Genomic DNA, 115,343 nt, shown 5'->3' on the forward strand with positions numbered 1-115,343 from the left:
TTGACCGACTAATTCGGCAAATGTCTGAGGGCGATATTTGTGGTGCAGGGGTTCGTAGGTCACGATCGAATATTGGTGGTATTAGCTGTAATCTTAGCTAAGGAGACGTTGTTCGATCGCAAAGAGAGCTCGACTCTCACAGCAAGCCGCCCGGTGGGCTTGCACGGGGGGAGTGAGCCAACAGTAGGAATTAGCACTCTTCAATGTCCGCCCCTCGATCGTCCGGGCGATCGACTGTTCTGCTTGATGTTTTCCGCAGCTCGCTTCCAGAGTTAGTATTAATTTATGTGTATTTCTTTTTATTTTTCTAGAAAAGGAGACCCCCGAACCAACATTTTTTTTAGCTGTATTGGTATAATATCTTACAGACAATTCACCATTTCTATTGGCCAGTACCAGCGCACGATTTTCCGATATTTCGGAAACCTGCTTGCAGTTAAAGATAAAGTATTAATTAGAGGGTGCGTGTTCCAGTTGCAGAAATCCAGTTGTACCAAGATGATGGTGGAATGATGTCAATGTTGGTTGATCCAGTTGCACTACCAGCTCTACTCTGGAGTCCTGTATAAATATAGCGTCAAATTTTACCCTTTAAAAGCCCATGTCAACCCAAATAATCCTTGTAGAACCAAGGTTGGCAGTAGCCTCTCCCAAACCTAAACAGGCTAAACCCGGAGATCCGTCCTCAGACCAACTCTTCATGGGAGCGTCGGGATTACTGTTGTTATTGCTTATCGGTTTAGCTGTGTTTACCAAGCTAAAACTCGACGATTTGAGCAAAAAGCTCAAGTTTGAGGAGTTTAGAAATCGAGAACTCCAGAAAAAATACAAAATGGCTCTGGAAACCATGTCAAAGATGGAAAAGAATCCCGACCTTATCCACTCGCGAGACTTTAATTTAGACTACCTGAGAATGCGAATGGCGGAAGAAGTCTTTCACTTTGCCATTGTGAATCAGATTAAGGTAAAAGTCAAAGAGAAAATTAGTATTGCCCTGCGTCCGACTCAGGCTGCAGTGGGAGATAAAAACGGGAATGCCGGCAGTGGCAGGCAAGTGGATTCGATGTTTGATATCGAATACGAAACTGGCGATCCGGCGGTAAAAATAGAAAAACGAGTGCTGTTTCGGATTCAAATTAAGCTGATGAAACTGCCGACTCAGGCTACATCAGCGACAATTAATCAAATTATTGACTGTTTGGAAACTTATCTGAGTCCTTCAGACGACCACGACAGTTGGCAGCCGACAATTCAAGGTCGCATCGTTCATATTGAGTGGGATCAAAAAGCCAAGCCGACGCCGATGTTGGTGCTGGAACAGTCGAATGAAGGGGTGAATGTTACCTTTAGGACTACGAGAACGCCTGCGGGCCGACCTGCAAATGACCTTGAGAGCCAGTTGACAGGAGCGAAAGGCCAAAAAAACGGCAAAAGTAGTTCTAAAACTCCAGCCAAAGGTGCAACAAAAAGTCCTGCCAAGGTAGGAGGAAAGCGTCCCGGTTCTCGGAAATAAGTTGAGGTGGATTAATATTATTTTCCCGAAAGAACGCCTGTGGCAGCCGCTGTTGATGTATCTTGTGCGAGGTAGCCGTCTTCCATGTGAATAATGCGATCGGCTATGTCTAAAATGCGGTTGTCATGGGTGACAAGCAAAATAGTGCTGTGCTGTTCTTTGGCTAAACCTCGCATGATTTCTACCACATCTCGACCTGATTTACTGTCTAGTGCTGCTGTGGGTTCGTCTGCTAATACTAATTTCGGCTGGCTGACTAATGCGCGGGCGATCGCAACTCTTTGTTTCTGGCCGCCAGAAAGACTGTCGGGGTAATAATCTATTCTTTCTCCCAAGCCTACAGCTTGCAGCATTTCCTCTATTTTATCATTAGTTTCTTGGGGAGAAAGATGACTGTGCAATTCTAAAGACATTTGGACATTTTGCCTAGCTGTCAAGCATTTGAGCAAATTGTGAGCTTGGAAAATATAGCCGATGTCGCGACGGACTTGAACTAATTTATTTTTCGCGGTTCCCCGCAATTCTTGGTCGAGAATTTTAAGACTACCTTCTTGGATCGATCGCAAAGCTCCAATCAAGGTTAACAATGTTGTTTTACCCGACCCAGAAGGCCCAGTCATCAGCACGATTTCGCCCGGATAAATTTCGAGGTTGATGTCAAATAATGTCTGTTTGCGAAGTTGTCCTTCGCCGAAGGAATGATTGAGATTTTTAATTGAGAGAACTGGTGAAGTATTCATGGTTATTTGTTATTTGTTATTTTATAATTGCTCTTTCTCCCTTCTTTTTACCCGCTCAGCTTCGCCTTATAGCCTTCTTTTTACCCGCTCAGCTTCGCCTTATAGCCTTCTTCCTTCTTGGCGTTGTTTAATGAGATACACCTGTGAAATTCAACATAACTACGCCGATGATGATTAGGGAAATCGCAGTGATTCTAAAAACCGTGATCGGGTCTTTAAAAAAGAAAATGCCTCCAATAGTGACAAGAGCAATTCCCAACCCGGAGAAGATTGAATAAGCTACACTCACGTCTAACTTTTTAATTGCTAAATTTAAAAAGAGAAAACTAATCCCATAAAAAATTAGCATCAAAACCGAGGGAACCACTTTTGTGAAACCATCGGAAAATTTCATATAAATAGTGCCGGCTGCTTCTAAAACGACAGCAAGCATTAGATAAATCCAGCTTACAGAATAGTGTGGCTTTGGTATTGGCATTTTTGTTTCTCAATAACTTTTCTGGTTTGGCTCGTTTCCTGGATAATTGAAGGGTTTTAATTTTTCACTTCAGGATATAAGGCGTTTTGTTTCGCTCGGATAATTTTCTGTTTGACTTGATCGCCCAAATTATCTATAAGTGAATACGCTGCATCAAATCCCAAAAATGCCATAAAATATAAATTAGCCTTATACCCAAATATGCAAAATAATAAAATAGTTATTTTGGTAATAAGCCGATTGTGAAAAATTACTTGTAATACCAAATGTAACGAATTTTTATGGCGGTCGCTAAAATCATTTAACCATTCATCTGCAAAAGATGAAAACGCTATGGCCAGAAATATAAACAAGCCAGTAGATAGCGATGAGAAGTCGATTGCAACTCGAAAAATCCATAGTCTCAATACAGCAGAAATAAGGATCGATACTGTTAAAAGTCTAAAAATTAAGTTGTCTATTTTACCCGATCCCAATAATCCTACAGCTACACCTATGAAAATTATCCCAGAGATGTAGTCTATAAAGACTAAAGATACAAGTAAAAACATTGAGATAGCAGCTAGGAATAGTGCAATCTTTTTATTAAAAATCGATTCGTCATAAGCTTCATCAATGTATTTACTGGAACCTCCTAAAACCATATAACCACATAAAATGTAAAAGTTTAGCGCTAAGTTATTATAATTATTAATGATAAAAAAAAGTTTCTATTAGTATAACTAATGACAAGATGACAGCAGGGGTGACGATTTTCATAATCAAGATCAACCAAAGGAAACTTTGGGCGCGAAGGAGAGTTAGACTAAAACAAATTATAATACGCATGAGATCGATCGACCCGCTTTCTACGAATTTGGCATTTAAGAACGATAAATATACGAAGAAACCGGGTTTTTGAGACTTCTCCCCTGAACATCCATCCGTTAAATCCGTTAAATCCCGTACATTGCCCGTTGCCCAACTTCTTTTGGTTTCATTAAAAAATATCCGCCGGGTCAGCCGCCTGCAACTTCCTAACTGCGATCGCCCCCGACACAGAACACATTACCACTGTCATTGTAAACACAGTTACAACTTTCCCCAAAGTCATGTACATCGGCAAACTCGTAGCAGTTCTCGCTAAATTGTACAGCACCACAGAAATTCCAAGTCCGGGCAAATAGCCCAGGATTGCCAAAATTAAAGCCTCTTGAAAAACCACACTCAAAAAGTAACTGTCTTTATATCCCATCGCCTTCAAAGTAGCGTATTCTGGCAAATGGTCGGTAACATCAGTATAGAGAATTTGATAGACAATCACGATGCCGACAATAAATCCCATAGACGCGCCGAGAGTGAAAATAAATCCGATCGCCGTGCTTTCCTCCCAATATTTTCTCTCAAAAGCTACAAACTCTTCTTTAGAAGCAATAGTCACGTCTTGTGGTAAAGTTGCCCTCATTTTTTCAATAACCGCCTTGACATCAGTTCCCGGCTGCAAGTGAACAATTCCGACATCAATTAAGCCTCTAGTTCTTCTACTGTTAAAAATCCGCAGAAAGTTCAAATCGCTGGTAATAATATTGCCATCAGCACCGAAAGATGCTCCTAGAGTAAATAACCCCTCTACAGTAACGCGGCGGTTGTCTATTTCAGTTTCCACAGGCTTTCCCTGGTTGAAATAGTCTGCTACTGGCCCAAACTCCGGGCGGGAAGCTCGATCGAATAAAACGACATCTGAAATTTTGATTTTGTCCAAATTATCCTTAACTTCCGGCAGATCAAAGATGGGACGATTGGGGTCAAAACCGATTATCATCAGTTGGCGGGTATTGTTTTTGTCTGGTGCGGGATTTTTCCACAAACCAAAGCCTAGATATACCGGGCTGATTCCGGTAACGCCGTTAAAACTCAAAGCTTGATACAAACGCCGTTGGGGAAAACTTTTCATGGCTATTAAAGCCGTTGACTGGGTGCTGGTGATAAAAATATCTCCTTTTAATTGCGAGTGAAAGCTGATGGAACTTTCAAACAGCGCATCTCTAAATCCAAACTGGATAAACATCAGCAAGTCGGCAAATCCAATGCCGGCTAGCGCGATTACTAAGCGCATTTTTTCGCGAGTTAACTGTGCCCAAGCTAGCGGTATTTTTGCCATAAGAGTCAATCAATTTTAGATTTTAGATTTTAGATTTTAGATTGGGGATTTTGGATTGAATAATTTTAGGATTTAAGCACGGGTGTTGAGAAACCGGGTTTTTTGCCATTATATTTGATTCAACCCCTTAATCTCAGTAAAAAACCCGGTTTCTTGAGTCCCCCTGCGTAAGTTTTGTCAAGGTAAAATTTAGATATCTATTTTGACTTCAACCTGTAAGTTTGTTAGGGTTGCAACTTTTTTGCTCGATTCCGGATCGAGGCGAATTCTAACTTCGATAACTCTTGCGTCGGTGTCGGCGGCGGGGTCCGTATTGAGGACATCTTTTTTACCGATTTGTTTGCCGATGCGAGCGACTGTCCCTTCTAGAGTGCCTGCAAAAACGGGGCTGGTGACTGCTGCGCGCTGGCCGTTTCGCACTTTGGCGATGTCGGTTTCATAAACTTCTGCTACGGCGTACATTTGATCGGTGCCGCCTAGTTCTACGATGCCGTCTTGAGTGTTGACACGTTCTCCTTGTCGGCTGTGAACTTTGAGAATGTAGCCGGATACGGGTGCTTTGATGTAACTTAAGTTTAAGTCTACTTGAGCTTTTTGTTTGGCGGCGATCGCACTTTCTACGGCGGCTTGGGCTGCTTGCACATCTTCGGGACGTACTTCGGCAATTTGGTCTAGATTTGCTTTGGCTTGATTGATTTCTTCTTGGCCAGTTTCTGCTTTTTGTTTGAGTATTGCTTCGGCTTGATTAATTTGTTCTCTACCTGTTTCTATCTTTTGATTTAAGGTGGCTCTGGCTTGGTTAATTTCCTGCCTACCAGTTTCTAATTTGCGTTTGAGATTGGCTCGCGATTGATTGATTTCCTGCTGGCCTGTTTCTACTGTTTGTTTGATTGTTGCTTTCGTTTCGACTATTTGCTCTTGCAGTGTTTGCACGGTTTTTTCTAATATAGCTTGCGCTTCTTTGACTCTCTGGCGAGCCGTCTCTACTGCTAAGCGTTTGGTGTCGTAGGCGGAAGCAGAAATTGCGCCTGTTTCGGAGAGTTCTTTATTGCGTTTTTCCTCGGCTTCGGCGTTGGTTAATTCGGCTTTTAGCCGATCGACTGTAGCGTTTTGAGAGGCAATTTCGCCCCGCAATTGAGCTTCTAACCTAGCCAATTTGGCTTGCTGCACCTCTGTTTCTCTTTGGAGTTGTGCCTCAAATTTAGCAAGATTAGCTTGTTCCGCTTCGGTTTCTCTTTGCAGCGCGGCCTCGAATTTGGCGACGTTAGCTTGTTCGGCTTCGGTTTCTCTTCGCAGTTGAGCTTCTAAGCGGGCGACATTGGCGGCTTCGGCTTCGGTTTCTCTTTGCACTTGTGCTTCAAACTTGGCAACTTCTGCTTTCCCGGCGCCGACAACGCCTGTTTTTGCGCCTGCTTGAATTTTCGCTAATTCTGCTTGTTTGACTTTGACTTCTTTGTCGGCTTGTTGGAGGATTGCTTGGAGCCGATCGCGCGTATCGAGAACTGCTATGATTTGTCCTTGACTGACTCGATCGCCCTCTTCCACCTGCAACTGTTCAATTCTTGCTCCCTCCGACGCCGAAGGGGCCGACAATTTGATAACTTCCCCCTGGGGAGTCAACCTACCCAAAGCGGTAACGCTGTTGCGGGTGGCGACGGAAGTTGCAGCCGCCGTTGCAGCCGCCGCCTTTAACTCTTCGGCTTTTCTAATTTGAGATACTTGCCAAAAACCGACTCCTGTGGTAATTACAGTGGCGGCGATCGCTAAACCGATGACTCCTCGCCCTGGGGGTTTTAAAAATGATTTATCCTTAACCCGTGATTCCTTTACCATTACTTATAAAGTAGGTGATTTCCTGATTAAGTTTTTTCCACCCACTATGAAGTATTGTAAACCAATTTCAGCTATTTAGGGATATCAAAAAGCACCTCGGTCATGTAATGTTCTGCCCAATCTTGACCGAAAGCTTTTTCGAGTACGCGGCGGGTTTTGTCGTTTTGCTGCTGCTGGGTGCAGTAGTAAATTTGAGCGTCTAGAATTTTCGATCCTTCTGCGGCAGAGACTGGTTCGCAAGCGACTGCCTGTTGGCAGTGAATTTCAACGTAGGATTGAACAATATCCAGAAACCGAGTTTCTTCTTCGAGAGACTCTGGCCGCACAAACAGACAAAATTCTGAGAAAATATCCCCCCATTCGGGAATTTGGCGGGGACAAGAAAATTGGTCTATCTGCAAACTTTCCAGTTGGGTTCGGTAGGTTTCCGACAAAGTTCGATCGGGATTGAGGGGAGAAAGGTCTGCGATCGCGGCGCTAACTTGGCCTTTGCCTGCTACTATATCCGTACCGAACATCGGCAAAGCATAATTCGGTCTGGGAAACATCACGCAGTGCAGTATGTCAAGTACCGGCCCGACTTTAGCGAGTTCGAGGTGTATTTTGCGGAACTGGGGCGTTTGATAGCAGCGGTTTTCAATGATCAGTTTTTCTCCTTCCAAGCGCCCTTCTACGTATCCCAACTCAGCGGGCAGGTGGTAGGGTTCGAGGTCGAGATAGCGGTGCCATACTGCTTCCATCCGGTCTGCTAAATCGCGGATGAGATGGTGCTGTTGTTCGCGCAGAGAAGGCTGGGATATTTCTAACATTCCTATTTATCGGGGGATAGCTTAATAAAACTTGATTCTACTCTTGCAGGATGCAGGAAAAAACGTAGATACTTTAACAATATCAGTAGATTGACTTAAGATTGACTTACGATCGAGCAAGTTTTAGAGGAGATTTTGTATGTTTGGTCTGGGATTGCCCGAAATGGGCATTATTGCGGTGGTTGCCATACTAATTTTCGGCCCCAAGAAGATTCCTGAGTTAGGAAATGCTTTGGGTAAAACGCTGCGGAGTTTTAAGGAAGGGGTTGGTCAATCTGAGGATGAAGCTGTTGAGAAGGATAAAGAGGAAGAGGGCCAGCCCAAAGTGTAAATTAGGTTTGTAGTGAGGATTTTAGTCCTGATTTTTAAGGGTTCAAGCCCTCACTACGAACCTATTCGGGAAATTTGCCTTCTCTAACTTCTAGAGAATAATCTGTTACAGCTTGAGTAATTGTCTCTCGCAAATTGACATAAGCTTTTGCAAAAGGCGGCTGTTTTTCGGCAAGTCCCAACAAATCGGAAGTAACTAAAACTTGACCGTCGCAGTGCGGCCCGGCGCCGATACCAATGGTGGGAATAGTTAATTTTTGGGTAATTTGAGCGGCTAAGTCTGCGGGAATGTGTTCTAAGACGATCGCAAAGGCACCGGCTTCTTGAAGTGCGATCGACTCTGCTATGATGCGATCGGCTGCTTGGGCTGTTTTTCCTTGTTTTTTATAACCGAGTTGGTGTACCGACTGCGGAGTTAAACCGACGTGTCCCATCACCGGAATTCCGGCGGATGTTAGCTGCGAAACTGTGGCGGCCATTGCTGGATATCCACCTTCCAATTTTACAGCTTGAGCGCCGGTTTCTTTCAAAACTCTCCCCGCCGAGTGCATGGCTTGCTGGGGACTTTCTTGGTAAGTCAAAAACGGCAAATCGACCACAATTAATCCTTGTTTAACTCCACGGCGCACTGCTTTAGCGTGGTGCAGCATTTCATCGAGGGTTAGCGGTAGGGTTGTTTCGTAGCCTAAGACTGTCATGGCGAGGGAATCGCCGACTAGGATGATATCTACGCCGGCTTGATCGATGAGTTGGGCGATCGCATAATCATAAGCTGTCAGGGCAACAATTGACCGCCCTTGTTGTTTCCACTGAATTAATTGATGAGTAGTGACTGACATTTTAGTGCAAAAATATAATATTATCTGTCTTCTACAAAAACATCCTCAAAGTCTCTATAACCACTCAACACCCTTTCAATTTGGATACCATTTTTAATAACGCGGTAAAAAATTACATATTTATCTACAGGGAAACTGCGTAGAGACGGTGCTAATTCCTCACGACTGCGCCCCATTTCTGGAAAATCTGCTAATAAACGAAATTTTTCCTGAAAAACATTAAGAAAATGGTTGGCTGCATTGGCGCTAAACTGCAACAGATAGTTCGTGAGTTCCCTTAAATCTTGCTTGGCGGGGGCACTCAAAGTGTATCGACTCATTTTTCACCCTCATCGGCTTGCTGAATCTCCTCACGCAGTTCTCTTAACACTTCTTCACCATCAAAAACCTCTCCGCGATCGGAAGCTTCAATTCCAATCATTATTTCCTTGCGGAGTTCCTCTAAACGCACCAAGCGTTCCATTTCTCGTTGTTCTAGCAATCGTAACGCAGCCCATACCACTTCAGAAGCTGATGAGTATCTACCGTTGTTGACTGTTGACTGAACAAACTGCTCTAGTTCGGGAGTTAAGGATATGTTCATTACGTTGAGTCACCTATTTGAGTCAACTACTATTTCCCATAATAACAAAAAACTATCAAATTTTGCGATCGGGATTTTAAACAATGAATCAGAGACAAGTAAGCTCTCATGTAGGTATAGCCAGCATTTAACGTTAATAATTTAGATTTTACACCCGAATATAGCTTTGCATTCCCTCCGCAGGCAAAACAATCAACCGCTGATTTTTCAAGTCCGGTTCTAAACCCAAATCTTCGAGGGGAATTAAGCCGAGTAAAGGTTCTTCTCCTGCGGGAATTTCTACACAATCATACCTGCCTTCTCGTCCAGCTACGGCAAGAGTGACATCTTTGAATAGACGAAATTTTCTGGTTCCTATTGCCGTATGTCCGTCGATTTCGCCTAGCATGGGCAAACCCAACTGACTGATAATATCTGCTGGTAAGCAGAGTCGAGTTGCGCCTGTATCGACTAAGACGTTATCGATGGTGATAGAGCGTATTTGCTCTGCGGGGATGAACCCTCTTTCTCCCAGAATTTCATCGATGTGATTGGTGACGGTTATTGTTGCGGTGACTCGGCCCATTTTTTTATCCTTTTGTTTTGCTATAGAATGTTGCCGTTGCCTTTCGACTAAACGATCTACAATCGAGGTTGCCTATTTTACATTTTAACAATATTTGTAACTAAAAGCGCTGTTGTTCTTTATTCTTTAAATTGGGTTGAGAAATATGGCAACTTAATAGCAAAAATGTTCTCTAATTATTGAATTACGAAGCTTCTGCCATTCTTGTTTAGAAACATCTGCACGAGTTTTGTCACCCGATGGATCGCGGATATCCCAAATTGTATCTGCAATCCGATCTAGCGATCGCCCATGATAACGATAATCGAAGTCCCAGAAAGCATCACCGACGCAATCTCCTTGTGTAGTAATCATTTCTCGATCGACTGTACTACGAATAGCATTCCATTCGCGGATGTAGGCCGAAGAATCGTCAGAACGCAATTTGCGACCTCCTAATTGAGGATTCACTCTATAAAAAAACCAATCCGTAAACCTATCCACAGCTTGAGTGCGTGATTCATAATCGCGCGCTGTAGCAATGTCTAGATTGGAACCAGCGAGTACAAGGGCTATAGCTAACGCACACAACCCTAAAAACTTCGATTTTGACTTAAGTGAAAGTGATTTAGTTAGCACGATTAAACCCAATAAAAATTATCAATATCCCAGATATAGCTGCCAATAAATCTTTTATTTCCATCCATCTTTAGAACAAGAAATCCCTCCTGTTTTAGGTGCTAGAGTAGATAAACACCAATAACTTTTTCCATCAAACACAACGCCTTTTTTGATATATTGTAACTCAGATAGAGGTTTCCACGGTCGGTCGATATTAGACTCGTCATAATATCGATATTGTTTTCCCTTTACCTCTAAACCCTGAGCCGAACCTCCCAACCAATAACGACCTTCTTGAATTATGTTTGATGACGATTTTTGTTGATTGCTATCTGTCTTTTTCTCAATCCACCAATTCCTCACAAAACGTTTTGTATTTTCAGCACCTCTTGTCGTAGCGACTATAACTAGCAGTTCTCCTTGTTGATTGATAAACTCAAAACGACAAGGCCCCTCTCCTGTACCAGAACAATCCTTAATCTCTTTATATCCTAAATCAAATAGCTCTTTAACCGAACGATCTCTGAGGTTAGGTTGACCCTGTAAGCTTGGCTGCCACCCTTGTTTAATCAGGATTTGACGCGCCTCTTTGTATGGCATACCTTGTTGAATAGGTATTTTTTTTTGGGCATTTACAGAAGTTTCAAGGCTGACTAGAACTTTTTTATTTAAAGCCTCGATAGTTGAATTTTCTTCTGGATGATTCAGGTGATTTTTTTTAGTTGTTGTATCGATGTTTGCACTATTTATGCTGGGAAGTTGTTGCTGCGGGGCAGCATCGGCCAAACTTGTAGATCCAATGGCGATTAGTCCCATCAAGGCTGCAATAATTCTGGTTGTAACAAGAGTGCGATCGCATATCCAATTTTTCATACTCATCGGTTTAAAACCTTTCTTTTTACAATCAATGCTGCTTGCGGCGTAAGGCGATCGAGTCTCACAATCCACAATTGGAAATATACATTTCGCGTCGAATTGCTGACCATTCACTAATGCCGATCCGATCGCTTTTGGGAATGGGCTGTCCGGTTCGTTGAGGATGGCGGCTGTAAAAAATTGTATCTGCAAGTAAATCGTAGGTTTGCTCGTAGGTTTCGCCGTTAATTGTCGTGAATTCCCATCCTGTCTCTTCTGGGGCTGGCATAAAACAGACTTCTTGTACCGACTTAACTCGTGGATCGATCGCCTCGCGCAATCTCCGCCATTGATTGCTATATTCGCGATCGCCCCCATGGAGTTTGCGATTGTTTAACTGAGGATTAACCCTGTAGAATAAGAAATCAGTCAATCGATCGACGGCTTGTTCTCGCGATTCGGCTTTGGCTAGATTGGGGCTGCTGAGGACAAGGGCGATCGCGATCGCACAAATTATTGATAATCTGGAGACGGGTTTAATTGACAGCGACTTGATTAGCATAAGAGTCTATAAACCGGGTTTTCATGAAAATACTTGGTTACCGTCCGTAGACTCCGCACAAACCCGGTTTCTTTGGTATTTATGAACATATTACAACAATAACCTGTTGATTTCATGTAACACTTCAGCTAACGTGGGTGCGGAAGAGGCCACAATATTTTCTTCACTCTCTTCATGCTTATGGTGAGGTAAATTAGGTAAATTCAACTTAGGTTTATGGTCAGCATTATCATAACGAAAAATTAGATTTTCCGACGAATTAACATAGTGATATGAATACATATCCCGCTCAACTTCTGTAATTACATAGACAAACTCGCGCAGATGAAGTAATGAGCCATCTGGAAAGTAAACCCTCCCCCGCAAAAACCCGGTATAACTATCACGTTTGGCTTCTGTCAGTTGAAAAGACTCAACTGCTGTACAAGCAGCAATAGCCTCCCGAATTTGCTCAAAATACTCCTCAATGAACAAACTATGCCTCCCTCATTTCACTCACTAATTGAGCTGTGGCTAAATCGGCGGTGATTGTGGCTATAGTGCCATACCGCCGGGACTGCGGCGTTACAAAAAATTCAATACTGTTTAATTCCTTAGCATTATCTTGCAATCTCTTCAGCATCCTAGATTCACCAATCCACTCATCAAAGTCGGGACTATGATGTAATTCATCATTGCTAAACTTGCTTAAAAACTCTTGAGTGGAAAATTGATATTGAGTTTCAAACTCTCTCAATCTCTCCTCAGTGACTCTAATTCCATCGGCGAGTAATTGTAACTCTTTAGTAATCGCATCTGTGACGAAACGCAGGATTGAGTCTGGGCGTTCACAGATGATTTTGATTTCAGCCATTCTTGTGACTCCTTTTGAAGCTTAGATTATTATACCAAATCCGGTGGCATTGGAATTGATATTACGCAAAACAATCATAACCATTACTTCCATCCCAACCACCTGAGCACCGGCACAACTAAATAATGACTAACTCCCAAACAAAGCCCGATCGCACTTCCCAACAAACCAAAAAACACAATTGATCCCCAAACTTGCAGCCAGCCGAAGGTAACGTTAGACAGTGACAAAATCCCAAAGAAACTCCCCGGAAAAATGTTCCACGCATTCAGAAACAGAAACATTCCCGTAGAGAAAACAGCCACTACCAAAGCGTGAACTAATTGATGGCTCCGCAAACCCATTCCCACAGTCATAGAGGCGATCGCAAAAGCTCCCAAAATAACCCCCTGCACACCGCTAGAAGCTGTTGCTTCCATCCAGCACAAACCCGCCAACAAATAGCCCTGAGCTCCCATCAATCCAGACAGCCAATACTGTTTTTGCTGGCGAAAACTCCCCGCATCAGTCAAACCGATCGCAGTTCCCAATCCCGCAAATCCAAACAGCAGCACTTCCGGCCCGACAGCGAAAGTCATATTAGGAATTAATTGCTGCAAACCTTCATTCAGAAAACTGGCAATTTCCGGGCCAATAGGCGAAGCATAACCCAAAACCAAACCGCCGATCGCCCCCGCACTTCCACCAACGGCACCCAGCACCATTTCCCAGCCCGTATCCAGAGAAGCTACCACGATTTGGGCGATCGCGCCGAACAGCGCAACCGTCAAACTTCCCGTTTTTTGCGCCCCCGCCACCACTATTTGCCGACAGAATTCTACAATAGCTTGACCCATGGGGGCGATGGCAATTTTGCCCTTACTCCTAGCATAAATCTCCTGCAAACGCGCCCGAACATCCCCAGCCGTCGCCGGACGTTCCCGCACGTTCGATCGCACCATATCGTCCAACAAATTCGCAAAAGGCGGACTCACAGATACAATGTGGCGCCACCGCAACTCACCCGTCATCGGATCTTCAATTTGGGCCGGATACTTCCCCGTCAGCAAATGAATGCAAGTCCGCCCCAGCGCATAAAAATCCGTCGCCGGCACCACACCGCCGCCCACAATTTGTTCCGGCGGACTGTACCCAGGCGAAATCAACCGCGTCGAACTCCGAGAATCTTTCCCCACGGATTCGACACCGCCCATCTGTTTAACTCCCCCAAAGTCGATCGTCACCAATTGCAGTCCGCCCAAACCCTTGCTTAGCAAAACTTGGGGCGATTCCGGGTCTCGCAGCATCAAATTTGAGGGTTTAATATCGCGGTGAATAATCTGACACCTGTGCAACTCCTCTAAAATTTCCACAGCTTGACTCAGCCAACTAAACACCCATTCCTGCGGACATCCTTGAGGGTGCTCGTCGAGAACTTCTTCTAAAGTTTTGCCGTGAATCTTTTCCATTACCAAACAAGGCAGCCGCTTCGCCGCAGGATTTCCCTCCCCGCCTGCAAAATTTTGTGTTTGGACGTGAAAATAACCGTCAGGATCGACTCTAGGGACGCCAGGGTGCCGCAAAAGTGCCAAAACCCAAGCTTCTTGCTCGAACAGTTTCAGGGCTTTCGGGGCCGTTTCGAGCAACACTTTCAGGACGCGCTCGGTTTCAGTTTCTGTGTCCCAAACTGTGAAAATCGCTGCAAAACCCCCGGAACCGAGGCTTTCTAGAGGCACGTAGCGATTTTTTAGTCGCAGGGGAGCTCCGCAACTATGACAAAAATTGTTGCCCCAAGTCTGAGGGTAGGGCCTTGGGCAATCTGGATTGATGCAGTGGACGGCTTTTGAAGGGGGGTGAGGCACAACCAGAGTAAAAATGGGGCTAAATATCCATAGTAGACTTACGCGCCGCTAACGCAGAAACCCGGTTTTCAGCGTGGTCAAATGGCTGTAACGACGGATTTGGTTTGAGAGCACAAGTCCTGTCCATATTATGTGCTATGCTGTCGATTTTTGAGTTGGCGGTCTCCGATTCACGGGATTTTAGATTTTCGATTTTAGATTGTGGATTTTGCCAGAGTTGGCGCGATCGCAGCAGCAACCTCAGAAACCGGGTTTCTTGGTATATTTCTCGTTTAGCACCAATTTTTCGTAGAAACCCGGTTTCTCGCCCACCCACGGGATTTTGGATTTTGGATTTTCGATTTTGGATTGTGCCAGAGTTGGCGCGATCGGGCTTTACAACCTCAGAAACCCGGTTTCTTGCTATATTTCTCGTTAATATACCCAAATTTTTCCCATCAACCCGGTTTCTTGGCCCCCCACGGGATTTTCAATTAAATAATTGCATACTCGATTGCAGTTGAGCTCGATCTCCTACCCTAAAATTAAGTATTTATAACTAACTTTTCCTCCCCCCAACCTAAAATTTACCATCTCAAATTTAATCGATCTCCACCATAAAATTAAGTATTTATGACTAATCTTTCCTGTTTCCTCAATCTCAAATCCAAAATCTAAAATCCAAAATCTCTTCGATCCCCAGCCTTTCCTCCTGCATCCTTCGCCCCTGGAATTTCATAAGATATGTTACAAATATTTGCCTAATGTAAAGCAAAATAAATAATACTTATGATGATTAAAAGAATATTAAAATTTGAGAGTGACACTTTGTTGATATATTTTTAACAGCCTGCGATCGGGCAAAAAAATTAAGCGAATACTAGGAAGCGAGATATGGCTTACGCGCAAACCCAAACTCAATCAAAGGCTGGGTATAAAGCCGGAGTTCAAGACTATAAACTAACGTATTACACGCCGGACTACACGCCGAAAGATACAGATATTTTGGCAGCCTTCCGCGTCACACCGCAGCCGGGAGTTCCCCCAGAAGAAGCAGGCGCTGCTGTGGCTGCTGAATCTTCTACAGGTACATGGACGACTGTTTGGACAGACCTCCTGACCGACCTCGACCGCTACAAAGGTCGCTGCTACGACATCGAACCAGTTCCCGGTGAAGACAACCAATACATCTGCTTCATTGCTTATCCTTTGGATTTGTTTGAAGAAGGTTCCGTCACCAACTTGCTGACCTCTTTGGTGGGTAACGTGTTCGGTTTCAAAGCTCTGCGCGCTCTGCGTTTGGAAGACTTGCGGATTCCCATCGCTTACCTGAAAACCTTCCAAGGCCCTCCTCACGGTATTACCGTTGAGCGGGACAAATTGAACAAGTACGGCCGTCCTTTGCTGGGTTGTACAATTAAGCCCAAATTGGGTCTGTCTGCTAAGAACTACGGCCGTGCCGTTTACGAAGTTCTGCGCGGCGGTTTGGACTTCACCAAAGACGACGAAAACATCAACTCGCAACCGTTCATGCGTTGGCGCGATCGTTTCTTGTTCGTTCAAGAAGCTATTGAAAAAGCCCAAGCAGAAACCGGCGAAGTCAAGGGTCACTACCTCAACGTAACTGCCCCTACCTGCGAAGAAATGATGGAGCGGGCTGAGTTCGCTAAGGAAATCAAAACCCCCATCATCATGCACGACTACCTGACCGGTGGTTTCACTGCAAACACCACCTTGGCTAAATGGTGCCGCCGCAACGGTATTTTGCTGCACATTCACCGCGCCATGCACGCAGTTATCGACCGTCAGAAAAACCACGGTATCCACTTCCGCGTGCTTGCCAAGTGCTTGCGGATGTCCGGTGGAGACCACCTGCACTCCGGTACAGTTGTGGGTAAACTCGAAGGCGAAAAAGGCATCACGATGGGCTTCGTAGACTTGATGCGCGAAGACCACATCGAAGAAGACCGCAGCCGCGGTATTTACTTCACCCAAGATTGGGCCTCCATGCCTGGTGTCATGCCAGTTGCATCCGGTGGTATCCACATCTGGCACATGCCAGCCTTGGTGGAAATCTTCGGCGACGACTCCTGCTTACAGTTCGGCGGCGGCACCTTGGGCCACCCTTGGGGTAACGCACCTGGTGCAACTGCTAACCGCGTTGCTTTGGAAGCTTGCGTCCAAGCTCGTAACGAAGGCCGCAACTTGATGCGCGAAGGCGGCGACGTAATTCGCGAAGCTTGCAAATGGTCTCCTGAACTCGCTGTTGCTTGCGAACTCTGGAAAGAAATCAAGTTTGAGTTTGAGGCAATGGATACCCTTTAAGGATTTTTGGTTTGAGATTTTAGGTTTTAGGTCGCAAACTTGCTGGGAAGTCTTTATCTTTGAAGAAGATTTACAAGTAAGTTTGCATCCAAAATCTAAAATCCAAAATCTAAAATTTGAGGGAGCTGGGGTCAAAATGGATCTCAAACAAGTTGCGAAAGACACCGCTAAGGTGCTGGCAAGTTACCTAACCTATCAATCCGTGCGGATGGTGGTCGCTCAGTTGAGCGAAACCAATCCTCCTCTGGCAATCTGGTTGAATGACTTTTCCACTAAGGGCAAAATCCAAGATGGAGAAGCTTATATTCAAGAGTTGCTTTTGGAAAATCAAGATTTAGGCTTTCGGATCATGACTGTGCGAGAGTATCTGGCTCACGATGTGACGGAATTTTTGCCAGAAATGGTTTGTACTGGCATTCAACAGGCGAATATGGAACACAGACGCCAGCATTTAGAGCGAACTACGCAACTTAATTGGTCTGTTTCTAGCAGTAATCCTGAAACATCAATAGATTCTGAACCGAATCTGGATAATTTGTCGAGTTAATCGATCGACAAGTGCGATCGAACACACACCTTAGAGATACAAAAATGAAGACTTTACCTAAAGAGCGTCGTTACGAAACTCTGTCCTATTTGCCCCCGCTGACAGACGCGCAAATTGCCAAGCAACTCCAGTACATCCTGGATCAAGGCTACATTCCCGGCGTAGAATTCAACGAAACCTCTGCCGCTGAAATGCGCTACTGGACTATGTGGAAGTTGCCTTTGTTTGGTGCTCGCAGCGTCCAAGAAATCATGACAGAAGTTCAAGCTTGCCGTCAAGAAAATCCTAGCTGCTACATCCGCGTCATGGGTTTTGACAACGTGAAGCAATGCCAAGTGCTCAGCTTCATCGTCCACAAGCCTAACACCAGAGGCTACTAAAAAGTATTGGCTGGCTAATCTAACTTTTAGGTTAACAGTCATTGCAGATTGGAGGCGGGGAATTTTCTCTGCCTCTTTTTTTATAGCTTACAAATAGCTTTTAAAACTTGCAGCAACAAAATTGAAGAGTCGGACTCCATCAGGTTTAGCAAAGGCATTAGCTGATAGGTTGGGTTGTGGCCCCCCTGAATATGGACGAACTGATAGTGCATTCCGTTTGTTGTCAAGCCCCAGATTGTGTCTTGATATTTTAAATTTTGATAAGCATAGGTTAGCAATTGGGATAAACCCATCAATGCGTTGATTCCAGAATTTTTACTTTCAATCACCAAAACCCAAAAATATGTATCGCTTCTGATAGGTTTTATCCTGTTGACAGCCAAGATATCAAACCGTCCTTTAATGATAGTATCTTCATCTTCAATGCTAATTTCAGCGATGTCTTGTTCTAAACTAATTTTAATCGGGCGGCGGTAGAAGCCAGCTAATCGCATTAGGGGAAAGGTAGTCAGAGCTTTTACCAGTCCTTCAGAAACTCTATCAGTTGAAATGTAGTCATCGAAATCATCCCTAATTTGTATAAGTTCCTCCTTTTCGTGTTCTGTGATATCTTCAAAGGATAACAGAGAGGTAAATGAGTTCGTGTACTGCTTTTGAAAGCCGAACAGACGGTGTACTTCTGCTAATGTTAGGTTTTTGGCATTAATAGTTGTCATTGTATAATAGTTATTTAAGTTTTAGTGATAATTATAACATAGACATTGCGGTAGTCAATTTGCACCATTCTTAGGAACAGGCAAGATGCCTGTTCCACAACATATCAAGTTTCTTGTGGGGTATGCCGGAGAGCCGGCTCATATTCTTAGGAACAGGCAAGATGCCTGTTCCACGACATATTAATTTTTTTGTGGGGCGGGCATCTTGCCCGCCCAAGAAAGTGACAAATGGGATAACTGCGAACCTAATCTATCCTTTCCATCACAATTCCATCAACTATTTCATAACCCCAATTAGAGTTGCGGTTGGCAAGCTGTTTTGCCATATCATATTCGCCTAAATTGCAGAGTTCAACTAACTTTTGATATCCTTCATCTATTTCTCGCTGCAACCTCTCCCCCCGCAGTTTTTCTCTCTCTTCCTCAGAAGGATTTGGTCGCTCTTCTCCCAGTGGATTGATATCGCTAATTCGTTTCATATCCGTCTCATTAAAAAGGAATTGATTCGACTATTTCACCGTCAACTATTTCGTAGCCCCATTCTGGGTTGGCAGCGATTTGTTTTTCTACTAGACTTCGACCTAGAGGAGTTTTGTAAGCTTTTTGCAAAGAGGAAATACTGGGGATTTCGGTGGCGGTTGATGGCTCTTTTTGTTCGAGTTTTGGTGGTTCAGCAATTGTTTCAGATGTGGATTGATTGAGGGCAAATTGCGGGGCGATCGCCCCTAACTTCCGCATAACGCTATCCTTGGTGATTTGCGGTTTTTCGTTGAAGGAAGACGGCAGATATGGTGTGTCAACGCCCTGCTGTTTTGCTTTGAGTGCATCATCAGCAATACGATCGCACTTTCGCAAAAAACCCTCCCACAAATCTTTGCCCAAAACCGGGTTTCTCAAATCAGCACGGGCTTTAGAGACTGCTGCTTCCAGCGGTTCGCCTTTGTGCACGTAATACTGAATTCGCTCCTCTTCAAAGGCGGGATAAGGCACTTCCGGCTCGATTTCCCAATCCCGCTTGACTTTCTGACTTTCTCCTAAAGGGATTCCGGCGATAAATTCATCCCAAAAAGTCGAGGTTAAGCCTTTTGTCATGCTGTCAATAATTTTAAATGCCCATCCAGAAGGATTGCCAAATCCTAAATTATGCTCTTGAGCATATGCTTCTAAAGCTCGCTGAAAGTTGTGGAGTTCTTCTTGGGAATTCCAAGGGCCGCTAAATCGGTAATTCGGGGTGACAGCAACGGCTATTTGCTGGCGGGGTTGCCCGAAATATTTGTCGGTTTTAACTACATGATTTGGGGGTGATGTTTCGGGGATTATTTCTACAGGGTGATTGTTGTTTTCCCGGGTTGTCTGTGGTATAATTCCGGCAGGATTGGATGTCCAAAAGTGATTGAGTTTTTCCTCCAAAGCGTCAATGTCCGCCCAGAGTTCTAGGGTGTCGGTGTTGGGATTTGGTAGTTTTTCTTTCAGGAGCGATCGCACTTTGAGCTGCTTTCTCGCTAATTCCTGTTCTTCCTGATTTAAACCCGTTGCTTTTTCTATTTCTGTGCTCTTAGTTTTCACCCATTCGCCGGAGTTGGACTTTTGTGATTGCCATTGCAATAATTGGCAAAGAAAAATACTCGCCGCGACTCCGCCAGTAATTGTGGCGAGTTTGGGATAGTAGATGGCGGGGTTTCCGAGATTTCCTAAAAATATTCCTATTTTCATTTTTTATATTCCTAATTCCCTTGAATAGTAGGGTGATTTTCGGCGCACCATACCTCGACTAAACTAGCATTGAAAAACTTAAGATTTTCTTTAAACTCCTGTCTATTCCTGACTGAATGGAGTTCCTAGAGTAAAAACGGGGATCGCTTATTCGATCGCCTGATTGACAGGACTGAGTTAAACGTAATAATAAATTATTTACTGTAAAGCTCCTGCCAAAATGAATCCAGAACGTCAAGAGGCTTATTTGAACTTAATCGAGCGAGTGCTTACCTGTCCCAACGGCCAAGAACCAGAAGTTTTGAGTTCCCGTTCGGATTTAATTGATGCGGGATTTGTGCAAATGCTAATCCAGATATCGGCTTCAATGGCCCGCGAAGGTGACGAAGATACTGCTAATTTTTTAGTGCAACTTGCTCGTTTGCTGGGGAAATCTTTGGGTTTGTCGCCGGATTTGATGCTGGCTGGGTACAGTAGTGGACAGGGGTAGAGAAAAAGTGCGTTAGCGAAGCCCTCGAAGAGGATCGTCTCGTTGTATCATGTTTTGAGAAATGAGGGCGATTCCCTACCCTTTGGGATAGCTTTGTGTCACCTAATTTTTAAATGCAGCTATGGCTTTACAGTTTATATTCGAGAGGTTCACAAAAATCATTTACCCCAGTTTTAAATACATAAATAATCACCGAAGTCACCAAAATATCAGGGCAAATTTTTGCGGCAACTAAATCTCTAAATGCTGCATTCAATTGTCCGTTTGTTAACTCTTCTTTAACCTCTGATTTGCAGATAGCAACGCGGCATCTTTTAGCCAATCCGTCTAACCAATTTTCCGAGATATTCGGTTCTTGTCCGGCTTGAATTGCTAGAGATATCGCTGCATCTTCGATGTTACCTTCGCAATCTTCGATGGCGTCTAGGGCTTTTAGGGCTTCGGGATATTCTGCTAATTGCGATCGAAATTGGGCAATTTGTTGTGAGGTAATAATCACCATATTATTTTCCTGTGTTTTTTGCTGGTGGGATAAGTTTAGCAATTAAAGTGGCTATTATAGCATTTTTTGATTGAGATGGGAATTGGGCGATCGAACTTAATTACATTTTCAACTAATATTTTGCACTTCGCAATAGTCGGGCTGGGGCTTAAGCCCTCGTATTAAAGCTTAACTCCCGGCTATGAGGAGTGATGTTGAAATTGACAAAATGTGGGGCTAAAATAGGTTTGCAGGACTCATATTTCTAGGGAGTTAGGAAAAATGACAACCATTATTTTAAACTTAGATACTGTCGAACTAACAGATGAACAGTTTTACCGTTTATGCCAGATGAATCGAGATTGGCAATTTGAACGGACACCTAAAGGAGAAATCATTATTATGTCACCCGTAGGCGGAGTCAGTGGCAATCGAAAAGCCTATTTAATTACAGATTTGGGCTTGTGGAACCGTAAAACGCAGCTAGGGAGAGTGTTTAGTTCTTCTACAATTTTTCGCTTGCCTAATAATGGCTATCGAGCTCCAGACGTGGCTTGGGTTAGCCTAGAAAGATGGTCTGCTTTAACAGCAGAAGAACAAGAGAAATTTCCGCCAATTTGTCCTGATTTTGCCATTGAATTGCGATCGCGCCCAGACCCGCTGCGGCCGCTGCAGGAGAAAATGCAGGAGTATCTAAACAGCGGTTTACGCTTGGGTTGGTTAATTAATCCTCTAGACGAACAAGTTGAGATTTATCGCCCTTCTCGCCAAGTAGAGATTGTACAATTTCCTGTAAATTTATCGGGAGAAGATGTCTTGCCCGGATTTGTACTTAATTTGCCCATGATTTGATATTGCATCAAATTTTTCCTGTTTCCAACTGTATTTTCTTCGGACAAATATCATCATCGTACCAACCAGTCAAAGCCACCGCCAAAGCATCCGCCGCATCGTCGGGTTTCGGAATGTAACCCAACTCCAACTCCCGCGCCACGGCATCTTGCACTTCAGATTTATCCGCATTACCGCGGCCCGTCAAAGCTTGCTTAATTTGAGCCGGCGTAAACTCGAACAGCGGCACTCCACACTGCGCCAATACTAGGGTCAAAACGCCCCGCGCTTGCGCTACCAGTATGGTATTTCCCATCTTGTAAAAAAACAGTTTTTCGGCAATTGCTATATCAGGTTTAATCTGTTCAATTACCTCGTGCAAATCGTCGTAAATTGTTTTCAAGCGCTGTCCCATTTCCTGTTTTGGCGTTGTTTGTATGACGCCGCAATCAATCATGGAAACGCTGTTTTTATCTTGTTTTCCGGGGACAATTTGACAACTAATTGCCCCGTAGCCAAGATTTGCTAAGCCCGGATCTAATCCTAAAATTCGTTTTTCCATTGCCAGAATTAGTAATTGGAAATGGGGAATTAGGTATGAAAATTTGGGGAAGGTTTCATCACCACCAATTACCCATTTCCAATTACCAATTACCAATTACCCCTCAGTTGTTTCTAGGCCGAATACCCGATCGAACACTTTAGTCACTTTATACCCCGAATCTATTGATTCTAGCGGGTCTTTCCGCAACCGGTGCCGCAAACACAGAGTCATCACCCGGCGAATATCGTCCACAGTCACCTCCGTGCGGCATTCCAAAGCCGTGAAAGCTTTCGCAGCCCGATTCGTCACCAAATCGCCCCGCAGCCCGTCTACGTCCAATTCCGCGCAAACTTGGGAGATTTTTACCCGCAACTCTCGATCGATAGTTACCGATTTCAATCTTTCCTGAGCTTCCACCAACTTCTGCTGCATATCATCTTGTTCGTGCTGATATTTCGCGAGAAACTCCGGCGGATTTTGGTCAAAACTCGATCGCTGTTCGACAATTTCCACTCTTAAATTCGGGTCTTTTACAGTCCGAATTTCTGCGTGCATCCCGAATCTGTCGAGCAACTGCGGCCGCAATTCTCCTTCTTCTGGATTCCCGGAACCGATGAGAATAAACTTAGCCGGGTGGCGGATCGAAATGCCTTCTCTTTCCACAGTATTCCAACCGCTGGCGGCGGAGTCGAGCAAAACATCGACTAAATGATCGTCGAGCAAATTGACTTCATCAACGTACAGAATGCCGCGGTTAGCTTTAGCTAAAAGACCTGGTTCAAAAGCTTTAACACCTTCCGACAAAGCTTTCTCGATGTCGATCGTACCGCAAACTCGGTCTTCGGTAGCGCCCAGAGGCAAGTCTACCATTTGGACTTTTTTGCGGGCGATTTTAATCTCACTTTGAGATAAAGTGCGATCGCGCACCTCATCGCTCATCAAATCAGGATCAGTGGGATGACTGTTAAAAGGATCGTCAGCCACCACCTCAATTTCCGGCAGCAAATCAGTGAGGGCGCGGATTGTGGTAGATTTACCAGTACCTCGATCGCCCATAATCATCACTCCGCCAATTTTGGGATCGATGACATTCAACAGCAGCGCCAGTTTCATCTCCTCCTGGCCAACAATTGCAGTGAAGGGAAAAACAGCGCGGCGGGCTGCGGTAGCGGTAACGGTTGGTAGGGCGCCCGCATTTAGGGTATTGCTGACTTCGGCAGTAGGACTCACAGGATAACTCAAAATATAATAATTGCTTGTTTATTGTAGGGGATAAGGGATTGTCTGGGGCGATCGCACTTGTAGGGTATGGTTCCCACAGAGCACTGAGCCCCTTTAAAACCTAAGCGCCACTAAGATTTGCTGCATTTACATTGTAGATTTGCGCGGACTCTCCTGCCCACCTCACAAGAGTTTGAAGCAACATCACCAAGTACATTAAATGCGGGTAGATTGCAAATTTTGGGCGATCGGCAACCCTAATGTAAACTTATGTAACGATTCACCGCGCTTCGCATAAAAACCTCAACTTCCCCCAGATAGATAATTAAGAGCGTTTTCAACCAACTATTTTTCAGGGGTAGTATGACTGAACTTAACATCGGGGCATTGGCTGACGGCAAAACCTACACAGGTAGTGTTGACACTACAAATATTTTTGACCTTTACAAATTTAACCTCAACAGTCCGGGAAGTTTCAAATTCACGATCGACGGTTTGAGCGGGAATGCCGACGTATTTTTGTTAAACTCTAGTGGCGCACCACTTTACAGTTCCACAAACGCGGGAACCAGTGCAGAAACAATTAGTGTTGACAGCTTACTAGCCGGAGACTATTCAGTCAAAGTTTTGCAAATCAGTGGCGACATCAAATACACGCTGAATTTAGCACCAACTAGCACTCAAAAATCATCCGACGCAGACACCCTCACCGGTGCACAATCAGATTCTCTACTTCCCTCAAACAGCGCCGAAACTTCGGAAAAACCCACTGCAAACATAGATGTAATTACAGGAACTCCTGTTGAAGACAAGACTGTCACCGCAGAAACAACATCAACAACTACCGACAAACCAGTCACTACCGACTCCGAAACAACTCTCACATCTGAACCAGAAAAACCTGTAGCAACGACTGAATCTGCCACAGAAACATCAACAACTACCGACAAACCAGCTACTACAGATTCCGAAGCAACTCTCACGTCTGAACCAGAAGAACCTATTTCCACGACTGACTCGGCAATTGAAACAACATCAACAATTACCGAAAAATCAGTCCCAGACACCTCCGAAACAACTCTCACATCTGAACCGGAAAAACCTGTAGCCACGACTGAATTTGCTAGCGAAGAACTGCCAACAAGTGAAGAGACTACATCAGCGGGGGAAATCGCACAAGACAAGCCAACCGATTCGGCAATTTCAACACCCGAAGAACCCAGCGAAACTGTTGCCACAAACAATCTAAATAGCACAGCCGCCGCCAAAACAGATGCAGTTGCAGGCGAAACAGTTGCCACTCAAGAACCAAAAACAGGCGAGACTGTAGTTACTATTTCCCCAGATGCCAGCAAGCCCGAAGACGACACAAATACTGACACTAGCAACGGGGAAGAAACAGAGAAAGAGAATTCAACTACTACCATAGCAACAACTGAAACCCAAAAAGAACCCGAACCGACTACGGATAAAAAGTTAATTTCTCCCTTTACATCGGGGGTATTTACTACCGATGAAACTGGTCGCATCAGTATAGACTACACATTTGATGGTGGGAGGTTCCAAGGTGAGTTAGCTATTTTCAGCTTAGACGATTTAGACAAATTTGAACCTGGTTCGGAAGCATTCATTAAAGAAGTAGCTGCGCGTTCTTTAAGTAACTCGGTGAAAGGTCATGTAGTGATTAATGATGCTACAGAAGGTGCACGATTTTCCGGTTGGTTAGGAGAGAGTAATGCCAACGAAGGAGTCTACCTAGGAGTCAAGAGTTTTGCCGTAACTGCTGGGGGTAAATATGGGGTGATGTTAGTACCCAACGGTAGTGTAAAGTCTGTGTATGATAATCCGACTGTTGGCGGCGCTCAACGTCCTTTATTTTCTATGGCAATGGCGAATCCTGTGGCGGGATTTCACTTTGGTCAAATTGCGGATGTCACGGGAGAAGGCAATACCTTTGTCATGGAGGATATGCGGTTAGATTCGGGGACTGACAGGGATTACAACGATATCATTTTCCAAGTGCGGGGTGCGACGGCAAAAGCTGCTTTGCTTGATACTGTGATTAACCCGGATAAAGAGTGGCGAAAAACTGATTTGGGCAAGGCACTTATTGCTTATGCGAAACCTTACATTACCCCGGAAGCAAAACCAAATGTAGATGCTGAATTATCAGATTTACTGGATGATTTAGAAAAGGAAATTCTGAATCCATCAACTTCAGATATAGAGACTCCCACCACTCCAGCGCCTACCGCTACTACCGACGAAGATACTACTGATGCAACCAAGATTGTACCAACGGATCAGGTAGATACAAAGCCTACTACTCCAGCGGTGACGACTGAGGAAGAAGTCAAAGATACTGCGAATAATTCTGGTGATTCGACTCTGGTTGAAACAACGGATCAGGTAGATACAAAGCCTACTACTCCAGCGGTGACGACTGAGGAAAAAGTCAAAGATATTGCGAATAATTCGGGTGATTCGACTCAAGTTGAAACTACCGAAAAGGTAGATGGAAAGCCTACTACTCCAGCGGTGACGACTGAGGAAGAAGTCAAAGATATTGCGAATAATTCGGGTGATTCGACTCAGGTTGAAACTACCGAAAAGGTAGATACAAAGCCGACAACAGGTGCGACAACTACACCAACTGCTGGCAAAGATACTGTGGCGGATTCGACTGAAAATTTACCAGTTGAAAAAACGCCTATTCCCGCAGCGACAACTGAGGTAAAAGACCAAGTTACCGAAGCACCAGCGATGCCAACTTTGCCAGCTAAATCTACTACTGAGACGGAAGTTGCTGCAACGATACCAACTGAGAAAGTAGAAACAAAGCCGTCAGTTTTGCCAGCGGAAACTCTGACAAAGGTAGAGACAAAGCCGTCAGTTTTGCCAGCGGAAACTCTGACAAAGGTAGAAACAAAACCCGAAGTCTTGCCAGCGGAAACTCTGACAAAAGTAGAAACAAAATCCGAAGTTTTGCCAGCGGAAACTCTGACAAAGGTAGAGACAAAACCCGAAGTTTTGCCAGCGAAAACTCTGACACAAGTAGAAACTCAGCCGTCAGTTTTGCCAGCGGAAACTCTGACAAAGGTAGAAACAAAACCCGAAGTTTTGCCAGCGGAAACTCAGGCGAAAGTAGAAACAAAGCCGGCTTTAGTAACTGAGGTAGAGAAAACTGAAACTCCTCAAGTTGTTGTAGCCGCAAATCCTGTAGAGTCGGTGAAGGAAAGTCAGCCAACAGTGGCTATTGAGCCGAAAGAAACTCCAGCGATTGTGCCGCCGACAGCAGCGAAAACTATGCCAGTTGTAGGTACGAATACTGCTGTAGACTTGCGGAACAAGGAGATAGTTACTCAGACTGAGACTGCTGGTGTTAATGATGCTGCACCAAAAGAGTTATTGCCAATTTCTCCAACTGTTGCAAAACCAATTGAGAATAATTCGACTGCGGCGGTGACTGAACCGGTTAAGCAGGAAGTAGCACAAAACAATAATAATGTCAATGCTGATTGGATTGCGCGGTTGGATAGCATTAAACAGCGTTTGAGTAATTTGGGTAGTGCGGATATTGTTGAGGAGAGTATTATAGATCGCACTTTGATTGCTCGTTTAGAAACCATGACTGAGAAGTTGAGAGTGCAAACTGGGGCGACTCCTATTTCGGATAATACAGCGGCGTTGATTTCGCGGCTGGAAGATATGGTAGTGAAAGTCGCACCTAAACCAGTCGAACCTATTCAACCTGTACAGTTGGAGTTTCCTGTAGCAAATCAGCCGTTAGTGGGTGTAATTGATACGGGTTTCAGCGGCAATAATCCCGATATTGATTACTCACGGATTATTTTAGGGCGCGATCGCGTTTCTAATGATGCTAACCCTTTACTGGCGACAGGTGAAGGCAACGAACACGGTACGCACATTTTAGGCATTATTGGCGCAACTCAAAACAATGGTGTGGGCATTGATGGGGTGAACGATAAAGCGCCTTTGTGGGTGGGGCGTGCGATCGGTTCTGGACAGTGGGCGGAATCTTTGGTTGAATTTGTCAATACTGCGATCGAGTCGAATCAACCGAATGCTGTTGTCAACCTGAGTTTAGATTTAACTCAAATCAATCCAGATGGTAACGTTACTACTCGCTATGAATTTACGCCGGAGGAAAGAAGTGCGATCGAATATGCGCGTCAGCATAATGTATTGCTGGTAGTTGCGGCTGGTAACGATGGCGGTGTGATGTCTGTTTTGGGTCAAGCTTCGCAGGAATTTGACAACATTATTACTGTCGGTGCGGCGGAACGAGTTAATGATGAAATTGCACTTTCTAAAGCTTACGATCGCGCCGACTATTCCAGCTACGGTGCCGGTTTGGATATTATGGCCGACGGGGGGACAGTGGAAAATCCAGTGTTGTCCACTACTGGCGATGGAGTTGGTACGATGGCGGGGACTTCGGTGGCGACTGCGAAGGTAACGGGTGCTGTTTCGCAAGTTTGGGCGGCGAATCCGCAGTTGAGTTATCGCCAAGTGATTGATATTCTCAAGTCTACGGCGACTGATTTGAAGGAGCCTAATTGGGATGGAGAGACGGGTGCAGGGTTGTTGAATATGGCGGCGGCTTTGGCTTTGGCTGGTGTGACGACAGGGGAAGTTTATCAGCCCACAGCTTTCTTGAAACCTACGACTTGGGGTGGTGAAGGGAAGGTAACGCCTGTAGAACGGGCTGTCAATATTGTTAATGAAAACTTTACTGCTTGGGTGGTTTCATCAAATGGGATTACTCTTCGTAATAGTCCGAATACGAGCGATCGAAGTAATTATGTTGTCAAGACTGGTGATACGCTAACTTTTGATGGTTGGACTTACGGCGAACAGCTTAGCGATTTAACCACAGGAGAAGCGGATGCTTTATGGTATCGCTTCCGATATAACGGTGGGACTTATTGGGTACCGAGTGCTTGGACGGGGGGCTACCCTGGAAGTCGCCCGCCTTTATTACCGCCCGCACAAGCGCCCGCGCAGCAATATCAACAACCGCCAGTTTCACAGCAACCGACCAATAATACGGTTTATTTGTCAACGAATGCGGGAGAGATTTTGCAGGTTGATGAGAGTACGGGTGCTTCGCATAAAATATACCAAGGTCGTGCTTTTACTGATTTGGCAGTTGCTCCCAATGGTAAGCTTTACGGCTGTACTTTCTATGACGGTTTGTATGAGATAAATCCCTCTACGGGTGCCGAACGATATGTCGGGCCTTTGGCGGGAGGGACTCTCAATTCTCTGACTTTCTCGGCCGATGGCCGACTCTACGGGGCCGATCAGGGAAATGGCAATTTGTTTCAGATTTCGCCTGATAATGGTCAGATGAATTTGATTGGAAATTTGGGCGGGCCTAGCAGTGGAGATTTGCTTTTCAACGGGGCTAATGAGATTTTTGCAACGGTTAGTAGTCCTAATACTTCGTTGAACGATCGCCTCGTTGCTTTCAATTTGGCGACGGGTAATTCGCGCTATATAGGCGATTTGGGTTTGCTGGAAGTGTATGGTCTGAGCTGGGAGAATGGTCAACTTAGGGCTTATACTTCCGATCGCCGGAAGATTGCGATCGATGTAAATACGGGTGCAACAAGCGCGATCGGGAATGTTTCTAGCCAGGGTTTGATTTGGGGGGCTGGGGATATTCCTGAGAGTTTACCAAGTGCTACAGATAATGTGCGTCAGATGTTCTTGGATGCGGCGAGACAGTATCCGCAAGTGGGGAATGCCATTACTGGTGTGCAGGATCAGGGTGGTGGTGTTTTCCGTCAGGAGTTTGAACGGGCGATTATGATCTGGAATGGTCAGCAAGTGACCATTTATGAGACAAAGGGGCGATCTGCTTCGACAACTTCCCCGTCTCCTACGCCTGCCCCTGTTAGTAATATTAATTGGCAGAACTTTAGTCTTCAGGTTGGGGCAACGAAAGGGGTCAATCTTCGCAATAGTCCTCAATTTGGCGATCGGAGTTCGACAAGTATTCCCTATCAGGCATGGATGGAGTTTGATGGTTGGACTTACGGCGAACCTGTGAATGATTTGTGGAATGGTCAGCCTGATTCTTTGTGGTTGAAAGTTAAAGGTCAAAATCTCTGGGTTCCTAGTGCTTATATGATCGGTTATCCGCCTGGTTATCAGCAGCCTGGTTCATCGGGTGGAAATAATGGAAATACTGGAAATAATGGAAATACTGGAGGTAATCAGTCGCTTATTGCTGCTTTAAGGACAGCTATTTTTGGGCAAGAGAGCGGCTACAATTACAAAGCTGTTAACCCCGATTCAGGGGCTTTGGGAATTGCTCAAGTGATGCCCGCAAATATTCCTTCTTGGAGTCGTGAAGCGCTAGGGTATGAGATTACTGCTAATCAATTCTTGAATAGTCCAGACCTTCAGCTAAAAATTGTTGATTACAAGCTGAATCAATATTATCAACAAGCTATAGCTGCTAGTGGTGGTAATGTTGATATTGCTGTGCGTCGTGTGGCATCAGCTTGGTATTCAGGTAATCCCAATCTTTACAATAACACAAGCCCACAATATACCAATGGTGTTCAATATCCCAGTATTGCTAATTACACGCTTTCTGTTCTTGGCAAATTTCAGCAGGCTTATGGCGGGGGTAGTGCCGGGCCGATTAGTGTTCTCGAAAGTGGAGTAACACCTATTAAGGAAGAACCGATTGGTGTTGTCAAAAGTGGAGTAAAACCCATTTTTCAATTTCCTTGGGTTGTTCCTCCTCGGGCATTGGAGACTCCAGTTGATTTTGGAGCTTCTTATAAGATTTGGAAAACCTCTTTTGTACCAGTTCCAGGAGGCAGACTTTGGTTTGAACTTACAAATTTAACTGAAAAAATTCAAGCAACAGTTGAAAGCGATAAAACAGATGAAGATCCTCAGATGAAGCTAACGCTTGATAACCTACAAAAAGCCTATAGAGAAAAGTCGTTAGGTAAGGTGGATTTAGCTTGGGCTTTCGAGCAAGCAAGAAGAAAAATTGAGGTAGCAGATGCTGTTACTGCTGTTGGAGTTACACTGTTAGATGATGGAAAAGGCAACAAAATTGATCTAAAGCTAGAACCACCGAAGGACTTCACCATAGAAATTGAACAATCTATACTGGAGATTGGTAAGGATATTAAAGTTAAAGGAGCATTCAAGTTGGAATTAAAAGGTATTTATGGATTCGAGCCAGATCCAAAAGCTGAACAACCTCAAAGAGTCCCTCAAACAACTGAAGACTTGCCAGACTGGATGAAAGCTGCTGGTGTAATATACGTTGCTGGCAAACTAATTGTACCCAAAATAGTTGCTGCCCCAGCTTGGGCACTAATCCAGGCGTATTCATTGCTCATGACGATACCAATAAATATGGTCGATCCACAACCAAATATTGACCCGAAGAATATAGCGTGATTGCCAAAATGCAGAACACAACCATTACAGATAAAATGTGACGAGATCGCCCTTAACTCCTCTTTCTCGATCAAGTGCGATCGCCCCTTTGGAATAAGTCAAAAAGGGCGATCGCCTTTTTGGGGCTGTGAGTGCGATCGTGCTGTAGGATGAAAAAACTGCCAAAATGATATAATCCTACAATTCCCAAAATCTATATTTTAAAAATCAGCCATTGACACAATCCGATCGACCCACCGACGCAAAAACACCCTGCATCATTAACGATCGCAAGCTCGATTACTTATTCAATGTCAACATAAAGCCAGACGCTCATAACTCAAAAAGAGCGGTACAAAATAGACAACAACTAAATCGCTTGGGATTTGATGACGATTCAGAATCTCGTCAATTTATTCAAACTCATCTAGAACAAGCAGTCCAAGAAGAAAGTAATATTGTTGAGCGATTTATTAATATTTATACAAACCACACTACAGGAGAAGAGGCTACAATAGATACAGAGCTTAGAGATTCACGCTCTACCGGGCAGAACCGGAAAATTCGCCCAAGTCCAAAGTTCATGGGAAGTCTTGCCCGATGGAACTCGCCGCTTTCTCAGTGCTATAATCTATGGAAAATAACTCAATATCTTAGGTAAGAAAATGGCAAAAATCAATTTACATGAGGGATTTGATGAACTAGCTTTTCTAGAATTATTTTGTGAAGAACCAAAAGATTCCCAACCCTCCGATGGCTATTGGTGTTATGAAGTGACAGATTCATTAGGTGTCACCCTCAAATTTGGAATGAATATCATTCAAAAATCAGTTCAAATTGAATTAAAGATAGCCGATGCCACTGTAGGTATTATGTGTTTTGAACTCGTGAACTTTATTGAAATTAATGATTATATTAACGGTAAATTAGAATTTTTAGTTGCCCCCAAAAATGAAGAATTCAAAACTTTAGTTCAAGTTGAACTGCGACCGAGAATTAAAGTTGATTGTTCAACTCTGAGCCTTTGCCCGATGGCTGCTTAGCCTTGATAAACTACAAGGTCGTGAAGCGGAGCTATCCCGTAGGGAATCGCCCTTTTGGAATAAGTCAAAAAGTGCGATGCTTGGAATTAGCGAACAATCTATCCTCCTTCATGTCCCCCCCTTCTTAAGGGGGGCGCCAGGGTGATCTGGCCTCAAAAATCACCCTCAATCCAACCCAACAACTCCCCACAAACCCCCTCAAAACTCTGCAACACCTCAACATTCGTAAACCTGACAACCTTCAATCCATACCCCTCTAAAATCGCAGTTCTTTCTGCATCATATAGTTTCCCTTCTTCCGTAAAATGACTCTCCCCATCAATCTCAATTACTAACAGTAAAGCCGCACAATAAAAATCTACAATAAAATTGTCGATCGCTCTTTTGGTATGGAAAGGTCGATCGCTCAGAAGAATCGGGTCTTATTTCTCAGCGAGCAACATGATGAATAGATTCAATATATCGCTCAATTTCCTCCTCTGTGCAACTAATTCCCTTCTGCCAAATTTCATATTCACTGATATCTATCTCATCATTCCAAACCAGTGCATAACCACCAGGTTCAACTGTAAAATTTCGGAAAAACCCAGGATTACTTAAGGTCGTAAACATCGGATTATCTAATAACTTAGAGATGTCGTATTTTTTAAATTCTAGATTGGTAAACTTAACCATCAATGTGCGATCGTCAATAGCTTTAGCAGAAACAATGCGTTCAGGTTTCATAAACAGATCGGAGTTATTTTAATGGTGGAAGTTTACTAAATTCTTGGCTATTCCACATATCCAGCAGTTCTTTCTGGTACAACGTAGCCCATTCTATTACCAGCTTTTGGGCCCGATTCGGTAAATCTCCTTCTATAATTTCTAAAGACTCAATACCGATCAAAGCGTTGTACTCACCGTAAACTGCGTGAAAATGAGGAGGTGGGTGATCCCCAAAGAAAATTTTGATGATTATTCCGTAAAATCGTGCAACTTCTGGCATAAAGGTTCTTTAAAGAATGATACGAGGACTATTATAGCCGAGCCAAGGAGACAATATTAGTTTATCCCAAATCATGTCTACTCGACAACTAGAGCGAGATCCCTTTTTGGCAGGGAAAGGTCGATTGCTCTTTTTGATATGGAAAGGTCGATCGCTCTTTTGGTATAGAAAGGTCGATCGCTCTTTTTACGCATCGCGCGATCGATATTGAGTCAACTTTTCCATAGTACAATTAAATTATGTTGCCTAATATTTTATCCGATCGCCTCGATCGCACCCAGCCACCCATTCAACTCCCCTCCCCTCATGTCCCACCCCCTACTCCCCTTCTTAAGGGGGGCGCCAGGGTGATCTAGCCTCAAAAATCACCCTCAATCAAACCCAACAACTCCCCACAAACCCCCTCAAAACTCTGCAACACCTCAACATTCGTAAACCTAACAACCTTCAATCCATACCCCTGTAAAATCCCGGTTCTTTCTGCATCATATAGTTTCCCTTGTTCCGTAAAATGACTCTCCCCATCAATCTCAATTACTAACAGTAAAGCCGCACAATAAAAATCTACAATAAAATTGTCGATGGGGCGCTGTCTCAAAACTCGAAAAGGGAATTTCTGAGAAAATTTTGCCACAGTTTTTTTTATGATGGAGTTGGATTTTTCCGCAGTTGTTTGGCGATGGGGATGAGTTTTGGGTTGTATGGTAGGTGGAAGTTCGAGTCGTTTAGTTTTGGCATGATCCCCCCTAGCCCCCCTTAATAAGGGGGGGACAAGATGTTAGTTGAAATTCTCGGTTGAGTTGCTTAGTCTCGGACTGATCCCCCCTTAGCTTGCCCCCTACTCCCCCTTAAGAAGGGGGGGACTGGATGTTGGTTGAGGTGGATGGTTGAGTCGTTTAGTCTCGGATTGATCCCCCCTAACCCCCCTTAAGAAGGGGGGGACAAGATGTGCATTGAAATTCATGGTTGGGTCGTTTAGTCTTGGATTGATCCCCCCTAGCCCCCCTTAAGAAGGGGGGGACATGATGTTCATTCAAATTGTCGGGGAAGGGGCGATATTTAGGGAATATTTTTAGAATTAGTTGATCTCAAATTATGTGTACTTGACAAAAAGGGCGATCGCCCCTTTACCATTAGTCAACAAGTGCGATCGCCCTTTACTCCTTTTTCTCAACCAAGGGCAATCGCTACCAATTAATTACCGTTAAACTTGTTACCTTTGCAAACTCTCGATCGGCTGTCACCAAAGTTGCTGAATTTTGGATTGCCATTGCTGCAATAACCGCATCTGGTAGTTTCAAGCGATGTTGCTGGCGAATTTCAATGATTTTCTCAATCAAGACAGCATCCATCGCCACTAAACCAAGAACCTCCACTCGTTGCAGAAACTGCTCAAAAATCTGACGCTCGTCTTGAGTCAACCCAGGAAATACCAGAAACTCAATTTTGCTAATAACTGAAACTCCAATCTAATCCGCATCTTTAAGCAATTCAACCAGTTGAATATTCCCTTGAAGCAAAGCAACGATCGCATTCGTATCCAACACATAGCGATTACCACTCATCGCGTAGATTTCTCTGCATTGTTACTGCATCTCCCTGCCAAGTTAATCGCCCCACCAAATCAGAGAAATCATAGCTGGGTTTCTGCTTCTCATCGGACGAAACCGGATTTAAAACAACTAAAACTTCTCGTTCTTTTAGCAATTGTAACCCAGCCAGAATCACTTCAGAAGCAGATGAGTACCTACCGTTTTTGACTGTTGATTGAACAAACTGCTCTAGTTCAGGAGTTAAGGATATATTCATGATGTTGAGTCACCTATTTGAGTCAACTATTACCCCCCATAATAACAAAAATTATCAAATTTTGTTATTTAATATTTTTTGCGATGGGAAGATTTTGCGAGATCCTTGCTTGTAAGCGCAGATTAGCGATCGCCCTTAGTTCCTCTTTCTCAAAAAAGAGCGATCGCCCTTTTGGAATTTGTCACAAAGTGCGATCGCCCTTTCTTGCTTTTTCTCAACCAAAGGCGATCGCCCTTTTGGAATTTGTCAACAAGTGCGATCGCCCCTTTGGAATTTGTCAAAAAGGGCGATCGACCTTTTCAAATAAACTCTATATGGTTCTGCATATCCGACGGTTCAAGTACCTCCCAAATCAGAATCAAACCGCGCACAATTTCACCCAGTGAACGGCTGTTTTGGTGACAGTAAACAATACCGCAATGCTCTAAACCGCGTTGATGAATTGCTAAAAAATCATCATCTTGGGTAAAGATTGCTCGTTCTTGAGAAATGGCAAAAGCTAACTGTTCTTCATCGGTAGCACCTAAAAGTCGGGATTCTGGTGTAGTCGTGACATCAATACCGCGCCTTCTTAAAGCTTCTGCGATCGCCCGTTCGACTTGTTCATCACAATGAAATCGGATCTTTTCCAAGATTCTGCCCTCTCAATTTCTGCTGTACCTTGGAAGGAGTTTTTGCTTGCAATTCCCGCACAAAAGCATCGCTATCTCGAATTTGTTGTCGAATTTCCTCAAGATGGTCGTGGTAATAAGTCAAGGCTGCGTATACATCTGCTAAAGTAATTGTAGGATACCGCGACACAATTTCATCAGGAGACATTCCCATCTTTTCGTGCCAAATTACAACATCTTGAACCCTAATCCGATGTCCGGCAATGCGCGGTTTACCGCCACAAACACCCGGAGTAATTTCAATATGTTCCGCAATCACTGCTGTCATAGAATTTCCTCAAAATTCAAATTAGCATTTATATTAGTTTATCCCAAACCGTGCCTACTTGACAACTAAGCCGATCGCCCTTTTAGAATAAGTCAAAAAGTGCGATCGCCCTTTTGGAATAAGTCAAAAAGTGCGATCGCCCTTTCTTGCTTTTTCTCAACCAAAGGCGATCGCCCTTTTGGAATTTGTCAACAAGTGCGATCGCTCTTTTTGATATGGAAAAGTCGATATCTCTTTTGTTCTGAGTCAAAAAGGGCGATCGACTTTTATTTAAGCTGCCACGATTGCCGGACTCGGAGGCACTAAATCTTCTTCTTGGCAATACTCAAGGTAGCTGGAGCTCGCTTCTTTAGCATTGGCGATCGCTTCTTCATAAGTTTTCCCATAAGTACAGGGCTGCATTGCAATTGTTGCAAACTCTGGCAGTCTTACCAAATACAGTCCATCCTCTTGTGACGATTGAATTAATAAACTATAGCGGTAATTCATTCCTCTGATTCCTCTGCTGAAGAATTGTTTCTAACTCTTGAATTGCTTTTTTTAACAATTTCTCCAAATACAATGGTGTATCCTCAACACAAGAAGAGATTTTAGGATCTGCCGTGGCGCTAGTTTGGGTGGCGCTGTGGCATTTCTGGGGGTGGCCGCGCGAAGTAGAAATTGCTAGAGGTAAGCCGCAGGCTAAGAAAAAGCGATCGCCCAATTCTAATTCAGCCTCTCCTAATCCGGTAGAACAAGAACTAAATCAGCTCAAAGCGACAACTGGAATGAATCGGATGAAGCCAATCGATTTTAGATTTTAGATTTTAGATTTTAGATTTTAGATTGACTTGCGCGAGATAAATGCTCTTTCTTGAGGATTTTCGATTTTAGATTTTGGATTGATTCCACGGATAAATCACGTGGCGGATGCCACCTTTGAAATTCGCTTGTCAGTAAGGAATGAGAATTAAATAACTTACCATGCGTGATGGTTCTTGTGGGATGGGCGTCCCGCCCGTCCAGAAAGGGCGGGCGTCCCGCCCAACCCACTTTCAAGAGTGTAAATTATTTAATTCGCGATCCTAAGACGATCGACCCAGCCAACTCCTGAAGTTCCTCAATGGTACGTGTTTCGCAGCGGTGAAGCCAAAGGGCCCTATACCAGATTGCAATTATGGGAGATTGAGGAAATCACAGCCAGAACCAAAGTGCGGCGCGGGGAAGCCGAGTGGCAGCGCGGCGGTGAAATTCCAGAATTAGCGTCGTACCTCACTCAAAAATAAGACAGTACACGTCACCGCACGTCGATCGGCGCTTAAGACGATCGCACTGCCCAGAAAGTAGCGCTATTCTTAGAAAAGGGATTTGTGTCAGCGAGACTCCCGGAGATTTTTATGAATATTACTTTGAGTCCTGAGCAGGTGAAATTGATCGAAGCGCAATTAGCATTGGGGCAGTTTAGCTCGCCGGAAGAGGTGATTACAAAAGCCCTCCAGACTTTGACTCAAACACGCCAGCATTATTGGGAGTGGGTGGAGGAGGTGCGCTCAGGCGTGGAGGAAGCGGAGGCGGAACTATCGCGGGGTGAGGGAATCCCCTTAGAGACTGCCATCGAGCAATTGCAGGAAAAGTTTCGCAAGGCGCGAGAGGTTCAGGGATGAGCCGATGCTTTGTCTCTCGAACTGCAAGCCGAGACTTGAATGCCATTGGTGATTATTTTGTGGGTTCAAGTTTATAAAAAAAAACCCTCAACTTTGTGAGGGCTTTGCGATGCCAGGAACGAGACTTGAACTCGTGACACGTGGATTTTCAGTCCACTGCTCTACCAACTGAGCTATCCCGGCTTGTTTTTTCGCGCTTTACTATCTTAGCAGACACATACAGAATTTAGCAAGCACTTTTTCAAATTAATTTTCGATCGCCCGGAACCGCCCGCCTGTAAGCTAAAAGCTGCAACCTAAAATCCAAGAACCGCAATGGCACAGCAACATCGGGACAGCGAGGGCAAGAGTCTGCTTGTCTTAGGCATAATTTGGCTGCTGGGGGCAATTAGCGATCGCCTCTGGTTTGCCTTCGATCGATCTGTCCCGGCGTGGGATCAAGCAGACTACCTGACTAGCACCCTGAAATACTTGCAGGCGTTGCAGCATCCTCAGTGGCTTTCCGGGGAGTGGTGGACAAACTTCTGGCTGCTTTCGACCAAAATTCCGCCCTTGGCATACATCTTAACCGTTCCGTTTCTTCAGGTTTTCGGTACTGGGGGCGATCGGGCAACCCTCGTTCATCTCTTATTTAGTGCAATTCTCCTCGCCTCAGTCTACAATCTGGGCGTCCAATTATTTAACCGGCAAGTCGGTTTGTGGGCCGCTGCAATTTGCGTTTTGTTACCCGGACTTTATGGGCTGCGCTTGCAATTTTTACTCGACTATCCCCTCACTGCGGCGATTACTTTGGCTTTCTATTGTCTGACAATGTGGAAGGCTTCTGAAGGAAAGAAGGAAGAAGGAAGTTCGGCAACGGATTTTATAACGGATGTAACGGATGTAACGGATAGAACTCAGTTGGAAGAACCAACAAAGAAAAAGTATAAATTCTCCCCCTCCCCCAATCTCCCCCTCTCCCCGTCATCTTTCTTTTGGGCGATCGCCTTTGGAATTTCTCTCGGTTTATCAATATTAGTTAAACACACTACAGTATTATTTCTGTTTACGCCGATTGTGTGGCTGGCTGTTGGTGCTGTGCGCCAAAAAGCTTGGGGAAGATTAGCTCAATTAGCAGGTAGTTTGTTGCTGTCTGCGGCGGTGTTTGGGCCCTGGGCGAAAACCAATTGGCTGTTAATTTTGACCGGGGGAAAACGGGCAACGGTGGATTCGGCGATCGCCGAAGGAGATCCGGCCCTCAATACGATCGACGCTTGGATTTACTACGGTCAACGCTTACCCGAACAGATTTCTTGGCCTCTGTTACTTATTCCCTTAGTAGGATTGATACTTTATTGGCGTCGTCGGCAAGATATTTCGTCAATCTTTTATCTCAACTCCTGTCGGTGGCTGGCTGTTTTCTGGGTAGGAGCTTATTTAATTAATTCTCTAAATATCAACAAAGACGACCGATATGGTATACCTTATTTGCCAGTTTTATCTATTTTCTTAGCCTACTGTTTAACGCTGTGGCCTTCGCGGTGGGGACGACAAATTCGCTGGGGTACAATTGGCTTGGCAATTCTGGCAATGCTGTTGCATATGTGGCCGCTGGGAGGGGCTTTTGGACATAGCTTAGTTCAAATTATCAGTCCCGGCAATTCTAACTATCCTTACTTGGGGAAAGAGTGGCCGCACCGAGAGGTAATTGCCGAAATAATCGATCGGGAACCTTATTTGCAATCTACTTTAGGCGTGTTGCCTTCGACGCCGGAAATTAATCAGCATAATTTGAATTTTTACGGTGCTTTGGCGAATTTTCAGGTTTACGGGCGGCAGGTGGGAACGAATTTAAAAGACGTGCCGCAAGATGTGCGATCGCTCTCTTGGTTCGTAACCAAAACAGGCCCGCAAGGTTCGATTCGCGAACGGATTAAACAAGCTCAAAATGCAGCGGTGACGGCAATTGAAAAAGGTGATAAATTTGAGTTAGATAAAACTTGGATTTTGCCAGATTATACTAATTTAAATCTTTATCGGAAGCGAGTGCAGCCTGTCGAAATACAGCCGTTGAATGAAGCGCGATCGCAAGTACAATTAGATCGAGTTACTGTCGCTGCAAAAGCAGTTCCGGGAGTCGCGCTATCGGTAACATATACTTGGTCTGGGCCTTGGCAGCAATTGCAGTCTGGTTTAGTGTTGGTAACGTGGCAAAATCAGCAGTCTGGCGATATTCCACCGGGACAGACTTTCAGGATTTTACACGATCGCGCGATCGGTCAAGCGACTTTGCATCCGGGGATGCTGGAAGCGGATAAATTTGCTGTGGGGTTTCGAGTTGTCGATCGCACGGCGATGCTTCCTCCTGCTAATATTGCACCGGGCACTTACAATCTGCAAGCTACTTATCTAAATCGGAAAACCGGCGAAACTTATCCGATTAATGTGCCGGCAGTTAGTGTTAAAATCGAGGCAGAGCCTCTGGATATGCGTTCTCAGGCAGAGCCTGGGAACGAGAATAATGAGGATAATACAGATAAGCCTGAGTTAGATTTGGTGACTCAATTGCGGGCGATGGCGGTTAATTTACCCAAAGGATTGCCTGGTTTAGAACCCGTGTTCGAGCAGATTGGGCGCATCAATCAATACGATCCAATTCAAGATTATACCGTGCAAGCGGAACAAGCGTTAGAATATCGGTTGAAACAGGAACCCAATAATCTAGAATTGGCTTATGCTTTGGCATTTTCGCGAGTATTGCAGCAGAATGTCCAAAGTGCGATCGCCGCCTTAGAAAAAGTCACTCAACTCGACTCAAAAAACCCTTACGCTTACGCCTATCTCGCTTTCGTACACCTGTACGGCTGGCATCCCAAAGCCGCTCAAACAGCCTTAAAACCTGCTCTCGCTCTCAACTCCAACCTACCGGAAATTAGAGTTTTAAACGGTGTAGCGCAACTAATGCAAGGTAATCTCATTCAAGCATGGCAAGATTTGCAATACTTAAAAAAACTAAAAATTTAACAATCCCATTTAACAATCCCTTTTATTGTGGCACGGGCGTCCCGCCTGTGCTTCGCCTGTGCTTCCGAATCGGTAAAAAACAGAAAACCAATGAACCAACCAAGAATTGTCTCTCTAATTCCCAGTGCCACCGAAATTGTAGCACTTTTAGGATTAACCGATGCAATTGTGGGCCGTTCCCACGAATGCGACTATCCCCCAGAAATCCAGAATTTACCTGTGTGCACTCAGCCTAAATTCAATCCCGAAGGAACTAGCAGCGAAATTCACAACCGCGTGACAGAATTGTTGCAAAATGCGCTGAGTGTGTATAAAGTAGAAATAGATACTGTGGAAAAATTGCAGCCGACTCACATTATTACTCAAGCTCAATGTGAAGTCTGTGCTTGTTCTCTAGCGGATGTTGAACAAGCGGTAAGCACTCTGGTAAATAGCAAGCCGGAAATTATTTCTTTGCAGCCGAATCTGCTAGCGGAAATCTGGACGGATATTCAGCGAGTTGCTGATGCTTTGGGCGTAAATGGCAAAAGTGCGATCGATCTTTTGCAATCCCGCATCGATGCTATTATCTTAAAAACCAAAACATTAACCGTTAAACCCAAAGTAGCTTGCATCGAGTGGATTGAACCTTTGATGGCTGCGGGTAACTGGATGCCCGAATTAGTCGCAATGGCGGGAGGCAATTCCCTGTTTGGAATTGTCGGGAAACATTCCCCTTGGTTAAAATGGGAATCTTTAGTAGAAGCTAATCCCGATGTAATTATTTTCATGCCTTGCGGCTTTGATTTAAGTCGCACTCGCAGCGAAGCAAGGCAGATAACTAAATACGCAGAATGGCCTGATTTGCAAGCAGTAAAAACGGGGAAAGTTTACCTAACTGACGGCAATTCTTACTTTAATCGGCCGGGGCCGAGATTGGTTGATTCGTTAGAAATTTTAGCAGAAATTCTCCATCCCGAAATCTTCGATTTTGGCTACCGGGGTAAGGGTTGGCAGCCATTTTTGTAGATACCCGCAGCTAGCTAAAGCTTTATCTATAGCAATCCTAAATCATTTGTAAATTTCTTACTCCCTCCCCTTGATAAGGGGAGGGTTGGGGTGGGGTAAAAAATTTACGACTCCTGCAACGATTGCTATATATTAATTCGGAATTGCCTGCCATACAAATAAGGACACAACAATGTTGTGTCCTTACTTCGCTTTCATTTAACCGAATCTAACATCAATTGATACAAAAACGGCTAGTCTTACTTCGCATCAGGCGGCATCAGCACCTTGTCAATTACGTGAATAACGCCGTTGCTAGCTTTGATATCAGCTTTCACAACATTAGCGCCGCTGACAGTAACTTTGCCTGTGCTAACTGCCACCTTCAGCGAACTTCCTTCGACACTTTTTACATCGCCGGATTTTAGGCTAGTAGATAAAACTGAACCAGGAACAACGTGGTAAGTTAAAATCTTAGTAAGTAGGGCTTTGTTTTCCGGTTTGAGCAAATTCTCCACAGTTCCTTCTGGCAAAGCAGCAAATGCCGCGTCTGTCGGTGCAAAAACAGTGAAAGGGCCTTTTCCTTGTAAAGTTGTCACCAAACCTGCAGAGCCCAAAGCCTTTGTCAGCGTCTTGAATTGAGCGTCGCCAGATGCAATAGCGACAATATCCTTAGCCTGAGCCATTGGTGCCGGTGAAGCAGTGGTTTTCCCATTTCCTGCAACTTGTTGAGTTTGAGTTGCATTAGCAACATTGGTGTTGGAGGTGATGTGAGCCCAAGCCGGGAAACCGATTAACGCGCTAGCGCCGATTATTCCTGCGAAACCTGTGAGTTGTTTCATCCAACTAGGTAAATTTTGATTTTTCATTTCGCTTGCATTTCCTTATGAGATAAAACCGTGAACATGAATTGTTATGTTAGCCAAATCTCGACAAAAGGCAAGGTTGCCAGAGGCTAAGGTAGAGAGAAAATTCTCTTGCATCCCCGATCGAACAAAACTTCCTTAATATAACGCAACCTAAAAAATCTGGCATCAACCGCTAAATCTGTAACTCAAAACCTCAATCACCGAACCAGTTTGGGGTAAGTCAGCAGATTTGAGCGAAATCGTGTCATTATTCAATCGGCGCACCGGCGTACCATCCATCAGCGCCAAGAATTCATCTAGCGGCACCAAATCGCACGCAGCAGCATCGGCGGCTTGGGTTTTGAAATGTGTCGGAATCACCATCTTTGGTTTGAGAAGTTGCAAAGTTTGCTTCGCTTCCGCCGGAGTGTAAGCTTTCGGGCCGCCGCCCACGGGAATCAGCACTACATCGGGCCGCCCGATCAAGATTTGTTCTTCAATGCCGATCGGGCCAGCAACTCCGCCCAAGTGTAAAATCTTAACGCCCGCTTGCTGCCACAGCCAAGCCACATTGACCCCAAATCGCCTTCCTCCCTCACGGTCTTTTTGGGTCCGAATCCCTTGAATCCGCAGTCCGTTAGACCTGTAAGCCCCCGGTTCGTACAAAAGGCCGGGATTGCCCGCAAATCCCTCGATCGCCCCTTCATCGAGCAACCGGCTGCTAATCAGAATCAAATCTGTTGGCACTTTAGGAGAACGATAGCCTGCGGTACAGCCCAGGGGGCGAAAAGGATTCACCAGCACCCTCGCACCGCCTCCGGCGAACAAGAAGCAAGTGTGGCCCAACCACTGAATCGACAAAGAATCAGCAGTTTGAGCTTGATAGCTTTCCCATCCAGATGGTAAACCAGTGAAGAAAGCTGCTAGCAAACCCGTCTGTGCGTAACGTATTAATTGTCGCCGTTTCATCTTGTGATTGCGGTTGTCGGGTGTTGGTCGTCTGTTGTTATACCACAAAACACCGCCAGTCGATTTTAGATTTTAGATTTTAGATTTTAGATTTACTTGCAGCATTGAATCTGGAATCTCGAACATGAGTCTAAAATTTGGGGTTCACCACGACAGGAGTGAGGGGCTTGTATCCTTTTTGAGGCGGTTCAGGTGCGAAAATGTGTACCCTACTCTCACCGTAAGGTTCTATAAAAGCGAACCCTACAAATTCAGAGAAATTTAACTAAGGAATGAGAATTAAATAACTTCCACTCTTGAAAGTGGGATGGGCGTCCCGCCCATCCCACAATAACAATTAAAATTGTAAGTTATTTAATTCGCGATCCTAAAGCCGTTCCAAGAAATTTCGCAATAATTGCTTTCCCGAAGTCGTCAAAATACTTTCCGGGTGAAACTGTACACCTTCAATATGCGGATATTCCCGGTGCCGCACGCCCATAATAGTTCCGTCTTCAACCCAAGCGGTAATTTCCAAAACTTCTGGACAACTCTGCTTTTCAATTACTAAACTGTGATAGCGAGTGGCAATCATCGGCGATTCCACGCCCTGAAAAACTCCGACTCCTGCGTGTTCTACCTGAGAAGTTTTGCCGTGCATCAACACGGGTGCAGAAACAATTTTGCCGCCAAATACTTGACCGATACTTTGATGTCCGAGGCACACGCCTAAAATTGGTAGAGTCGGCCCCAATTCTTTGATTAATTCCAGAGAAATTCCCGCATCTTCCGGCCGTCCCGGGCCGGGAGAAATCACCACTGCTGCCGGCTGCAATTGCCTAATTTCTGCTAAGGAAATTTGGTCGTTGCGGTAGACTTGCACTTCGCTGGCTACGGGCAACTGGGCACCGAGTTCTCCTAGATACTGTACCAAATTGTATGTAAAACTGTCGTAGTTATCGATTACTATAATCACGGGTTAAGTTGGATTTTAGGTTTTAGATTTTAGATTTTAGGTTAACTCGCTCCCTGAAAGCAAGGGTTTTAAGATTTTAGATAGATGCCCAAGATAAAAATAGCTGCAATATAGACGAATAAAACTAAAAACCTCCCATTGGTCATCTAAAACCTAAAATTTGCTGAGGCCAATAATTTACTAACTGCCGATCGCAATTTGAACGACTGCCCACAAAGGAGGCAGCAGAAGTGCAGTACCGACGATGATCGCAGCCATTGCCGATACCAGAACTGCTCCGGCACCGCAGTCTTTGGCAATTTTGGCTAGTTCGTGGTAAGATTGCCCGACTGTCAAGTCTACCACCGATTCGATCGCCGTATTCAACAGTTCCATGGCTAAAACTATGCCAATGGTGACGCCGATCACAGATATTTCTACAGGTTTCAGTTGCAAAAATAGGCCGAGTCCGATCGCCAAAGTGCCAATAACAGTGTGAATCCGAAAATTGCGCTGAGTTTCAAAAGCATAACTCAGACCCCCCCAAGCGTATCTAAAACTCGTAGCTAAGCTAGATGCGATTTTCCAGGACAGCTCTCGGTTGTATTTCAAGGCTTTTTTAGGCTCCTGGACTGTCTGGCTAGAAGAGTCTTGAGGCATGGGCAGAAACTGTGCGATTTGTGATGAAATTGAGGGTCTATCTAGTGTCATAAAGAACCAACTTTAATTTACAGAGATGAATGAAAGCTAAACTTTTGAAATTAACTTCATCAAGTCTAGGTAACTTTTCTAAGTTTTTACTAAAGTTTTGGTTTAATTTCAGAAATTTATATTGGGCTTGACATACTTTGTTAAGTAACCATCAACTTCAGTTATGCTGTTTGGATCGCAAGACCGATCGCCCGCAGCAATGTTTCTTGTCGATCGAGCATTTGAGTCAGACTTTCTTCATCCGGGTGATCCCAGCCCAAAAGATGCAGAAAACCGTGGGCTGCCAGCCAAGCTAGTTCGGTCTTCAGGGGATGTCCTTGCTGCTGGGCTTGTCGGTTAGCTGTATCGATCGAGATGACGATATCACCCAAGTATAGGGGTTCAGATGACTGCATTTCCTCTAGCTGAGGACAGTCTACCTCTAAAGCTGCGAAAGCTAGTACATCCGTCGGTCGATCGAGCTGGCGGTACTGGAGGTTGAGGGCTTGCATCTCCCTATCGGCGGTTAAACGCAGACTGACTTCGTAGCCTGGGGCCACTGGCACATCCGCCCCCTGGTTTTCCAGCCAAACGCTAAACCAATTTTCCCAGGTTTCGGCTGCAATCTCCCCGCTGGCTGCACTCTCAGGGAGGTTGGAAGCGTCGGCTGACTGCTGGGCGAGCCCGTAACAGTCCTCGACGTTCACCTCTATTAACATTTTTTTGCTCTCCTGTCAAGGGATATATTCAATTTTTTACAAATTCCAATGGCGCGATCGAACGGCAGGGGATTTTGCTGTTGCTGGCAAGATACAGTAATCTGTTAGAGATTGCAACAGTCAGGCAGAACAATCAGCTTAACTCCAGATTAAGAAATATCAAAAACATCAGCAGAAATTAGAGGCTGATTGTTGGAATCCTCGATTAAGAATTGAAATAGCGATCGAGAAAAGCCAAACCCACGAGTACGCCTAAAAGTCCGGCGGCTGTCAAGGCAAAATGAAACAAAGAAGTCGCCCGCTTGCGAACCATGTTCCGCATCGCCAGCTTGACATAACTCGGTGGAGGTGAAGTGCTTGTCGGCGCTGTCGGGGTTTCGGCGGACTCTTCGGAGGCGGGAATTGCTGAGGGATGTTGACTCATAACGGTTAGTTTAGAAGGTTAAGAGAGGGACTGTTGAGGACAGGCTCGTCCCGATGTTAACAAATATGTAACGTTTTGTGTAGGATTTTTTAGGTTTCAGATTGTCGGAGGCTGGTTTCGGACAACAAAGCATCCGCCCAAACAGCATCTGATTCTGAAAGCGCAGGGGCTAACTCAGCCATATAATCGAGGGTAATGTCATAGGCGGCGCGATCGTACACTGTATTCAACAACGCCTGCAAATCTACGATCGGTTCCACATCGCCTGCACCCAAAGGCAGCGAAAAACAAGGAATCACATCTGGTAGATTAAACAAGTATAAATCTGCAAAAGGTCTTTGATTTCCCCGACTCACCAAAATCCGATAATGGGCTGCAATATCATTGTCCAAAACCGGGAGAGGTTCCCAACCCCGCAACAAATCAATCTCCACAAAATTAGTGCGACTTGCGAACACCTTATCCCGCTTTTCCTCATACATTTCGCGCCCTTTTCCCGGACGTTTATTAGCAGGTGAAAGCACCTCAATCACCGTCACAACTTCCTTAGTCGCCATATCTATCACCTCCAAATATCCTTCTCTCACCTCCTCAGACATCGCTAATCTGATTTTCAAAGGTGCAGTAGTTCGTGTGGCGACAGCCACATTCGATGTAGTTGAATTTCTGGGAATCGGATTGCGCTGGATAGAAACATCGGGAATCCCGACTAACAGAGATTGTTCCCCCTTGATTTCATAAATTCGCTTTTCAATCGCAACTCGATATTTGGGTACCAGTTGAGGAACCAAAGACTCCTGAATGATACCAATCAGCAAGTGATGTACTTCTGGCCAAAAATCAGGACTTTCTAAATAAGGATTCATCCCCGGAAACGGATTAGGCATTGATTTAACTCCTGTTGATGTAGTTAGTGTATAAAATTGGTCAATCAATATTTGGATATCGGCATTCGTGTCATTATATATAGATTCAAGACCGAATTTGAACGAGCGTTGCGAAAGATTGAAAACGAGCGACATGATTCTCTTTAATTGATTCTACAAAAGCTTTAAAGTTGCTGATTGCCTCTTTTGCGTCATCATTACTATTTAGACTTTTTTTGACGGCGGGAAGCAGTTGCTTACAAAAAGGAATAGTAACTTCTACAATTGGCTCCCAAAATTTTTCCGCTGGTTCTGGTGAAACTTGTCTACAAAAAGAAACTCGAAAAGCGTTAGGAACAGGTTTATCTAGGAAGGTTTCGAGACAATTAGCAATGGCTGATGTGAGCAGGAAGTGAGCACCTCGTCTTTGCAAAAAGTGCAATTGTTCCTCCTCTGCTTTAGGCAAACTACCAGATCTACTCTTGTCCACAAGTCGAAGCTTCTTAGCCTCTACACTGCGAAGTAAAGAATAGACAAATACAATATGCTCTGCTGATATGTGTTCGGTAAAATATTTAGAGTAAATCGTATCTACTCTCCAGATATCCGATTTGTTATTATATGCGATTACCGGATCTTGATGAAATGCTGCAAGAGCTTGAGCAACAGTATCGGATGATAATAAGTTAGCCGGACGGCGGATCACATCTTCAGAGCCACCCCTTCTTCCGCCATAATAAGTTGTATCTGGAATATTGCTAAACTCTTCACGCAAGCGTCGCTGGATAGAATCGTTACTGCGGAAGTCAGATGCTTCGACTACATTTTGCCTATTGTTGAATTCAATTATTTTTCTGATAGTGTTGATATTATTACATTTAACAAACCTAGCTTGTACATATCCTGTACCGTCAGGAGAAGTATCTAAACTACCCAAGGCTCCTGTTGTCTGCGCTCCATTAACTATAGAGATTCCTATAATTTCTAGTGTGTTAGCACTACCTGTTTCTGGAGATGGGTTAACTTCGGAGGTCTGAAATTCAGATACTAAACCTGTGATACCATTATTAAAAACCCAAAAGTGATTTGGTTCATCCTTGGCAGTGCTTTTAATACCATTATTGATATTATTGTCACTTTTTCTACTTCCCAGATATCCTCGGACATTGGCAGAGAATAGCTTGTCAGAATATCTTTGAAATACTTCATGTAGCCATGTAATAGGAATAGCTGTTACAAAGGCTTCCCAATCACTACCAGATATAGTATACCCTCCTGATATGGGAATAGTAAACTTATCAGTAACTAAGATAGGAGCCTCTAAAGCACGATACCACTCATCCAGTGTTTTTTGACCTACTTCTAGGGTACTTAAATTTTCAACCTCGGAATTGGGGAATTGTGTTTTCAAAGCATTATTAACTGTCTGTTCTACAATTTGAAGTTCATCTTTAACATTTGTTGATTCCGGTAAGTTGTGTACATACCAGAACTGTACAAATCTGATCTGGTTTGCTTCGAGTGAAGACCGAACTTCTCCAGCAGCAGAACGAATTCCTTCAGGCAAATTATCTAGAGGAGAATTAAATAACCACGCTGCTGCGGTGTTAAGGTCAGAAGCTTTATTAGATGGTGCAGCTTGTTTATTAGTAGGAATTTGAGCCATGTAGGCTTGTATAACAATAATATATCCGGCTTCCTTATCCACATAGATTAAATCGCATTTTTTATCACCACGTCCTCCTGTGAGAGAGCTGGCGGCTACGGTTTCAATATCCTCAATTTGAAATCTAAGCTGTAATGCAAAAAGAGCTAAAGCATTTTCATTGTACTTTTGTAAATCAGTGCGAGCATCAAAGGCAGTTTGGTATGAAAAAGTCATGTTCTGAATAACTCCCCTTAGAAGTGAATAATTACAGTTGTTCGGCTACTGGAACTTATTTGAAATTTAGGATTGAGCGAGCAAGTAGGATATCCACCCCGCAATAGATTAGTCTATTATTGCAGGGTGGAATTTTGCAATATCTAAAAATCGCCGTAACTACTAATAGCAGCCTGCAACCTTCCAATCACTTCATCAACCGAAATCGCCCCCAACTCCCCAGAAGCCCGCGTCCGAATATTCAAACTATTCGCCTCAACTTCCTTCGCACCCACAACACCCATCACCGGAATTTTATCCTTCTCAGCATTGCGAATCAACTTGCCCAAACGCTCGCTATCCTCATCAGCTTCAGCGCGAATATTTAACGCCTTCATCTTCGCCGCCACTTCCTTCGCAAACGGCAAAAACTCAGCGCTGACAGGCAACAACCGCACCTGAATCGGCGCTAACCACAGCGGAAAATCCCCCGCATACTGCTCGATCAAAATCCCGATCAAACGTTCCAAAGAACCGAAAGGAGCGCGGTGAATCATCACCGGACGCTTGCGAATGCCGTCTTCAGCAACGTATTCCAAATCAAAACGTTCGGGCAAATTGTAATCTACCTGAACAGTTCCTAATTGCCATTCTCTATCCAAGACATCTTGGAAAATGAAATCGAGTTTCGGCCCGTAAAAAGCCGCTTCCCCAATTCCCTCAAAATAATTCATTCCCAAAGTTTCCACCGCGCGGCGGATTGCACCTTGAGCCTTTTCCCAAGCTTCATCGGAACCGATGTATTTCTCTAAATTGTTCGGATCGCGGAAACTCAAACGCGCCTTAAAGTTTTTCAGTTGCAGACTCTTGAAGACTGACAGAATCAAATCCACCACATTCAAGAATTCAGCATCCAACTGTTCCGGCGTGACAAATAAGTGGGAATCATCCACCGTAAAGCCGCGCACCCGCGTTAAACCGCCCAATTCTCCCGATTGTTCGTAGCGGTAAACTGTGCCGAATTCCGCTAAGCGCATCGGCAATTCTCGATAGGAACGTAATTCACTTTTGTAAATTTGAATGTGAAAAGGGCAATTCATGGGTTTCATCACAAAACCCTGTTCGTTTGCTGCCGCTTCCTCATCCTCCGCCATCAGCGGAAACATATCTTCTTTGTATTTCTGCCAGTGTCCAGAAATTTTGAACAAATCGACTCTAGCGATGTGCGGAGTCACCACTTGCAAATAGCCGCGCTTGATTTGTTCTTGTTTCAAGTAATCTTCTAAAATACTTCTCAAAACAGTGCCTTTCGGCGTCCACAAAGGCAAACCTGGCCCCACCGGATCGGCAAAGATAAACAAGCCTAATTCTTTGCCTAATTTGCGGTGATCGCGCCTTAATGCTTCTTCTTTGCGGTGTTTGTATGCTGCTAATTGTTCGGGAGATTCCCAAGCAGTGCCGTAAATTCGCTGTAACTGAGCTTTGGTTTCGTCGCCGCGCCAGTAAGCGCCTGCTAGGCTTTCTAGCTCGATCGCCTTTGGATTCAACTCACTGGTATTATCCAAGTGAGGCCCGGCGCACAAATCCCACCATTCCTCGCCCAAATGGTAAAGAGTAATCGGTTCGATCAACCCTTCTAAAATTTCTAATTTGTAAGGTTCATTAATCTCCTTAATTCTGCGTTCCGCTTCCTCGCGGCTGACTTCTTCGCGAATTACAGGCAATTTACGGTTGATGATTTTGATCATCTCTTTTTTAATGGCTTTTAAATCCTGTTCCGTAAAAGGTTCGGGAGTGTCAAAGTCATAATAGAAACCGTTTTCAATCCAAGGGCCAATGGTCACTTGCGCCTTGGGAAATAACTTCTGCACCGCCATCGCCATAACGTGGGAGGTGGTGTGGCGAATTTTTTTTAGTGACTCCGACTCACTCGTGCGGGGCAACTCAATCTTAACGGACTCTTCTGGAGGGGACATGGATTCTGGGCTAGACATCGGCTGAATTAGCAATTAATTTAGTTGCAGTTGCTTCTATATTACTCAGATTGGGGCAGTAAGCGCCGACTTCAGGTTGGGGGACACTCCGGGAAATTACAGCAACAGCCCTGATGGTGGCAACGTTTAGTGCGTCCCGCACTGCGACTCTCAGAAACCGGATTTTTTACTATTTTGGTGGGCTGTCACCCGTCTTGCTATGAAAAAACCTGTTTTCTCAGCAACCGTGAGCTCGCGAACTAAGGATCGCGAATTAAATAACTTCCGTAGGTTGGGTTGAGGAACGAAACCCAACCTACAAAAAATGCAAGTTATTTAATTCTCATTCCTAATTTGGCAGAATTTGGGGATTTCGACTCAAAAATCGCTGCTGGCATAGTTTAATTTATTCACACCCACCTGCTAATTGTTGTTAAATTATTAAATTTTTGTTAGAAATATGTTACAATTTGTAAAGACCGTCTAAGACTATAATAGATAAATAACCCAATTTTGATCCATGCTTAATTCCAACTTGCCCGAGCCAGAATTGCTCAAAGCGTTACTGGAACCGCTGTTAGAGGATTTCAATTACTGGTTCGATCGATCGGCAAAGCTCTTAGAAACTGAGGAAATTCCCTTTCTGGGCGACGAAGATCAATCTGACTTGCTGGCGCGAGTCAAACAGGCTCAGCAAGAAGTAGGCGCAGCTAAAGCTCTATTTCAAGCAACCGGAGGTCAAGTTGGGATTGAAACAGCAGCACTGATGCCGTGGCACAGACTGCTCGCCGAATGCTGGCAAGTATCGGCACGCTTTCGCTCATGGCAGTCAGCTCCCCCTGGAAAATAAGGAAGCGAGTTCAAGTTAAATTTGCAGTCAAATCCCCAACCTTGGGAAATGTGGCGGCCCACTTGACAACCTCAAACAGATTTCCAGTTAATAAGTTATTACTTGCTGAAACACTTTTGTAAATTGCTGTGTGGCTGTTTAGCCCGGAGGAGAAGATAATGTTGCACCTGCTTTATATTTTAGCTTTTACCGTTCTTGCCTTTCTGGCGGTCGGTAACTTAATCCGCAGTCTAGTCACCGTTGGTATGGAGTCCCAGCGCCCTCAACAGTTCAGGGCAAATAATCCCTACCCATCCTATCCTCGCTCTCAACCGGTACCGCATCCAGAACTTTTAGATGAATACGGAAACATAGTCAATGAGCCGCTTTTAGTGATGCGTTCGCTGACTGTCCAAGACGCCCGCGAACAATTAGATGCTCTCTACAAATCATCTCCGGGCGGCAGCGACGAAGGGGGCGAACTAGCCTGATACAACCACAGCCGCAGCATTTATACTTAGGCGCGATGCCTCAAAAAAATATAGGACTTACACGCTAGGTGTCCGAAGCCCGGTTTATTCATAGATGGTGGGTAAAAACCGGGTTTCTTGGGATCAGTCGTCAAAATAATTGGTCGTTAGTTTTTAACTAATGGCTAATTATTTGCGCTTTTTTAAAGTTTAATTACCGATTAACAAGATCGATCGCCAAAAAGCGATAATTATGGCACTGATATCCAAGAGAGCGAGGATAGTTTGACACTCAAGTACAGGGAAACTAGGAATCGGGGCGGGCACGGCGGAGCGAATTTGGGCGAACACCGGGGTACCCCAGGAGAGCGAAACCAATTTTTTTGTACTTTACTTACCAAGTGCTGTAAATCTATCAGATACTGAAGAAGGAGCGCTCTAAACCTCCTATCGATCCTGTTTTGTCATCGGCAAAAATGCACTTTTAAGGCTAGATGATCGTCCCTATTTCGCTACTGGCAGAACTTCTGCAAGCTTTGCCCCAACTGCGGGCACAAATTTATTTCAAATCTTCCATGACAGCCTTGTCTCACGCGATGGAAGACTTAGTTTTGGCGGGTTCCGACGACGAACCGCTAGTCATTGCCAGCTTTCAGCGAGAGCGCTTCTACCGCCAGGAAGCTCACCGCTACCGGCGAATTGCCTCACGCTCCTCTCAGGTATACGTGCTGGCTGCACCGGAAACTGACTTTAAAAATTCCTCGGAGTGTCACGAAACTGTGGCGTTTGAACCGGAGGACGGATTGAGTAAAGAGTGGCATTTAGTGGTACTGGGGCAACACTACTCAACTTGCCTGATTTGTCAAGAAAAAATTGTGCCGATCGACAACCAGGACGATCGCGGGCCACTGTTGATGGATCAAGCTCGCAGATTTGAAGGAATTTGGACGTTCGATCGCGAGGTAAGCTCCAAAGCGGCCGCATTGTTGCTCGATAGAATTGTCAAATATCGCCCGGAATTGGCAGAAAAGATCGATCGAGCGCGAACGACTTACAAACTCAAAACACCGAAAAAAACGAGGAAATCCGCCACTTCCAAAGCCGCCAAACCCGAAATAAGTACGAGAAAAAACTCAAAAATTCCCAATCCAAAATTGAGCGATGCTTTTACCGAACGCTTAGTAACCTACTTGCAAGCAGGCCAGCACAAACTGCTCAAAGCATACAGCGCGATCGCCGCTCAGGAACGCAAAGAACGCCTGGTAAACTTAATTACCACGGCAATGCGGCAGTCTCTCAACCCGCAAGAAATCGTCGAAGTCGCAGTCCAAGAACTCGGCACTGCCCTCTCGGCAAGCCGATGTTTGATTTATCGGTGCAAGGCAACAGATGTGGCGGTCAAAATCGATCGCGAGTTTTTGGGGCCGGGCGCTAGTTCCATGCTGGATCAGACTTGGCTGTTGCAGGAAAATCAAATATGGAGCGACGCGGTGGCGCGGCAAGAGCGAGTTTACATCCAAGACACAGCACAACACCCACTGATTGTCAATACAAAATTCCTGGAAAAAATTGTAAAAAATTGGCAAATTGTCTCTTGGTTAATGGTGCCAGTGCTTTATCAGGGGCGGGTTTTGGGCATGGTGGAAATGCACCAGTGCCGCTCGACTTTGGCTTGGGAAGAAGACGAAATTGCTTTAGTAGAGGCGATCGCCACCCAACTTGGAGCAGCCTTAATTCAAGCAGAAACCTACGCTCATTTAGAAGAACTCAACCAACAATTAGAAGCATTAGACCGCACTCGCAGCAATCTAATTGCCATCACCGGACACGAACTCCGCACCCCACTTTCTACGATTCAAGTGTGTTTGGAAAGTTTGAACTCCGAACCAGATATGCCCCCAGAATTGCGGCAAATCATGTTAGAAACTGCCCTTGGTGATGCCGATAGAATGCGGAAACTCGTGCAGGATTTCTTAACTCTTTCTCACTTAGAAAGCGGGCGAGTCCAATGGAATGTAGAATCGCTGACGCTGCAAGAATGCGTGGATTTAGCCCTTAGCAGCGTGCGATCGGGGGGCGGACTCGATCGACAGTTACCGGAAATTATCGCCGAAGTGTCCGCAGAATTGCCTTTAGTGCAAGCTGACGGAGAGTGGTTGGTGGAGGTGCTCTCCAAACTGCTAGACAACGCTTGCAAATTCACCACACCTCAAGGAAGCGTCACCATAAGAGCGAAATGCAACGGTTCTCGGATGGTGGAAGTGCTCGTAGCCGATACGGGGAGGGGAATCGAGGCGAACAGTTTAAAAGTAGTGTTCGATCGATTTTATCAAGAAGAAGGAGCTTTGCGCCGCAGCGCCGGCGGTACCGGTTTGGGATTGGCAATTTGCAAACAGATTGTTGCCGGCTGGGGCGGTAAAATTTGGGTAGATTCCGCAGGAAAAGACCGAGGAAGTGAATTTCACTTTACTATTCCGATTGTTTAGACTAAATTGATACAGCGTATTCAAGGTTTATGAGGTATACCCCAGAAACCGGGTTTCTTTACAGTTCTCGCATGATTACTGATTCTGTTGCTCGAAACCCGGTTTCTCCGTACTAAATTTACATGGAATATACTGTAAAAAACCGGGTTGGTGGGCGTCTGAGCGCGCAAGTAGCGATCGAGTGATATCAAATCCGGCTGCGCTGGCATGATATCAAATCTGCTGCTAACAAATTTGATATGAGGGGCTATTTACGCCGGACTTGATATCAAATACTAATCTACAGTCGTCTTGAGACGACTTGAGCTATGAGGCTCTTGTTTCAACCCCTGTCGGACTTAACGACTAATATTAATGCCGATGGCATCGGAAGGATTTAACCACAGAGAACGCAGAGCTCGCAGAGAAAGAGAAGAGAGAGATGAATAATTCTGATGCAAAGGTCAAGGAGATCGGCCTCAATCCTCACCCTGTGAGATCAGCCTTAAAGGAGATGTGACCACGCGGTGTTCACCTTTAATATCGAAAGTATCAAAACAGATTCAGGATGCGCTTGCCGTCTTAAACCCGGTTTGGCGACGGAATACCTAGGGATGCTGCCCAAAATTAATACCAGTTTACAATAAGAATCAAACTGTAGGTAAGCTGCAAACCCCCATAGTAATCAGTCATGCCAAATCTAAAATATAAAATCTAAAATCTAAAATGGTATAACTCTCCTGTTCACAAGTCGCGAGATGGTAAAAGTAGCTCGAATCTGTTGAGGCACTGCCGACGCCAGTGTTGATTCGTGAAATTTTTTGAATGCAAATGTTTCGCCCGGAAAAAGTTTTTTTCCAGAAGAATACTCAAACCTAGAGGTTAGAAAAATCGATTATGTCACCTACAATCCAGATGAAATCTACTCAACCTATGGCCAAAAAGCCGCAGCTACAATTAGGTTCTCAAGGTAAAGCGGTATTGGAACTCGAACAACTGCTAACCAAGTTGCAACTTTATCGGCATCCTGCTAAAGGAATTTTTAACAAAGCAGTTGAGTTTTCTGTGAAACTGTTTCAGTTTCGGGTTTTCTTGTCGCCGGACGGCATTGTCGGGCCGCTGACTTGGCAGGCGCTTTATACTGGAGCTCCAGTTAATATGCCGATACTAAAATTCGGCAGTTATGGGGAAGCAGTCGCTACTGTTCAGGAAGTTCTCAAAACTTCCCAGCATTATGGCGGTAAAGTTGACGGCGACTTTGCTACTTTGACGGATAAAGCTGTTCGCGCATTTCAAAAAAGCTTTGGGATTGAGGCCGACGGGATTGTCAATCAAGAAACTTGGACTGCTTTGAGCCAAATCCCGCGCGGCTATGACCCTAATTGGTTCTTGACTTAGGGTTGAGGCGGTAAATTGTTCGATCGTCTGTGGGGATAAATTGGGAGAATATGCGATTATTCGGGTGCCCCACAAGCACCAGAATAATTGCTATTTTTTTGGGATTGTTTTTTCGGAATTCGTGCTGCCTAATTTTGTTTTATAATTTGGGTGGAAATTACCAATTATCAATTATTAATTACTAATTATCAATTATCAGAAGAGATCGATCGGCAAAAAACTGTTAACTTTCCTTACAATTTCGACAGCGGTGTCGCCTCATGATGATACGATGCCGTAAAAATCCTTTGGATATGTTTATGGCAGAAGAACTCACTGGACAACCCCCTCTTTTCGGCGGCAGCACCGGCGGCTTGCTGACCAAGGCGCTAGTTGAAGAGAAGTACGCGATCACTTGGACTAGCCCCAAGGAACAGGTGTTTGAAATGCCTACAGGCGGCGCTGCAATCATGCGTCAAGGTGACAACCTGCTGTATCTGCCCCGGAAGGAGCAGTGCATCGCTTTGGGCGGCCAGCAACTGCGGGCTAAATTCAAAATCTCGAACTACAAAATTTACCGCGTGTTTCCCGACGGTTCTACTGAGTACCTGCATCCCAAAGATGGCGTGTTCCCTGAGAAGGTGAACGAAGGTCGTCCCTACAACGGTAAGATTGACCGCAATATTGGCAGCAATCCCAATCCGATTAAGGTCAAGTTCACTGGTAAAAAAACCTACGAAGTTTAGGTTTTGAGCGAATTGCTGAGCTATTTTCGGGTAGTATGTCCTGAAAAGCTCAGCTTGCATTTTATAGTTTGTAGTAGCGCTTGGACGGCAGAAGCTTTTTCTTTATCGCCCAATCGCCACTGCAAACTTCAAATGCGATTAAAATTTAATAAAAATTAATAATTACATTAACCATGAATCTGGTAATCAGGCGAGCAACTCATCAGGATATCGATGTTTGCGCCCGCATTAATTATGAAGCTTTTAAATGTATTTCCGATCGCCATCAATTCCCTACAGATTTTCCGACGCTGGAGTTTTCAACTGAAATTATTGGTCTTCGGATCGAAAGTCCGTTGTTTTTTGGCATAGTAGCCGAGAGTGAGGGTGCGGTTGTCGGCTGCGGGTTTATGGACGAACGCAACCCGATTCGCGGTATCGGGCCCGTCAGTGTCGATCGAACTTTTCAAGGCCGCGGCGCGGGACGGGAAATCATGAAAGCTTTGCTGGAACGGGGACAGGACGCTGTGGGCATCCGTTTGGTTCAGGAATCTTTTAATCTGGCTGCGCTGTCGCTGTACGCTTCTTTGGGTTTTGAGGTGAAGGAAGCTTTCGTGTTAATGGAAGGGAAGTTTCGCAGCCAGCCGCCCCATGGGTTTGAGGTGCGCCCGATGGCTAGTGAGGATGTTGGTGAATGTGCCGCTTTGTGCAAGAAATTATACAGGTGCGATCGAATTTCGGAGATTGAAGACGCCGTGAATTTCTTTTCTCCCTTCGTTGCTTGCAAACAAGGTCGGATTGTGGCTTATACTTGTGCGGTGTCGGCTTTGAGCCACAGCGTCGCAGAAACTGAGGCGGATATGCAGGCTTTGCTCTTGGGGGCGGCCGCGTACAGTTCCGAAGCACAGGTTTCTTTCCACTTGCCGATGCGTTACGCAAGTTTGTTTCGCTGGTGTTTGCAAGAGGGGCTGCGCGCCCTCAAGCCGATGGCGGTGATGGCGGTTGGCGAGTACCAGCAGCCTCATGGCTGTTGCTTTCCGTCTTTTGTTTATTGACAAGACGGTTAGGACGCTTTTAATCGCTGAAATTATTGCCAGGATTGCATTTTCCTTCTTCTTTCTTTCTTCTTCCTTCTATCCTTTACATCCGTTACATCCGTTACATAATCCGTTGCCGAACTTCCTTCTTCCTTCTGATATATATGATATTCCCCGATTTCTCACAATTTTCGGAACTGGCGAAACAAGGCAATTTTGTACCCGTGTATCAAGAATGGGTTGCTGATTTGGATACGCCGGTGTCTGCGTGGTATCGGGTTTGTGCGGGTCAACCTTACAGTTTTCTGCTGGAGTCAGTGGAAGGTGGGGAAAAACTTGGGCGTTATAGTTTCTTAGGGTGCGATCCGTTGTGGATTTTGGAGGCTAAGGGATCTCGCACAACTCAAGTTTACCGCGACGGTTCCGAAAAAGTATTTACAGGCGATCCGTTTGCGGCTTTAACTGAATGTTTGGAGTCTTATCAACCGGTCAAATTGCCGCAGTTACCGCCGGGAATTGGCGGGTTATTTGGTTTTTGGGGTTACGAGTTAATTAAGTGGATAGAACCGCGAGTTCCCGTGCATCCAGCCAGCGAGAATGATTTGCCGGATGGGTTGTGGATGCAGGTTGATAATTTGCTGATTTTCGACCAGGTGAAGCGGAAAATTTGGGTCGTCGCCTATGCGGATTTGCGGGAGGTTGGCGTTGATTTGGCCGATGCTTATCAGCAAGCGTGCGATCGCGTTGGCAAGCTAGTTCAGAAGCTGCAATCGCCGCTTTCCCGCCAATCTACTCTCATAGAATGGACACCTCCCAATAACGGGCAAGATGCCCGTTCCACAAGAGATAAGGACGGGCAAGATGCCCGTTCCACAACCGGAAATACAGAATTGGCTTACACGAGCAATATTAGCCGTGAAAAGTATTGTGCCAATGTCTTAAAAGCTAAGGATTATATCAAAGCCGGAGATATTTTTCAAGTAGTTATTTCGCAGCGACTAGAGGCTGAATACAGTGGCGATTCTTTTGCACTTTACCGCTCTTTGCGTCTGATTAATCCTTCTCCGTACATGGCTTATTTTCATTTCAGAGATTGGCAGATTATCGGTTCGAGTCCCGAAATTATGGTGAAGGCGGAAAATACTGCTGATGGCAAAAAGATAGCAACTTTGCGACCCATTGCCGGCACTCGCCGTCGGGGTAAAACTCCTCAAGAAGATGATGCTTTGGCTGCTGAATTGCTGCAAGATCCGAAGGAAATTGCGGAACACGTCATGTTAGTTGATTTGGGCAGGAACGATTTAGGAAGAGTTTGCCGAAACGGTACTGTAAAAGTTGACGAATTAATGGAAATTGAGCGTTATTCTCACGTGATGCACATTGTGAGCAATGTGGTGGGAGAATTGGCCCAGGATAAGACAGCTTGGGATTTGTTGAAAGCTGGTTTTCCTGCGGGTACGGTTAGCGGTGCTCCTAAGATTCGGGCGATGGAGATTGTGCACGAGTTGGAAGGTTGTCGCCGGGGGCCGTATTCTGGGGTTTACGGGTATTATGATTTTGAGGGACAATTGAATAGTGCGATCGCGATTCGGACTATGGTTGTTCGTTCTTTAGGTGGTGACAAACATTCGGTTTCTGTGCAAGCAGGTGCTGGTTTGGTGGCTGATTCTAACCCGGATATGGAGTACGAAGAAACGCTCAATAAAGCCAGGGGAATGTTGGAAGCAATTCGCTGTTTGAAATAGTGAGGCGGAGCCTCTGGATCTGTGTTACCAGGCTCTGCCTGGTAACAAGAAAACAGCAGTAATTATTGCATTATTGTCCAATTTACCTAAGCCCCTAATATTCGAGTGACCGAAACTGCAACATCAGGAAAAGCCAGCGGATTAATATTACCCTGAGTCAGAGTTTCTCTCGATTGATATCCTTCATTGGTAGGCTCTCGAAATACTATTAATTCCCTAGTTCGCAAATTGACAACCCAATACTCAGAAATGCCGGCTTCCGCGTAAATCTTGCTCTTGATTCCCAAGTCTTTGCTAAGAGTATGATCCGAGTATTCTATCAGCCAAAAGATGTTTTCTGGATAGGGATGATGTTCTCGGTAATCTTGTCCCAAACGTTGAATTACAGCGATATCGGGTTGTGGCTCGGAGTTGCTTGGGGGCAAGATAATCGGTTTACCTTGGCGGATTTTAGCCCGATCGCCCAGCAAATAAATTAGGTACTCTCCAGCCTCATCGCTAGAGTAAGCATGAGATTCTCCTTCGGGAGCCATTTCGATTATTTCTCCACCTATTAATTCAACGTTTCGCCCTTCCAGAATGCCGGCTGCAATGATGCGGTGGTAGTCTGCAACCGTCCATTTTACAGTCGTGACGCTCACGGCGATTACTCCTATGTTTTTATTGTTATTTTAACGGCTGTCTTGCGATCGATGTAACATATCAGTTATAGACTTTTACCAAAGGCATAATTATGAATTTTTATATAGTTGACGTGTTTGCGGAGTCAAAATATGCTGGCAATCAACTAGCTGTATTTTGCGGTGCGGGAGTTGCCGAACTATCTGAGGCCCAAATGCTACAGATAGCGAGGGAAATCAATTATTCAGAAACTACGTTTATTCGATCGCCCGATCCGCGAGATGGCGGCTATGACGTGCGGATATTCACGCCCAAGAAGGAATTGCCCTTTGCCGGTCATCCGACTTTGGGGACTGCGTTTGTGTTGCAGCAAGAGATTATTCGCGAAAAGGTCGATCGAGTAATTCTCAATCTAGCCGTCGGTCAAATTCCCGTTACTTTTAATTATCAAAATGAATCGGCAGAGATTTTGTGGATGCGACAAAACCCGCCTAGTTTTGGTCAAGTTTTATCAGCCGAAAGTCTGGCAAATGTCCTGAATTTAGAACCAGATGAAATTGATTCCAACTTCCCAATTCAAGAAGTTTCGACCGGAGTGCCGTTTATAATTGTCCCATTAAAAACTCTCGCTTCGCTCAAAAAAGCTCAGGTCAACTTAGATAAATATTTTGAGCTAGTTGATACAATGTCAGCGAAAGAAATTTTGATATTTTGCCCAGAAACTTACAGCGACATTAATGATTTAAGCGTGCGAGTTTTTGCCCATTCATTAGGGATTCCTGAAGATCCGGCGACTGGCAGCGCTAACGGCTGTTTGGCTGGATATTTGGTAGAATACGCTTATTATGGGTCAGCAAAGATTGATGTCAGAGTTGAGCAGGGTTATGAAATCGATCGACCTTCTTTGCTGTTGTTACAAGCCGCCCAAAATGAAGGGGAAATAGCAGTTTTGGTGGGCGGTAAGGTGGTGATGGTTGCTAAGGGAGAATTTGTGTAGAATTTTTAACAGAGAATTATTAACCGCAGATGCACGCAGCTAGATTTAGATGCTTGTTTGGCGATCGAGATGTTACAATTTTGCTAATAGCGATCGCAGCACTTTGTCTGCTTCCTGCAGTCGCAGCGCGGGAAAACCAGCCATCTGCGGCCTGAAGCCATTCTGTCTGAGTTTAAACAAAGCGCTTTTTTCGGAAAACTTGCAATTGAGTGCGATCGATCTCAACGACTACTGGCCGCCGTTTGTTGAGGACGATCGCATTGTGTCTGTTTAGCAACAGCAACTGAGCCAATATTGCCACAATCGCGCGCCTTTTGAGAAACTTGCCTTCAAAACGCGCCATTCGGACGATCGCCTCTTCGATTTTATAACAACAGTTGTTACCCTTTTGGGAAATCACAAAAATCGTTCCCGGTATGTAATCACCTTCATTTGCCCAGAAAGCATACCTTTCGCCTAAAGTAAAGTAGTGAAAAACATTGTTAGCCGTGGAAGTTTTAGCTAACTTTTCCGAAACGCCCAAAGAATTAAAAACTACAGTGGATCTAATATAATCCGGGTATTTTGCTGCTATTTGCTGAGCAACTTTGCCGCCCAAACTTTCTCCGATGACATCAGGCGGATTCCCGCTGTGAAATTGCTGCTTGATCCAATCAATAGCACCCGCAGTTTGCGCCGATTTTAACTGGCGTTCTAGTTTTGCCATAAATACATCGGGCGTATCTTCCAAAACGCGATCGAAAGGATACCAAGAACCGTAGCCGCGAATCACTAAAACAGGTGGGTTATTGCCAGAAATGGGAACGCGACTTTCAGCATAAAAACCCGTCCGAGAGTCTTCAAACACTTTTTCTATGATATAATTTCCATCAATAACTTGCCCTTCCCCGTGCCGAATGTAAATTGAAGGATTATTGGGTTTAAAAGTATCGTGCAGTTGGGGTTTAGCAAACTTTTCATACAGGGAATCTAGCAAATGCCTTCCCGTTTGGCGATCGACAAAATCTGATTTTGTTATTTTCATCCCAAATCTCATTTCTAACTGATTGTGGGGGGAAAACCCGGTATTTTTGCAAAATACCTTTACCCAGATTTGGTAGGGGCGGGTTCACCAACCATATCTAACGATGACCGACAATCTAGATAAACCCGCCCCCCACCACCGATAACCTACGTCAACCCGAAATTTGCATCACATCGGAAAATGTACATGATGATTTATGGTTGGGTTCGGGTGGGTTTTTGAGATTGTTTGTTTCAGGGAATTATTGTTTGTAAACCCCCCCCCTACAAGCACCCGGTACATGATGATATCTGGTTCGGTTCGGGCGGGTTTTATAGATTATCAATTCTTAGCAAATATTCTATGTAAAACCCGCCCCTAGCAAATCACTTTTACAAAACTCGCAACGTGCTAGCAATACTATCGACTGCTTCCATCGCGCGAATTTCATCGAGTGCTTGTTGAAAATTCCCTTCCCTAACATCGTGAGTCACGACGACAATTTCTGCTAAATCGCCGTGAATTCCCGTCTGCACAACTGATTCCAAACTAACTTTGTGGTTGCCGAAACAAGTGCCGAGTTGGCCAATTACCCCCGGAGTATCGCCCGTCAGAAAACGGGCGTAAAAGCGAGTAACAAGTTCCTGCATCGGAGCAATTTTGCAGTAGTGTTGGTGACTGCAACTCAGCAAAGGATGGGGAATCGGAACAGTTTCGGTTTTCAGGATAGCCGCGACATTCATGATGTCTGATACTACTGCGCTAGCTGTTGGGCCCGCACCGGCGCCGCGCCCGTACAGCATCAATTGCCCGATCGGCTCTCCTTCGACTAAAATTGCATTGTAAACCCCGTTAACACTCGCCAGCGGATGAGTTTTCGGCACAAAACTCGGATGCACTCGAATTGACAGCAGTTCGCTTTCTCCCTCCGCTTGCTTGCCATTGTAGCGGGAGGTTTCTCGAGCAATAGCCAACAATTTAATCACAAATCCCAGCTTGTCGGCGTAGTCAATATCAGCCGCACTAACTTTTCTGATACCTTCGCAATGAACATCTGCTAATTTGATGCGTCCGCCAAAAGCTAGCGAGGCTAAGATAGCAATTTTATCGGCAGCATCTAATCCATCTACATCTGCTGTGGGGTCAGCTTCAGCATAACCTAATTGCTGAGCGTCGGCGAGCACTTCGGCAAAGTCTGCGCCTTCTGTTTGCATCCGCGTCAGGATGTAATTAGTTGTGCCGTTGACGATGCCGGTGACACTTTTAATGCGGTTTGCACCTAAAGATTGTTTGAGGCTTTGAATGACTGGAATGCCGCCGCCGACAGCAGCTTCTAGCATTACGTAAACGCCTTTTTTGTTGGCGGCCTCGAAGATTTCATTCCCGTAGCGGGCGATAACTGCTTTGTTGGCAGTGACGACGTGCTTGCCGCTGGCAATAGCCTGTAAAATGAGCGATCGCGCCGGTTCCAATCCGCCAATCAATTCTACTACAATATCAATTTCCGGGTCAGTTGCGATCGCTTCTAGGTCAGTTGTCAGCACATTTTCTGGCAATTGTAAAGACCGAGTTCGAGAAATATCGCGCACTCCCACCCGATAAATTTCCAATTCCTGCAACAGCGGATGGCGGCCATCTGGGGAGAGCAAAATCTCTGCTGTTCCCGCGCCAACTGTACCCAAACCTAACAAACCAATTTTGAAAGCCACGACTTTGACCCGTAGAAACTCAATTAACCTACAATCATTGTATGCTAATCAAGCAATTTGTCATTTAAGTAAGCTCAATATCCAGATCCCCGACTTCTTTAATAAGTCGGGGATCTAATTTGAGATGACAATTCACAGTTCTGAATCCATGTCTACCCCCATTTCTCGGAGTCGCTGGGCCAATCTTTCGGCCCGCTGGCGTTCTGCATTAACTTGCTGTTCTAGCTGCTGATTTTGCTGTTCTAGTTCCTGATTTTGCTGTTCTAGCTGCTGTCGCTGTGCTTCTTCTTCTCGAATTAAATCTTCTACTAGCGGCGGAGATAGCACTTGATTAACCGATAAAATAAATTCAGCGAACTGTACAGACTGAACTTGCTGTCCCGGCAAAAATTCCTGGTGAGAATAACTGCCTTCATTTTCTGGACGGCTACACACTCGTATTTTTAGTAAATTGGGGTCTACAATCCAATATTCAGGGATATCAATTAAGTCATATTCTGCCCGTTTGCGAATGTAGTCGTCCCGCCAATTTTGACTGGTAACTTCGATAACTAACAGCGGTTTTTCTTCAAAGTCCAAGACTGCGGAACCAGGTTGGGTACAGACTTGTTCCCACAGACTCTGAGTGCAAATCACAACATCAGGAACGCGAGAAGAGTTTTCCTCAGTTCGGACTGCGGTAGTGACAATTGCAACTAGCGGGAGGTTGTGTGCTGCAAAGAAGCGCCGGAACTGATAAACTAAAAATTCACAAATTTTGATATGTATTGCTGTAGGTGTTGGCCTTTCAATCAGATTGCCCCGATATAATTCATAACAAACACCTGATTCTCCCTGGTAGTCCAGATACTCTTTAAAGGTCAGTTGTTGGGTAGAAATTAGGGTCATGTCAGCGATCTCCCTTTCTCGGTGAGCTTACTTCATATTTTACACTACTGTTTAAAACAACTGTTTAAAACAATTGTAGGGCGAGCTCAGCCCACCCTACAAATCAGATTAAATCAGGTAACACATTAATAAGTTTCAACGTGCCAACGGTGCTCTTTCTTCAACTGTTTCTGATAGCCAGCCCAGTCAACACCGTGCTTGCCAGCCGCGGCCGACATTCCCTCATCAATTCCGCCTTCCATACCCTTCAAACCGCAGATATAAGTGTGAGTATTCGGCTTTTGAACTAATTCCCACAATTGGTCTGCGTTCTCTTGAATCCGGTTTTGAATGTACATCTTGCCGCCGTCAACATTCTTTTGCTCGCGGCTGATGGCATAAGTCAAGCGGAAATTATCGGGGAACTCGCGCTGCAATTGCTCCAACTCTTCCTTGTAAAGAATGTTGGGAGTGTAAGCAACTCCAAAGAACAACCAAGCTAAACCTCTGAATTTGTAATCGGGATTGTTTTCTTTAAACATCCGCCACAAATAAGCCCGGAAAGGAGCAATACCTGTACCGGTACCCATCATAATAATGGTGGCTTCTTCGTCGTCGGGCAACAACATTTCCTTGCCTACGGGGCCGGTGATTTTGACATCATCCCCCGGTTGCAAACCGGTGAGAAAAGTCGAACAAACGCCGAACACTTGTTCGCCAGTCTCTGGGCTTTTGTACTCTAGGCGGCGCACGCACAGCGAGACTGTTTTGTCGTCGAGGTTGTCGCCGTGACGGGTGGAGGCGATCGAGTAAAGCCGAATTTTGTGAGGTTTGCCGTTTTTATCCGTGCCATCAGGAATAATCCCGATACTTTGACCTTCGAGATAGTGCAAATTGCCTCCAGAAATGTCGAAGGTGACGTGGCGAACTGTGCCGTCGCCGCCTTCTCTGACTAATTCTTCTGTAGAAATGCACTTACCAATATAGGGATTGGCCGGTTTGTAGAGGTTGACAGGAACCTGAACTTTTTCCTTGGCTTGAGTCATGGGCTTAGTTTCTTCTCCAGATTTCTGACTCTGTAGCCCTGCTTCTGGTGCGACTTTGCCATTTGTTTCGGGAGCGCTGTTTGAGGGGCGGATGCTGACAATTCTTCCACCCATCCGAGCAATCCGGCGCATTTCCTGATTCATGCGATCGTAGGGCACGGAGATAAATACGCTGCCGCTACGGCGAATCGGGTTACTTATTTGGTCAGTTGCTTGGCTCTGACGCATACCCTCCACTTCGTAAACAAAGATGCGGCTGCCTGATTCTGAGTTGGCCGCCACACCAGATATGCTTGGGCTGTACATTGGTTGATTTTCCTTCACGATACAGAGTTATAAAGAAAGAGAATGTGACGTTAGACTCAATTTACTTTTTTCTTAAGGCCATCGGGACTAATTGGCCTCGCCAATTTTTGGGCCCCGCCACGCCGGCGGGAAGGTTGAAGTTGCGATCGCTCGCGTATCAAATCCCTACTAGCCGAACGCCGCGCTCACCGAGCCCGCTTTGCGTTCGGCTGTTGACCTATAGCTATTGTTGTCTGCGTACTGCCAATATTTTACCCGATCGGGGGATCTGCCCCGATAAGTCGTTTTGATTGCCGATCGGTGATGGAGTGTGGCATCGGGCAACAAATAGCTCCTATTGACCGAAAGCAGCCAGGTACAAGATCCTGGATTTATGACTCCCAGGCTGACTGACGGGTCAATTCTACAATCTACAATCTAAAATCTAAAATCTAAAATCTATCGACGTTGAGCTTGTAGTGGGCGATCGCATTCTGGTAAGATCAACTACTAAAGTTAGTGTTAATAGATATTAGGATCTTATGCCCCAAGCAATCCCAAATGCCTTGTGCGATGGGATAGGGAGCTGCGTAGTTCAGCCCAGGCGGGTCAATCCGCTCGAAGTAAAAAAGAAAGGGGAGGGATTCACGCCTCCCATGTCATACATAAATGACTATACTTTTACAAGCTATTAATTACTTGCCTTGAAGATTGCTTGGGTCTTCCCGGGCAGGCAATCAACTCACTGCTGTATGCTGGTGAGAACTCGATGCTATCGCGGTAGCACAGCAGCACAAAGCCTGCTTGCCGCTACCTGCGGGCTGAAATTTTGTGGAATCTAGACTTGAGTTAGTTAGTAAACAGTGATTTTGTTAGAGGGAAACTATGACCAGTAAGCCGGATCGCGTGGTTTTAATTGGCGTTGCCGGAGATTCCGGATGCGGAAAATCTACTTTTTTACGCCGATTGACAGATTTGTTCGGGGAAGATTTCGTGACTGTAATCTGCCTTGACGACTATCACAGTCTCGATCGCAAGCAGCGCAAGGAAACAGGGATTACAGCCCTTGACCCCAGAGCTAACAATTTTGACCTGATGGCCGAGCAAATGAAGGCGCTCAAAGAAGGTCACGCGATCGACAAGCCGATCTACAACCACGAAACCGGTATGATCGACCCGCCCGAAAGGGTAGAGCCGAATCACGTGATTGTGATTGAGGGGCTGCATCCGCTGTACGACGAGCGAGTTCGATCGCTCCTCGACTTCAGCGTCTACCTCGACATCAGCGACGAAGTAAAAATTGCTTGGAAAATCCAGCGCGACATGGCGGAACGGGGCCACCGTTACGAAGACGTGCTGTTTGCGATCAATGCTCGCAAACCGGATTTTACCGCCTACATCGACCCGCAAAAGCAATATGCTGATGTGGTAATTCAAGTGTTGCCGACCAACTTGATCAAAGATGACAAAGAGCGGAAAGTTCTGCGCGTGCAGATGATCCAGCGCGAAGGCATCGCCAATTTCGAGCCTGCGTATTTGTTTGACGAAGGTTCAACAATTAACTGGGTTCCTTGCGGCCGCAAGCTGACTTGTTCCTATCCCGGAATTAAGATGTACTACGGGCCAGATGCTTTCTACGGTCACGAAGTCTCGATTTTGGAAGTAGATGGTCAATTCGAGAATCTCGAAGAAGTTATTTACATCGAAAGCCATTTGAGCAAGACTTCTGCGAAGTATGAAGGCGAGTTAACTCACCTGTTGCTCCAGCACCGCGAATATCCTGGTTCTAACAATGGAACTGGTTTGTTCCAAGTGTTAGTCGGATTGAAGATGCGGGCGACTTACGAGAAGTTGACTGCGAAAGAAGCGAAAGTGGCTATGAGTGTTTAGAACGCAGACATGAAAGATTTGAGAGGCGCAATTGCGCCTCTTTTTTTGTGGAGAAATGAACCGCAGAGGGCGCAGAGGGCGCAGAGTAGAGTTAGGGGAGGGTGTTTGGAAGTAGAGAGGTTAAGAAGGTTTTTCCGGCTTCATTCAGGTCGCTATCTAGGGAAAAAGTTAGACTGCGAACTCGGATAGCGCCATGTTTTATGTCTAGTCGCGTTGTGAGGTCTTGCGGGTAAACGAGAATTGCATTTTGGCAATTTAAGGCATTTGCGTAAGCAACTATTTGATGAATGTCATTATTGGCTACTTTATCGGGAGCTTTGTATTTTGTATCGAGGACGTATTGGACTTTTTTTGTTTCACTATCGCCTAGGAGTAAGTCAATGCGATCGAAATAGTTTTGGTCATGTGTGACTCGGTGTTGTTGTTTGACAAAAAAGCCTTTTGGTGTATTTTCTTTGAGCCATTCAGCGACAAATTGTTCATATAAATTGGCCATGTCTATGAGAAAAGGGAGCATTTCGCGATCGCCAGTTTCGTGACTCGGCCCTGTGTTATCTAAAAAGAATCGACATAAGGCGTGTAAAAGTTGATAATCTTGATTCAAACGATGATAATTTCTATCAATACAAGCTTCGGATTTAAAAGGTTTTAATGTAACAAATCCTTGGAGTGCGTGAAAGGCTTTTCGCACAGTGGATGAAACAGATTCACGGCAGAAACCGCTGCGGCCAATGATGAAAAGTGTCCAAGCGAGTATTTGATTGTCTTCGATGTCGCCTGTTTGTTCGTTATAGTGGCATTTTAGTTTAACATCCCAAGGTTTTTGCAGGGCTGACCGCAAATCGACACGGCCGCGAATGTAGGCGAGTCTTTCTGTTTTGGATAAGTAATCGCGATATAATCCTTTGCGACAGCGTTCTATAATTTTTTGGGCAAGAATGTTAGCTAATCTCTCGTAAGTTTCTTGTAAAGATTGGCACTGAATCGACCCTTGGGGAAATTTTATCTTAAGGTTGTAGGCATAGTCAAGCATTCCGAAGAGGTTGTTTATGGGAACCTTGGGGCGGATGGCGATGTGAAATTCTGGAGTGATGGGAATGTTGCCAACTCTGCCTTTAGATTTTAAGTGCCATTGATATTTTGTTTTAAAGTTGGGAAATTCTATCTCGATTTCCTTGGCATAATTATGGTATATTTTCTGTCCTACTGATTCGGGGATTGAGTCTTGTTCAAAAATTGCTAATTGATATTCTGTAAGTTCGATAATTCGTCTGGATTCTGGTTTCATAATTGTGGTGGATGCAGGCCACTGTCTCGGCGTTAATGACGGCGTTAGATTGTCAATAGCCCAATTTTGTCTTGATATTATCCCAGAGAAACTCATCCATTTTTTCCAGGTTATCAAAGAAGTATTCTTCGAGGTATGGCTCGATTTCCATTTGCCAAATATCTTGGATATCTTCAGCTAAGGTTTTTGTCAAAAAGAAGGAGATGCCTAGTTCATAGTGTTTGTTGTTAATTGCCACATTTATATCTTTTAAAATACCAATTAAGCGATTTAATCTAGCAATGGGAAAACCTGTTTGCCATGTTTTGTGATAGTGACGCAAGACTTTATAGTTAGGAGATAGGGGGATAAATGCGAAGCGGCGGCGGAGTGCGTTATCAACTAAGGCTATAGAGCGATCGGCCGTATTCATTGTACCGATGATGCAGACATTTTTAGGTATTGTAAATTGTTGGCCGCTGGCTAGTTTAACAGTGCGATCGCGATCGTCCAGCAAATACATTAATTCTCCAAATACCTGAGATAAATTTGCACGGTTAATTTCATCAATAATGAGAACGCAAGTGTCTTCACGGGCTTCGGCTTGTTTGCAAAATTCTAGGAATCTGCCGGGAACTAGGGGATAAGTTAATCCTCCATCTTGACTTTGCGGACGGATGCCTTGAATGAAGTCTTCATAAGTATAAGCTGGATGAAATTGAATAATGTCTGAAAAGCCGTCACCGCCACCGATTAAGTATTGGGCGAGTTTTTGAGCTAGGAAGGTTTTTCCGGTTCCGGGCGGGCCTTGAATGATGGCTTGTTGCTTGCGGTTAATGGTGCGTATCCAGCGGTTAATTTCAGATGTTTGAAAACCAGTTAGCTCCGAAATTTCTTCGAAATGGTAGGCTTGATTAAATTCTTTTTTATATAATAAAAAATATTCATTTACCAGCACAGATAAGTCATTCTCATAAAGATTAAATAATAAAAACAAGGGAAATATTTTTTTAAATGTTTGTGCTATTTTTGCGATTAACTGTTTAGCAGAATATCCTAATACCTCTGATGATTCTAGTGAGACAGCAACCTTAATGTTATTGACTTTAGGTGTGATTAATAAATTCTTGGGTATTTCTTGCCAACAAAAAATCTCTTCTAGCAAACTAAAAACAGATAGTGAATTTTCACTCTTTCCGAACCTAGAGTCTTCAATTACGTAATTATAAGAATGAACGTGGCGATTTAACTCGCAAAAAGTTTGATGGGGCAGCTTATATAATTCAAGCAATGTTTTCCAGGAATCACTTCTACATTGAGAGCTATAATTGTTAATTATATTTTTTAAACTTTTTATTTTTGAGTATAATCCAAAAGTGACTTTTTCAGGTTCAATATTTAGCATGAACTGCCCATAATCTAAAGAATTTATATCTCCCAGACCCAAAGCTACACTGTAGGATATTGATGGGACTCCTTGGAATAGAAGGAGAGAACCAAATTGGTCAATCCTGAAATTTATATAATTTTTGATAAAATCAGGTAACAGATATTCCACCTGGCTTAAAATATACTTTAAGGGATTTTCAACATATTTAAAGAAAACTTGTTTGTGTGTCCTGTAAAAATCCGATCTAGGGTCTTCATAAAAATCGGTCAATAGGTTAAATGTGTTCTCTGAAAAAGGGCATTCAGGATGTACAAAAACTTTTTCCATTTTTTCTGTATGTTTAAGGTGACTCAATTGTTGTTCTTAAATTATTGTAGCCGATCGCCCTTCCCGACACCAGATATCTGAGATACGATCGCACCCACCATCCTTACCCTCATCAATAGCCCTCCCAAACCAGTAACACTGGCAAAACCGCTAACAACAGTTCCCGGAAAAGTTAAAACTGTGTCGAAACAATCTAAACGTGCTATATTCAACTCCGTAAACCCTGAACTGCGCTTTCAGGTAATGCAAATTTATAAACGAGTCAACTGAATGCTCTCTACTTTCAAGAAATTAGCTTCAATTGCAATCATCTTTGCCGCCCTAAAACTTTTACTTAATTATCCGCCTTTCAGAGAAATAGAAAATTATATCGCAAATAGAAACCCAGCAAGTGCCACCTTAGACAATGGAACTCTGCAGCAAAAACCCAGCAGCCCGCCTCCGGTACTTCCCAAAAAACCACCAGAGCAAACCTTTGATGTAGTAGTGTATGGCGATGAAGTACCGGGGATATGTGCGGCGATATGGGCGAAGAAAACTTTAGGCCCAAAGGGCAAAGTTGCGATCGTGCGATCGACCTACGGAAGAGATCCTTTGGGCGGCTTACTTACCCGCGGCGGTTTAGCTTACATCGATTTAGATAAAATCCCCAATTGGCAACGCCAACCCTACGCCCAATGTTTTAAAGAATTCTTAGATAAAGCGAATGCGCGCGAATCTTGCTTAGACCCAAAAAGGGCAGATCAAGCTCTCAGACAAATGCTTTCAGCAGCAAAAGTCAGAGTTATTTCCAACTCAACTCTTACTCCCCACGTCGTAGATAAAAAAATCGAATATGCCCAAGTAAAAGGCAGTAGCTTAAGAATTAAAGCCAACTCTTTTATTGACGTAACTCAAGACGCTGAATTAGCCAGAAAAGCCGGATTATCTTATTATACAGGATATGAATCTCAAAATATAAAATCCAAAAATGAAACTTTAGCAGTCTCTGTAGTTCCGACAATTACAGGTATAACGATGTCCGAATTCCGCAGAATAGAAGATGACATTCTATACAATCGGCCTTTGGTAAAAAAGATTAAAGAAAGCATTACAAAATATAAAGATCCAGCCAGTACAAAATTCTGGCTGAAGAATTTTTGGAGTACGATTTATCAGCCATATACAGACGGCTACGACATCAGAAGTGTAGCTATAGGAGCAGCGTATCACATAGATAGAAATCTGCCCTTTAGTCAAAATAAAGGATTCTTTTTTGATAAAGGCAATGTCTGCGTTTATAACAAAAATGTGCTGTCCTGGAACGGGTTTCTGTTTAAATACCAAGTTGACCAAATCATGAAGATGGAAGCTAACGGCAGAAAACCGACTCCTGAGATGATTAAAGAAATGTCACATCTCCAACACTGGCTACAAAAGAAGTCGGGTAAAGATGTGAGAGTATTTATTCCAGACGAGATTTATATCAGGCAAAGTTTGAACGTTCGCGAGGTGGTAGATCCGCTAACGGGGAAGGAGATTATCAAAGGGGGAACAGCCACGTCCAAGTCGATCGGCAGTTTTTCCTACGATTTCGATATGCGGGGCGGAGTCAAGCATTTATCTACGAGAATTCCGCCGCTGCCAGTGTATAATTTCGGGATAGAAAGCGCTTTGGCTAGCAAAGTGAATAATTTAGCCATTGTCGGGCGATCGTCGGGTTATGTCGGTATGGCGGTATCTGTCGGGCGAATTGCGACGGTGAATATTTATCAAGGACAAGGTGTGGGCGTGGCGGCTGGTTTGGCTAGCAAGTTCGGCGTGCCGCTGAATTCGATTACTTCGGCTGAAACGAAAAAAACTCTGGAGACTTTAACGGGGAAAACGACGTATTTGTCGGGGAGAGATACGAGTTATGGGGTGGATTATAAGGAAGTGAAATAATCGACATATAGCAGTCGCCCGTGTTGCTAAACTATGTTAAACCAGGCCTACAAACTAGAAACTTTTGTTTAAGTTTGAGAACAAAAAACGCAATTCCTGGAGTTTGATAACTGTTATTCATTGCGATTCTTAATTATTGCAATTTGTTTTACCAGTAGGACTAAGGCAAAAAGAAAATCGGTTTCTCTGCAGAATCGTGGCTTTCTCCCAGAGAAGGCAGGTTTTGGATTAGGAATTTATGTCAAATAAGATATTAAAAGGATTTAACCACTGAAGATGTCGAAACCTCATATTCGACGGCGCAAGATTCCCCAACTCTTAGATATCCTCTCGATCTTCGCTCTGCTGCTGCTCGTATTCTGTAATAATGTTCTGAATATCCTCTGCTGCAATATCGACTTGTTCGGATTTGGTGTAAAGGGTCAGCAAAATGATTCCCGTTGCTGTTTGGACGTAGTAAATTAAACGGTATCCACCACTTTTACCTTTTTGAGTGTCGCTATTTCGGGCTCTCAACTTGAAGACTGCATAACCCACTCCAGCAATTCGATCTCCTGGCAGTTCTCCCCGTGTGAGTTGTTCGATAATGGGTTGAATATCATTGCGAATGCTGCGGTATTTTTTTGCAAGAGTGCGTAAATTGCGATTGAAGGTTGGTGAAACTATAACTTGAATTAAGGGCAAGTCAGTCATTTTCAATTCCTTCCCACATTTGAGCAACCGAAATGGTTTGCCCAGTCATGGCTTCGTGCCAAGCTTGCCGAAAATCTTGTATAAGCGCTGCTTTAGATTGGTTCTCTCCGTCAATTTCTGAGGGTTCTGGAATACTAAAAGAATTAGCAGGAGGCATCTCTTGGATTTCTGCTGAGAAAACCTCTGGCAGATTATTTGGCGAAATGATTACCCCCTGACGTTGCTTTTGGCTTAGAAACTCTATAAAACTCGCAACTAATGCCAGATGTTCTGGAGAAAGTCGATCGAGCCATCGATCGATTTGATGTCGAAGTGCTGCTACATTCATAATCCCATCAAACCTTTTAATTTTACCTTGATTTTAACGTAAACCCGCCCCGCCTGGAATATCGCTCTTCCCTCTGCCTCTGCGCCCTCTGCGGTTCAAACCTCTTCTCTTCCCCCCGCTGTGGCACAATCTTATATATAAAACCTGCACCCTCTCGCCAATGACCGCAAACCTACCCCCCCAATACGACCCCCAAGCCACCGAAGCCAAGTGGCAAAAATACTGGGAAGACAACCAAACCTTCAAAGCTGACCCCGAAAAAGGTGGCGAACCTTACTGCGTAGTTATCCCGCCGCCCAACGTCACCGGCAGCCTCCACATGGGACACGCTTTTGAAGAGACGCTGATTGATGTCCTCGTCCGCTATCACCGCATGACTGGACGCAATACCCTGTGGTTGCCGGGAACGGATCATGCTAGCATCGCAGTTCAAACTATTCTGGAAAAGCAACTCAAAGCAGAAGGCAAAACTCGCCACGATTTAGGTAGAGAAAAATTCTTGGAACGGGCCTGGGAGTGGAAAGCTGAATCGGGCAATACTATTACTAATCAATTACGCAGTTTGGGCGTGTCTGTTGATTGGTCGCGTGAACGCTTTACGATGGATGAAGGCTTATCCGCTGCGGTTTTAGAAGCGTTTGTCCGCCTGTACGATGAGGGGCTGATTTATCGCGGCAATTACCTGGTGAATTGGTGTCCGGCTAGTCAGTCTGCTGTGTCGGATTTGGAGGTAGACCAACAGGAAGTTGAGGGCCATTTGTGGCATTTCCGCTATCCTTTGACGGACGGTTCTGGTTATTTGGAGGTGGCGACGACTCGGCCGGAAACGATGTTGGGGGATACTGGGGTGGCGGTGAATCCACAGGACGATCGCTACAAGCATCTTATCGGTAAAACTGTCACTTTGCCGATCGCAAATCGCGAAATTCCCATCATTGCTGATGAGTTTGTCGATCCGACTTTCGGAACTGGTTGTGTCAAGGTGACACCCGCCCACGATCCGAATGACTTCGAGATGGGTAAGCGTCACAATTTGCCGTTTATTAACATCATGAATAAGGACGGCACTTTAAATGAAAATGCCGGAGAGTTCCAAGGACAAGACCGATTTGTTGCCCGGAAAAATGTGGTGCAGCGGTTAGAAACTGACGGGGTTTTGGTTAAAATAGAAGATTATAAGCATACTGTTCCCTACAGCGAACGCGGCAAGGTTCCGGTCGAACCTTTGATATCTACGCAATGGTTTGTGAAGATAGATCCTCTTTCTCAGCGTGCTTTAGAAGCATTAGATCAAAGTAACTCACCCGTCTTTGTTCCTGAGAGATGGACAAAGGTTTATCGCGATTGGTTGGTGAAGCTGAAGGATTGGTGTATCTCCCGCCAATTGTGGTGGGGACACCAAATCCCGGCTTGGTATGCTGTTAGCGAAACTAACGGCGAAATTACTGATACGACACCTTTTATAGTTGCGAAAACTGAAGCTGAAGCTAAGGAAAAAGCTACGGCTAAATTTGGTAATGACGTAGAGTTAGCCAGAGATCCAGACGTATTGGATACTTGGTTTTCGTCTGGGTTGTGGCCTTTCTCAACTCTGGGATGGCCTGACGAAACTAATGATTTGGAGTTTTACTATCCGACAACTACTTTGGTAACAGGTTTTGATATCATCTTTTTCTGGGTTGCTAGAATGACGATGATGGCAGGACATTTTACTGAAAAGATGCCTTTTGATACTGTTTACATTCACGGTTTGGTGTTGGATGAAAACGGTCAGAAAATGTCTAAGAGTAAAAATAACGGTATCGATCCGCTGCTGTTGATTGGTAAGTACGGTACTGATGCTTTGCGCTACACTTTGGTTAAGGAAGTGGTTGGGGCCGGTCAAAATATTCGCATGGAGTACGATCGCAAAACTGATGAATCGAAATCGGTGGAAGCTTCCCGGAATTTCACGAATAAGTTGTGGAATGCGGCGCGGTTTGTGATGATGAATTTGGAGGGACAGACGCCGCAACAATTGGGAATTCCTTACCCCCCCCAACCCCCCCTTACTAAGGGGGGGAGAGAAGAAGATTCCCTTGTTGAGGGGGGGAGAGAAGAAGATTCCCTTGTTGAGGGGGGGAGAGAGGAAGGGTTGGAATTGTGCGATCGCTGGATTCTTTCTCGCTACAATCAAGTTGTGCAGCAAAGCCGCAATTGTTTGGAAAATTACGGTTTGGGGGAAGCGGCGAAGGGACTTTATGAGTTTATTTGGGGCGATTTCTGTGACTGGTATATTGAGTTAGTCAAGTCTCGCTTGCAACAGGATGCTGAACCAAATTCTAAGAAAATGGCACAGCAAACTTTTGCTTTTGTGTTGGAAGGGATTCTGAAACTGCTGCATCCTTTTATGCCACACATTACTGAGGAAATTTGGCACACTCTGACTCAAACAGGTGATGGCGAATGTTTGGCTTTGCAAGCTTATCCTGAAGCTGATATCTCGCTAATTGATGCTGATTTGGAACAGCAGTTTGAGTTGTTGTTCGGTACAATTCGCACTATTCGCAATTTGCGGGCAGATGCTGATATCAAACCCAGTGTGAAGGTGACGGCGATTTTGCAAAGCGAAAGCGAGAAAGAACGCCAAATCATCTCAGATGGAGGTGTTTACATTCAGGATTTGGCAAAAGTCGAAAATCTGACAGTTACTGCTAGTTTGGATGCAGAACCCCCCCTTAATCCCCCCCTTGGTAAGGGGGGGCAAGGGGGGTCAATTGCTGGGGTTGTCGGTACTGTGCAAGTATTGATTCCCCTGGCTGGGGTGGTGGATTTGGCGGCTTTGCGTGCTAAATTAGAGAAGAAGTTGAGCAAGGTGGAAGCTGAAATTAAGCATAGTGCGGCGCGCTTGACTAATCAGAAGTTTGTGGATAAGGCTACTCCTGATGTGGTTCAGGGGGCGAGGGATGCTTTGGCGGAAGCCCAAAAACAAGCGGAAATTTTGCGCGATCGGCTAAAGTTGTTTTAAGGAGTCATTAGTCGCGGGTGGGGTGAGAAACCGGGTTTCTACGAATTTTTCGGTTGAGTAACGAAAAATATTGAAAGAAACCCGGTTTCTGAGGAGATTATCATTTTTATTAGGCTGGGCGATCGCTGTATAAAAACATCCCAAAATCCCGTAGGGGCGGGTTAACCAGCCATCTATGAAATACACAAACAATCTCGTAAACCCGCCCTCTCCTCAGCCATTATTTACATCACAATTTTACCTCTAAATTCATCGTACATTTTTATTGTTGGTGGGCGGGGGCGGGTTTATAGTATTATTGATGTTTACCATAAATGGTTGGCGAACCCGCCCCTACAAATTTGGTTTCAATAATAGAACCAATTGTGCTAACACGGGCAATTAATCACCAATTACCAATTACTAATTACCCTCATGTTATATTTAGCCCAAGTACAAAAGAAGGAAATTTTAGGCGAGATAAGTCTGCAATTGCTGGCTTGCCAAAATTCTGATGATACTTGGGCTATGCTTTGTAAAGAAACTCTCTTGACAGTACCGTCAGATTTAGATCAAAATGTTTTAAATGAAGGAATGCTAGTATTAGCAAATGTTGACGAAAATAGCCAGGTTTTGCATATTCAAGCAGCTACAAACTGGGTACTACAATTAGTAGAAAAATATTTAACAACAGGTTTTACTCCCGATTTTTTGCAGCAAGAAGCCCAGAAAGCCGAAGATTGGCGGCAATCTCTCACTTTGCAGAGTCAAGAATTGTCTCGCCGCTTGATTGAAGTTGAAGCCCGCCGAGAACAAATTCAAAATTTAGAGGCAAAACTCCAGCAGGAAAAGCAATTGTTGGAAAGTTCGATCGCCCAATTGCCTATTCCGCCCGCTACTCCACTAATTTGACTTAAAATTTGATTTAAATTAACACACCAAACGTAGGAACACGGCACTACCGCGTCCCCACTAACCTAATATGCAATTTGCTGGACATCATATAATTTGTAACTTGACAAATACCCCTTACCAGTTGCTGAATCGCCAGCAATACGGCCCGCGACTAAAGCACTTTTGACTTCAGCCAAGCAGCGGGGAGACACCGCAGTTTCTGAGAATTGCTAACATAAGCGCGCTTCTGAAACACATCGTACTGATTGCGTTCGATCGCATTTAAGATTCTGCTGTAGAGCATTGTAGCAGCCCAAACAGTCCAGCGGATATCGGGACTGAGCACTTTGATTCCGGGTTCCGCGCTGGCGTATAATTTGCGAGCTCGCTGAATTTGAAACCGCATCAATTCCCGCCAGCGGTTGTCAATCACACCGTTGAATAAGTCTTCTTCGGTGTAGTTAAACAAGGCTAAGTCTTCTAAGGGAATGTAAATGCGGCCGCGACGGGCGTCTTCTCCGACATCGCGCAAAATATTAGTCAACTGCTTGGCAATACCCAGGGCTATCGCTTCTTCTTTGGGAATTCTATTCCCCCAGTGCCAATTCCAGTTAGCAGCGGAGTTCGATTCGCCTACACCCATGACAGACATCGACATCAGCCCTACAGTACCCGCTACTCGATAACAGTAAAGATTGAGCTCTTCAAAAGTTTCGTAGCGGCTGCGGTACAAGTCCATTTGCTGGCCCGCAATCATCTCTCGAAACGGCCCAATGTCGATCGGGAAACGAGACAGCGTATCCACCAACGCTACGTCGTAGTCGTCGTGAGGATGGCCGGCAAACACCGATTCTAGCCGTTTTTCCCACAGATTGAGGGTTTCAGGGGTCGTTGCATCAGAACCCGGCCCGTCTACGAGTTCGTCGGTGCGGCGGCACCAGACGTAAATCGCCCAAATCGCCCGACGCTTGGCTTCGGGCATGAGTTGAGTGCCTAAATAAAAATTTTTGGCATAACTCGCCGTGACTTGGCGGCACAGTTCGTAAGAGTCATCCACAGAAGCCAGAGTTCTCATGCACTGGAGTTTTGACAGTTGCAGCATCCGAGAATAAGAAATTTAAAGATTAGAACTGATTTTCCCCCGTTTAGAAAACGGGAGATTTTTTACGTCTTTATGAAAAATTCTTAATTTTTCATTTGTTATTGGCCGTCGAAATAGCCTGCGCTGTCAGCTTACCAGAAAGCACGGCACCTTCCATACTCGCAAGATAACGCTGCATCGTATAATCCCCCGTTAGATAGAAATTGCTAATGGGAGTTGTTTGTGTGGGACGGCACTGCTGGCGTCCGGGAGTTGCTTTGTAGACGGAACGAGGGGTTTTGACTACGTGATATTTGAGCAGTTTGGCTGGTTCTGGGATTTGATCGGGAAAGAGTTTTTCTAACTCGACCATTGTGGCTGCGACGATATCTTCGTCAGATTTGCCTATCCAGTCTTTGGCCGGTGCTAAAACCAGTTCCAGCATAGATTTGTCTGGGTTGGCATATTCGCGGCAGGTGTTGCTCATGTCGGCGTAGACGCTCAGCAGGGGCGATCGCGAGAACAGCAAATGGTCGATGTCAGTTAATTTGCGATCGAACCACAAGTGTACATTAATGACGGGTACTCCCTCCAAACCTTCGAGCTGTTTGAAATAATCCATTTCGCCCCAAGGTTTCGGCATCATCAGCTTCAGCGGGTCAACCGGCATCGCGGAAACGTAAATATCGGCCGTCAGAATTTCTGACTCTGCCCCTTTTACTCCCCGAATCTGGAACCCGCGCACCGTGTTGTCATCGTTGAGCAAAAACTCCCCGATGGGTGCATTCAGCCGTACTTCACCACCGCGCTCAGTTATGTAGTCTACCATCGGCTGACACAACCTCTCTGTGGGGCTACCGTCTAAAAAGGCCATTTTCGAGCCGTTTTTCTCTTGCAGGAAGCGGTTGAGGGCTGTCAGCAGTATGGTTGCCGATATTTCGTGGGGGTCAATGAAATTGAGCGCCTTGGACATGGCGATGAATACTTCTTTTTCGACTCTGGGGGGGACGTTTTGCTTTTTCAGCCAGTCGGAAAACGAGTATTTGTCCATTGCTTCGACATAGTTTTGACCCTGAAGCATCGCCGGAATCAAACCTATACCGAAGCGGATTTTTTCGGGCCAGGTGAGCATATCGTTGTTGCTCAAGATGGCTGCGACGCCGTTGAAGGGGGCAGGAAGGTCGGGAAAGTCAAAGCGGGAATAGGTTCCGGGGGTTTCCGGCTGATTGAAAATCATCGAGTGCTCTTTCCATTGCAGCCTGTCTTCAATGTCAAGTTCTTTGAAGAGTTGGAGCATATTCGGGTATGCACCGAAGAAGATGTGGAGGCCGGTTTCATACCAGTCGCCATCTGCATCTTTCCAGGCGGCCACTTTGCCGCCGAGTACGTCCCGACTTTCTAGGATGATGGGGGTGTGGCCCGCGTCGGTAAGATATTTAGCGCAGGAAAGTCCTGCTAAGCCTGCTCCGGCGATCGCAACTCGCATTTGATACTACTTGGCCTCTGTGTTCGCTTCGTTTTCATTATACTTTACAACTCGTTACAATATTTTGGGAAATCTGTAGGGACAAGGAACTGCCCATAGGTGTCAACCAACACGTTAAACCCGACTGTCCGACAGTCTTCGCGCCTACCCGACAGTCCGGCAAGGGTTGAAACCCCTGCCTCAAAGCAAAAGTCCTCTCAAAGAGGACTAATGAGTTCTTCAGTCCTCTTTCAGAGGACTTTCGCTATAAGCCCCGTGGAATTCATTCCCTGGCGGACTGCCGGGTAAGCGAGAAGACTGGCGGAGGAAAGAGGACACCGCACCGTGCTCTTTCCCTACCGCAAAATCCTCAATTTTCATGCACGAAATATGTAACTACCCCCCCTATTATTTGTAGGGAAACGGCACTGCCGTCTCCTCTTCTTTCCCCTGCAAACGTGGGATCTACTTCCTGTCCCCCCCTTCTTAAGGGGGGTTAGGGGGGATCTCCGGGTTATGCTGCAAAGGTGCGATAGGCCGCTAATGCTGCTTGTTTGACGGCTTCGGGGACAATGGGAAAAGTAGTCAAAATATACGCAAATTCGGCTTCCGTTAATCCGTAAAGGTGGGCGATGATGCCGTCTAATTCGGCTCGCAATTGAGCGCGTTCTGTTTCATCGGTAACGCCTTCTCGGTGGGAGTTTAAGCCGACTTCTTGGGCTAATTCGTCAAATTCTGGGGCCGTGCAGATGAGTTTGGCGGCGCGCTGTACGATGTCGGTGAAGTATTTGTCACCTGATGTTAATCGCGGTACAGGTGTCTGGTAAATATAAAACATATTGATATTAGCAGACACCATTTGACGAATGTAAAAATCTAGCACCCAAGAATTAAGGAGCGCTTGACATAAAATAGTTTCATTGTTTGAGATTTTGTCCATCCCTGATGAAACTAACATTGAATTTCCACAAAATACTTTTTGGGGAATAGCACTTACAATAATGGTTCTACTGTCAGTATTCCGAGCTATAGCTCTCAAGCCTAAACGGTAACACTGATAATCTAATTGTTGACCATTATCTATACCATTCCTTCCCAATAAAGCTTTTCTCGCTTCCGCTTCATCCACCCAATACCTCGGTTCAGCATAGAGATGAGTAAACTGATGAATCATCTTACCTTCATAAAGTGGCAGTCTCCCTTTCCCTGGTTCTTGCTTGAATAAATGACTATCATTCGTCATGTCAAATTCACGAGTTAACCGCAGATTCCATTTCCCCTTAATCTGTTCGCCCAGTAAAGGGAATTGCAGCATTTTTTCAGCAATGCGAATATCTCCTTCATTTTTAAACTCCATCACCGAGAGAGAGTCAGGAGACAACTTCCGCACTAATTGAATACTAATTTGCAAGCTATCAGCACTAGGAAACCTTTGCAGCTCATCCACATCAACACGCATAAAAGCTGACGGAAACTCAGTTGTTATCCCATCCTTCTCAAAAGTAAGAACAACTATTTTGAAACTCTTATGAACTCCTTCAAAAATTGTTTTCCGATTTTCTAAACAAAATAACCCCGTGACTTTGGTTTGACTAAATAACATCTCCCGCAGTTGCTTAGTACCCAAGTCAGTGTAAATTCCGCTAGGAATCACAATCCCGCACTCGCCACCGCTGCGTAAGAGATTCAAACATTGCTCTACAAAAAGTTTATAGAGGTTAATATCCGTACCTGCTTTTTTACCATTGACAATCGAAATCTGATTTTTGTACTGTTCCGCTGAACGATAATAAGCACTGATATGAGGAAAATTGCTCTGATATTCCAACCAAGCATTAGAAACATCAATATCTTGCAGGAGTTTCTTTTGCTCTTTCTCGAAACTCTTAATATCCATCTTCTTTTTCGTCACCAAATTGCTATAACTAGCAAAAAACTCCTTAGCATCTGGCTTAAAAATTTCCCAAGGCGGATTAGTAATAATCGCATCAAAACCGCCCCGTTGATGCAAAATCTCATCAAACTCATAGCCCCAGTGAAAAGGCTTCAAAGCTTCAATATCAGCGAGAGTCAGGGGACGCTTAATCGGCTTACCGCTAATCTGTGCTTGTTCAAACTTAATTTTTAACTGCTTGAAATCTTCCAACAAAATCTTATTAATATTTTCGATAGCCGGCGCTTTCTTTTCGGCAATTTCATCTCGTAAACTCTGCAAGTTTTGGCTATAGGTAGTCGCATGACGGTAAATAGAAATCAGACGGTTTTTCTCCTCCAATACTTGTCTGTATGTCTTGTGAAACAAATTTAACTGAGTTCCACTTCCTTCATATTCTGCGTCATCCACCCGAAGTAATCCAATTAAGGAATTGCCCGCCATGATGTTAAAATCAATATTCGGCAACGGTTCCAAGTCGTTGACATTCTGCGCCGCCGAAACTAAGGCTAAAAACAGTCGCAATTTGGCAATTTCCACTGCTTCCGGCATGATATCCACGCCGTAGAGGTTATCGCTAATAATCCGTTTTTTGATATAGTAGTTAAGTGATGAATGCTCTTTTTCGATGTCTTTTAAGTAGTCATTGAGGTAACGATCGTTTAAAAACTTGCTTGTACCGATGACTGTTGAATAGATGTAAATCAGCGTTTTCATCGCTGCGACTAAAAACGCGCCGGAACCGCAGGCTGGGTCTAATAATGTTAGGTTTGGGAGGATTTCTGTTAGCAGGCTGCGGCAGAGATTGGCGTCGAGATTGGTGAGGAGTTCGGTGATTGTTTCAAAGTGGGGAGAAGAACCCCCCCGGCCCCCCTTGCTAAGGGGGGAGAAAGAGTTGGATGCGTTGTCTTGTTGATGAAGAGATCCCCCCCGGCCCCCCTTAGTAAGGGGGGAGAAAGAGTTGGAGGAAGAGAGATTATTAACTCTATCGAGAATTAGTTTGTTGATTGTGCGATCGCACAAATATTCAGTAATCTCCGGCCTGGTATAATAAGCACCAAAGGCTTTTTGGTTAATGTATTTCTCAAAGATGTATCCCAAAACCGCCGGATTAATTTCGTTTTCCTTCCCGCCCACTGTATCGTCAAGATTCCAAGAATAGGCTGCAAATAAATTAAATATTTTCTCAAAAGCAGCATCGGGTATGGCGATATTCGGATAATTTTGTTCGATGGGATGTTCGAGAAACAGTCCCCCATTCAAATATTTAACATCGCCGATTAATTCTTTAACGCCTTCCTCCCGCAAATCGAGAGGTTTAGCAAATCCCTCAAAAAACAGTGTTTTCAAGAATTGCGAATAAAATAAATCCGTTCCCCGCTGCTTGCTTTCGGCTAACTTTTCCTGCAAATACATCAATTTTTGATTGTCGATAAATCCTTTGCGCTGCAAAAAATAAACAAACATCAAGCGGTTGAGTAAAACCGAAGTATACCAGCGCCTATCTGTTTCTTTGTCAATGCCGCGAATCACACTTAAAAATTCAACGTGTTGCTGTTTAAACTCTTCAAAAAACTTTTTAGTTACTCGTTCGACATCCAAGCCAGCCTGCAATCTTTGGGCGACATCAATCACCGAAAGCGTTTCTAATTCTTCTAAATCAACCTTTAAAGCTGTCACTTTACTCAGTAGCAAATCGCAAGGTTCCCGTTTCACGTATACATGATCGCGGGGATAAAGTTTTGTACCTTCGCGCTTTACCCAATACCAGAGACATTTGGTGCGATTTTCATCAATAAAAATCAATAGATTTTCGGCAGAAATTTGGACAATTTCGCGATAAATCGTCAGTCTTTCGGCGCTGTTGGGGATATTTCCGCTATCGGCGATAATTTCATATACAACTACTCCGTTAAGTTGGGCGATGGCTTTTCGGGAATAAGTCTCGCCTTCTATTTCTACAGATACGGTTTTGTGGGATGATGGATTATCCCAACCGAGTTTTTGGACGAATAATTTGTTGAATTCAAAGTCTTGGAGAAGTTCGCGGGATTCTTTAAGTGTTTGTGGCATGGTTATATATGAAGGAATAAGGGAGAACTCTAGTAGGGACACGGCATCGTGCCCAAGGCGTGTCAACTTAACGTTAAACCGAGAGTCAGATAGTCCGACAGTCCGACAGTCCGACAGTCCGACAGGGAATGAATTCCCTGTCTCAAAGCGAAAGTCCTCGCTATGAGGACTGAGAAGAAAATTTTTCAATTCATCAGTCGTCTTTAGACGACTTTCGCTATTAGACAGGGAATTCATTCCCTGGCGGACTAGCTGGATGGTGAGAGGAATGGCGGACTGACAGCTTTCTCCTGAAACAAGCCTAAAGAACAAATAATCATCGGTTCCCGTTTGTCTTCGTCTTCATTGGTGTCAACTTAAGGCTAAACCCGCAGTCCGACAGGGGTTGAAACCCCTGTCTCAAAGCGAAAGTCCTCTTAAGAGGACTGAGAAGAAAAATTTTCAATTCATGAGTCGTCTTTAGACGACTTTCGCTATTAGACAGGGAATTCATTCCCTGGCGGACTAGCTGGATGGTGAGAGGAATGGCGGACTGACAGCTTTCTCCTGAAACAAGCCTAAAGAACAAATAATCATCGGTTCCCGTTTGTCTTCGTCTTCATTAACTATACACAAACGGTCATCCATCCGCAAACCCACGACTAATTCGGCTAATTGTCGATCGCCAATCCCGCTTTTTAACTGCCGATTTAACGTGTCAATTGCCGACTGGCGCAGGGGATAGCGGTAAATTTCATCGATTGCTTTTGACAATTCATCGGATGCAAATATTGTACCATTCATTTCCTTAAAGTAACTCTTCAAACGTTCGTATGTTCGGAACCGGGCCCCGGAAGGCCTGCCCAATTGTCCGCCCGCAGTTAACTCTTCTTCTGCTATCAACTCTGCACCTTTTGTGACTAATTCGTGATGCTGTTTGTCTCTGGGAATTGCTGGTGTCGCTTCCTCGCAGGCTGCAATTCTGAGGATGCCGAGTTGCGATTGACTAACGCTATTGCCATCGCGATCGACCCAAATTAACGAATCATTTCCCTCGGCGGTTTTCATGTACAATAAAACGCCTTCTGGTTGCAAGGGTGCGGGAGTATGATTGCGAGTTGAATAAACTACATTTGGCATTGACTCAATGGTTTTTTTCAAAATTGGGTTGTTGTCCGTGGCATTTTTCCAAATTTGAAAAGCTTCGGATGTTAAGTCAACTTCGGCATCTTCTTCGCCATCTAAAATTCCTGATTTTTCATTGTAAATATCGAGAATGACTTGAGGTGAGTCATCCTCAAAAAATGTTTCATCAGTTCCGACGACTTCGGCATTTTCTTGCAAGCGTCGGCGCAGTCTTTCGCGCAGATTGATAATGCGATCGACTCCTTCGTCTGGCAAAAACGAATAGCACAAAATGCGATCGGCTTTTTGACCGATTCTGTCCACTCTTCCCGCCCGCTGAATTAACCGAATAATTGCCCAAGGTAAGTCATAATTAACGATAATCGCACTGTCTTGTAAGTTGTGACCTTCACTCAGGATATCGGTGGCAATTAAGATTCGCAATTCTCGTTCTGGGGAGATTTTGTCACGCTTACCGTTGCTAGTCGGACTAAACCGAAATGTGAGTTCGGTGGGGTCTTTTGATTTACCTGTCACCGCTGCAGCGCCCGCAATATTTAGCTTAGTTAAATTATCAGTTATATAGCGGACTGTATCGGCAAACTGAGTAAAAATTAATACTTTCTCATGGGGGTGAGTTTCTGTGAGCAATTTCACCAAAGCAGCTAACTTTTCATCGGGTTGAGAATGCCATTTACCGCAAGTTTGCAAGACTTCTATCAGACAGCGGGCATCTTCTAGCAAATCCCGTCTTAACTTCTTGGTATCAAAAAAGTCTGATTTGAGCCATTTAAACCTGCGTTGATAGCGCGTTTTATATTCTTGATAAACTACTTCGGCCCGCTGTTTAAAACTCTTTTCGCTTGACAGCAATTCTGCTTCAATATCTAAATTTTCGCCCGCATCATCTTCGATTTCTTCGCTTTCAAAACTGCTAACCACCACTGAATCAGCATCTTCATCGCTGTTGCGGGTATCCAACAATTCTGCATCCTGGGTGCCGATCGGAATATCGGAGTTTTGGTCGATCGCATATAAGTAGATAAAATTCCGCAGGATGTGGCGCTCGATCGACTGAATAAAGGCACTACCGCTGCTTTCTAGCCGTTTAAACAGGTTTGTCCGCGAAAATCCCATTAATCGGCGACCCCCACGGAATAAGGCATTTAACTGCCGCTGTTCTGCTTCAGTCGGCTGTTGTTTGGGTTTTTTGGCGATGTAATTTCCCAGCCCGTAACGCGGCAGATTTAGGGCATTGATGACTTCGACAATTTCCTCAAAGTCAAGCTGGGAGTTCGTTGCGGAAGTTTCCGAGGAAAACTTAATGGTTTTTGGAAGGCGATCGGGAAAATACGATCGCGTGCGATCTACAAATTCTAAATATTTGCGCTTCTTCTCTGCGTCAGTTTCCGCATAATTTTCTTTGATAAACGAGCGAGTGCGCCTCACCATGTAGTGCTTCATCAAATCTCGCCAATCATCAGGATGTTCGCTTTTTTCAAAAGCAGCCAAAGAGCGCACGGAACATTGATGCCGCTTAATAAATTCTAACTCTCCTTGACTGCCTCCGCCCAATTGATTGAGCAAAGCTTCGGGCCGCAATCCTAAATTTTGGTCTTCAGGAATAAACAGCCGCAACTGAGAAGATAAATCTAAATAGGTTTTGTTGTAGGGAGTTGCTGAAAGCAAAATACATTTACTTTCGTTGATTGCAATATATTCTTGAATCGCTCGATATCGCTTGCCTTCGCGGTTTCTGAGGTTGTGACTTTCATCAATTAACACAACTCGATAGCGGCGCAATTCTGGCAATTCTTGCTGTACCAGACTGATGGATAAGACTTTTGCCAGCAGGCGATATTTGTCTGCATACTCTTGCCACATTTTTACCAAGTTTTTGGGACAAATAATCAGGGTGTCAAAGAAACAGTCTTCTTGTAAAATTTTGGCGATCGCAGTTCCGACTAAAGTTTTACCCAACCCTACAACGTCGCCAATAATCACGCCTCCCCGTCTGGTAATGTGACGGGCGGCTAACTTAACGGCTTCTTCTTGAAATTTAAATAAACCCTTAAAATCGCGGGGAATCTGAAACTCAGCAATACCTGCGATCGCCTCGCGGGACAAATGATAGACTATGTTGAGATAGATGTGATAAGGTGGAATTAGTTCGGATCTCGCCCAACTGCGATCGATAATTTCTGCAAGTTCTTTAGAAATATCAACACAGCCGTATTCTTCCCAGCGATCGTCAAACCATTTTTGCAACTTATTACAAGCATCTGAATCTAAAATATCAATATTCAATTCCCCTTGTTTTGACAATCCCGATAAAGTCAGATTGCTGCTGCCCAAAAAACCGACGATCGGAGTGTTGGGATCGTGACGGTGAACGAGATAAAGCTTAGCGTGTAGGTGATAAGCTAAGAATAATTTAACAACAACTTTTCCAGTTTTAATCTGATAGCTTAACCTGCGTAATCCCTGCTCATCAATATCACTGGGAGCCCCTATCGTCAACTGGTGGCGGAATTCCTCAGCCATCCGTTTTTTGAGACGAATAATGGCATTATTGTCAATCCCCCCGTGATGGGAAATCAGGCTAAAACTAGCATTCAATTCATCGGCCGGCAAACTTTGCATTCCCACCAAAAGGCGACAGCAGGCTCCTTGGTTTCCCACATAAGCTTCGATTAAATCGCCAATTCTCCGCCATCCCCGAAGATTGAAATAGCCCACACAAAAATCTGCCCGATAGGAGAGTTTAATGGTGTCTCGCAATGCTGGTAGCAGCCGCAGTTCAATGTTGTCAAAAATGCGTGGCACTTGGTTTCCTCTGTGATGATTATTAGATCCCCGACTTCTTTAGGACTTACGAAAAAAACCCGGTTTCTTCCAAAAATTGTCGATTATTTCTACAAATATTCACGCAGAAACCGGGTTTTTTGCCCCCGCGCCCTTCCCAAATTGAGATGCACTCCAATTCACAATTCCGGTTCAATTCCAGCCGATCGCAATTGAGCGCGCAATTGCTCTAATTGGTCTTCGGCGCGATCGGCTCTTTCAGCCCCGGTTAACAACAGATTCCCTTGACTATCCCACCAGCGCAGCCAAGGTAACTCAACATTTTGATACCTTCCTTGCCAAATTCCCAATTCCACTCCTAACGGTGCGATCGGATAATGACCGCGATCGTTTGCAGCAACTAATTGATACCTATCTTCGATCAGGTGATAGACTTCAACGCTAGCCTTAGTTACTTCATAAATTCCGTAAAATGCCGGATGGATGACATTTTCATAAATCCAGAATTTACCCGGCTTAGTTTCCTGTTGACCAGATCGCAATAAAGGCGTTCTGTCCCGTTCTTCCGCACCATTCCCCGATACAAACTCTAACACAATTAACGGTGCTACAAATTCTTGCCACATCACATAAGAACGGCGCAATTGACCGTCAATAGTTGGCGGGACATTAGGCACATAAAACCAGTCTGGCGCTTCTGCACCCTTTTCTAACGGGTCAGTTAATCGCCAGTAAATGCCGCTATCTTGACCGATACAATAGTTACCGTCAGCGTGGATTCTCTGCAAAACGGGAGTAATTGAATCTGTTAACAGAATGCTTTGGGGATGTTCTTGAAAGTTTTTCACAAAAGTGCCGTCGGATTCTGGTAGTTGAGTATGATCCGGCCAGCCTGTGGGATTGTTTTCTACATCTAAGGTGAATTTCATAGTTTTATTGCGATTGCAGGCATTGTTGGAGCGAGATTGTGATTGTAGGCGAACTCGATACATCTAATACCAAATTCATAAAATAGCGCTACATATCTACCCCCCCCAACCCCCCCCTTATTAAGGGGGGGAGTAAAACTTTCTATGTAGCATAACTTTATGAAATTGGTATAACTCAGACCTCTATCTCCCAATCTTCCAGACGCAAACCCTCAACACGGCTGAACTCGCGGGTATTGTGAGTTACAAGAATTAGGTTGTTGGCGAGAGCAATAGAGGCAATCAAAAGGTCATTAGGGCCGATAGGTGTCCCAGATGCAGCTAATTGAGTGCGAATTTGACCGTAAATTAGGGCAGACTGGTCATCAAAAGGCAAACTTACAAACTCATTGAAAAAACGTTCTAGTCTAGCTAGATTGCTATCTTGACGAGAACTTTTAAAAGCACCCCAGTAAAGTTCTGCTTTAACTACAGAGCATATTGCTACATCACCTGACCGAATCATTGCTAGTCGGCGAGATACCGATGAGTTGCGGTCTGGATTTAACAAACGGATGCAAGTATTGGTGTCTAAAAGATAAATCACAGCAATTCTTCCCGGATTTCATATTCCAACTGATCGGGACGAACAAGCGGTTCTCCCTCCCAACTTCCTATTACCGTTTCAAAAAAACCGGGCGACCAGCCTAAATCTTCCGGTGTTTTAGCTTCAGTTGCCGGTGTTATGCGCTGGAAAACTACAATAACTTCTAAATCTGTATCTTTTATCCCAACCGGGACTTGCAAATGCAACATCCCGTCTGATCCGACGCGCGATCGTACTTTAATACTTTGCATAACTCTTGCCTCCTTAAGTTTGTAGTGAAATTCAATCTTGTCAGGAATTACTCATCTATGCCCAAGAAACCGGGTTTTTTACCGAATCTGTGGGTGAGTGCGAAAGATTTTCGTAAAAAAACCCGGTTTCTGACCACCCGTGCGTAATTCCTACTTGTAATAACCTCAATCTTCATCCCAATTATCTTTAACTTATTTGCCTTTTATCTTGAGAAACTCAACTGACTGCAATACTTCTAATCCGGTCATTCAGGCTACCTCTATGTTAATGATAGCTATAACTTTTGCTCTCCATTCTAACTGATATCTTGCACCATTCTCAATTAGCTATTTATGAACAGGCTTTCCGGCCTGTTCCACAAGAACATTGAATTTTTGTGGAACAGGCCGGAAAGCCTGTTCTTGAGAATGGTGCAAGATATGAGTTCTAATCAATTTGCTCCTCGGTTGCTGCGCCAAACCGTATGGAAAAAAGGTCGATCGCACCCAGCCAACCCCAGCAACCTGAACCGCAGGTGAGGCAATCCCCCCGCAGCCCCCGCTTCTCGACGCGGTACAATAAATGCAATCATACTTAACGCTTATATTGAAAAAGTTACACACAACGCCACAGGAGACAACTGACGCATGGGTAAAGTAGTTGGCATTGACCTCGGAACAACAAACTCAGTAGTAGCCGTCATGGAAGGCGGCAAACCGGTTGTGATTGCCAATGCAGAAGGGATGCGGACAACTCCCTCGGTAGTCGCTTTCACAAAGGAAGGAGAACGCCTGGTGGGACAGATGGCCAGACGCCAGACTGTTCTCAATCCGCAAAACACCTTTTACGCCGTCAAGCGGTACATCGGACGCAAATATACCGAACTGACTCCAGAATCAAAGCGCGTCCCTTACACAACTCGCCGCGACGAAAACGGGAACATCAAAATCAAGTGTCCCCGCCTGAAAAAAGATTTTGCCCCAGAGGAAATTTCGGCGATGGTTTTGCGGAAACTGGCCGATGAAGCCAGTCGCTATCTGGGACAAGAGGTGACGGGGGCTGTAATTACTGTTCCCGCTTATTTCAACGACTCGCAGCGACAGGCGACGCGGGATGCGGGACGAATTGCCGGACTTGAAGTCAAACGGATTTTAAATGAGCCGACAGCGGCTTCTTTAGCTTACGGTTTGGAGAGGCGAGAAAGTCAAACTATTTTAGTGTTTGATTTGGGCGGCGGTACTTTTGATGTCTCTATCTTAGACGTGGGAGACGGAGTATTTGAAGTTAAAGCAACTAGCGGCGATACTCAATTAGGTGGCAATGATTTTGACTCCAAAATTGTTGATTGGTTGGCAGAACAATTCTTAGAAAAAGAAGGCATCGATCTGCGGAAAAATCGCCAAGCTTTGCAGCGCTTGATCGAAGCGGCAGAAAAAGCCAAGATTGAGCTGTCGGGAGTCGGTGTCACCGAGATTAATTTGCCGTTTATCGATGCGAACGAAGACGGGCCTTTGCATCTGGAAACGCGACTAACTCGTGGTCAATTTGAGGGGCTGTGCACAGATTTGGTGCAGCGGCTACGGCGTCCAGTCAAACAAGCTTTGGCTGATGCAAGTTTGAGTCCTTCTCGCATTGATGAAGTTGTGCTAGTCGGCGGTTCGACTCGCATTCCTTTGGTGCAGGAAGTTGTTCGCAACTTGATTGATAAAGAGCCGAATCAAAATGTCAATCCCGATGAAGTTGTGGCGGTGGGTGCGGCAATTCAGGCGGGTATTTTGGGTGGCGATGTCCGCGATGTGCTGCTGTTGGATGTGACGCCGCTGTCGCTGGGTTTGGAAACGATCGGCGGGGTGATGAAAAAACTGATTCCTCGGAATACTACTATTCCCGTCAGGCGATCGGACATTTTTTCGACTGCTGAAAACAACCAAACTGTGGTAGAAATTCACGTCATCCAAGGGGAACGGGAATTAGGCAGAGATAATAAGTCTTTGGGACGGTTTAAACTAACTGGAATTCCGCCGGCACCGCGAGGGATTCCGCAGGTGCAAGTAGCTTTTGATATTGATGCTAACGGGATGCTGTTGGTGACTGCTTTGGACAAAACTACCGGCAGGGAACAAAGCATTACTGTGCAAGGTGCTTCGACGCTGAGTCAGCAGGAAGTGAATCAAATGATTCGCGATGCGGAACAGTTTGCTCAAGCTGATAAGTTGCAGCGGGAAAGGGTAGAAAAACGCAATCGCGCTGAAGCTTTAGCTTATCAAGCCGAGCGGCAGTTGCGGGAAGTTGCGCTCGATCGCGGAATGCAGTTTGCTCAAAGAAGCCGCCAGCGAATTGAAACTTTAATTCGGGAATTGCGAGACAGTTTGGAACGCAATGATGAGCGGGGAGTTGACCAAGTTGGTTCGGATTTGCAGGATGCTCTTTACGATTTGAGCCGGGAAGTTTCGGCGTTTGCGATGGATGACGATGATGATGATTTCTTTGAGTCTGTGAAGCGGACTTTTACGGGCGACGGTACGAAGCGGCGCAGCGATGATAGCAGCTATTATACCAATGCTAAACCGTACAGGCGATCGACTGTCGATCCAATTCCCGATCGCCCCTACGATCGTATGGGCGATCGTATGGGCGATCGAATGGGCGATCGAATGGGCGATCGTATGGGCGATCGTAGAAGCAGTGCTAATCGCCCCACTCGCCCTTATCAAAATCAAAGCGACGATTGGGATGATGACGACGATTGGCTCTAATTAGTGGTTAGTCATTAGTCCCTAGTCATTAGTCCCTAGTTTGAAGCAGGGAAGGAGGATGACTAATGACTAATGACTAATAATTAATAACTCATGACTAATAACTAATGACTAATGACTAACTATGCAGAATTTTCGCAATTACTATCTAATTTTGGGAGTGCCCAAAGATGCCACGGCTGATGAGATAAAAAAAGCCTATCGACGGCTAGCCAGACAGTTGCACCCTGACGTAAATCCAGGGGATAAATCTGCTGAAGATAGGTTTAAGGATATTAATGAAGCTTACGATATTCTTTCCGATATTGAGAAGCGAACTCAATACGATCAGTTTAGTAAATTCTGGAAACAAAAGGGATTTCAAGGCAAGCAAGGGGTGCGACTTCCCAATTTCAAAACTTGGGGAAACACTAAAACTACCCGGAAAAAACCGACCGAAGATGTCGATTTTAGTGATTACTCGGATTTTAATAAATTTCTCGATCAAGTGCTCGGAAGACGCCGGGAAGTGAGGATGGCGACAGCGAATGATACACAGGGAGTAGCCTCCTCTGAACCGTGGAATACGGCTTCTAAGAAAACGAGTTATGTGGCTAATTCTCGCCCACCTAGAAGGGATTTTGACGATCGCGAAATGCGACGGGAAACAGTCGATCGCGAAATGCGACGAGAAACAGTCGATCGCGAAATGCGACGAGAAACAGTCGATCGCGAAACCAGAAGGGATGTGGACGATCGCGAAACGAGAAGGGACATTGAGGCCAGGCTAACTCTGCCTTTGGAAAGGGCTTATTCGGGCGGTACCGAGCGAATTCGTCTGGAAGATGGGCGAGCGATCGAGGTGACTCTGCCTCCTGCTATGGTATCAGGCCAGCGGATTCGCTTGCGAAATCAAGGTATGGGCGGCGGAGATTTATATTTGAAAATCACGGTTTCTCCCCATCCATTTTTTCGCTTGGAAATGTCGGATATTTGCTGCGAATTGCCACTGACTCCCAGCGAAGCGGTGTTGGGGGGAGATATTGAAGTACCGACGCTAGACGGCTTGGTAAAGATGAAATTGCCGCCGGGAGTAACCTCTGGAAAGCGGTTGCGGCTGGCTAACAAAGGCTATCCAACAGGAAATGGCGATCGGGGCGATCAGTTGGTAGAAATTCAGGTGTTAATTCCCAAAGAAATTAGTGAAGAGGAACGAGAATTGTACGAGAAGTTGCGACAGGTTGAGTCTTTTAAACCGCGTCAGGATTTATCGGTTTAATATAGAGTACGCAATGCGCCAGTTTAATTTTGTAGGGGCGCAATAATGCGCGCCTTACTACTAATCGTGTACGAAAAATTAGGAGATGCTTGGCTAAATTTTACGGACATATCAGATTTAGCCACTTGGCTGTAAATAGACGATATCAAATGCGTGGGTATAGCAATTATTCATCTCTCTCTTCTCTTCCTCTGCGCCCTCTGCGGCCTCTGCGGTTTAATAATTCCGAAACAACCGTAAACGATAGGATTTGTCGCCAGAATAGCCGTTAGCGCAGCCCTCGAAGAGGATCGCACTTTCAGCCATCCTGGATCGCATAAGTAAAATTACTGTTGTGATTATTCCTGAACTAGCAGAGAATTAACAATAAGGTAATTTTCCCAAAATCAGGAGCAGTCTGCCGCCATGACTCAAATGCCCCCTCAATGCAACAATCTGCAAGAGCAAGTTGACTCCTTACTGCAACTGCTGCGTCAGGAATCTTCTTTGCGACAACAAGATATCACGGCGGTACAAGCTTCTCTGAAAAAGGCAATTTCTCCTGAGTTTGAAATTGTGTTTGCTGGCGCTTTCAGTGCGGGAAAATCCATGCTAATTAATGCTTTGCTGGAGCGAGAATTGCTCTACAGTGCAGAAGGACACGCGACAGGTACGGAATGTTATATCGCCTTTGCTGAGCCGGAAAAAGAGCGCGTTGTTCTCACTTTTTTGAGCGAGTTTGAGATTAGCCAGCAAGCTTCTGTGCTGTGCCATCAGTTAGGTTTAGCTACTGAACTTAATATTAATCAAACAGATGTAGTGTCGCTGTTGTCTCAGGGATGTAACATAATTATTGAAACGGAAGGCGGCGAAAATAAATCCGAGTTAGCCAAAAAAGCTAAGGCTTTGATGCTGCTGTTAGAAGGTTTTGAGGCAAATCGCGATCGCATCCAAACTCTCGAAAACGCTACCTACTCGATGGAACAGTTTAACTTTTCCAATCTCAAGGAAGCTGCTAGTTATGCCCGTCGCGGTAGTAACAGTGCTGTACTCAAGCGAGTTGAATATTACTGTTATCATCCGCTGCTGCAAGATGGCAATATTATTATCGATACGCCGGGAATTGATGCACCCGTGCAACGGGATGCAGAATTGACTTATGATAAGATTGAAAGCCCCGATACTTCGGCGGTTGTCTGCGTTTTGAAAGCAGCTTCGTCTGGGGAAATGACGACGGAAGAAACCGAGTTGATGGAAAAAACACGGGGAAATCCGGGAATTCGCGATCGACTGTTTTACATTTTCAACCGCATTGACGAAACTTGGTACAACACGCAACTGCGGCAGCGCTTAGAAAATCTGATTAATTCCGACTTTCGCGATACTGCGAGAGTTTATAAAACTAGCGGATTGTTGGGGTTTTACGGGAGTTTGATTCGAGGGACAACAGGGCGCGATCGCTTTGGTTTAAATACAATCTTTGCCACCAGTAAAGGGCGAGTTTTTGGAGATGATAAATTAGATTCAGATTTTTTTAGTAATAGTGAAGAGACTCCGCAATTTGTTAGTGAATTTAATCGCTACTGTGCGAATTCCGGCAAGCTATCTCCGAGCAAATTTCGGATTTCAGTTAACAGCTACGAAACACCAAATGAAAACTACGTGCGGATTCTTGCAGAGCAAGGACAACCATTAATTACTCAATTAATTCAAGATAGCGGCATCGAAGATTTTCGCACAGCCATCACCCGTTACCTCACAGAAGAAAAACGCCCGCAACTGTTCAAAAATCTCGCTGACGACTTAGAAGATTTGTGCATTCAACTGCGGAAACATTACCAAACAATTCAGCGGAATTTGGACAGCCAGCCCCGTGAAATTGAAGCAATGAAAGCACAGGAACTTTTGCGACTAAATCAAGAGTTGCAGCAAGTCGGACAGGATTTTCGGGAACATATCGCCGAAGAAGTCAATGAAATGATTATGAACAGATGCGATATTTTCGATATAGACTTTCGGCAACTGCAATCTCGGATGATCCGGCGCTTGGATGAATTGTTAGATGGATTTTCTGTTGAGGCGGCTTACGGACGTACTTTACGGAATCATCCCCGCAATGCTACAGCACCTTTAATTGCTGTTTTAGTTGAAGCACTTTATTATTTAGCGAATCAGTTGGAAGATATTTTAGTAGAGGCTACTAAATCACTGGTTGATAATTATTTCCAGTATTTGAAAGATAGCGTTCGCAAGTCAGAATACTATCGATTACTTTATCGGTTGTTGGGGAATGATGGGGGAATTGAACAGCAGTTAGAGGAGTTATCAAAGCGGGTTTCTGATGCTTTGGTAAATGCGGCGGGCGTTGAGTGCGATCGCTACGTGCGAGAAAGTCCCCGTTTTTACGACGAAGGCACATTTTCAATTTATCAATTCCGGGAAACATTGCAGCAAACTTCTCAAGGTTTCGACTGCGAAAATATGGTAGATGCCCAACCGGCAATTCGGCAATTATTGCGGCTAGATTTTGAGCCAAAAGTATCTAGAACTATTCGGCAAACTTTCCGCCAAACTGTCAACCAAACCCTGAAAGAGCATTTGTTGCCGCTGGCCCAAAAGCAAGCTGATGATATTTTGCAGAAATACAGTCAAGCCCGCGATTATTTGGAGCAAACTTTGGCACAGGAGGCGGAGGAAAAGATTGCTGGGAATCTGCGGCGGCAAGCTGAGAATGAGCAAAAGATTCAAGAGTACGATCGGGCGGTTTCTGGGATTAATAGTTGTTTGCAGGCGATGAAGTTGCACGAGCATTTGTTGCCTGTAATTGGACAAAATGATAGTGTTTCGGTGGATGGTGAATGATTGAAATCCGGGTGACTAATATTCACCTGGTTTCTTTTTTGTGTTTATTGTGCTATAATAGCCAACAAAGAGCGATTTTAATCCTATGAACATTCGCCAAAAACTTCTAACAATAATCGAGCAACTTCCAGAGGATAAGTTAGCAACACTTCTGAACCTAGCCCTCTTCTTGAAAAGTGGAAAAGAACCTATTCAGCCGATGCTTGTATCCCAAGCTTATCAAGAGTGGCTGAGTGCGGAAAATGACATTTATGACGAAATATTTGCCGATGAACTTACGACGCGGTGATGTAGTGTTGGCTCAAGTGCCGATGCCTTCTACTCAGCTAACACAGTTTAAACTGCGTCCGGCTGTGATAATTTCGGCAGATAATCTCAATCAAATTCTTGACGATGTGATGGTTGTACCTTGTACTTCTAAGACAACTCGCCCTTTGACTACCACTCAATATTTGATAACAGGAGATGAAATTGTATTAGCTGGTATTAGAGTTGAGTCTGTAGTTAGGTGCGAGTCCATTTTTACCCTCAACAAGTCAATGATTACCCGGAAACTGGGTTCCCTTTCAAATGATGCCATAAACCACATTAATCGCTGTTTGATGGTAGCTTTGGAATTAGAAAGAGTAGATTAAATAAGACTTACGTGAGGACAACAAGAATATGGAAGATAAATTTGATTTTCACAACTGCGGTAATGAGGATGCTTTATCTTTCGGTAACGCAATGCTTAAAGTAGAAAAACTCAAGGAAACAGTAAATGGAGTTTTGCCTGAATATGGGTTAGGAGAGAAACTCACTCACTTGTTGAGTCAACAAAAACTATACATTTATGTAGGTTCAAATACTGACCAACAACCTAATGCTTATGAGAACTGGTTTGGTGAAGGTATAGATTGTGAAATTCTCAGAGTGGGTGCTCAGGGCTGGAAGAAAGGAAAGATGAAGCTCAAACTCAATGTCACTATAGAGTTTTGCCCCGACGAACCTGAAGTTGAAGAAACACCAGAAAGCAATCAATTAGAAATCAGCCCGCCAGAATCACCACTTGACGATTTGCGCCGCCAACTTCTCAATCAAGAAACTCAACCGAACAATTCATGACTAAAACCCCCAGAATTCCCATTCCCCCAGAAGTCAGAAAATATGTATTCACTCGCAATAAATACCAATGCCAAAGCTGCGGCCAAACCAAGCTAGAAACCCAACTGTCGATCGATCATATCATCCCCCTAGCGCGCGGCGGCAGCAACGACATCAGCAACTTGCAAACCCTCTGCGGCACCTGCAACCAAAAGAAAACAGACAAACTAGACCCCCGCTTCCGCCGTCACTTTGACCTTTGATATTTAACAGTATTAGGACTTATGAACCGGACTCCAGAAACCGGGTTTTTTTACGAAAATACTTCGTTGCAAACCACAGATTTAGTAAAAAACCCGGTTTCTTCGATCGAAATGCGTCCCGGACTAAATTATTCATCTCTCTCTTCTCTTCCTCTGCGTCCTCTGTGCCCTCTGCGGTTAAAAAATCCTACCATCGATAATACCGATAAGGATCATCCCCCTTCTCAAAATCCGTTCTGTAATCCCAGTGATAAAACTCCAGACTCGAACCGTTAAACACAGATTCATCCGCCTTAAAACTAGCCCCTAAATTAGCCAAAATCTGAGCATTTGCCCTCGTTTGCCGCCAGCGAGTAAAACGCAAATAAGTCTTAGTATCAGCATTCAAACTGTCGGGTTCAATCTGAGAAAAAATCGCCACACCCTTGCCAACTTTTACCCGACTTAACAAACCGTCAGCACCGACTTCTCCCCCAGACTTAATCAACCAAGTATCATAAAAAGAGCGCGATCGCAAATCTGAAGCACTAACCCCCTTCACCTCATCCCAACTCGGAACCGCCAGCGAACCCCCAAAATCCTGCGCTTGCTGCAAACCCACGCCCAAACCCGCAGCAGGCACTTGACGCGGCAAGAAAAACGCCTTCCCACCAGCATTCAAATAACCGCGCAAAGCTGCATCTTTCAGATTCACTTCTCTCCCCACAATCACCAAACCCACATCATTAGAAAGCGAACTAGCGCGCTGATAAATTACCCCCAAACTATCCAACTTTTGGGCATCTTCATCTCCCCCAATTAAAACCACTTGATCCGGCTTTCCAAGTACCGGAGAATTCATCCCGTAACTCACAATTTGTTGCACTAGCTGCGCCGCCCCAGCATCTACAGAATAATGATCTTCCAAATCCAACTCGTTTAAAATCAGCCGCCCTTTTCCGTAATCCAATTCCATCAGCGGCGAATAAGCTAAATCAAACTCTGATTCCAAAATGGGGCGCCAACCGCTGCGGTGCGGTTTCTCAATTGAAGCGCTACTGACACCGCCACGATTTCCCCAACGCCAGCCGTACCAAGGTTTATTTGCCGGACTCAAATTAGGGCCAGTTTGGATCGTATCTGGATAAGCTTCAAGCAACGTGCTTTCCCCCACCCAATCCCGCAAATCTTCACTGTCTAAACCGCTAATTGCGGGATGGTTGCTGTCAACTGGATAAGCGCGGCGGCTGACGTGGGCAGCAACCCGGAAACCTGTATTTTCCAGCCAGTCCCTGCGCTGGGGAAACACAATTACTTTGCCGCCGTTTTGGACAAAATTTTCTAAACTTCCCGGCAAATTTTGCCCGCTAGAAAATGCTTCCCTACCGATAATTAATAACGATGAAACTTGCGAACCATTCCACGGTACAAGCTGATAACCTAATTGTTTTAACATGGCCGATGTTTTGCCCGCTGGGTCGAAAATTGTCACCGCATCTTTGATGTTGGATTGTTTGGGAAAAACGCGGAAAGCAAATGTATCAGAATGCGATCGATCGCCCACTCGCGCAGTCAAGCGAATTTCGCCGTCAGCCTTGCTAGAAATGGTATTTGGCAATTTTACGTCAATTGGGAAAAACAGCGTTCCTGCCTGCTCAATCGTCCCTTTTTGCTCGCCTTTTTTAACTTCTTCCCCCCCCACCAAAACCCGCCAATTAAACGCAAATTCTTGCGCCGTCCGCGTATCGTTAATTAACACTACTTGCTTAGCCAGTTTTCCGCCCACAAACAAATTGTGATCTTTCGCAGTAAAAACCGGGCTAGCACCAGCAATCCAAGCCAAAGTCGAGCTATTATTATTCATAATTGCCTCGCCCCCAGGATGAACAGTGAAAGCTTCGGGCTGGTAATAATTCAAAAGATTATTCGATACTTGCTTCAAATAAACTCCCCGGCGACCAGGTTTAAATGCCCCAATATCCACCTTTTTTCTGCCAGCTTCGGAAAGTTCCCAACCATGTCCGTCATTCCAAGGAATCATCCCCCCAGACATTCCAAAAGTCCGCCAACTCCGCCAAGTATTTGTACTGAATAACTGCTGCAACTTTTGAAAAGCGGGTGCAAAATCCAACTCTTTTTTAATATGCCAGTTTTGATACTCCTGACCATTGATAAACTGCTCGCGAATTTTAGATTTATAAGCGGCAGTTTCCAACTCGTAAGCCTGCTTGCCAAAATAAATTGCCGCAAACTCAGTCATCCAAGGTTCGCTGACAATTGCCTGACCAAAACCTTTGCGGGCCCGCATCATCGTTGCGTGCAGAGGAGTCCCAAACTCGACTGCCATGTAGGGCCTTTCCCCGGTTTTGCTCCACTCAGAAATCCACTCTTCTCGTTCTTGCAAGGGAATCAGATTTAAATAAGAATTCAGCGCATAAACATCGCCGAAGTGTGCGCCTTGGTGTACCATCACAGGTCTGGTTCGGTCGGCAGATTTAATCGTCGCTAAAGCGTCATTTCCTAGGGGAGTGTTGACCCGCAAACGCTGGTTTTCCGAGGGACTGAGAGTTCCTTCTACTTTGCTTTTGCCGATGCGACGGGGATTTAAATCGTCAGCGTTGCCGAAAAAATTAGGACTTGTCGCCCACATTAATACTGATGGATGATTGCGGTAGCGGCGCATTTCAATCACCATTCGGTCTTTCCAGCGGTTTTTCCACAGGGGGTTCTTCCACTTGCCGTTCCAAGCGATAGGACTAATGTCTAAAGCGGGAGCCATAATGGGAAAACCTTTGAGGTCTGCTCTTTCGGAAAATAACTCTCGGAAGTGCCATCTACCCCGTTCGTCGTGATTCCAAGGCCACATTTCTGTTATGTTAAAACCTGCTTTTACGTAGCCATCAATTAGGCTATCAGCAACTTCTACTGTGCCGCCTTGCCAAGTATCGGAGTGCAAGTTTGGTCGCAGCCGAAATTCAGTTCCGTTTAAGAAAAATTTGCGCCCTTCTATCCAAAATTCGCGGAAGCCAAAAGGTTGGTCGTATTGCGTGTCAATGCCGCGGCCTTTTACTTCTAATTGTAGGGTGTAAAGGTTTGGTTGCCCGACATCCCAAAGACGGGGATTTGGCCAATTCCACTGAACTTGGACGGTTTGAATAGGTTTAGCTTGAACCTTGGCCGTGCCAGTAAATTTTTGTTCTATTTTGCCTTTTTCGTCCAGCATTTGCGCTATTATTTCTACTTGACCGCTTTGGGCAACGTCTTTGAGTTCAATATCTAATTTAACTTGCTTTTTTCGGGTGGAAGTTTGGACGAATACGTCCCTAATTAACGGGCCTGGGGGAAGGCTCAGAAGCCTTACCTCGCCGATGATTCCCCGCGATTCCAATTTGGATTTTTCTGTGTAGATTTCTGTGGGGCCCATGATGACGGCTTTTTCCTTTTCATCGGATACTGCCACGACTAAAATAGATAGGGTGTTTTGACCTGGTTTTGCTGCTTTGGTAATTTCAATAGTGCCGTAGGGCCAGGGGATTTGACCGCAGTTAATGCCGTTGGCAAAGATGACTGCATCGGTGCTGACTCTGGCTAAGTCGAGAAAAATTCGGCGGTTTGTCCAGTCGCCGGGAATGTCTATTTTTCTCTGATACCAAGCTTTTGATAGTTGTTTACTGTTGAAGTTTTCCCAATCTTTGCCGCTGCCGCGAGTGATGATTCCAGGTACGGATTGGTTGTTTTCTTTTTGCCAGTCTCCGGGTACTTGGATGGATCCCCAATTTGGCGAGACGGGGGGGTTTTGGGGGTTGCCAACTGCGGGGACAAATTGCCAATTTCCGTTGAGATAGATTTGGGATCGTTTGTTGTCGATCGCCCCGACGGCCGCGGTGGTAAGATTGGGGAAGCCGATCGACATCGCTGAGCTGCTGGCGAAGTTGGGATTTTGAAGCGCATAACCGACGAATCCAAAGAGGGTGGCGGCTGCGAAAAATAATCCGATAATTTTGGCCAGCTTGTGATTCACTCGCTTATTTCTCCCAGAAATTAGATAATCTCATTTGTCCCTCGATCTATGATAGCAGTTGCTTCAGCAGCAATCCCGCAGCCAATCTATCTCTGGGAAGATGGCAAAGAGCCGACAAATGTGGTTTTGTATATAAAAAATAAATACTTAGTTTTAACTAAGTTTTAACAAGGTTGTTTCATCGACATAAGCAATAGTGCTATCGGCTAAACACTAAACAACACTGGACAACCCGTGCATTTGGTGAGAGATAGCCAGTCTCAGCAAATAGCTACGTTACTCCGGTCAAGACACCAAAAAGTGCTTTCCAGCTTTTTGCTCTGTCGTTCAACTTTAAACATCTGTATTTAGCTAAGGAAGTGAGTTGAGCCAAACAAGCCGGAGTAACTTTGACGAGGAAAAAATTACCTGAGCAATCAGAGTTTTAAATAAGATGTCCAACTTTGTCTTTGTTATTGACACCAACAAACGCCCCCTTAATCCTGTTCATCCAGGATTAGCTCGTTTACTTCTTACCCAAAGAAAAGCTGCCGTTTTTCGTCACTTTCCTTTTACGATCATCTTAAAAACTGTATCAGCAGAAATAACTCAGCCTATCCAGTTAAAAATAGACCCGGGATCTAAAACTACTGGCCTAGCATTACTCAATGATGCGGTTATCTGGGGTGCTGAATTAACCCATCGTGGGCAAGCGATCAAAGATTCATTGGAATCCCGCAGAGCCATTCGTCGTAATCGGCGGCATCGTAAAACTCGTTATCGTCAACCACGATTTCTCAATAGAACCCGTAAAAAAGGCTGGTTAGCTCCGACGCTATATCATCGAGTGAAAACTACTCTAACTTGGGTGAATAGGCTCATAAAGTGGGCGCTTATTACGGGTATTTCTCAGGAGTTAGTACGGTTTGATACGCAAGCTTTGATGAACCCGGAAATCAGTGGTACAGAGTATCAAAGAGGCGAGTTAGCAGGGTTTGAAGTCAAGGAATATTTGTTAGCAAAATGGGGAAGGAAATGCGCTTACTGTGGAGTAGAAAATACTCGGTTAGAAATTGAGCATATTTTGGCGTCGAGCAAAGGGGGGACAAATCGGGTTAGCAACCTTACCTTGGCTTGCCATGATTGCAACCAGAAAAAAGGAAATGACCCAATTGAGAAATTCCTAAGTAAGAAACCTGATGTTCTCAGGCGGATTTTAGCCGCTTCAAAATTACCATTAAAAGATGCTGCTGCTGTTAACTCTACCCGATGGGCATTGTATCAAAGGCTTAAAGAAACTGGATTGCCAGTCGATCTTGGGACTGGTGGTCGAACCAAATTCAATCGCGTCAAATTAGGTGTTCAAAAGCGTCACTACTTAGACGCTGCTTGTGTTGGCGTGGTGGAAAAGTTGTCGATAAAAATTACCAAGCCCTTGTTGATAACTGCAAAAGGATGGGGAACTCGCCGAATGTGCACGACTAACAAATATGGGTTTCCCATCAGACATCGTACTAGACAGAAAGCTTTTTTTGGCTTTCAAACTGGCGATATAATTCGTGCTATTTTGCCTACTGGGAAATTTGCCGGAACTCATGTTGGGCGCTTAAGTGTTCGCGCAACGGGGGTGTTTGAAATGGTTACACAGGTGGGCAAGGTTAGCCCCGTTAGGGCTAAATATTGCCTTGGGGTTCATAGAGTCGATGGATACAGTTATGCCGCATAATCCACTTTTGTCCACTGAATAAGCGATTAGATTTGATCCGATCGCGCCATCGCTACAGGTCAACCAAAATGAGTCGGTTTCAGGTCTTGCCCTTACCCATTAAATCTTACAGTATTGCTACATTTAGTGCCGGCACGGCTTTACTGCTGACAACTCTGTTACTTTTTTTCTTCGAGGAAGTTCCTGCAATCTTACTTTTTGCCGCTGCGGTTATCGCTTGGTATGCTGGCTTAAAGTTCGCAGAACCAGAAATAGAAATTGAACGTAATATTATTTCCAAAGTAATTGACACGACGGCTTGCTTAATTGTAGTCCTAGACAACCAAGGACGGATTGTGCGCTTTAACCAAGCTTGCGAAAAAACAACAGGCTACTCGACAGCAGAAGTGCTCAATAAATGTGTTTGGGATGTGTTCTTGATCTCCGAAGAAGTAGAGCCAGTAAAAACAATTTTTAGACAATTAAAAGTTGAAAATTTTAACAGCGAGTATCAAAATTATTGGCGCACAAAGAATGGGGATAAGCGCTTAATTTCTTGGTGTAACACTGTAACTTTAGATGGCGATGGTTTGGTAGAATATGTGATAGGAACTGGCATCGATATTACTGACCGCCAAAAAGCGGAAATAGCCCTAGCATTATCCTACACTAACCTAGAAACTCGCGTCAAAGAACGCACAGCAGAACTGACAGTAGCTAAAGAAGCGCTGCAAGCTCAAGAAGAACGATTTCGCTGTTTAAGTTCCTGTTCGCCTGTCGGCATTTTTATGGCCGATTCCCAGGGGCGCTACACCTATGCAAACCCACGCTGTCAGGCTATTTGCGGCTTGAGTTTGACAGAACTTTTAGGAGACGGTTGGGAGAAGTGCATTCACCCGGAAGACAGCGATCGCGTATTGAGCCGATGGCTGGATTATACTCGGCAAGGTGGGGAATATGCGATCGAGTATCGCCTGCAAACACCAGAGGGGATTGTGCGCTGGATTAACGTTTGTTCATCGCCGATGTTCTGCGACTCCGGCGAACTCATCGGATACGTGGGCACGGTGAGAGATGTCACGGAAAGACAACAAGCGCAAGCAGCTTTGGCAAGCAGCGAACAGCAACTGAGAACGCTGCTAGAAAATACGCCAGATGTGATTATCCGCACTGACAAAGAGCTGCGTTATATTTATGTCAATCAAGCCGTTGAAAGAAGCCAAGGAAAACCAATTTCATTCTTCCTGGGTAAAACCAGTCAAGAAATAGGAATGCCGCCGGAAGTGTGCCAGATGTGGGATGAAACCCTGCACAAAGTGTTAGAAACAGGTCAAGAAGAAATTGTAGAATTTCAGGCTTTCTCAATCAACGGCATCCGAAGTTATCAATCCCGCGTAGTTCCAGAATTTGACAAAAATGGCGTACCAGAATCAGCCTTAATTGTCGCCCGCGATATCACAGAAATAAAACTTGCGGAAACTCAAAGATTGCAGTTAACAATTGAGCAAACAGCAAGGGAAAAAGCGGAAATAGAACAGCAGCGGTCGGCATTTTTAGCAGAAGTCAGCAAAATGCTGGCTGATGCGTTTGACGGGGAAACGGTGCTGCAAAAGGTAGCCGAATTAGCAATAAATTCGATCGCGGATGGGTGCTGCATTCATTTGACCGAAACGGGGTCAAAAGTGCGTCTAGTCGCTGTGGCTCACGCAGAACCCTCCACAGTTGAGACTATTAATAACTTCAGCATCCGCAGTTCGATCGCCGAAAATGCTGTTAACGGCTATCCGCTGGTAATCCGCTGCGGCAAATCCGAACTAATTGCCGAAGTGGATGAGGAGATTTTAGCAGCAGGAGCCGAAAATGCAGCAGAATTGGAAATATTGCGATCGCTCAATATCGGATCTCACGCTTGCGTACCGCTGAGAGCTCGCGGGCGGGTAATGGGTTCCATCACTTGCTTTACCTCAAAGTTTGGCCGCCGCTACAGTGCAGAAGACATGGCAATGCTAGAAGATTTAGCATACCGCGTGGCGATCGCCCTAGACAACGCCAGACTTTACGCAGAAGCGCAACAAGCACTATCTCAAACATCGCAATCCTTTGCCTTAATTGACGCGCTGTTAGAAGCATCTCCCCTAGCCATTTGCTTTCTGGATCGCGAAATGCGCTTCATCCGTATCAATAAAGTCTTAGCAGAACTCCACGGTTTGCCCGCCGAACAGCATATCGGCCAAGATTTCCGGCAATTGTTGCCAGAATCCGCCGCCAAATTTGCCCCGATTATTCAGCAAGTTTTAGACACCGGTCAGCCTGTTTTAAACATAGAATTTAGCGGCGAACCTGATGGAAAACCAGGATATTTCGGCTACTGGGTAGCCAACTACTACCCAGTGAAAAATGAAATGGGAGAAATAATCGGAGTTGGCCTAATTATCACAGATATTACCGCAGCAAAACAAACAGAATTAGCTTTGCGGGAAAGCGAAATGCGCTTCCGCAGTGTGGTAGAATCTAACATGATAGGCATCGGTTTCTGGGATGGCAACGGGGAAGTTACTGACGCTAACGACGCCTTGCTGGAAATGATCGGATATACGAGGGAAGACTTAGTTTCGGGACAGATCCGCTGGTTAGAACTAACGGCGCCAGAATATCTAGAACTCGATCGCATTGCCCTCGCGCAAGTCGAAGCATCAGGAAGTTGCGCGCCTTTTGAAAAAGAATACATCCGCAAAGACGGCACGCGGTTCCCAGTTTTAGTCGGCGGCGGAAACTTCCAAGGATGCACAGACAAAGGAGCATTCTTCGTACTAGATATCACCGATCGCAAACAAGCCCAAAATCAACTTCGAGAAAACGAAATACGCATTCGCCGCCAACTAGCAGAACTAGACTTAGTTTACAAAACCACACCAGTCGGGCTGTGCTTTGTCGATACAAATTTGCGCTACATCCGCCTGAACGAATGCCTCGCTGCGATCAACGGCCGATCGATCCCAGAACACATCGGGCGCACCGTTAGAGAAGTAATTCCCGAAATGGCAGATATTGTAGAGCGAATTTACCGCCAAGTGCTGGCGACACAAACCCCCGTGCTCGACTTGGAAATTAAGGCAGAAACCAAGCAACAGCCAGGAGTTTTGCGGGATTGGCAAATCAGCTTTTACCCCGTGAGCGATCAATCAGGAACACTCCTGGGAGTCAGCACCGTGATTGCCGAAATTACCGATCGCAACCAAGCAAAACGGGTAATGCAGCAAAGCGAAGCCATATTCCGGCGGCTGTTCGAGTCAAATATTTTCGGAGTTGCGATCGGCGATTTTAGCGGCCGCATCGCCTACGCCAACCAATCCCTGCTCAACATGATCGGCTACACCCGCTCAGACTTGCTCTCCGGTAAAATACGGTGGGACAGAATGACCCCCCCCGAATACCTGCATCTCGACGCCTTAGCGGCCGGGGAACTGCGGGTTCAGGGAGTCGCAACTCCTTTCAAGAAAGAGTATATCCGCAAAGATGGCAGTCGCGTGCCGATTCTGATGGGCGGAACCACTCTGTGCGCGGACAACCGCGAACCAGAGACGATCGTCGCATTCTACATCGACTTGACCGAAATCTCGCGGGTGGAAGCAGAACTCAAAAAGAATCAACAACGGCTGCAAATCGCTCAGCAAGCAGGCAAAATCGGAAGTTTTGAATTGAACATCCAAACCAACGAGGTCGCCTGTACGCCGGAGTTAGAGGCTTTGTACGGGCTGCCTGCAGGCGGTATCGACAGCTATCAAACTTGGGTGGAAATGGTGCATCCAGACGATCGCACTGTTACCGAACAGCAGGTGCAAGCTGCGACAGCTTCCGGGGAGGAATTAAACATAGAGTTCCGCATTTGCCGCCCGGACAAAAGCGTGGGCTGGATTGCTTGCAGGGCTAAGGTGTTTCAGGACGATCGCGGTTTGCCTTTGCGGATGATCGGGGTGAACGTCGATATCAGCGATCGCAAAGAAGCAGAAGCAGCGCGATCGCACATCCATCAAACTTTAGAAGCCTTGATTCAGGCTTGTCCCCTAGCAATTACCGTTTTGGACTGCGACGACGGCACTGTGAAAATGTGGAACCCAGCCGCCGAGAGGATTTTTGGCTGGAATGAATCAGAAGCGGTAGGTCAATTTGTGCCCTGCGTTCCCGCAGACAAGCGGGAGGAATTCACGGCTAATTTGAAAAGAATTCGCGCTGGAAAGGCGATCGCGGGCATGGAAACCTACCGCCAAAGGAAAGACGGCAGCTCGATCGACATCAGTTTGTGGGCAACTCCAGTCCGCGACAGCAACGGCAATATCAACTGTATGTCGATCGTCGCCGACATCAGCGATCGCAAGCAAGTCGAGGCCGGGCGCGCTCAGTTGCTCGAGCGCGAACAAGCCGCGCGGGCGGAAGCAGAAGCTATCAGCCGCCGGAAAGACGAGTTTCTAGACTCTCTTTCCCACGAATTGCGAACGCCTTTAAATGTGATTCAGGGGTGGGCACAGATCCTGCGCGCCCACCCCAACAACCAAGATAAATTAGCTTCGGGTTTGGAAGCCATTGAGCGTCAGTCGAAGGTGCAGATCCAGCTAGTGGAAGATTTGCTCGATGTTTCCCGGATTATTCAAGGCAAACTGGTTCTGAAACCCGGCTGGTTCTACATGGTAAGGACGATCGAGGCGGCTAATAATTCAGTTCGTTTGGCAGCCGATGCCAAGTCTGTCACCGTTTCGTTAGAACTTGACCCCGCAGTCAGCTTGATGTGGGGCGACGCCCAGAGGTTGCAGCAGGTAGTGTGGAATTTGCTGACTAACGCCGTCAAGTTTACGCCTTCGGGGGGAAATGTGCAAGTGCGCTTGTCTGCGGTGGCTGTTAGCGATTCTTCATCACCCAATTACGTGCAAATTACTGTCAGCGATACCGGAAAGGGCATTCCTGCTGAGTTTCTGCCCTACGTGTTCGATCGCTTCCGACAAGCAGACGCCTCGAAAACTAGGGCTGACAGCGGTTTGGGACTGGGATTGGCGATCGTCGAGCACTTGGTGCAACTCCACGGGGGCACTGTGACTGCGGAAAGTCCCGGTAAAGACAAGGGTGCGACATTTACGGTGACACTGCCACTCAAACAGCCTCGGAGTAAGAAGGGGCAGTTGAGAGGAGTCGCCGCCGGATATTTTAGTCCGTGATATCGCTATGCTGGTTGAGGACGGCTACTCGCCGATCCGCACAGTGCGATCGTCCGCATCCGACAAAATCAAGCGCTTGCCGGCCGTGGCGCTGACAGCTTATGCTAGCGAACAAGACCGCGATCGGGCGATCGCCGCTGGTTACAACGAACACTTAACAAAGCCGATCGAACCCGCTCTCTTCGCCACCGTTTTAGCTGACATCTTGCAACAATATCAATAAGAGGATTTTTCGTGGGGTTGGGCGGGTTTATAGAACCTATTTGCAAGCTTTAAGGCTGTTGGCGAACCCGCCCCTACGGCTAATTGAGAATGGTGCAAGATATCAGTTTTAGCCAAGTTAACAAATTTGCATTAGGGCGATCGGGTGCGACGAACACACAAATAATATCATTTCCGTTTGATTCCGATTTGTATGATGTTAAATCTTGTAGGGGCGGGTTCACCAATAATAATTGCCCATAATCTACAATCTCATAAACCCGTCCCCGCTGGCTATCTGAGATGTTGCACCGGCCGTCAATAAAGGGTTTTTGGGTAGGTTGGGGTGGGTTTATTTAACCTGTCTGCAACTTTTCAAGCTATTGGCTCACGGGCCCCTACAGGTTCCACAGGAATGGTGCGACATCATAGATGCTACCGGACATAATATAACCTGTACATTTTGATTCGGATTTGTATGATATTAAATCTTGTAGTTATGTAGGGTGCGGATCTGCTCATGTTTAATGAAACTTGCAGATTGACTGGTGGCGACGCACCGATGCTTACGACAAGATTGTGTGTACCGCATATACATGGAATATGCTGTAATTGCCCAAAACCCACAATCTCGTAAACCCGCCCCCGCGCCACCATCAATCCCAATCTACGTCTTTTAAGATATAGCCTTTCTCAAAAAAAGTGAGGTATGCCCTATGCCCATGAGTACCTCCTATGAGAACTCAAAAGGCTATACTTCAACCACTAGAATAAATCCCTCTTTCTTGCAGTTGCTGCATAAAAAACTCTTCCAAACTAGGCTTAGCCAAATTCATCCCAATTAACTGCCCTCCCGTACCGCTCAGACTAGAAATAAACTCCTTCGGATCGCCCTGCAAATGACCGTACCACAAATCATTATCAACTTCCATATCCGGTATCCATTTTTGCAGGATATTCAAGTGGCCTCCCCTACCTTCAACCCGGTAAGTTTCAGTATTACCCAAAAGTTCATCGATCGCACCCATGCAGATTAATTCACCCTTAGCCAAAATTGCCACTCGATCGCAAATCTTCTCCACATCCGACAATATATGCGAATTAAAAAAAATTGTTTTTCCTTGATTTTTCAGCGATAAAATTATCTCCCGCATCTGATAGCGTCCCATCGGATCTAAACCAGACATCGGCTCATCTAAAAATACCACATCTGGATTGTTAATCAAAGCTTGAGCCATGCCGATCCGTTGCAGCATTCCCTTAGAATACTGGCGCAACTGTTTTTTAATTGCCGCCGATTGAGATAGCCCAACTAAGTCTAGCAAATTGGGAATTCGCTGTCGCTGAATCGAGGAGGGAATTTGAAATAACCCCGCCGCAAATTGCAAGAATTCCCAACCCGTGAGATAATCGTAAAAATAGGGATTTTCTGGCAAATAGCCGACTCGCTGCTTCACAGTGCGATCGCCCAAAGGCCTCCCCAACAGCAGCGCCCGGCCAGAAGTGGGCCGCACTATACCCAGCAAAGTTTTCAGCAGCGTAGTTTTCCCCGCTCCATTTTGCCCTAACAACCCAAAAGTTTCCCCCTCAGAGATAGTCAGAGTGCAATTTTTGAGCGATTCAATTTTTTCATTCATCCAGAAGCCAGTACGGTAGAACTTCCCCAGATTAAATGTTTCCACCACTGGGGTAGCTCTGGGCATCTCGATGGAAGTTGGCGCATCTACAAGAGGTTCCATTTTTGTCAGAGAAATAACTAGCACCTGATTATATTCTATTGCATAAGTTAAGTAATAATTGCTATTTTTAATGTTAAACTAATATTAGCTGTAGTTAAAATTTTCTCAATTATGGAACGTTCAAAACTTGTTGCTATTATCACTGGAGTGATTTCTATAGTTTTAGCAGTTGCCTACCTGCTCCTTGTTACCCTCCTTGACTTCCGAGGCGAAATGGTGCCCGCACCTCAAAGTCAGTTGCCAGTCTCCATGCCACTTCAGCAATTAGGCACTGTTAACCAGACTTTGCGAGTACATTAGTTATTGGTTATTAATCATTGCAATAACAACTAACAACCAACAACTGCTAACTGCCAACTAACTAATACACATGAATTGCTTTCATCATGTGATATGCAACCAGCAACTGCGTCAAAGCTAGCGGGTAACTTTGCAAAACTTCGCCAGTTGTGCCGATCAGTTTGCCAATTTCCGGGTTGCCTTGGGCGGAACAAAATCCCCGCAGGTGGGGCAACTCGCCGCACAACATCATTTCCAGTTCGTTTACTTGCTCGCTGGTAGCGTGGGAGTCTACTTCCAAAACGTCAACAGGTTTGCCCATATCCCGATCGAGTCCCAAGCGAATTGCAGGTTTAAAACTCTCGCTGCCTCGACCTAAAATTTCAGTAAAATCAGGGTGAGGAATTGTCGGTCTGAGCACTAAACGGACGCTCAAATTTGATTCATTTTCCGCTTCGGGCGGGTAAAAACTAACTACAACGTCGGCCGATTTGCGCTGAGGACGAATAAAGTCTTCAGAGTCTGGTTCCCGTTTTTTTATTTCTGCAAGCACCTGTTCTTCAGTATAACCGCGCTTCATGACATCGCGCTTAACTTTCCACTGAGTTCGCAACTCTTCGGGAGGAGCAAGATACACTTTTACGTCGTAAGAATCGCGGATTGTTCGGGTTGCGTAACCCAGCAAACCTTCAACTATGACAAATTTGCTGGGCTTGATATATTCCGGCGGGTCAAATGTACCTGTCGTGTGGTTGTAGATGGGTTTGAGAATTGCTTGTCCGGTACGCAGCAGGCTAAGGTGCTGCTGCATGATATCGAGATAATTGCAGTCGGGATGCAATGCTGTGATTCCGATTTCGGTCCGCTGCTTTCTGTCGTAGCGATGATAGTCGTCAGTGCAAATCACAGTGACATTTTCTGGTCCCAATACTTGGGCAATTCCCCGCGTCAGGGTGGTTTTGCCCGCTGCGCTGTCTCCGACAATACCGAGAATAATTGGTCGATCGCTCATTGTTTTTACCCGGACGCACAATAGCAAATTTTGTTGTCAATCTTCAATCTTATCAAAATTGTGTTCCATCCGATCGCTCGGTTTGACTTGCTCCCCCCGGAGTCTCCCCCCTGTGTAAAATTATTGTAAAATTTCTTAATAAAATTAAACAAAGCATACTCAGGGAACATCTCATTGAACGATCGTAATTACCCAATTCTCAATTCCCTGTTTGCCCAATTCCCTGTTTTGCCCATTACCAGTCATCGTTTCGTTTGTTGCTGTAAGTTTCCCAATCGTCTTGTTGTGGTGGCTGATACAAAGGTTCTGCTTCCAATTCGGCTGACATTTCTAATTCAGGTTCCGATTCCTGCTGATAAATGTTCAAAGGTTCGACAACGCGGGCGATCGCATCTTTGACAAATGCTTTGACAAACTCGTCCTTCCTATTTAACTGAAACTGCCTTTGTACAACTTCGGCGATGCCACCATCGCCCCAATCTTGGTCATGGCGGAAATATTCAATAAAACTTTTACCAGCAATTCTAGTTAAATAAGCCGCACTAACTGCTTGAATTGCTTTGCCAAGTACAAACCCCGCTACGCTTAATTGCAGCGCCCTTGACACTACTTGAATTACCCCTTCAACTATTCCCAAACTTGCTAGGGTTTTTGCTAGAGACAATGCCAATTCTTTCGCGCGATCGATATTTAATTCGCAGCCGTAAATCTTAGCAATTTCTACTACCATTTGAGCGTTAACTGCTGCTGTCGCTAACAAATCCACAACTGGCAAAGGCGTTACGGCAATTACTCCGGCTCCGATCCACTGAAATCGCTCTACTGCCTTATCAGCTTGCCGCCTTCTTTGAGCATCAATTAACTTGCGCGCTTGGTCTCCCAAGTGCTGAGATTGCAGCAAAATATTGTCCGCAATTAAGTCTTCGCCTTCGGCTCGCAAAATCGCAGCGACGCGCCGAATTAATGGCATAATATCCGGGTCTGGCTGAAAAATTGTGCCGTCTTCTAGGACAACTTTTTGCGGATTGGCGCTAATTGCTACTACATCCATTGCTGATACAAAACCTTTGACTCGCTGCCGCAGTTGATCGAGAATTTCATCTCTGTCGGTGTCGGGATAAAGGTCAACTTTATTAAAAACCACAATCGACCTTTTGCCAATTTCCGCCAAAGTCCGCAGCGGTTCGTACTCGGATTTGCGTAAATCACCGTCCAAAACAAATAAGATCAAATCTGCCCTCGCCGCCAACTGCCTCGCCAATTCCTCTCTGTAAGTCCCCGCAACTCCCGCTTCCAAGATGCCTGGAGTATCAGTAATTGCTAATTCTCGATCGATTCCTTTCAATTTCAGAGTGTAAGTTTCCCCAACTTCGGTAGTTCCCATCGGCGCACCCACCTGTCCCGCCATCCGCCCCACCAACGCATTCACAGCGGAAGTTTTGCCCGCAGAACCGGTGCCGAAAACAACTACTCGAACGCTGCCCCTCGCCATGCTAGCTTCAATTTCGCGGGCTCTCAACAGCAAAGCTTGCCGCGCTACTTCATCTTGAATGCGATCGACTTGTTGCCGAATTGCTTTAAGATTTTCCGAAGCAGCTTCACTTTTCACAACAGGAATCTTCGGAGTAATCGGCCGTTTTCCCTTAACTTTCTGGGGGCGTTGCAGCAGCCTAAAATAGTAAACCAGCGCAAAAATTAGGGTTCCCAAAAGTACAATTATCAGGAAAATCAGCAAATTAGCCAGCAGCGGAGAAGCAGACAACGCAACTTGACTGTAAAGCCCTGTTAAGGAACTCACCAGCCCAATAATCAGCCCCAGGGCGAGGCAGAAAGCAGCAATTAAGGTTAACAGGCGCGGCAAAGGCATGAGGGGAGTGGCAAATAAAAGGGTTATACTTTGATTTTTACATTACGCCGATCGTCATCAGTCATGGCAAATCTAAAATCTAAAATCTAAAATCTAAAATGGCCGAGCGCCCGATGGTACTGCGCGAACCCGCAAATCCCGATTCTGTCGCACTGCGGGCGCGATTTGCGGGGTTTTAGTGGTAGCGGGTGCAGATAAAGTGCGATCGCGCCCGCAGTCTGCAATTGTAGCTTGCACGAGAACTTAGGCTCGCGAATTAAATAACTTACAATTTTAATTGTTATTGTGGGATGGGCTCTTATAGCCCGTCATGAGTGGACGGGCTATAAGAGCCCATCCCACTTTCAAGAGTGGAAGTTATTTACAGCACTTTCCAGGTAAGTGAAGTACAGAGAAACCGGGTTTCTTGAATAAAACCGGTTTCTGGCGAGAAATCCAGAAGAAACCCGGTTTCTGGGGTGTACTTTATAAACCTGGAATCCGCTGTAATTCTCATTCCTTACTAAGTCGGTGGCAAAATTCGCCAGTATGTAACAAAAGATTAATTAGGGTGATTCGAGTTAAATTTAATAGGTTTTGTAAGGTTGTGTATGGTTTTTTCTTTACCTTCTACCCCATGAATTACCGCAGAAGCAAGCTCTAATTCCGAGTCAAATATTTCTCCTGCTAGTTCCTCTTTTTTGATCTGTTGCCGCTCCCTGCAAAGCAAATTTATTCCTTCTCAATCTCCATAACGATGCCACCGGACTTGATAGAAAAACTCATGCTAATTGCGGACAATTGGCAGAGTGAGATGTACCGTTGTTTCCTTTTGATAGATACTGGTAATTGAGAACTCTCCTCCTGCCAGTTCGACAATTTTCCTGACAATTTTTAAGCCGATACCGGTGCCCTGTTGCTCATACCTCTTGCGCTCAAACTGCATGAAGGCACCTATTTTAGCAATTTGCTCTTCTGTCATGCCCCGCCCGGAGTCATGTACAGATAAATGTAGCATCTCCCCTAGGACTTGACTACTAACTTTAATAGTTGTCTCTGGTGAGGAGAATTTCAGTGCATTATCAATTAATTCATGGAGAATAGTTGATAGATATCGGTCTGATAGAGCTATATCCGCTTCCTCAAGAGTGAACAACATATCGTTGCTACGGTTGACCTTCTGAGCCTGGTA

Annotated in this window: 111 protein-coding genes and 1 tRNA gene (2 of these 112 running past the window's edge); 42 read left to right on the top strand and 70 right to left on the bottom strand. The window is 45.1% G+C overall.

Annotated features, from left to right (window positions below; translation table 11 throughout):
- Positions 1–63: the start of a DNA polymerase III subunit gamma/tau gene (locus QUB39_RS05565; RefSeq protein WP_333054757.1), read on the bottom strand. Its footprint begins 2,019 nt before the window's first position; only the first 63 of its 2,082 coding nucleotides appear in the window; it begins with the start codon at positions 61–63; its stop codon lies off the left edge, out of view.
- On the opposite strand from QUB39_RS05565, the gene QUB39_RS05570 reads away from it, so the two are divergent.
- Positions 40–276, top strand: a complete 237-nt coding sequence (locus QUB39_RS05570) for a hypothetical protein (protein ID WP_333208245.1) — start codon at positions 40–42, stop codon at positions 274–276. The two genes, QUB39_RS05565 and QUB39_RS05570, sit on opposite strands and share 24 nt — an antisense overlap.
- Before the next feature lie 325 nt (positions 277–601).
- Entirely contained in the window at positions 602–1,513 is a 912-nt protein-coding gene (locus QUB39_RS05575; RefSeq protein ID WP_333054755.1) for a hypothetical protein, read from the top strand.
- Positions 1,514–1,530: 17 nt separating this feature from the next.
- Here QUB39_RS05575 and QUB39_RS05580 read toward each other — a convergent pair whose 3' ends face one another.
- From QUB39_RS05580 to QUB39_RS05605, 6 genes are all read right to left on the bottom strand, one after another.
- The gene (locus QUB39_RS05580; protein WP_333208244.1) at positions 1,531–2,253 is read right to left on the bottom strand and encodes a DevA family ABC transporter ATP-binding protein; all 723 of its coding nucleotides are present in this window, start codon (positions 2,251–2,253) and stop codon (positions 1,531–1,533) included.
- A 127-nt stretch (positions 2,254–2,380) separates the two neighbouring features.
- The gene (locus tag QUB39_RS05585; RefSeq protein WP_333208243.1) at positions 2,381–2,731 is read right to left on the bottom strand and encodes a multidrug efflux SMR transporter; all 351 of its coding nucleotides are present in this window, start codon (positions 2,729–2,731) and stop codon (positions 2,381–2,383) included.
- Positions 2,732–2,787: 56 nt separating this feature from the next.
- Complete coding sequence (locus QUB39_RS05590) at positions 2,788–3,375, bottom strand: hypothetical protein (protein ID WP_333208242.1); 588 nt, start codon at positions 3,373–3,375, stop codon at positions 2,788–2,790.
- A 335-nt stretch (positions 3,376–3,710) separates the two neighbouring features.
- Positions 3,711–4,871 carry an ABC transporter permease DevC gene (gene devC, locus QUB39_RS05595; protein WP_333208282.1) on the bottom strand — a complete coding sequence of 387 codons (1,161 nt, stop codon included), beginning with the start codon at positions 4,869–4,871 and terminating at the stop codon, positions 3,711–3,713.
- Positions 4,872–5,060: 189 nt separating this feature from the next.
- Positions 5,061–6,704: an HlyD family efflux transporter periplasmic adaptor subunit gene (locus QUB39_RS05600; RefSeq protein ID WP_333208241.1), complete on the bottom strand. Its 1,644-nt coding sequence runs from the start codon at positions 6,702–6,704 to the stop codon at positions 5,061–5,063.
- A 71-nt stretch (positions 6,705–6,775) separates the two neighbouring features.
- Positions 6,776–7,513 (bottom strand): phycocyanobilin:ferredoxin oxidoreductase, encoded by a 738-nt coding sequence (locus QUB39_RS05605; protein WP_333208240.1) that lies wholly within the window; start codon positions 7,511–7,513, stop codon positions 6,776–6,778.
- A gap of 139 nt (positions 7,514–7,652) precedes the next feature.
- Between QUB39_RS05605 and tatA the strand changes: the two genes are divergently transcribed.
- The gene (gene tatA, locus QUB39_RS05610) at positions 7,653–7,844 is read left to right on the top strand and encodes a twin-arginine translocase TatA/TatE family subunit (protein ID WP_006632937.1); all 192 of its coding nucleotides are present in this window, start codon (positions 7,653–7,655) and stop codon (positions 7,842–7,844) included.
- 61 nt (positions 7,845–7,905) lie between these two features.
- Here the strand turns inward: tatA and panB are convergent, their stop codons facing one another.
- From panB to QUB39_RS05665, 11 genes are all read right to left on the bottom strand, one after another.
- The gene (gene panB / locus QUB39_RS05615) at positions 7,906–8,682 is read right to left on the bottom strand and encodes a 3-methyl-2-oxobutanoate hydroxymethyltransferase (RefSeq protein ID WP_333208239.1); all 777 of its coding nucleotides are present in this window, start codon (positions 8,680–8,682) and stop codon (positions 7,906–7,908) included.
- Positions 8,683–8,702: 20 nt separating this feature from the next.
- The gene (locus tag QUB39_RS05620) at positions 8,703–9,002 is read right to left on the bottom strand and encodes a type II toxin-antitoxin system RelE/ParE family toxin (RefSeq protein WP_333054748.1); all 300 of its coding nucleotides are present in this window, start codon (positions 9,000–9,002) and stop codon (positions 8,703–8,705) included.
- Positions 8,999–9,265 (bottom strand): type II toxin-antitoxin system ParD family antitoxin, encoded by a 267-nt coding sequence (locus QUB39_RS05625; RefSeq protein ID WP_333054747.1) that lies wholly within the window; start codon positions 9,263–9,265, stop codon positions 8,999–9,001. Before QUB39_RS05625 ends, QUB39_RS05620 begins: the two co-directional genes overlap by 4 nt.
- 148 nt (positions 9,266–9,413) lie before the next feature.
- Positions 9,414–9,830: an aspartyl protease family protein gene (locus QUB39_RS05630; RefSeq protein ID WP_333103388.1), complete on the bottom strand. Its 417-nt coding sequence runs from the start codon at positions 9,828–9,830 to the stop codon at positions 9,414–9,416.
- A gap of 153 nt (positions 9,831–9,983) precedes the next feature.
- Positions 9,984–10,448 carry a hypothetical protein gene (locus QUB39_RS05635; RefSeq protein ID WP_333054745.1) on the bottom strand — a complete coding sequence of 155 codons (465 nt, stop codon included), beginning with the start codon at positions 10,446–10,448 and terminating at the stop codon, positions 9,984–9,986.
- Between the two features lie 54 nt (positions 10,449–10,502).
- Positions 10,503–11,309 (bottom strand): hypothetical protein, encoded by an 807-nt coding sequence (locus QUB39_RS05640; RefSeq protein ID WP_333208238.1) that lies wholly within the window; start codon positions 11,307–11,309, stop codon positions 10,503–10,505.
- A 58-nt stretch (positions 11,310–11,367) separates the two neighbouring features.
- Positions 11,368–11,847, bottom strand: coding sequence for a hypothetical protein (locus QUB39_RS05645; protein WP_333054743.1), 480 nt, complete (start codon positions 11,845–11,847; stop codon positions 11,368–11,370).
- Positions 11,848–11,937: 90 nt separating this feature from the next.
- Positions 11,938–12,321 carry a toxin-antitoxin system TumE family protein gene (locus QUB39_RS05650; RefSeq protein ID WP_333054741.1) on the bottom strand — a complete coding sequence of 128 codons (384 nt, stop codon included), beginning with the start codon at positions 12,319–12,321 and terminating at the stop codon, positions 11,938–11,940.
- Position 12,322: 1 nt separating this feature from the next.
- Positions 12,323–12,700, bottom strand: coding sequence for a hypothetical protein (locus tag QUB39_RS05655; RefSeq protein ID WP_333054740.1), 378 nt, complete (start codon positions 12,698–12,700; stop codon positions 12,323–12,325).
- An 83-nt stretch (positions 12,701–12,783) separates the two neighbouring features.
- Positions 12,784–14,541 carry a serine/threonine-protein kinase gene (locus tag QUB39_RS05660; RefSeq protein WP_333208237.1) on the bottom strand — a complete coding sequence of 586 codons (1,758 nt, stop codon included), beginning with the start codon at positions 14,539–14,541 and terminating at the stop codon, positions 12,784–12,786.
- A 19-nt stretch (positions 14,542–14,560) separates the two neighbouring features.
- The gene (locus tag QUB39_RS05665; protein ID WP_333208236.1) at positions 14,561–14,857 is read right to left on the bottom strand and encodes a hypothetical protein; all 297 of its coding nucleotides are present in this window, start codon (positions 14,855–14,857) and stop codon (positions 14,561–14,563) included.
- A 557-nt stretch (positions 14,858–15,414) separates the two neighbouring features.
- Between QUB39_RS05665 and QUB39_RS05670 the strand changes: the two genes are divergently transcribed.
- The 3 genes from QUB39_RS05670 (at position 15,415) to QUB39_RS05680 (ending at position 17,772) form a co-directional block, all read left to right on the top strand.
- A complete protein-coding gene (locus tag QUB39_RS05670) occupies positions 15,415–16,845 on the top strand; it encodes a form I ribulose bisphosphate carboxylase large subunit (protein WP_333045238.1) in 1,431 nt (476 codons plus the stop codon).
- Positions 16,846–16,981: 136 nt separating this feature from the next.
- Positions 16,982–17,392, top strand: coding sequence for a RuBisCO chaperone RbcX (gene rcbX / locus QUB39_RS05675; protein WP_333054738.1), 411 nt, complete (start codon positions 16,982–16,984; stop codon positions 17,390–17,392).
- Between the two features lie 44 nt (positions 17,393–17,436).
- A complete protein-coding gene (locus tag QUB39_RS05680) occupies positions 17,437–17,772 on the top strand; it encodes a ribulose bisphosphate carboxylase small subunit (protein ID WP_333054737.1) in 336 nt (111 codons plus the stop codon).
- A gap of 80 nt (positions 17,773–17,852) precedes the next feature.
- Here the strand turns inward: QUB39_RS05680 and QUB39_RS05685 are convergent, their stop codons facing one another.
- The 3 genes from QUB39_RS05685 to QUB39_RS05695 form a co-directional block, all read right to left on the bottom strand.
- Positions 17,853–18,488, bottom strand: coding sequence for a restriction endonuclease subunit R (locus tag QUB39_RS05685; RefSeq protein ID WP_333208235.1), 636 nt, complete (start codon positions 18,486–18,488; stop codon positions 17,853–17,855).
- 245 nt (positions 18,489–18,733) lie between these two features.
- Positions 18,734–18,967 (bottom strand): hypothetical protein, encoded by a 234-nt coding sequence (locus QUB39_RS05690; RefSeq protein WP_333208234.1) that lies wholly within the window; start codon positions 18,965–18,967, stop codon positions 18,734–18,736.
- Positions 18,968–18,977: 10 nt separating this feature from the next.
- Positions 18,978–20,201 (bottom strand): hypothetical protein, encoded by a 1,224-nt coding sequence (locus tag QUB39_RS05695; protein WP_333208233.1) that lies wholly within the window; start codon positions 20,199–20,201, stop codon positions 18,978–18,980.
- 220 nt (positions 20,202–20,421) lie between these two features.
- Here QUB39_RS05695 and QUB39_RS05700 point away from each other — a divergent pair, with 220 nt between their 5' ends.
- On the top strand, positions 20,422–20,691 hold the full coding sequence (locus QUB39_RS05700; protein ID WP_333054733.1) for a hypothetical protein: 270 nt from the start codon (positions 20,422–20,424) through the stop codon (positions 20,689–20,691).
- Positions 20,692–20,818: 127 nt separating this feature from the next.
- Here QUB39_RS05700 and QUB39_RS05705 read toward each other — a convergent pair whose 3' ends face one another.
- Positions 20,819–21,193, bottom strand: a complete 375-nt coding sequence (locus QUB39_RS05705; protein WP_015179219.1) for a hypothetical protein — start codon at positions 21,191–21,193, stop codon at positions 20,819–20,821.
- Between the two features lie 261 nt (positions 21,194–21,454).
- Between QUB39_RS05705 and QUB39_RS05710 the strand changes: the two genes are divergently transcribed.
- Positions 21,455–22,024 carry a Uma2 family endonuclease gene (locus QUB39_RS05710; protein ID WP_333054732.1) on the top strand — a complete coding sequence of 190 codons (570 nt, stop codon included), beginning with the start codon at positions 21,455–21,457 and terminating at the stop codon, positions 22,022–22,024.
- Between the two features lie 7 nt (positions 22,025–22,031).
- On the opposite strand, the gene ruvC is transcribed toward QUB39_RS05710, so the two are convergent.
- Both ruvC and bchI read right to left on the bottom strand, forming a co-directional pair.
- Complete coding sequence (ruvC, locus tag QUB39_RS05715) at positions 22,032–22,565, bottom strand: crossover junction endodeoxyribonuclease RuvC (protein ID WP_333054731.1); 534 nt, start codon at positions 22,563–22,565, stop codon at positions 22,032–22,034.
- A gap of 96 nt (positions 22,566–22,661) precedes the next feature.
- Positions 22,662–23,777 (bottom strand): magnesium chelatase ATPase subunit I, encoded by a 1,116-nt coding sequence (bchI, locus tag QUB39_RS05720; protein ID WP_333208232.1) that lies wholly within the window; start codon positions 23,775–23,777, stop codon positions 22,662–22,664.
- 354 nt (positions 23,778–24,131) lie between these two features.
- On the opposite strand from bchI, the gene QUB39_RS05725 reads away from it, so the two are divergent.
- Complete coding sequence (locus QUB39_RS05725; RefSeq protein ID WP_333208231.1) at positions 24,132–31,226, top strand: S8 family serine peptidase; 7,095 nt, start codon at positions 24,132–24,134, stop codon at positions 31,224–31,226.
- Between the two features lie 24 nt (positions 31,227–31,250).
- On the opposite strand, the gene QUB39_RS05730 is transcribed toward QUB39_RS05725, so the two are convergent.
- A complete protein-coding gene (locus QUB39_RS05730; protein WP_333208230.1) occupies positions 31,251–31,391 on the bottom strand; it encodes a hypothetical protein in 141 nt (46 codons plus the stop codon).
- A gap of 49 nt (positions 31,392–31,440) precedes the next feature.
- Here QUB39_RS05730 and QUB39_RS05735 point away from each other — a divergent pair, with 49 nt between their 5' ends.
- A complete protein-coding gene (locus QUB39_RS05735) occupies positions 31,441–31,866 on the top strand; it encodes a hypothetical protein (protein WP_333103364.1) in 426 nt (141 codons plus the stop codon).
- Positions 31,867–31,870: 4 nt separating this feature from the next.
- Positions 31,871–32,248 (top strand): hypothetical protein, encoded by a 378-nt coding sequence (locus tag QUB39_RS05740; protein ID WP_333103363.1) that lies wholly within the window; start codon positions 31,871–31,873, stop codon positions 32,246–32,248.
- Between the two features lie 152 nt (positions 32,249–32,400).
- Here QUB39_RS05740 and QUB39_RS05745 read toward each other — a convergent pair whose 3' ends face one another.
- The 3 genes from QUB39_RS05745 to QUB39_RS05755 are packed head-to-tail and all read right to left on the bottom strand — an operon-like array spanning position 32,401 to position 33,236.
- Positions 32,401–32,664, bottom strand: a complete 264-nt coding sequence (locus QUB39_RS05745) for an endonuclease domain-containing protein (RefSeq protein ID WP_333485033.1) — start codon at positions 32,662–32,664, stop codon at positions 32,401–32,403.
- Between the two features lie 13 nt (positions 32,665–32,677).
- Positions 32,678–32,974 (bottom strand): DUF2442 domain-containing protein, encoded by a 297-nt coding sequence (locus QUB39_RS05750; protein WP_333103361.1) that lies wholly within the window; start codon positions 32,972–32,974, stop codon positions 32,678–32,680.
- Positions 32,975–32,987: 13 nt separating this feature from the next.
- A complete protein-coding gene (locus tag QUB39_RS05755; RefSeq protein ID WP_106332426.1) occupies positions 32,988–33,236 on the bottom strand; it encodes a DUF4160 domain-containing protein in 249 nt (82 codons plus the stop codon).
- A 73-nt stretch (positions 33,237–33,309) separates the two neighbouring features.
- Here QUB39_RS05755 and QUB39_RS05760 point away from each other — a divergent pair, with 73 nt between their 5' ends.
- Entirely contained in the window at positions 33,310–33,447 is a 138-nt protein-coding gene (locus tag QUB39_RS05760) for a hypothetical protein (protein WP_333103360.1), read from the top strand.
- Between the two features lie 147 nt (positions 33,448–33,594).
- Here QUB39_RS05760 and QUB39_RS05765 read toward each other — a convergent pair whose 3' ends face one another.
- From QUB39_RS05765 to QUB39_RS05800, 8 genes are all read right to left on the bottom strand, one after another.
- On the bottom strand, positions 33,595–33,870 hold the full coding sequence (locus QUB39_RS05765; RefSeq protein WP_333208229.1) for an endonuclease domain-containing protein: 276 nt from the start codon (positions 33,868–33,870) through the stop codon (positions 33,595–33,597).
- A 553-nt stretch (positions 33,871–34,423) separates the two neighbouring features.
- Complete coding sequence (locus QUB39_RS05770) at positions 34,424–34,705, bottom strand: type II toxin-antitoxin system VapC family toxin (RefSeq protein WP_333344058.1); 282 nt, start codon at positions 34,703–34,705, stop codon at positions 34,424–34,426.
- An 85-nt stretch (positions 34,706–34,790) separates the two neighbouring features.
- Entirely contained in the window at positions 34,791–35,045 is a 255-nt protein-coding gene (locus tag QUB39_RS05775; RefSeq protein WP_333208228.1) for a type II toxin-antitoxin system ParD family antitoxin, read from the bottom strand.
- Positions 35,046–35,194: 149 nt separating this feature from the next.
- Positions 35,195–35,326 carry a hypothetical protein gene (locus QUB39_RS05780; protein ID WP_333208227.1) on the bottom strand — a complete coding sequence of 44 codons (132 nt, stop codon included), beginning with the start codon at positions 35,324–35,326 and terminating at the stop codon, positions 35,195–35,197.
- 18 nt (positions 35,327–35,344) lie between these two features.
- Positions 35,345–35,677: a DUF5615 family PIN-like protein gene (locus QUB39_RS05785; protein WP_333054724.1), complete on the bottom strand. Its 333-nt coding sequence runs from the start codon at positions 35,675–35,677 to the stop codon at positions 35,345–35,347.
- Positions 35,652–35,984, bottom strand: coding sequence for a DUF433 domain-containing protein (locus QUB39_RS05790; protein WP_333054723.1), 333 nt, complete (start codon positions 35,982–35,984; stop codon positions 35,652–35,654). The genes QUB39_RS05785 and QUB39_RS05790 overlap by 26 nt, the downstream gene beginning before the upstream one ends.
- Before the next feature lie 82 nt (positions 35,985–36,066).
- Entirely contained in the window at positions 36,067–36,234 is a 168-nt protein-coding gene (locus QUB39_RS05795; protein WP_333054722.1) for a hypothetical protein, read from the bottom strand.
- A gap of 20 nt (positions 36,235–36,254) precedes the next feature.
- Positions 36,255–36,473, bottom strand: a complete 219-nt coding sequence (locus tag QUB39_RS05800) for a type II toxin-antitoxin system HicB family antitoxin (RefSeq protein ID WP_333208226.1) — start codon at positions 36,471–36,473, stop codon at positions 36,255–36,257.
- A gap of 113 nt (positions 36,474–36,586) precedes the next feature.
- Here QUB39_RS05800 and QUB39_RS05805 point away from each other — a divergent pair, with 113 nt between their 5' ends.
- From QUB39_RS05805 to QUB39_RS05815, 3 genes are all read left to right on the top strand, one after another.
- Positions 36,587–36,787 carry a hypothetical protein gene (locus QUB39_RS05805; protein ID WP_333054719.1) on the top strand — a complete coding sequence of 67 codons (201 nt, stop codon included), beginning with the start codon at positions 36,587–36,589 and terminating at the stop codon, positions 36,785–36,787.
- Between the two features lie 306 nt (positions 36,788–37,093).
- Entirely contained in the window at positions 37,094–37,249 is a 156-nt protein-coding gene (locus tag QUB39_RS05810) for a GYF domain-containing protein (RefSeq protein WP_333054718.1), read from the top strand.
- Positions 37,250–37,360: 111 nt separating this feature from the next.
- Complete coding sequence (locus QUB39_RS05815; protein ID WP_333054717.1) at positions 37,361–37,627, top strand: hypothetical protein; 267 nt, start codon at positions 37,361–37,363, stop codon at positions 37,625–37,627.
- A gap of 110 nt (positions 37,628–37,737) precedes the next feature.
- Here QUB39_RS05815 and QUB39_RS05820 read toward each other — a convergent pair.
- Positions 37,738–37,810: transfer RNA gene (locus QUB39_RS05820), tRNA-Phe, on the bottom strand.
- A 132-nt stretch (positions 37,811–37,942) separates the two neighbouring features.
- Between QUB39_RS05820 and QUB39_RS05825 the strand changes: the two genes are divergently transcribed.
- A complete protein-coding gene (locus tag QUB39_RS05825) occupies positions 37,943–40,630 on the top strand; it encodes a phospholipid carrier-dependent glycosyltransferase (RefSeq protein WP_333485026.1) in 2,688 nt (895 codons plus the stop codon).
- A 90-nt stretch (positions 40,631–40,720) separates the two neighbouring features.
- Complete coding sequence (locus QUB39_RS05830; protein ID WP_333054715.1) at positions 40,721–41,638, top strand: cobalamin-binding protein; 918 nt, start codon at positions 40,721–40,723, stop codon at positions 41,636–41,638.
- 239 nt (positions 41,639–41,877) lie between these two features.
- Here QUB39_RS05830 and QUB39_RS05835 read toward each other — a convergent pair whose 3' ends face one another.
- The 10 genes from QUB39_RS05835 to QUB39_RS05880 form a co-directional block, all read right to left on the bottom strand.
- The gene (locus QUB39_RS05835) at positions 41,878–42,486 is read right to left on the bottom strand and encodes a fasciclin domain-containing protein (RefSeq protein WP_333054714.1); all 609 of its coding nucleotides are present in this window, start codon (positions 42,484–42,486) and stop codon (positions 41,878–41,880) included.
- A 165-nt stretch (positions 42,487–42,651) separates the two neighbouring features.
- The gene (locus tag QUB39_RS05840; protein ID WP_333054713.1) at positions 42,652–43,434 is read right to left on the bottom strand and encodes an MBL fold metallo-hydrolase; all 783 of its coding nucleotides are present in this window, start codon (positions 43,432–43,434) and stop codon (positions 42,652–42,654) included.
- A gap of 367 nt (positions 43,435–43,801) precedes the next feature.
- Complete coding sequence (locus QUB39_RS05845) at positions 43,802–44,389, bottom strand: aminodeoxychorismate/anthranilate synthase component II (RefSeq protein ID WP_333054712.1); 588 nt, start codon at positions 44,387–44,389, stop codon at positions 43,802–43,804.
- Between the two features lie 180 nt (positions 44,390–44,569).
- Positions 44,570–45,079 carry a diacylglycerol kinase family protein gene (locus QUB39_RS05850; RefSeq protein ID WP_333054711.1) on the bottom strand — a complete coding sequence of 170 codons (510 nt, stop codon included), beginning with the start codon at positions 45,077–45,079 and terminating at the stop codon, positions 44,570–44,572.
- A 161-nt stretch (positions 45,080–45,240) separates the two neighbouring features.
- Positions 45,241–45,777: an rRNA maturation RNase YbeY gene (gene ybeY / locus QUB39_RS05855; protein ID WP_333208224.1), complete on the bottom strand. Its 537-nt coding sequence runs from the start codon at positions 45,775–45,777 to the stop codon at positions 45,241–45,243.
- Between the two features lie 205 nt (positions 45,778–45,982).
- Positions 45,983–46,201, bottom strand: coding sequence for a DUF3285 domain-containing protein (locus QUB39_RS05860; protein WP_333054708.1), 219 nt, complete (start codon positions 46,199–46,201; stop codon positions 45,983–45,985).
- Positions 46,202–46,290: 89 nt separating this feature from the next.
- Positions 46,291–47,088, bottom strand: coding sequence for a DUF4058 family protein (locus QUB39_RS05865; protein WP_333208223.1), 798 nt, complete (start codon positions 47,086–47,088; stop codon positions 46,291–46,293).
- An 85-nt stretch (positions 47,089–47,173) separates the two neighbouring features.
- Entirely contained in the window at positions 47,174–48,949 is a 1,776-nt protein-coding gene (locus tag QUB39_RS05870) for an AIPR family protein (RefSeq protein WP_333208222.1), read from the bottom strand.
- Positions 48,950–49,092: 143 nt separating this feature from the next.
- The gene (gene thrS, locus QUB39_RS05875) at positions 49,093–50,922 is read right to left on the bottom strand and encodes a threonine--tRNA ligase (protein WP_333208221.1); all 1,830 of its coding nucleotides are present in this window, start codon (positions 50,920–50,922) and stop codon (positions 49,093–49,095) included.
- Entirely contained in the window at positions 50,915–51,064 is a 150-nt protein-coding gene (locus QUB39_RS05880) for a hypothetical protein (RefSeq protein ID WP_333054703.1), read from the bottom strand. The genes thrS and QUB39_RS05880 overlap by 8 nt, the downstream gene beginning before the upstream one ends.
- A 357-nt stretch (positions 51,065–51,421) precedes the next feature.
- Here QUB39_RS05880 and QUB39_RS05885 point away from each other — a divergent pair, with 357 nt between their 5' ends.
- The 7 genes from QUB39_RS05885 to trpE all read left to right on the top strand — a co-directional run bounded on the left by QUB39_RS05885 (position 51,422) and on the right by trpE (position 59,549).
- Positions 51,422–51,751, top strand: coding sequence for a DUF2605 domain-containing protein (locus QUB39_RS05885; RefSeq protein WP_333054702.1), 330 nt, complete (start codon positions 51,422–51,424; stop codon positions 51,749–51,751).
- Positions 51,752–51,909: 158 nt separating this feature from the next.
- Positions 51,910–52,221 carry a DUF2973 domain-containing protein gene (locus QUB39_RS05890; protein WP_333054700.1) on the top strand — a complete coding sequence of 104 codons (312 nt, stop codon included), beginning with the start codon at positions 51,910–51,912 and terminating at the stop codon, positions 52,219–52,221.
- 473 nt (positions 52,222–52,694) lie between these two features.
- A complete protein-coding gene (locus tag QUB39_RS05895) occupies positions 52,695–54,686 on the top strand; it encodes a DICT sensory domain-containing protein (RefSeq protein ID WP_333208220.1) in 1,992 nt (663 codons plus the stop codon).
- 876 nt (positions 54,687–55,562) lie between these two features.
- On the top strand, positions 55,563–56,063 hold the full coding sequence (locus QUB39_RS05900) for a peptidoglycan-binding protein (RefSeq protein ID WP_333208219.1): 501 nt from the start codon (positions 55,563–55,565) through the stop codon (positions 56,061–56,063).
- A gap of 299 nt (positions 56,064–56,362) precedes the next feature.
- Positions 56,363–56,788 (top strand): photosystem I reaction center subunit II PsaD, encoded by a 426-nt coding sequence (locus QUB39_RS05905; RefSeq protein ID WP_333054697.1) that lies wholly within the window; start codon positions 56,363–56,365, stop codon positions 56,786–56,788.
- Between the two features lie 173 nt (positions 56,789–56,961).
- Complete coding sequence (locus tag QUB39_RS05910; protein ID WP_333054696.1) at positions 56,962–57,822, top strand: GNAT family N-acetyltransferase; 861 nt, start codon at positions 56,962–56,964, stop codon at positions 57,820–57,822.
- A 146-nt stretch (positions 57,823–57,968) separates the two neighbouring features.
- Positions 57,969–59,549: an anthranilate synthase component I gene (trpE, locus tag QUB39_RS05915; RefSeq protein ID WP_333054695.1), complete on the top strand. Its 1,581-nt coding sequence runs from the start codon at positions 57,969–57,971 to the stop codon at positions 59,547–59,549.
- An 86-nt stretch (positions 59,550–59,635) separates the two neighbouring features.
- Here the strand turns inward: trpE and QUB39_RS05920 are convergent, their stop codons facing one another.
- Positions 59,636–60,190, bottom strand: coding sequence for a Uma2 family endonuclease (locus tag QUB39_RS05920; protein ID WP_333208218.1), 555 nt, complete (start codon positions 60,188–60,190; stop codon positions 59,636–59,638).
- 92 nt (positions 60,191–60,282) lie between these two features.
- Here QUB39_RS05920 and QUB39_RS05925 point away from each other — a divergent pair, with 92 nt between their 5' ends.
- Together QUB39_RS05925 and QUB39_RS05930 are read left to right on the top strand one after the other, a co-directional pair.
- Positions 60,283–61,167: a PhzF family phenazine biosynthesis protein gene (locus tag QUB39_RS05925; protein WP_333056683.1), complete on the top strand. Its 885-nt coding sequence runs from the start codon at positions 60,283–60,285 to the stop codon at positions 61,165–61,167.
- A gap of 29 nt (positions 61,168–61,196) precedes the next feature.
- Positions 61,197–61,322, top strand: a complete 126-nt coding sequence (locus QUB39_RS05930) for a hypothetical protein (RefSeq protein WP_333056682.1) — start codon at positions 61,197–61,199, stop codon at positions 61,320–61,322.
- 17 nt (positions 61,323–61,339) lie between these two features.
- On the opposite strand, the gene QUB39_RS05935 is transcribed toward QUB39_RS05930, so the two are convergent.
- From QUB39_RS05935 to petH, 4 genes are all read right to left on the bottom strand, one after another.
- Positions 61,340–62,191 carry an alpha/beta hydrolase gene (locus tag QUB39_RS05935; RefSeq protein WP_333056680.1) on the bottom strand — a complete coding sequence of 284 codons (852 nt, stop codon included), beginning with the start codon at positions 62,189–62,191 and terminating at the stop codon, positions 61,340–61,342.
- A gap of 371 nt (positions 62,192–62,562) precedes the next feature.
- On the bottom strand, positions 62,563–63,879 hold the full coding sequence (locus tag QUB39_RS05940) for a homoserine dehydrogenase (protein ID WP_333208217.1): 1,317 nt from the start codon (positions 63,877–63,879) through the stop codon (positions 62,563–62,565).
- A gap of 132 nt (positions 63,880–64,011) precedes the next feature.
- Positions 64,012–64,767: a Uma2 family endonuclease gene (locus tag QUB39_RS05945; RefSeq protein ID WP_333056678.1), complete on the bottom strand. Its 756-nt coding sequence runs from the start codon at positions 64,765–64,767 to the stop codon at positions 64,012–64,014.
- Positions 64,768–64,892: 125 nt separating this feature from the next.
- Entirely contained in the window at positions 64,893–66,098 is a 1,206-nt protein-coding gene (gene petH, locus QUB39_RS05950) for a ferredoxin--NADP reductase (RefSeq protein WP_333056676.1), read from the bottom strand.
- Positions 66,099–66,962: 864 nt separating this feature from the next.
- Here petH and QUB39_RS05955 point away from each other — a divergent pair.
- Positions 66,963–67,967: a phosphoribulokinase gene (locus QUB39_RS05955; RefSeq protein ID WP_333056675.1), complete on the top strand. Its 1,005-nt coding sequence runs from the start codon at positions 66,963–66,965 to the stop codon at positions 67,965–67,967.
- Positions 67,968–68,058: 91 nt separating this feature from the next.
- Here QUB39_RS05955 and QUB39_RS05960 read toward each other — a convergent pair whose 3' ends face one another.
- The 3 genes from QUB39_RS05960 to QUB39_RS05970 are packed head-to-tail and all read right to left on the bottom strand — an operon-like array spanning position 68,059 to position 71,163.
- Positions 68,059–69,255: a 5-methylcytosine restriction system specificity protein McrC gene (locus QUB39_RS05960; RefSeq protein WP_333485027.1), complete on the bottom strand. Its 1,197-nt coding sequence runs from the start codon at positions 69,253–69,255 to the stop codon at positions 68,059–68,061.
- A 52-nt stretch (positions 69,256–69,307) separates the two neighbouring features.
- The gene (locus tag QUB39_RS05965) at positions 69,308–70,951 is read right to left on the bottom strand and encodes an AAA family ATPase (RefSeq protein ID WP_333485028.1); all 1,644 of its coding nucleotides are present in this window, start codon (positions 70,949–70,951) and stop codon (positions 69,308–69,310) included.
- 41 nt (positions 70,952–70,992) lie between these two features.
- The gene (locus tag QUB39_RS05970) at positions 70,993–71,163 is read right to left on the bottom strand and encodes a hypothetical protein (RefSeq protein WP_333056672.1); all 171 of its coding nucleotides are present in this window, start codon (positions 71,161–71,163) and stop codon (positions 70,993–70,995) included.
- 58 nt (positions 71,164–71,221) lie between these two features.
- On the opposite strand from QUB39_RS05970, the gene QUB39_RS05975 reads away from it, so the two are divergent.
- Complete coding sequence (locus QUB39_RS05975) at positions 71,222–72,874, top strand: FAD-dependent oxidoreductase (RefSeq protein ID WP_333485029.1); 1,653 nt, start codon at positions 71,222–71,224, stop codon at positions 72,872–72,874.
- A gap of 318 nt (positions 72,875–73,192) precedes the next feature.
- On the opposite strand, the gene QUB39_RS05980 is transcribed toward QUB39_RS05975, so the two are convergent.
- Positions 73,193–73,567 carry a type II toxin-antitoxin system RelE/ParE family toxin gene (locus QUB39_RS05980; protein WP_333056670.1) on the bottom strand — a complete coding sequence of 125 codons (375 nt, stop codon included), beginning with the start codon at positions 73,565–73,567 and terminating at the stop codon, positions 73,193–73,195.
- Positions 73,560–73,895 carry a hypothetical protein gene (locus tag QUB39_RS05985; RefSeq protein ID WP_333056669.1) on the bottom strand — a complete coding sequence of 112 codons (336 nt, stop codon included), beginning with the start codon at positions 73,893–73,895 and terminating at the stop codon, positions 73,560–73,562. The genes QUB39_RS05980 and QUB39_RS05985 overlap by 8 nt, the downstream gene beginning before the upstream one ends.
- Before the next feature lie 160 nt (positions 73,896–74,055).
- Between QUB39_RS05985 and QUB39_RS05990 the strand changes: the two genes are divergently transcribed.
- Positions 74,056–76,902, top strand: coding sequence for a valine--tRNA ligase (locus tag QUB39_RS05990; RefSeq protein WP_333056668.1), 2,847 nt, complete (start codon positions 74,056–74,058; stop codon positions 76,900–76,902).
- 414 nt (positions 76,903–77,316) lie between these two features.
- Positions 77,317–77,793, top strand: a complete 477-nt coding sequence (locus QUB39_RS05995; RefSeq protein ID WP_333056667.1) for a hypothetical protein — start codon at positions 77,317–77,319, stop codon at positions 77,791–77,793.
- A 154-nt stretch (positions 77,794–77,947) separates the two neighbouring features.
- On the opposite strand, the gene crtB is transcribed toward QUB39_RS05995, so the two are convergent.
- From crtB to QUB39_RS06030, 7 genes are all read right to left on the bottom strand, one after another.
- Positions 77,948–78,877 (bottom strand): 15-cis-phytoene synthase CrtB, encoded by a 930-nt coding sequence (gene crtB / locus QUB39_RS06000; RefSeq protein WP_333056666.1) that lies wholly within the window; start codon positions 78,875–78,877, stop codon positions 77,948–77,950.
- A 91-nt stretch (positions 78,878–78,968) separates the two neighbouring features.
- Positions 78,969–80,342, bottom strand: coding sequence for a 15-cis-phytoene desaturase (gene pds / locus QUB39_RS06005; RefSeq protein ID WP_333233707.1), 1,374 nt, complete (start codon positions 80,340–80,342; stop codon positions 78,969–78,971).
- Between the two features lie 493 nt (positions 80,343–80,835).
- The gene (locus QUB39_RS06010; protein ID WP_333485030.1) at positions 80,836–84,327 is read right to left on the bottom strand and encodes an Eco57I restriction-modification methylase domain-containing protein; all 3,492 of its coding nucleotides are present in this window, start codon (positions 84,325–84,327) and stop codon (positions 80,836–80,838) included.
- A gap of 504 nt (positions 84,328–84,831) precedes the next feature.
- Positions 84,832–88,257 carry a helicase-related protein gene (locus QUB39_RS06015; RefSeq protein ID WP_333485031.1) on the bottom strand — a complete coding sequence of 1,142 codons (3,426 nt, stop codon included), beginning with the start codon at positions 88,255–88,257 and terminating at the stop codon, positions 84,832–84,834.
- A 158-nt stretch (positions 88,258–88,415) separates the two neighbouring features.
- Positions 88,416–89,165, bottom strand: coding sequence for a Uma2 family endonuclease (locus QUB39_RS06020; protein WP_333233704.1), 750 nt, complete (start codon positions 89,163–89,165; stop codon positions 88,416–88,418).
- 175 nt (positions 89,166–89,340) lie between these two features.
- On the bottom strand, positions 89,341–89,751 hold the full coding sequence (gene vapC / locus QUB39_RS06025; protein WP_333056661.1) for a type II toxin-antitoxin system tRNA(fMet)-specific endonuclease VapC: 411 nt from the start codon (positions 89,749–89,751) through the stop codon (positions 89,341–89,343).
- Positions 89,748–90,002, bottom strand: a complete 255-nt coding sequence (locus tag QUB39_RS06030; protein ID WP_333056660.1) for a hypothetical protein — start codon at positions 90,000–90,002, stop codon at positions 89,748–89,750. The genes vapC and QUB39_RS06030 overlap by 4 nt, the downstream gene beginning before the upstream one ends.
- Before the next feature lie 333 nt (positions 90,003–90,335).
- Here QUB39_RS06030 and QUB39_RS06035 point away from each other — a divergent pair, with 333 nt between their 5' ends.
- The 8 genes from QUB39_RS06035 to QUB39_RS06070 all read left to right on the top strand — a co-directional run bounded on the left by QUB39_RS06035 (position 90,336) and on the right by QUB39_RS06070 (position 98,183).
- Positions 90,336–90,521 carry a hypothetical protein gene (locus QUB39_RS06035; RefSeq protein WP_333340244.1) on the top strand — a complete coding sequence of 62 codons (186 nt, stop codon included), beginning with the start codon at positions 90,336–90,338 and terminating at the stop codon, positions 90,519–90,521.
- Positions 90,522–90,629: 108 nt separating this feature from the next.
- Positions 90,630–92,738 (top strand): molecular chaperone DnaK, encoded by a 2,109-nt coding sequence (gene dnaK, locus QUB39_RS06040; RefSeq protein ID WP_333056658.1) that lies wholly within the window; start codon positions 90,630–90,632, stop codon positions 92,736–92,738.
- Positions 92,739–92,862: 124 nt separating this feature from the next.
- Positions 92,863–93,996 (top strand): J domain-containing protein, encoded by a 1,134-nt coding sequence (locus QUB39_RS06045; RefSeq protein WP_333208207.1) that lies wholly within the window; start codon positions 92,863–92,865, stop codon positions 93,994–93,996.
- A 405-nt stretch (positions 93,997–94,401) separates the two neighbouring features.
- Positions 94,402–96,837, top strand: a complete 2,436-nt coding sequence (locus QUB39_RS06050) for a dynamin-like GTPase family protein (RefSeq protein WP_333208206.1) — start codon at positions 94,402–94,404, stop codon at positions 96,835–96,837.
- 85 nt (positions 96,838–96,922) lie between these two features.
- Positions 96,923–97,126 carry a hypothetical protein gene (locus QUB39_RS06055; protein WP_333208205.1) on the top strand — a complete coding sequence of 68 codons (204 nt, stop codon included), beginning with the start codon at positions 96,923–96,925 and terminating at the stop codon, positions 97,124–97,126.
- Positions 97,107–97,472 (top strand): type II toxin-antitoxin system PemK/MazF family toxin, encoded by a 366-nt coding sequence (locus QUB39_RS06060; protein ID WP_333208204.1) that lies wholly within the window; start codon positions 97,107–97,109, stop codon positions 97,470–97,472. Before QUB39_RS06055 ends, QUB39_RS06060 begins: the two co-directional genes overlap by 20 nt.
- 28 nt (positions 97,473–97,500) lie before the next feature.
- Complete coding sequence (locus QUB39_RS06065) at positions 97,501–97,941, top strand: KGK domain-containing protein (RefSeq protein ID WP_333208203.1); 441 nt, start codon at positions 97,501–97,503, stop codon at positions 97,939–97,941.
- Complete coding sequence (locus tag QUB39_RS06070) at positions 97,938–98,183, top strand: HNH endonuclease (RefSeq protein WP_333179519.1); 246 nt, start codon at positions 97,938–97,940, stop codon at positions 98,181–98,183. The genes QUB39_RS06065 and QUB39_RS06070 overlap by 4 nt, the downstream gene beginning before the upstream one ends.
- Positions 98,184–98,370: 187 nt before the next feature.
- On the opposite strand, the gene QUB39_RS06075 is transcribed toward QUB39_RS06070, so the two are convergent.
- A complete protein-coding gene (locus QUB39_RS06075) occupies positions 98,371–102,183 on the bottom strand; it encodes a glycoside hydrolase family 2 TIM barrel-domain containing protein (protein ID WP_333208202.1) in 3,813 nt (1,270 codons plus the stop codon).
- Between the two features lie 433 nt (positions 102,184–102,616).
- Here QUB39_RS06075 and iscB point away from each other — a divergent pair, with 433 nt between their 5' ends.
- The 3 genes from iscB (at position 102,617) to QUB39_RS06090 (ending at position 109,297) form a co-directional block, all read left to right on the top strand.
- The gene (gene iscB / locus QUB39_RS06080) at positions 102,617–103,888 is read left to right on the top strand and encodes an RNA-guided endonuclease IscB (protein WP_333392095.1); all 1,272 of its coding nucleotides are present in this window, start codon (positions 102,617–102,619) and stop codon (positions 103,886–103,888) included.
- A 68-nt stretch (positions 103,889–103,956) separates the two neighbouring features.
- Positions 103,957–109,074 carry a PAS domain S-box protein gene (locus QUB39_RS06085; RefSeq protein ID WP_333485032.1) on the top strand — a complete coding sequence of 1,706 codons (5,118 nt, stop codon included), beginning with the start codon at positions 103,957–103,959 and terminating at the stop codon, positions 109,072–109,074.
- A gap of 7 nt (positions 109,075–109,081) precedes the next feature.
- Positions 109,082–109,297, top strand: coding sequence for a hypothetical protein (locus tag QUB39_RS06090; protein WP_333056651.1), 216 nt, complete (start codon positions 109,082–109,084; stop codon positions 109,295–109,297).
- 736 nt (positions 109,298–110,033) lie between these two features.
- Here the strand turns inward: QUB39_RS06090 and QUB39_RS06095 are convergent.
- Complete coding sequence (locus QUB39_RS06095; RefSeq protein WP_333208199.1) at positions 110,034–111,014, bottom strand: ABC transporter ATP-binding protein; 981 nt, start codon at positions 111,012–111,014, stop codon at positions 110,034–110,036.
- A 111-nt stretch (positions 111,015–111,125) separates the two neighbouring features.
- Between QUB39_RS06095 and QUB39_RS06100 the strand changes: the two genes are divergently transcribed.
- Complete coding sequence (locus tag QUB39_RS06100) at positions 111,126–111,314, top strand: hypothetical protein (protein WP_333056649.1); 189 nt, start codon at positions 111,126–111,128, stop codon at positions 111,312–111,314.
- 61 nt (positions 111,315–111,375) lie between these two features.
- Here QUB39_RS06100 and QUB39_RS06105 read toward each other — a convergent pair whose 3' ends face one another.
- The 4 genes from QUB39_RS06105 to QUB39_RS06120 all read right to left on the bottom strand — a co-directional run.
- The gene (locus QUB39_RS06105; protein WP_333056648.1) at positions 111,376–112,305 is read right to left on the bottom strand and encodes a phosphoribulokinase; all 930 of its coding nucleotides are present in this window, start codon (positions 112,303–112,305) and stop codon (positions 111,376–111,378) included.
- A gap of 235 nt (positions 112,306–112,540) precedes the next feature.
- Complete coding sequence (locus QUB39_RS06110; RefSeq protein WP_333056646.1) at positions 112,541–114,172, bottom strand: GTP-binding protein; 1,632 nt, start codon at positions 114,170–114,172, stop codon at positions 112,541–112,543.
- Between the two features lie 93 nt (positions 114,173–114,265).
- Positions 114,266–114,409, bottom strand: a complete 144-nt coding sequence (locus QUB39_RS06115; protein ID WP_333056645.1) for a hypothetical protein — start codon at positions 114,407–114,409, stop codon at positions 114,266–114,268.
- Positions 114,410–114,938: 529 nt separating this feature from the next.
- Positions 114,939–115,343, bottom strand: the final stretch of a protein-coding gene (locus QUB39_RS06120; RefSeq protein ID WP_333056644.1) for a hybrid sensor histidine kinase/response regulator. 729 nt of this gene lie beyond the right edge of the window; only the last 405 of its 1,134 coding nucleotides appear in the window; its start codon lies off the right edge, out of view; it ends in the stop codon at positions 114,939–114,941.

This window comes from Microcoleus sp. AT8-B5 (assembly GCF_036705565.1).
Classification (GTDB): Bacteria; Cyanobacteriota; Cyanobacteriia; order Cyanobacteriales; family Microcoleaceae; genus Microcoleus.

Bases quoted from the DNA above. Each gene is read 5' to 3' on its own strand.
- QUB39_RS05575 (WP_333054755.1), top strand. From the start codon at position 602: ATGTCAACCCAAATAATCCTTGTAGAACCAAGGTTGGCAGTAGCCTCT.
- QUB39_RS05580 (WP_333208244.1), bottom strand. From the start codon at position 2,253: ATGAATACTTCACCAGTTCTCTCAATTAAAAATCTCAATCATTCCTTC.
- QUB39_RS05585 (WP_333208243.1), bottom strand. From the start codon at position 2,731: ATGCCAATACCAAAGCCACACTATTCTGTAAGCTGGATTTATCTAATG.
- QUB39_RS05590 (WP_333208242.1), bottom strand. From the start codon at position 3,375: ATGGTTTTAGGAGGTTCCAGTAAATACATTGATGAAGCTTATGACGAA.
- devC (WP_333208282.1), bottom strand. From the start codon at position 4,871: ATGGCAAAAATACCGCTAGCTTGGGCACAGTTAACTCGCGAAAAAATG.
- QUB39_RS05600 (WP_333208241.1), bottom strand. From the start codon at position 6,704: ATGGTAAAGGAATCACGGGTTAAGGATAAATCATTTTTAAAACCCCCA.
- QUB39_RS05605 (WP_333208240.1), bottom strand. From the start codon at position 7,513: ATGTTAGAAATATCCCAGCCTTCTCTGCGCGAACAACAGCACCATCTC.
- tatA (WP_006632937.1), top strand. From the start codon at position 7,653: ATGTTTGGTCTGGGATTGCCCGAAATGGGCATTATTGCGGTGGTTGCC.
- panB (WP_333208239.1), bottom strand. From the start codon at position 8,682: ATGTCAGTCACTACTCATCAATTAATTCAGTGGAAACAACAAGGGCGG.
- QUB39_RS05620 (WP_333054748.1), bottom strand. From the start codon at position 9,002: ATGAGTCGATACACTTTGAGTGCCCCCGCCAAGCAAGATTTAAGGGAA.
- QUB39_RS05625 (WP_333054747.1), bottom strand. From the start codon at position 9,265: ATGAACATATCCTTAACTCCCGAACTAGAGCAGTTTGTTCAGTCAACA.
- QUB39_RS05630 (WP_333103388.1), bottom strand. From the start codon at position 9,830: ATGGGCCGAGTCACCGCAACAATAACCGTCACCAATCACATCGATGAA.
- QUB39_RS05640 (WP_333208238.1), bottom strand. From the start codon at position 11,309: ATGAGTATGAAAAATTGGATATGCGATCGCACTCTTGTTACAACCAGA.
- QUB39_RS05645 (WP_333054743.1), bottom strand. From the start codon at position 11,847: ATGCTAATCAAGTCGCTGTCAATTAAACCCGTCTCCAGATTATCAATA.
- QUB39_RS05655 (WP_333054740.1), bottom strand. From the start codon at position 12,700: ATGGCTGAAATCAAAATCATCTGTGAACGCCCAGACTCAATCCTGCGT.
- QUB39_RS05670 (WP_333045238.1), top strand. From the start codon at position 15,415: ATGGCTTACGCGCAAACCCAAACTCAATCAAAGGCTGGGTATAAAGCC.
- rcbX (WP_333054738.1), top strand. From the start codon at position 16,982: ATGGATCTCAAACAAGTTGCGAAAGACACCGCTAAGGTGCTGGCAAGT.
- QUB39_RS05680 (WP_333054737.1), top strand. From the start codon at position 17,437: ATGAAGACTTTACCTAAAGAGCGTCGTTACGAAACTCTGTCCTATTTG.
- QUB39_RS05685 (WP_333208235.1), bottom strand. From the start codon at position 18,488: ATGACAACTATTAATGCCAAAAACCTAACATTAGCAGAAGTACACCGT.
- QUB39_RS05690 (WP_333208234.1), bottom strand. From the start codon at position 18,967: ATGAAACGAATTAGCGATATCAATCCACTGGGAGAAGAGCGACCAAAT.
- QUB39_RS05695 (WP_333208233.1), bottom strand. From the start codon at position 20,201: ATGAAAATAGGAATATTTTTAGGAAATCTCGGAAACCCCGCCATCTAC.
- QUB39_RS05700 (WP_333054733.1), top strand. From the start codon at position 20,422: ATGAATCCAGAACGTCAAGAGGCTTATTTGAACTTAATCGAGCGAGTG.
- QUB39_RS05705 (WP_015179219.1), bottom strand. From the start codon at position 21,193: ATGGTGATTATTACCTCACAACAAATTGCCCAATTTCGATCGCAATTA.
- QUB39_RS05710 (WP_333054732.1), top strand. From the start codon at position 21,455: ATGACAACCATTATTTTAAACTTAGATACTGTCGAACTAACAGATGAA.
- ruvC (WP_333054731.1), bottom strand. From the start codon at position 22,565: ATGGAAAAACGAATTTTAGGATTAGATCCGGGCTTAGCAAATCTTGGC.
- QUB39_RS05725 (WP_333208231.1), top strand. From the start codon at position 24,132: ATGACTGAACTTAACATCGGGGCATTGGCTGACGGCAAAACCTACACA.
- QUB39_RS05740 (WP_333103363.1), top strand. From the start codon at position 31,871: ATGGCAAAAATCAATTTACATGAGGGATTTGATGAACTAGCTTTTCTA.
- QUB39_RS05750 (WP_333103361.1), bottom strand. From the start codon at position 32,974: ATGAAACCTGAACGCATTGTTTCTGCTAAAGCTATTGACGATCGCACA.
- QUB39_RS05755 (WP_106332426.1), bottom strand. From the start codon at position 33,236: ATGCCAGAAGTTGCACGATTTTACGGAATAATCATCAAAATTTTCTTT.
- QUB39_RS05760 (WP_333103360.1), top strand. From the start codon at position 33,310: ATGTCTACTCGACAACTAGAGCGAGATCCCTTTTTGGCAGGGAAAGGT.
- QUB39_RS05775 (WP_333208228.1), bottom strand. From the start codon at position 35,045: ATGAATATATCCTTAACTCCTGAACTAGAGCAGTTTGTTCAATCAACA.
- QUB39_RS05790 (WP_333054723.1), bottom strand. From the start codon at position 35,984: ATGACAGCAGTGATTGCGGAACATATTGAAATTACTCCGGGTGTTTGT.
- QUB39_RS05800 (WP_333208226.1), bottom strand. From the start codon at position 36,473: ATGAATTACCGCTATAGTTTATTAATTCAATCGTCACAAGAGGATGGA.
- QUB39_RS05815 (WP_333054717.1), top strand. From the start codon at position 37,361: ATGAATATTACTTTGAGTCCTGAGCAGGTGAAATTGATCGAAGCGCAA.
- QUB39_RS05825 (WP_333485026.1), top strand. From the start codon at position 37,943: ATGGCACAGCAACATCGGGACAGCGAGGGCAAGAGTCTGCTTGTCTTA.
- QUB39_RS05830 (WP_333054715.1), top strand. From the start codon at position 40,721: ATGAACCAACCAAGAATTGTCTCTCTAATTCCCAGTGCCACCGAAATT.
- QUB39_RS05835 (WP_333054714.1), bottom strand. From the start codon at position 42,486: ATGAAAAATCAAAATTTACCTAGTTGGATGAAACAACTCACAGGTTTC.
- QUB39_RS05840 (WP_333054713.1), bottom strand. From the start codon at position 43,434: ATGAAACGGCGACAATTAATACGTTACGCACAGACGGGTTTGCTAGCA.
- QUB39_RS05850 (WP_333054711.1), bottom strand. From the start codon at position 45,079: ATGACACTAGATAGACCCTCAATTTCATCACAAATCGCACAGTTTCTG.
- ybeY (WP_333208224.1), bottom strand. From the start codon at position 45,777: ATGTTAATAGAGGTGAACGTCGAGGACTGTTACGGGCTCGCCCAGCAG.
- QUB39_RS05860 (WP_333054708.1), bottom strand. From the start codon at position 46,201: ATGAGTCAACATCCCTCAGCAATTCCCGCCTCCGAAGAGTCCGCCGAA.
- QUB39_RS05865 (WP_333208223.1), bottom strand. From the start codon at position 47,088: ATGCCTAATCCGTTTCCGGGGATGAATCCTTATTTAGAAAGTCCTGAT.
- QUB39_RS05870 (WP_333208222.1), bottom strand. From the start codon at position 48,949: ATGACTTTTTCATACCAAACTGCCTTTGATGCTCGCACTGATTTACAA.
- thrS (WP_333208221.1), bottom strand. From the start codon at position 50,922: ATGTCTAGCCCAGAATCCATGTCCCCTCCAGAAGAGTCCGTTAAGATT.
- QUB39_RS05885 (WP_333054702.1), top strand. From the start codon at position 51,422: ATGCTTAATTCCAACTTGCCCGAGCCAGAATTGCTCAAAGCGTTACTG.
- QUB39_RS05890 (WP_333054700.1), top strand. From the start codon at position 51,910: ATGTTGCACCTGCTTTATATTTTAGCTTTTACCGTTCTTGCCTTTCTG.
- QUB39_RS05895 (WP_333208220.1), top strand. From the start codon at position 52,695: ATGATCGTCCCTATTTCGCTACTGGCAGAACTTCTGCAAGCTTTGCCC.
- QUB39_RS05900 (WP_333208219.1), top strand. From the start codon at position 55,563: ATGTCACCTACAATCCAGATGAAATCTACTCAACCTATGGCCAAAAAG.
- QUB39_RS05905 (WP_333054697.1), top strand. From the start codon at position 56,363: ATGGCAGAAGAACTCACTGGACAACCCCCTCTTTTCGGCGGCAGCACC.
- QUB39_RS05910 (WP_333054696.1), top strand. From the start codon at position 56,962: ATGAATCTGGTAATCAGGCGAGCAACTCATCAGGATATCGATGTTTGC.
- trpE (WP_333054695.1), top strand. From the start codon at position 57,969: ATGATATTCCCCGATTTCTCACAATTTTCGGAACTGGCGAAACAAGGC.
- QUB39_RS05925 (WP_333056683.1), top strand. From the start codon at position 60,283: ATGAATTTTTATATAGTTGACGTGTTTGCGGAGTCAAAATATGCTGGC.
- QUB39_RS05930 (WP_333056682.1), top strand. From the start codon at position 61,197: ATGCACGCAGCTAGATTTAGATGCTTGTTTGGCGATCGAGATGTTACA.
- QUB39_RS05935 (WP_333056680.1), bottom strand. From the start codon at position 62,191: ATGAAAATAACAAAATCAGATTTTGTCGATCGCCAAACGGGAAGGCAT.
- QUB39_RS05945 (WP_333056678.1), bottom strand. From the start codon at position 64,767: ATGACCCTAATTTCTACCCAACAACTGACCTTTAAAGAGTATCTGGAC.
- petH (WP_333056676.1), bottom strand. From the start codon at position 66,098: ATGTACAGCCCAAGCATATCTGGTGTGGCGGCCAACTCAGAATCAGGC.
- QUB39_RS05955 (WP_333056675.1), top strand. From the start codon at position 66,963: ATGACCAGTAAGCCGGATCGCGTGGTTTTAATTGGCGTTGCCGGAGAT.
- QUB39_RS05960 (WP_333485027.1), bottom strand. From the start codon at position 69,255: ATGAAACCAGAATCCAGACGAATTATCGAACTTACAGAATATCAATTA.
- QUB39_RS05965 (WP_333485028.1), bottom strand. From the start codon at position 70,951: ATGGAAAAAGTTTTTGTACATCCTGAATGCCCTTTTTCAGAGAACACA.
- QUB39_RS05975 (WP_333485029.1), top strand. From the start codon at position 71,222: ATGCTCTCTACTTTCAAGAAATTAGCTTCAATTGCAATCATCTTTGCC.
- QUB39_RS05980 (WP_333056670.1), bottom strand. From the start codon at position 73,567: ATGACTGACTTGCCCTTAATTCAAGTTATAGTTTCACCAACCTTCAAT.
- QUB39_RS05985 (WP_333056669.1), bottom strand. From the start codon at position 73,895: ATGAATGTAGCAGCACTTCGACATCAAATCGATCGATGGCTCGATCGA.
- QUB39_RS05990 (WP_333056668.1), top strand. From the start codon at position 74,056: ATGACCGCAAACCTACCCCCCCAATACGACCCCCAAGCCACCGAAGCC.
- QUB39_RS05995 (WP_333056667.1), top strand. From the start codon at position 77,317: ATGTTATATTTAGCCCAAGTACAAAAGAAGGAAATTTTAGGCGAGATA.
- crtB (WP_333056666.1), bottom strand. From the start codon at position 78,877: ATGCTGCAACTGTCAAAACTCCAGTGCATGAGAACTCTGGCTTCTGTG.
- pds (WP_333233707.1), bottom strand. From the start codon at position 80,342: ATGCGAGTTGCGATCGCCGGAGCAGGCTTAGCAGGACTTTCCTGCGCT.
- QUB39_RS06010 (WP_333485030.1), bottom strand. From the start codon at position 84,327: ATGCCACAAACACTTAAAGAATCCCGCGAACTTCTCCAAGACTTTGAA.
- QUB39_RS06020 (WP_333233704.1), bottom strand. From the start codon at position 89,165: ATGAAATTCACCTTAGATGTAGAAAACAATCCCACAGGCTGGCCGGAT.
- QUB39_RS06030 (WP_333056660.1), bottom strand. From the start codon at position 90,002: ATGCAAAGTATTAAAGTACGATCGCGCGTCGGATCAGACGGGATGTTG.
- QUB39_RS06035 (WP_333340244.1), top strand. From the start codon at position 90,336: ATGAACAGGCTTTCCGGCCTGTTCCACAAGAACATTGAATTTTTGTGG.
- dnaK (WP_333056658.1), top strand. From the start codon at position 90,630: ATGGGTAAAGTAGTTGGCATTGACCTCGGAACAACAAACTCAGTAGTA.
- QUB39_RS06045 (WP_333208207.1), top strand. From the start codon at position 92,863: ATGCAGAATTTTCGCAATTACTATCTAATTTTGGGAGTGCCCAAAGAT.
- QUB39_RS06050 (WP_333208206.1), top strand. From the start codon at position 94,402: ATGACTCAAATGCCCCCTCAATGCAACAATCTGCAAGAGCAAGTTGAC.
- QUB39_RS06055 (WP_333208205.1), top strand. From the start codon at position 96,923: ATGAACATTCGCCAAAAACTTCTAACAATAATCGAGCAACTTCCAGAG.
- QUB39_RS06060 (WP_333208204.1), top strand. From the start codon at position 97,107: ATGAACTTACGACGCGGTGATGTAGTGTTGGCTCAAGTGCCGATGCCT.
- QUB39_RS06065 (WP_333208203.1), top strand. From the start codon at position 97,501: ATGGAAGATAAATTTGATTTTCACAACTGCGGTAATGAGGATGCTTTA.
- QUB39_RS06070 (WP_333179519.1), top strand. From the start codon at position 97,938: ATGACTAAAACCCCCAGAATTCCCATTCCCCCAGAAGTCAGAAAATAT.
- iscB (WP_333392095.1), top strand. From the start codon at position 102,617: ATGTCCAACTTTGTCTTTGTTATTGACACCAACAAACGCCCCCTTAAT.
- QUB39_RS06085 (WP_333485032.1), top strand. From the start codon at position 103,957: ATGAGTCGGTTTCAGGTCTTGCCCTTACCCATTAAATCTTACAGTATT.
- QUB39_RS06090 (WP_333056651.1), top strand. From the start codon at position 109,082: ATGCTGGTTGAGGACGGCTACTCGCCGATCCGCACAGTGCGATCGTCC.
- QUB39_RS06095 (WP_333208199.1), bottom strand. From the start codon at position 111,014: ATGGAACCTCTTGTAGATGCGCCAACTTCCATCGAGATGCCCAGAGCT.
- QUB39_RS06100 (WP_333056649.1), top strand. From the start codon at position 111,126: ATGGAACGTTCAAAACTTGTTGCTATTATCACTGGAGTGATTTCTATA.
- QUB39_RS06105 (WP_333056648.1), bottom strand. From the start codon at position 112,305: ATGAGCGATCGACCAATTATTCTCGGTATTGTCGGAGACAGCGCAGCG.
- QUB39_RS06110 (WP_333056646.1), bottom strand. From the start codon at position 114,172: ATGCCTTTGCCGCGCCTGTTAACCTTAATTGCTGCTTTCTGCCTCGCC.